Genomic DNA, 115,343 nt, shown 5'->3' with positions numbered 1-115,343 from the left:
CTGATCGACATTTTCCGTGCCCTCGCGGACCCGACGCGATTGCGAGTCGTCGCGCTTTTGCGCGAGATGGAGCTCGCGATCGGCGAATTGGCGGTCGTGCTCGACCAAAGCCAGCCGCGCGTGTCGCGCCATGTCCGGATCCTTGTCGAGGCCGGGATCGTCGAGCGGCGGCGCGAAGGAAGCTGGGTTTTCCTGCGCATCGCGAACGGCGGGCCGGTCGCCGACATTATCGGGCAAGCCGAAAAATGGCCCTTCTCCGCGCGTGAGACGCGGGTCATCGCGCATGATGCGCGGCGGCTGGCGGCGGTGCGCGACGAGCGCGCCGCGTCCGCCGAACGCTATTTCGCCGAACATGCCGCCGAATGGGATGCGATCCGCTCGCGTCACGTCGCCGAAAGCGAGGTCGAGGCTGCGATGCTGGCGATGATGCACAACCGCCGGCTCGGGCACCTGCTCGACATCGGCACCGGCACCGGCCGGATGGCCGAAATCTTCGCGCCGACCGCGCGCCGCATCACCGCGCTCGATCGCAGCCCCGAAATGCTGCGCATCGCGCGCACCAAGCTGGCGGGGCAATCGGTTCCCGTCGACCTGCTCCAGGGCGACTTCCTGAATTTGCCGGTCGCCGACGCGAGCATCGACAGCATCGTCATCCATCAGGCGCTGCATTTCGCGCACGAGCCCGACCGCGTGATCGCCGAGGCGAGCCGCGTGCTGCGCGGCGGCGGCCATTTGCTCGTCGTCGACTTTGCGCCGCACGAGGATGAAGAGTTGCGTAACTTTGCGGCGCACGCACGCCTCGGCTTTTCGGACGCGCAGATCCGCGGCTGGTTCGCGTCGGCCGGGCTGCTGCTGGAAAATACCCAGACGCTGGAAGGTGGGGAGCTGGCCGTGAAGCTATGGCTCGGCCGCCGTCGCAGCGATGAAGATCAACCTCCCGTCATTGGTGACGGACAAAATAAAAGGCTTGCGGCATGACGTCGAACTTGAACTCGCTGGCGGAGGCGCGCCGCGCCGCGGCGTCGCCGCTGTTCGCCAATCTCGAAGGCGACATCGGCGTCAGCTTCGAATTTTTCCCGCCCAAGACCGAGAAGATGGAAGCGCAGCTGTGGGATACCTTCCGCACGCTCGAGCCGCTCGGCCCGAGCTTCGTGTCGGTCACTTATGGCGCGGGTGGATCGACGCGCGAGCGCACGCATGCGACCGTCGCGCGCATCGCCGCCGAAAGCGCCGTTCCGCCTGCCGCGCACCTGACCTGCGTCGAGGCCTCGCGCGCCGAGATCGACGAGGTCGCGCAGGCCTATTGGGACGCCGGGGTGCGGCATATTGTCGCGCTGCGCGGCGATGTCCCGGGCGGCGCGCCGTACCGCGCGCATCCCGACGGCTATGCCAATGCGATCGAACTCGTCGCGGGGCTGAAGGCGATTGCGCCGTTCGACATTTCGGTCGCCGCCTACCCCGAAACGCATCCCGACGCCGATTGTCCGCAGTCCGATCTCGACAACCTCAAGCGCAAGCTCGATGCGGGCGCGACGCGCGCGATCACGCAATTCTTCTTCTCGCCCGACAGCTTCCTGCGCTTTCGCGACGCGGCGGCGGCGGCTGGCATCGACGCGCCGATCATCCCTGGCATCCTGCCCGTGTCGAACGTGTCGCAGACACGGCGCATGGCCGATATGTGCGGCACCGCGATCCCCGCGTGGATGATCTCGCTGTTCGAGGGGCTCGACGACCTGCCCGCTGCGCGCCAGCTTGTCGCGGCGACGATCGCCGCTGAAATGTGCCGCCGTCTCTATGCGGGCGGGGTGCGCGATTTTCACTTCTACACGCTCAACCGCGCCGAACTGAGCTACGCCATCTGCCACCTCTTGGGCCTGCGCCCGGCGGCGGCGCCCGCGACGGAGAAAGCCGCATGACCGCCAATTTGACGAGCAGCGCACGCGAAGCCCTGCAGGCGGCGGCGAAGGAGCGCATCCTGCTGACCGACGGCGGCTGGGGAACGCAGATCCAGCTCCGCAAGCTGGTCGAGGCCGACTATGCCGGCAACCTCGGGCTGTCGCACGATCAGAAGGGCAACAACGACATCCTCGCGCTGACGCGCCCTGACGTCGTCACCGCGATCGGCGAAGCCTATCTGGCGGCGGGGTCGGACATTGTGTCGACCAACACCTTCAGCGCCAACACCATCAGTCAGGCCGATTATGGCGCCGAGCATCTGGTCGCCGACATCAACCACGAAAGTGCGCGACTGGGGCGCGAAGCGGCCGATCGCTATCAGGAGCGGGATGGCCGCCGCCGCTTCATCGCGGGCGCGGTCGGGCCGACGAACAAGACGCTGTCGCTGTCGCCCGACGTCAACAATCCCGGCTATCGCGAGATCGACTTCGACGAGCTCAAGAATGTCTATCTCGATCAGGTCGTGGCCTTGGCCGAAGGCGGTGCCGACTTCATCCTGATCGAGACGATCTTCGACACGCTCAACGCCAAGGCGGGGATCGCCGCGACGCTCGAGGCCGAAGCGAAGGTCGGGCGCGAACTGCCGCTGATGATCTCGATGACGCTCACCGACCTCAGCGGCCGCAACCTGTCGGGGCACACGGTCGAGGCCTTCTGGTACGCGGTACGCCACGCGAAGCCGCTGACGATCGGGCTCAACTGCTCGTTCGGTGCGTCGCAGCTGCGCCCGCATGTCCGCGTGCTCTCCGACATCGCCGACGCGCTGGTGATGGTCTATCCGAACGCGGGCCTGCCCAACGAGCTGGGCGAATATGACGAGATGCCCGACACGACCGCGGGACTCGTGCGCGAATGGGCCGAGCATGGGCAGGTCAATATCCTCGGCGGCTGCTGCGGTTCGACGCCAGCGCATATTGCGGCGATGGCGAAGGCGATCGAGGGGCTCGCTCCGCGTGCGATTCCCGAAGTACCGGTGCGCACGCGGCTCGCGGGGCTCGAGCCCTTCACTATGGCGGCCTGAACCGATGACCGACAATCCGACATGGACGGTCCGCGAAGCCGGAGCGGATGACGCATCGGCGCTCGCGCTGATCGGCGCCGCGACCTTTCTTGAAACCTTCGCGGGCATCCTCGACGGCGATGCGATCGTCGGCCACTGCGCTGCACAGCATAGTGAAGCGGCCTATCTGGCCTATCTCGCAGACGGGGGTCGGGCATGGATCGCCGAGGCGCAGCCCGGCGGCGCGCCGATCGGGTTCGCGTTGGTCGGCAAGCCCGATCTCGCCGCCGCACTTGAGGGCGATATCGAGTTGAAGCGCATCTATTCGCTGTCGCGGTTCCACGGCTCGGGGCTCGGCGCGGCGTTAATGAAACAGGCGCTGGAGGCCGCGCGCGGCCATCGCCGTCTGCTTCTTGGCGTCTATGCCGGAAACCAGCGCGCGCTCGCTTTCTATCGCAAACAGGGGTTCGCTGACCTCAGCACGCGCCAGTTCAATGTCGGCGGCAAGCTTTACGACGATCTCGTCCTCGCCCGCCCGCTCGCTGCCTAATACTCAGTTTCAGGATTATCCGATGACCACCGCCGCCTCTTCCAGCTTCGTCAATATCGGCGAGCGCACCAACGTTACCGGATCGGCGGCGTTCAAGAAGCTGATCCTCGCCGACGATTATACCGCGGCGGTCGAGGTCGCGCGCCAGCAGGTCGAAAATGGCGCGCAGGTCATCGACGTCAACATGGACGAAGGCCTGCTCGACGCCGAATATGCGATGACGACCTTTTTGAAACTCATCGCCGCCGAACCCGACATCGCGCGCATACCAGTGATGATCGACAGCTCGAAATGGAGCGTCATCGAGGCGGGGCTGAAATGCGTGCCCGGAAAGCCGATCGTCAATTCGATCAGCATGAAGGAGGGCGAGGAGCAATTCCTGAGCCATGCGCGCAAATGCATGGCCTATGGCGCCGCGGTCGTCGTGATGGCGTTCGACGAGGTCGGGCAGGCCGACACGAAGGAGCGCAAGATCGAGATTTGCGAACGCGCCTATAAATTGCTGATGACGATTGGCTTTCCGCCCGAGGATATCATCTTCGACCCCAATGTGTTCGCGGTCGCGACCGGGCTGGAAGAGCATGACAATTATGCGGTCGACTTCATCGAGGCGGTGAAGGAAATCCGTGTCCGCTGCCCGCACGTCCATTTCTCGGGCGGCCTCTCGAACCTGTCCTTCGGCTTTCGCGGCAATGAGGTCGTGCGCCGCGCGATGCACAGCGTCTTCCTCTATTATGCGATCCCCGCCGGGCTCGACATGGCGATCGTCAACGCGGGCCAGCTCGACGTTTACGACACGATCGACCCCGAACTGCGCCAGGCGGTCGAGGACGTCGTGCTCAACCGCAAGGTCGAGGGCGAGGCCGAAAGCCCGACCGAACGGCTGATCGCGCTCGCCGAGCGTTACAAGGGTAGCAACCCCGCACAGGAAAAGGCCGCCGAGGAATGGCGCGGCTGGGAAGTCGCGAAGCGGCTCGAACATGCGCTGGTCAAGGGCATCGACGCCTATGTCGTCGACGATACCGAGGAAATGCGCCTGCTGATGCCGCGCCCGATCGAGGTGATCGAAGGGCCGCTGATGGACGGCATGAACGTCGTCGGCGACCTGTTCGGGTCGGGCAAGATGTTCCTGCCGCAGGTGGTGAAATCGGCGCGCGTGATGAAGAAGGCGGTCGCGCACCTGCTGCCCTTCATCGAGGCATCGAAGGAGCCGGGCGCGAAGGGCAAGGGCAAGGTCGTGATGGCGACCGTGAAGGGCGACGTCCACGACATCGGCAAGAATATCGTCGGCGTGGTGCTTCAGTGCAACGGGTTCGAGATCGTCGACCTCGGCGTGATGGTGCCCTGGTCGAAAATCCTCGAGGCGGCGAACGAGAATGACGCCGACATGATCGGCCTTTCGGGCCTGATCACCCCCTCGCTCGACGAGATGGTGACGGTGGCTGAGGAGATGCAGCGCGCGGGGATGACGATGCCGCTGTTGATCGGCGGCGCGACGACGTCGAAGGTCCATACCGCGCTGCGCATCGATCCAGCCTATCAGGGACCGGTGCTCCATGTCCTGGACGCGAGCCGCGCGGTCGGTGTTGCGACCTCGCTGGTCAGCGACACCGGGCGCGAAGCCTATGTGCAGGGCTATAAGGATGATTATGCCCATGTCCGCGACGTGCGCGCGGGCAAGGGACAGAGCGTGCTGCACACCCTCGAAGAGGCGCGCGCCAATTATTACGACGCCTATCTCAGCGACAAGCCGGCGCCGCCGCTGCAACCCGGGCTGCACCGCTTTGACGACTGGTCACTCGACGATTTGCGCGAATGCATCGACTGGACGCCCTTTTTCCGCGCGTGGGAGCTGCACGGCACATACCCGTCGATCCTTGAAGACGATGTGGTCGGCGAGACGGCGCAGGCGCTCAAGGCCGATGCCGACGCGATGCTCGACAGACTGATCGCCGAAAAATGGCTGACTGCACGCGGCGTCTGCGCCTTCTGGCCGTGCGCGCGCGACGGCGACAGCGTCACCATCCACCTCGCCGAGGAGGAGCGTCATGTGACGCTCCCCTTCCTGCGCCAGCAGATCAAGAAGAGCCGCGACCGCGCCAATATGTGCCTCGCCGATTTCATCGATCCGGCGGGCGACTGGATGGGCGGCTTCGCGGTCGGCATCCACGGCATCGAGCCGCATTCGGAGCGTTTCCGCGCCGACAAGGACGATTATTCGGATATCCTGCTGAAGGCGCTCGCCGACCGCTTCGCCGAGGCTTTCGCCGAGCGGCTGCATCAGCATGTGCGTACCGAGCTATGGGGTTATGCGCCCGGCGAGCAGCTGACCAACGAGGCGCTGATCAAGGAAGAATATCGCGGTATCCGTCCGGCGCCCGGCTATCCGGCATGCCCCGACCACAGCCTGAAGCCGATCCTGTTCGATCTGCTTCAGGCGGGCGACAATGCCGGGCTCGTGCTGACCGAAAGCTTTGCGATGCTGCCGACGGCGGCGGTCAGCGGCTTCTATTTCGGGCATCCCGAAAGCCAGTATTTCGGCGTCGCACGGATCGGGAGTGACCAGCTCGAAGACTATGCGCAGCGGCGCGGCGTCGACATCGAAACCGCGACGCGCTGGCTGCGGCCAAATTTGGACTGAGACCCGTCGCCCCCGCGAAGGCGGGGGCCGCAGTCGGCCGCAGGCGAGGTTGCCAGCGGCCCCCGCCTTCGCGGGGGCGACGATTAACTGCTGTATTCCGGCCTGTCCAAAAAGGGGACGGCTTCCCGATTAACCAGCTTCGCCAACGACTGGGCCCGCGAAAGCCGCTATGGGCGCCGCATGTTCAAGGCAATTTTCCGTCGGCCGTTGCTGCCGCTCTTCGCCCTCCCGCTGCTCCTCGCGCCGGTGCCGCTGCCCGCGCAGTCGGGCGTCGCACCCTACAGCGTCGATGGCCGCAGTTTCGGACGGCTGCAGGACGCCGTCGATGCGATCGGCGAGGGCGAGGGCACGATCCGCGTCGCCGCGGGCTATCATCGCGACTGCGCGGTGCAGACCGCGGGCCGTATCGCTTTCGTCGCGGTCGAACCCGGCCGGGCGATCTTCGACGGCGTGACGTGCGAGGGCAAGGCGGCGCTGGTGCTGCGCGGCGCCCGGGCGCGCGTCGACGGGATCGTGTTCCAGAATATGCGCGTCCCCGACGGCAATGGCGCGGGCATCCGCCTCGAACGAAGTAATCTCGACGTCGTGAACAGCCTGTTCCGGGGCAGCGAGGAAGGCATCCTCACCGCTGACGATCCGGCGGCGACGCTGACGATCGACCGTTCGACCTTCTCGCGCCTCGGCCGCTGCGACCGCGGCCTCAGCTGCGCGCACAGCGTCTACACCGGCGTCTACGGCCGCGTCGTCGTCACGCGCACGCGCTTCGAGAAGGGCAGCGGCGGCCATTATCTCAAGACCCGCTCGCCGCGCGTCGAAATCCGCGACAACAGCTTCGACGATACGCAGGGCACCGCGACCAATTACCTGATCGACCTGCCTGCGGGATCGACCGGGCGGATCGCAAACAACCTGATGATCCAGGGACGCGACAAGGAAAATTACGGGGCGCTGATCGCGATCGCGGCCGAGGCGCGCGACAATCCGTCGCGCGGGCTGGTCATCGAAGGCAATCGTGCGAGCGTTCCGCAAGGCACCGGCCGCAAGACGCTCTTCGTCGCCGACTGGAGCGGCGAGGCGCTGGCGATCGGGCCGAACGAACTCGGGCCGGGGCTGACCCGCTTCGAAAAAATATCGGGTTAGGCTTCGCCGCGCGTTTCGATCAGCGACGCGGCGAGCGCTTCGGCGGGCGATTTGCCGCCCCACAGCACGAACTGGAACACCGGGTAAAAGCGCTCGCATTCGTCGATCGCGCTTTCGATCAGCGTCTCGGTGAGGTCGAGCGGCAGCGACGCGTCGGCGCCGAGCAGCATGCCGTGGCGGAACAGAATCGTGCCGCTGTTCGACCACAGCTCGAAATGGCCGAGCCAGAGCTGTTCGTTGATCAGCGCGAGCGCCTCATGCGCGGCGGCGCGCTTGTCTTCGACGACGCGGATGTCGGGAAAGGCGAGGAGCTGGATGACGCCGTCGTCGGCGCGCCACACTGCGCGCAGCTCATAGGTCGTCCAGCTTCCCTGCGCGGTCGCGACGATCTCGTCCTCGCCCACCATCTCGTGCGGCCAGTCGTGTGCGGCGAAATAGGATGCCAGCATCTCCATCGGGGCCGCGTCCTGGCCGTCTTCGTCGTCGTAAATATCGTCACTCATGCGCGCGCCTTTAGCGGGAAACGGAAAGAGTGGCGAGTCTGTAACCCTCACCACAAATCGTCTCCCCGGCGTAGGCCGGGGTCTCGCCTTCGCGTCCGAACGCACCGTGGAGATCCCGGCCTGCGCCGGGATGACGATTATTTTTTCGGGGCGGCTTTCGGCTTTGCCGCAGGCTTGGCTGCGGGTTTCGCCGCCGGCTTCGCAGCAGCAGGCTTTGCCGCAGCCTTCGGTGCCGTCGCGGGCTTCGCCACGCCCTCGAGCTTGTCGAGCCGCGCCTTCAGCGCTTCGGCTTCGGCGCGCGCGGTGGCGGCCATTTTCTTCACCGCCTCGAATTCCTCGCGGCTGACGAAATCCATGCGGCCGACCCATTCCTTGGCACGGTCGCGCATCGCGGACTCGGCTTCGCGGCCGGCGCCGGCAACAGTTCCGGCGATGCCGTTCACCATCTTGGCGAGGTCGTCAAAAAAGCGGTTTTCGCTCTGCATGTCTCATATTCCTTCGTCGGGGCTATCCCCTTGCCGTCACCCTATCTGGGTGCTCGCGGCGGCGGGGACAAGGGTTTCGGCATCGGGATTGCGCTGATCGATCTGGAAATTGAGGATCGCGGCAAAGCTGAGCCAGATCATATAGGGGACGAGCAGCCACGCCGCGGCCTTGCGGATCGGTGCAAAGGCGAAGGCGGTGGCGACCGTCACCATCAGGATGAAGATGATCACATAGAGCGCGGTCGTCACCTGATGCTGTCCGAAAAACAGCGGCGACCAGGCGAAATTGGCGATGAGCTGGACGAAGAAGAGCAGCAGCGCAAAGCCGCGCCCCTTCGCGCCACGTGCGTGGAGGATCATCGCGAGCGAGAGGCCGAGGCAGATGTAGAGGAGCGGCCACACGGTGGCGAACACCCAGCCCGGCGGGGTGATCGGCGGCAGGTCGAGCGACGCGAACCAGCGATTGCCGTAACCGCTGTTCGACAAGAGGCCCGACAGGCTCCCCGCGAGCACGATCGCCGGAACCGTGACGAGCGCCCAGCGCAGATAAGACATGCGAAGCTGCCCCGGCGTTGCGATTTCGGTCATCTCCGCATTATCCCCCACACGCGAATCCGTTGCATGGTGTCGCGATTGTGCGGCGCAGCGTCAAGCGGCTCGCTTCACCGCAGCGATCAGAAATTCCACATTTCCTTCGGGGCCAGTGATCGGGCTTTCGACGAGGTCGACGACGTGCCAGCCTTCGCCGGTCAGCCAGCCCTGCACTTCGGCGCAAACGCGCGCGTGCACCGCGGCGTCGCGAACGACGCCCTTCTTGCCGACCTCGTGCCGTTCAGCTTCGAACTGCGGCTTGATCAGCGCGACCATCCGCGCGCCGGGCTTGGCGAAGGACATCGGCACGGGAAGCACCTTCGACAGGGCGATAAAGCTCGCGTCGCAGACGATCAAGTCGATCGGTTCGGGGATGTGCGCGGGTGTCAGGATGCGCGCGCTCGTCTGTTCATGGACGATGACGCGTTCGTCCTGCCGCAGCTTCCACGCGAGCTGGTTGGTGCCCGAATCCACCGCATAGACGCGCGCCGTGCCGCGGCTGAGCAGCACGTCGGTAAAACCGCCCGTCGATGATCCGACGTCGATCGCGACCGCGCCGGCCACGTCCCAGTCAAGATGGGTCAGCGCATGGTCGAGCTTGATCCCGCCGCGCGACACCCATGGATGGTCGCGGCCCTTGACGCTGATCTCTGCATCCTCGGCGACCTGCTGCCCCGCCTTGTCGATCTTGCGGTCGCCGACAAAGGCGAGCCCCGCAAGGATCAGCGCCTGCGCGCGCGTCCGGCTTTCGGCCAGGCCGCGGTCGACGAGCAGCTGGTCGGCGCGCTGCTTCGCCATCAGGACTTCGCCTTGTCGCTGAGTAGGCCGGGCGTCAGAATCTGCGGCAGGATTTCGGGCTTCGCTGCGCCCGGCGCGTACCAGAGGTAAAGCGGCACGCTGTTGCGGCCATGCTCGGCGAGCGTCCGCGTGATCACCGGGTCGCCGTTCGTCCAGTCGCCGACCAGCGTAACGACACCCGCCTTGGCGAACGCCTCCTGCACCGCCTCGCGATTAATCGCCCCCGCTTCGTTCGCCTTGCACGACAGGCACCAGTCGGCGGTGAAATAGACGAACACCGGCTTGCCGGTGGCGCGCGCCTTGGTGAGTGCGTCGGGGGAGAAGGTCGATCCGGCGCCGTTGGCGGTGCGTTCGGCTTCGGCGACTTCGGTCACCGTGCCCGCGAGGCTGACAAGCAAGAGCAGTCCCGAGGCGTAGAGCAACCACGACCGCCGGTCGCCGCGCTGGATCGCGCCGTAATGCGTGAGCAGGACAAGCGCCATGGCGACCGCGAGGATCGGCCAAATGAGCTGCTCGCCGCCGCCGAGTTGCCGCCAGAGCAGCCATGCCAGCGCGAGCGTGGTGAGCCCCATCGGCAGCGCCATCCATTTGCGGAAGCGATCCATCCACGGTCCCGGCTTCGGCAGCCGGTTCCTGAGCGCGGGCACAAAGCCGATCGCGAGGAAGGGAAGGGCGAGGCCCAGTCCCAGGCCGCCGAAGATCGGCAGCGCCGCCCACGCCGGCAGCACCAGCGTCGCGCCGAGCGCCGCGCCGAGCAGCGGGCCGCTGCACGGCGTCGCGACGAAAGCGGCGAGCGCGCCGGTCCAGAAGCCGCCCGCCGCACCGCCCTTGTCGACCAGCGCCTGTCCGCGGCCGAAGGATGGGAGCTCATAGGCGCCGAGCAGGTTCAATGTAATCGCCAGCGAAAGGATCAGCAGCGCGAGCACGCTCACCGGATGCTGCAGTTGGAATGCCCAACCAACCTGCTCGCCCGCTGCGCGGAGCGCGAGCAGCGCGCCGCCGAGGAACAGCGCGGTGACGATAGCACCTGCGGTGTAGGCAAGCGCCTCGACCTTCGCACTCCGCGCATCGCCGCCCGAGCGCGCGAGGCTTAGTGCCTTGAGGCTCAATATCGGAAAGACGCACGGCATCAGGTTGAGGATCAGCCCGCCGAGGATCGCGCCGCCGAGCGCGGTCCAGAACAGCCCCATATCGATGCCGCCGTCTTTCCCGGCGATGGCCTCGCCGGCGGCGGGAACCGCGCCGGGTTCGAGCGTCAACGACAGCCCGCGCCCGCCGCCGAGTTTGAGCAGCGCCGAAACAGGCCCCGCCTTTTCGCCCTTCACGCGCGTTTCGACGATGATGTGATCGCCATTGCGGCTGAAGCGTTGCGGCGCGGCATAGTCGACGACATCCTGCGTCTCGACGAACAGGTGCGGCGCGTCGATCGCGGTGCTGGCGGGGAGGGGGATGGCAAAGCGCACCATGTCGCCTTTCCGCTCCCATCTGCCGTGGCGGTCGAGCGGCTGCGGCAGCAGCGCGCGCCAGCCGTCGAAGCGGGTACGCTCGGCGGGCGCGATCTTGCCATCGCCCGCTTTCAGCGTGACCGAAATCACCGCTTTTTCGGGGACGCACACCTTGTCGGTACAGGCGAGCCAGTTCGCGACGCCCGACAATGTCAGGTCGGTGCCGGGTACTATGCTTTTGTCGACCTGCACCTCGGCGAGCAGCGCATAGGGGTGTTCGTAGACATGGTTCATCATGCCGAAGAGGATCAGCGCGTCGGGCACCGGATAGCGGAAGGGCGCGATCGTCACGCCCTCGGGGGCGTTCCATTCGACCGACAGGCCGAAACCCGCGTCGCCGCCATTCGCCCAATAGCCGTGCCAGGTCGGCTCGGGTGCCATCGTCAGCGCGAGTGTCGTGCTGCTGCCGGGGGCGGGGGCGGCCGACTCGGCGACCAGTTTCGGCTGAATATGCGTCGATTGCGCCTGCGCCGGGCTCATGGTGATGAACGACAGCGCCAGCAAAGCCAGCACGGTTTGCCATGCGCGTGTCACAAAAGCCTCACTTGTCAAATTCATGCTCTGCCTGCGCCCGTTCATCGTTCGAAGGCTTGCCATATAGGCGGCTTTCGACGAGAGGACAGCCCGCGCTTTTTGGGGCCATACCCCGCCATCATTTGGAGAAGCCGTCCGTGAAGCTGAAATATCTGTCCACTGCCCTTGCCACCATGCTTTGTGTTGCCGCTGCCGGAACCGGTCTTGCGCAGAATTCGGCGCCGCCGGTACAGAAGGTTACCGCCATGACCCCGGCGCCGAAGCTTGTCGTGATGATCGCGGTCGATCAATTTTCAGCCGACCTTTTTGCCGAATATCGCGGGCGCTTCACCGGCGGCCTCGCGCGGCTCGCGTCGGGGATCGTCTTCCCGTCGGGCTATCAGGCGCACGGCGCGACCGAAACCTGCCCCGGCCATTCGACGATCTTGACCGGCAACCACCCCGCGCACACGGGGATCGTCGCCAATAATTATTTCGACCTGTCGGTCGCCCGCGAAGACAAGCGCGTCTATTGCGCCGAGGATGAGACGGTCGCGGGCACGACGTCGAAGAGCGGCCAATATGCGCCGTCGGTGAACCATCTGCTCGTCCCGACGCTCGGCGATCTGATGAAGGCGCGCGATCCGAAGGCGCAGGTCGTCTCGGTATCGGGCAAGGATCGTTCGGCGATTATGATGGGTGGGCGGCAAGCCGACGAACTCATGTGGCTCGCCCCTACAGGGCTCACCAGCTATCGCGGCACCACTTTGTCGGCGGCCGCGCAGCAGGCCAGCACCGTGATCGCCGCCGCGATCAACCAGCCGCGCCCGGCGCTGACGCTGCCCGCCGATTGCACCGCCCACGACATCGCGATCCCGCTCGACAAGGGCGGCTCGGTCGGCACCGGCCGCATGGCGCGCGACGCTGGTGATTTCCGCCGCTTCCAGGCATCGCCCGAAGCCGACGGCGCGGTGCTCGCGACCGCCGCCGCGCTGCGCCAGGTGCGCAAGATGGGCGAGGGCAGCAGCACGGATCTGCTCATCGTCGGCCTGTCGGCGACCGACTATGTCGGCCACGGCACCGGCACCGAGGGTAGCGAAATGTGCATCCAGATGGCGGGGCTCGACCGTGAGCTCGGCGATTTCTTCGCGCGGCTCGATGCCACCGGGATCGACTATGTCGTCGCGCTGACCGCCGATCACGGCGGCCACGACCTGCCCGAACGCAACCGCCAGAACGCCTGGCCCGACGCGCAGCGCGTCGACAAGGCGCTGAACCCCGGTGCGGTCGGCAAGGAGGTCGCCGAAAAGCTCGGTCTGCCGCAGCCTCTTCTCTATGGTGACGACGGCGACTTTCATTTCGCAAAGACGCTGACGGCGGCGCAGCGCAAGGCCGCGCTTGCCGAAATCCTGCCGCGCCTGCGCGCGCATCCGCAGATCGAGGCGGTGGTGACGCGCGACGAGCTGGAGGCGCATCCGATCTCGAAGCGCGCGCCCGATACGTGGAGCCTGCTCGACAAGCTGCGCGCCTCTTACAACCCGCAGCGTTCGGGTGATTTCATCATCGCGTTGAAGCCGCGGGTCACGCCGATCCCCGAATCGGGTATCGGCTATGTCGCGACGCACGGGTCGGTGTGGGATTATGACCGCCGCGTGCCGATCCTCTTCTGGCGCAAGGGGCTCGCCGGTTTCGAACAGCCCAACGCCGTGATGACGGTCGATATCATGCCGACGCTGGCTTCGGTTATCGGTATGCCCGTCGATGCGAACAAGATTGATGGCCGCTGCCTCGACCTGCTGTCGGGCCCCGAGAGCAGCTGTCGATAAACGAAGAAAAGAATGACCTATGACCAAAGCATTGCGGAATTTCTCCGGCCGGTTCCTGCTCGTCGGATGCGGCAATATGGCGGGCGCAATGCTCGATCGCTGGCTGGCGGCGGGTCTCGACCCGGCGCTGGTCGCGATCGTCGATCCCTATGCGGCGCCGCGTGCGGGCATCGTCCAGCACGCGTCGCTGGGTGAATGGCAGGCCGCGGGGGGCAGCGCCGACTGGATCATGCTTGGCATGAAGCCGCAACAGCTGGGCGACGTCGCCGATGTGCTGGCGCCGCTCGCGACCGGCAAGGTTCACCTGCTCTCGATCCTCGCGGGTGTGTCGCTCGTCGATCTGGCGGCACGCTTCCCCGATGCCGGCGCGCAGGTCCGTATCCTGCCGAACCTCGCTGCGCGCATCGGCGCCGGGGTGTCGGCGGTCGCGACGCTGGGCGATGCCGACGATGTAGCGATCGACGCGCTGCTGGACACCTTGGGCAAGACGGTGCGGCTCGCCGACGATTCGACGATGGATCTCGTCACCGCTTTCACCGGCAGCGGCCCGGCCTTTGTCTTCCGCCTGATCGAATCCTATGCGGCCGCGGGCGAACGGCTTGGCCTGTCGGCCGAAGACGCGCTGGCGCTCGCGACCGCGACGTTCGGCGGCGCGACCGCGCTGCTCGCCGACAGCGGCGAAAAGCCGGGCGTGCTGATCGCGCAGGTCGCGAGCAAGGGCGGGACGACGCAGGCCGGGCTCGACGTGCTCGACAGCGACGGCCAGCTTGCGGCTTTGCTCACCAACGTGCTGCGCGCGGCGCGGGATCGCGGGCGCGAGCTTGCGGATATTGCGCGCGGCGAAGGGTAATCTAGCCCGTATCTTTCCCCAGCATCGCGATCCGCCGCCGCTCGCGCGGCGGCACCAGCGCCTCGCTGACCTGCCAGAAGCCCGTCACCGCCTGCTGCCCCGCATGCGTATAGGCGCGGCTCATCGTGTCGCGCAGCATGCCGAAAATCACCGTCTCGGCGGCGCGGCCGGCATCGGTCAGGCGCAGCTCCTTTTGCCGCCGGTCGCGATTGCCCGGGCGCGTCGTCAGATATTCGCGCGCCTCCAATTCCTTCACCACCCGCCCGAGCGACTGTTTGGTGATGCCGAGCAAGGCGAGCAGGTCCGAAATCGTCAGCCCCGGCTGCCGCGCGATGAAATAGAGCGCGCGGTAATGGGCGCGCCCCAGCTCCTTTTCGGCGAGCCGCGCATCGATCGCGCGCCATAGCGAGGCGTGCGCGAAAAAGAGGAATTCGATACCGCGGCGCACTTCGTCTTCGCGCAAGAAAAGAGCAGAGGCAGCGGGTACTTGTGAAAGAAAATTTTCATCCGGCATAGTCGCTACCGTTGCGCGCCGCGCCCGTCTTTGGCAAGAGGCGCGCTCCATAAACCCGCAAACACAGGTGTTTCCGCATGTCCGCTCCCGCCTTCACCCATCTGCCGCACCCCAATCTGATCGCGGACGATGTACGGGCGGCGGCGATTGCCGATCCTGCATTCGGGCGCGTCTTCACCGATCATATGGTGTCGATCCGCTATACCGAGGGGCAGGGCTGGCACGATGCGCAGGTGATGCCGCGCGGCCCGCTGTCGCTCGATCCCGCGACCGCGGTGCTCCATTATGCGCAGGAAATTTTCGAAGGGCTGAAGGCCTATCGCCTCGACGACGGCTCGATGGCGCTGTTCCGCGTCGAGGCCAATGCCGCGCGTTTCAACGCGAGCGCGCGCCGCATGGCGATGGCTGAACTGCCCGAGGAATTGTTCATCGCCGCGGTGAAGGAAGCGGTGGCCGCCGACGCGCACTGGTTCCCGCAGGTCGACGGCGGCGCGCTGTACCTCCGCCCCTTCATGTTCGCGAGCGAAGTGTTCCTCGGCGTGAAGCCCGCGGCCGAATATCAGTTCCTCGTCATCACCTCGCCGGTGGGCAATTATTTCAAGTCGGGCGCCCCCGCGATTTCGCTCTGGGTGTCGGAGGATTATACCCGCGCCGCGCCGGGCGGCACCGGCGCCGCCAAATGCGGCGGCAACTACGCCTCCAGCCTCGTCGCGCAGCGTGAGGCGATCGCCAAGGGGCACGATCAGGTCGTCTTCCTCGACGCCGCCGAACGTCGCTGGATCGAGGAACTGGGCGGCATGAACATGTTCTTCGTCTTCGACGACGGCAGCATCGTCACCCCGCCGCTGACGGGCACGATCCTGCCCGGCATCACGCGCGAGACGATCATCACGCTGGCGCGCGACGCCGGGCTGACGGTGCGCGAGGAACCCTATGCGATCGACCAGTGGCAGGCCGATGCGGAAAGCGGCAAGCTGACCGAAAGCTTCGCCTGCGGCACCGCCGCGGTGGTGACCCCGGTGGGCAAGGTGACGCGCGGTGAGAGCAGCTTCACGATCGGCGCCGGCGGCCCGGGACAAGTGACGACGAAGCTCAAGGACAAGCTCGTCGACATCCAACGCGGCCGCGCCGCCGATCCGCACGGCTGGGTTACCCGGCTCTGACTGGCTAGCTTGCCAAGCGGCCGAGAGGCGCTATAGACGCGCTCGCACCGGCCTGTTGGGGCGTCGCCAAGTGGTAAGGCAGCGGCTTTTGATGCCGCCATTCGCAGGTTCGAATCCTGCCGCCCCAGCCAGCCGAATCTTCGCGATTTGGCTGAAAACATGGAAATTCCGGTGCCAAGCGGAGTCTGTCACGGCGGCAGCCCGTCAGGTTCGGGCCAATCGGCTGGCGCCCGAACGCATGACCAGCTTCCGCTTTTCCACCATCGCGCCCTTCTTCAGCAGCGAGGACGTCGGCTCGCCGCGTCCGTTGCACGGCCGGGCAACATCGCATTTGGCACGCGGCCGTGCGGTGCGGCACGCACGGGCATATTTGTTCGACAGGAGCGCTTCATGCACAAATCCTTCGGCCCGATCGCAGCGCTTTTCCTTGCGAGCGCGATGCCGCTCGCCGGCCCCGCCGCGCAGGCGCAGGAGCCAGCGTCTGCCGCTTCGCTGGTCGTGGGTGCCAAGGTTTATGACCAGAATGGCGAAGAAGTGGGCCAGATCGCCAAAGTGTCGGGAGACAGGGTGGCCGTGTCGATTGACGGCAACGGGCTGGTGGTTCCGAAGAATGCCTTTGTGAAGAGCGCGAAGGGCCCGGCGCTGAAAGCCCCGAAGCAGAAGATCGTCGCCGTCCTGAGGCAGGCCGAGGCCGATGCGGCGGCGGTCGACGGAGCCTTGAAGCCGGGCGCCGAAGTGCGGAGCGCTGACGGCGCCGCGGTACTCGGCAAGGTTACGGCGATCGCGCCGCAGGGCGCGGTGCTGGCGACCAGCGAAGGCAATATCACCATGCCGCGCGCCGCATTCTTCCTGTCGGCGAGGGGATTGGCGATGAAGGTCGATGAAAAGCAGTTTCTCGCGGGCGTCAGGGCGGCGCGCGCGCAGAAGAAGGGCGGCTGATCCCGCCCGCGCTCGAAGGGAGAATGAGATGGCGCTCGAAAAGGAGCTTTATGACATCGAGCGAGAATTCTGGCTCGACGGCAAAGATCATTTCCTGAAGCATGTCGACCGCCGGTGCCTGCTCGCCTTTCCGCAGGCGGGAGAAATGCACGCGGTGCATTCGCGCGAAGAGGTCGCGGCGACGGCGACCAGCGCCAACCGTTGGCGTGACCTGACGATGGGGGATCGTCAACTTCTGGACAATGACGAAGATTTTGCGATCATCAGCTACCGGGCGGATGTGACGCGCGCCGATGGCGAGCCCTATGCGGCGCTTGTCAGCTCAGCCTATGTGCGGCGCCCCGGTGGTTGGAAGCTGGCGTTTCACCAGCATTCGCCGATATGATCGGCGACTAGTCGCTGGCCGTCGGTGCGCAGAGTCGGCGAAGCAAAGCATTTGGAAAGGGCGGCGCGAGAGGGACCAGTCTGCCCGCGCCGCCCAGCCGTCGCCGGGCGTGTGGGGACGCCCGACATCGATTGATCATCTGCCCAACCGATTACGATATTCCTGCGTTCTCGTGATACGAAGGCCGGGGATGCCCGCGCGATCGATCGACCGCCGCCAGCCGGCAAGTTCCTCGACGCTCAGCCGGTATCGCGCACAGGCCTCGTTCTGGCTGAGCAATCCGCCCTCGATCGCGGCCAGCACTTCAGCCTTGCGGCGGCTGACCCAGTGCGCCGTGGACGAGGACGGCAGATCGTCGAGAGTGAGCCGGCCCAGCGGCCCCATGACCGATGCCGGCCTTGTTTCATATTCGAGCACTGCGAACTCTCCATTCGCGCGGCCTGCGCCGCTTTGTGCCCCCCGCTCGAAATGTGCAGGAAGGGGGTTAACAAAAACTTGCCGGAAGGCGCGCGATGCGGTGAACCGTTCGTCGCCGCTGAGACGGTCGAGGCCCTGTCGCAGGCTCGAACTGCCTCAATGTCGCCCCTCGCCGACGGGCAGCTATCGGCCGGTTGCGGCTACAGCAGCTTAGCTATCGATGTCGGGCCGGGTTGGCATTTGAATGAGGTTGGTGAACGCCATTGCGACCGCGCCCTCCTGATTGGTAACGGTCATTCGCATGGTCAGCACGCCCCGGTCCGGCTTGCTTCTGGAAAGGGCGATGTTGACGACCTCGCGCGTGATGCGAAGCACATCGCCGGGCCGCACGGGTACGCGCCACGTCAGATCGTCGATTTTGAGGCCAAGAAGCGGCGTGCTCCCGAACGGGGCGGCTTCGACAAAATCGCGCATCACGACGGAGGCCACGTGCCAACCGCTGGCAATGATGCCGCCAAAGCGACCGTTCGCGGCCGCCGCGGTGTCGATGTGCATCGGCTGGGGATCATATTCGCTTGCGAAGCGGATGATATCCGCCTCGGTCATCTCGATCGGGCCGCCATGCCATTTCTGGCCGACCTGCAAATCATCCAGAAAAAGCGATTTCGACATGGGGGCTCCGTTGTTCGCGGCGCGGTTGGGACCCGCAGCGGGACACCGGCCGCGAGAATTTCGCGGCCGCCTATAGTCCATGCTGGTGCCCGCCTCAATCGTGCAGGCCGGCTGTGGCACGTCTGTCATTTCCGTTGTCGGACGGGCCGATTTTCGTTCGCCCCGAACGAACCCCCGACCGGCCAACAAAAAAAAGGGAGGGCCACGGGGTGCCCTCCCGTCTTTCGTTCGTCCCGCGTCACTTCATCTTGAAGCGGACGCCCACACGGAAGCTGCGGCCAAGCAGGTCCGAATAGGTGCTGTTCGCGGCGAGGCCGGTTTCGGGCAGCAGGATCGGATCGGTGTCGAACACATTGGTGACGTTGACGAAGAATTCGGCGTCGCCCTTGGCCATCGCGTCGAACTTGAACGTCGCGTTGAGGTCGACGTAGGTCGCGCCGTCAATGCTGTTGTCCTCGTAGGTCGGGAACTGGTTGGTCGAGATCGGGCAGCTGGTCCCACATTCGATGCCCGTGGCATCGTACCTGCCGTCGCTCACGCCTCGCGCCGTCGCGGTCAGCGAGAAATCGTCGGTGTCGTAGGACGCGGTGAAGCGGTAGATCCACTTCGGCGTGATCGATTGCGTGCCGGTGCCGACACCCAGCGTCCCGACGGAGTTGAGCGGCACGAAGCCGGGCACGCCTGTTGTGACGATGTTGTCGATATAGCGCGTCGCCAGGCCGCGCAGGGTGAAATTGCCCCCGGCGAGGGGCATCCGATACGCCGCTTCCAGATCGACGCCGCGCATGACGAGGCTGGAGAAATTGACCGGCTGGCGGCTGATCAGGACGCGCGAAGGATTGGCGGGGTCAGGCGTGATTGCCGCGCAGAAGTCCGCGAGCCCCTCGAAACAGCGGTTGACGATGTCGTCCGCGCTGAGGCTGTCGATCGCTTGTTTCACCTTGATGTCAAAATAGTCGGCCGACACGCTGAAGCCGGGAATGAAGCGGGGTGTGAAGACCGCGCCGACGTTCCACGAATCCGCTTTCTCCGGTCTCAGATCCAGATTGCCCGTGATCGTGCCCAGGTATGAGAGGCTGGAGCCGTAGGTGCCGGTCCCCGGCCCCACTCCCGGGAAGAACGGGTTGGTGACGGTCGAGGTGTTGGCGGTACCCGCCTGGAACAGCTCGTTCAGGTTGGGCGCGCGAATGTCGCGCGAGCGCGTGGCGCGCAGTCGAATGTCGTCGATGGGCTGCCAGGTCGCACCCAGCTTCCACGTCGTGACATAGCCCGAGGTCGAATAATCGGTACCGCGCACCGCCCCGTTGAACTCGAGTCCAAAGCCCAGCGGCACGACCGTTTCGAGATAGGCTTCCTTGACGTCGTAGCTGCCCTTGCTGGGGCGGTAGTTGCCGACCGACCAATTGCTGGTCGATGCGCCGGTGGCCGGGTTGAAGATGGGTTGGAACTCGGCGGGCACGGACCCGTCGATCTCTTCCTTGCGGTATTCGGCGCCGATCGCGATGCTGACGTCGCCCGCCCAAGTCGCGAAAGGCGTGAGCGACAGGTTGGCGCCAACCACGGTCTGTTCGAGCGTCTGATCGCGGAACGGATCGCCGAGGATATAATCGACCGCCGCCGGATCGGCGACGCCAATGCCCAGCAGGTTGAGCGGGCGGCAGGCGGGATCGTCGTCCGCCGCGCTGGCGTTGACGTTGATAAGGCACTGGATCGAACCGACCGGAAGGCCGCGCGGGTTGCCGGCCGGCGCGAACACGGCGGCGAGCGCGTTGTTTCTCTTCACCGTTTGCTGGATATTGGTCAGTTGCTCGTGCAACTCGGCGCGGCCGTACTGGGCATAGACGTCCCAGCCCGCCGGTTTTCCGAAAGCCTCGAAATCACCCTCTGCGCCGATCAAATAGCGCTGCACCTTGCGCTCGTTGTTCGAGCCGCGGCCGGGCAAGTCGACGGCGGTCGTCGCGAGTGTGGCGCTGGTCAGGCCCGCCAGCGCTGTCGGTCCGAGCGCATTATAGAGGAATGCGTTGCACGTCGTCGGGGCGGCCGCCGCGGTCGCCGCCGTGCCGCAACCCGTCGCGCTCAGCGAAAGGCCGGTCATCAGGTTCGGACCCGCGTTGAACAATGTTTTCTGCTGATTGTACGAGGCCTCCGCGAAAAGCGTGACCCCGTCGCTGACCTCGAAGCTCAGCCGGCCGAAGAGGCCATAGCGGTCTTCTTCGGGGCTGAGGCCGATGCGGCGGCCCGAATCATTGACCTGCCAGTCGCCGCCTTGCGTCAACGACGGAGTGGACGAGCAGGCGGGCGAAGGAAACGTCAAGGCGCCGTACTGGTACTGGTTGATCGACCCACCCCCGCCGAAATAGGTCCCGCATAGCCGTGAAGATGGTACGTTGGCAGGGGTTCCACCGGCAGGGTTCGGGATCATGCTGCCCGTGATAAGGCCGCCCGGCGTTGAGTTCGCCGCGCCGACCTGGGTCCGGAGCAGATATCGGGGCACGGTGCTGTTGGCCGTCCAGGCCGGGTTCTGGATCCGCACGAAGCCGGTGTGGTTCCAGTCGCGATCGACCTGGAAGATGCCGTCCGAGTGGGCGATCTCGCCCGCCACGATCAGGCGGCCACGGCCATCGGCGAACTTCAAGCCGGCGGCAATGCTCGCCGAATAGTTGAAGCCGTCGCCCTCATCGGTCACGCCGACATCGCCGGATAGCTTCAGCCCGCTGAAGTCTTTGTTCAGGATGAAGTTGGTCACCCCCGCAACCGCGTCGGAGCCATAGGCGGCCGAGGCACCGCCCGTGACCACTTCGACGCGTTCCACCAGTGACTGTGGGATCGTGTTGATGTCGACCACGCCGCTGGCGGTCGAACCCACGGACCGCCGCCCGTCGATCAGCACGAGCGTACGTACGGTGCCCAGGCTGCGCAGGTTGAGCGCATTGATGCCGGCGATGCCGTTACTAAGCTCGAGGCGCGAGTTCGACGGACGGATCGACGCCGCGAGTGCCGGCATCTGGTTGACGAAGTCCGCGATGTTGTTGGTCGGCGAGCTGTTCTGGATATCTTCCTGCGTCAGCACCATCACCGGCGTCGGCGCCTCGAAGCCGTCGCGTGTGACGCGCGAGCCGGTGACGACGATCTGTTCGACGGGCGCCGCTTCGACGCTGTCCGGGGCGGCGGTCACCTCCTGCGCCAGCGCCGGGGCACTATGGACCAGCGCGATGGCGGTCATCGCCGCTCCGATCCGGCCCGTGCGGCCCAGCGGTCGACGAATTCGTTCAAAATTACGCATGTCAGCAGTCCCCTTTTGCCCAAAGGGCCGAGCCACACGCCGCCCGAGGCGTGCCCCGGCCTTGTGCCGGGTTGGCTGCCCTGTTTTGTCCTACCTGTTCGTTCGGCGGATGCTTGGCTCCGCCTTCTTATATTTGGTGATGTTCGTTATACGGTCCGGCCATCGTCGCAGCCGAGGCGCGCAGACAGCCGATTTCGTGACAACGAGGTTACAGGGTGGTTGCGGGGGGTCAACAGCTTGGCCGCTAACCTGGCGATATGGACATATAGCCCGAAGATATGGCGTCGCTGAATAGCTTGCAGTTATAGGACGCAGCCCGCTTGCTATGGCCCTGCGGTGCGATGCTGCGATAGGGTCGCGGTTCGTGATTTTGATATCTGATCGGGGAGGGCCTGTTGATCCAGCGCCGCGCGTTTTTGCTGACTTCGGTCGCGCTTGTCGCGATGCCGGGAAGTCTTTTCGCGAAACCCCGGGTCAAGGGCACCGCGCAAACGATCGGCCTGTCCGGCGCGCGCGCGCCGGTCGAGGTGATCGAAGACGAGCTGGGGGTGCCGCACGTCCGCGCCGCCTCGCTGCACGATGCCTTCTTCGGGCAGGGCTATCTCGTCGCGCGCGACCGGCTGTTCCAGATCGACATGGAGCATCGCCGCGACATGGGGCGGATGGCCGAAGCCTTCGGGCCGCGCTTCGTCGCCGCCGACAAGGCGGCGCGGCTCTTCCTCTATCGCGGCGACGTCGAAGCCGAACTCGCGGCGCTGCCGCCCGACGTGCTCGAATGCGCGCGCGGCTATGTTGCCGGGGTGAACGCCCGGATCGCGGAACTGGCGGCCGATCCGGCGCAGCTGCCGCTCGAATATGGCATCCTGGGGATCAGCCCGCTGCGCTGGGACATCCACGATCTGGTGCGCAATCGCGGCATCGGCATGGGCGACGCCGACGACGAGGTGCGCCGCGCGCAGCTTCAGGCGCGCGGGCTGCTCGACGCCGACCAGCTGATGGTGCCGCTGCGCCCCGCATGGGCCTTCACCGTGCCCGAAGGGCTCGACTGCGCGGCGGTGAGCGACGCCGACCTCGGCGTGCTCGATCCTGCGAACCGCCCGATGGATTTCGACCCGGTGCAGGAAGCATCGCTCGACCCTGAACAGCGTTGGACCGACCGCTTCGCGCTGGGCAGCAATGCTTGGACGATTTCGCCGTCGCGCAGCGCGACGGGGCGGCCGATCCTCGCCAACGATCCGCACCTCGGCATCGGCCGCGCCAGCCCGCGGCATATGTGCCATCTGTCGGCACCGGGGCTCGACGTCATCGGCGCCGGCGCGCCGGGGCTGCCCGGCATCATGCAGGGGCACACCGACCGCTTCGCCTTTGGCCGCACCAATTTCCACATCGACCAGACCGACCTGTTCGTTCTGCGCACCAAGGAAGGCGATCCCGGCCGATACTGGCACAAGGGCAAGTGGAAGGCGTTCGAAACCTTCGAGGACGAGATACTGGTCAAGGGTGCGCCGAGCGAACGCGTGACATTGCGCTATGCCGCGGGGCGCCCGATCGTGTCGGACGACGCCGCGCGCAATCGCGCGGTCGCGTTCGCCACGGTCAGCATGTTGCCCGGCGCCAACCAGCGGTTCGCGATCATCGCGATCAATCTGTCGAAGGATTGGGCGTCGCTGCGGAAGGCGTTCAAGCTGCACGTGTCGCCGACCAACCTCCATTATGCCGACATCGACGGCAACACCGGCTGGCAGACGATCGGCTTCACCCCGCGCCGCCCGAAGCACGACGGGCTGTTTCCCGCGCCGGGCGATGGCGCTTTCGACTGGACGGGCATCTTGCCGGTCGAGGATATGCCCCATGTCTATAACCCGCGCGAAGGCTGGTTCGCCTCGGCCAACCAGATGAACCTGCCCGCGGGTTATCCGTATCGCGAGCGGATCATCAGCTTCAGCTGGAGCGACCCCTTCCGCTACGATCGCGTCGCCGAGGTGCTGCGCGCCCAGCCGAAGCACCGGATCGAGGACAGCATCGCGCTCCAGCACGACGTCCAGTCGCTTCCCGCGCGCGCGCTGCTGAAGCTGCTTCCCGCCAACCCCACGCCGGCCGCCGCGCTCGCGGCCGCGTTGCTCCGGCGATGGGATTGCGGGATCGAGGCGGATAGCGCCGCCGCGCTGCTGTACGAAATGGTGATGCCCGCGCTGTCGACGGCCTTTTACGACCGGATCGTGCCTGCGGGCGCGCGCGACCTGATCGCGTCGGTCAATTTGTCAGAAATGCTGCGCCTCCTCGCGTCGCCCGACAAGCGGCTGGGCCCCGATCCCGCCGCCGCGCGCGACGCGCTGGTCGACGGCGCGCTGGCGGCAGGATGGACGAAGGCGGTCGAACTCGGCGGCCCCGATCCGGCGCGCTGGCGTTGGGGTGATCTGCACCGCGTGACGATCGCGCATCCGCTGGCATCGAACCCGGCGATCGCGGCTGCTTTTCCAAAGATCGAGGGTGGCCGGTCGGGCGGCGACGGGACGACACCGATGGCGCGCGGCTTCAACCCCAAGCGCGGTTTCAACGTGTCGCACGGCGCAAGCTATCTGTTCGTCGCCGACGTCGGCGCGTGGGACAACAGCCGCTTCCTGCTGCTGCCCGGCCAGTCCGCCGATCCGCGCTCGCCGCGCTATCGTGACTTTTATCCATACTGGCTGGCGGGGGCGATGCAGCCCTTGTGGTACAGCAAGGCGGCGGTCGACCGGCATTCCGCCTATCGACTGACATTGACGCCCGTCTAAAGCGCCTCGGCAATCGCCACGAGCGCGCGGTCGACCGCGGCGGTGGCCTGCGCATCGGTGTCCTCGGGCATGTCGTTGGCGAGCGCCGAGAAGATCAGCGTCCGGCCGCTGCGCGTCGTCAGATAACCCGACAGCGCGCGCGACGCGTTGAGCGATCCGGTCTTGGCGAACAGCTTGCCTTCGAGGATCGTGCCCTTGAAACGGCTCTGCAGCGTGCCATCGCGTCCCGCGATCGGCAGCGTGCCGCGCCACGCCATGCTCCACGGCTGGCGCGCGATCCAGCTGAGCAGGCCGACGGCGGCGCGCGGCGTGATGCGGTTATAGCTCGACATGCCCGACCCGTCGGCGAAGTGATAGGCGGTCGCAGGCAGTCCCGCCTGCGTCATCACCCGCTGCATCACCGCCTGACCGTCGGCGATCGAGCCGCTGCCCGCCTGTCGCGACACGCGCCGCAGCATCAGTTCGGTGTGGAGATTCTGGCTCTCCTTGTTGATCCGCACCATATTTTCGGCGAGCGACGGCGCGGGCAGTTCGGCGAGCATCGCGGGTTCGGCGGGCAGGGTGGCCGGCGTACCCTTGCGGTTCTCGGGATCGTCGGCGGGCGTCAGCGGCCGGTGGCGCACCTCGATATCGCCATCGACGCGTACTCCGCGTGCGCGCAGCAGTTCGCCGAGGCGCCACGCCGCATGGTGCGCCGGATCGTCGATGCCATAGCGCAGCGTCATCGGCGCGACCTCGGCGCCGACGGTGCCCGTCAGGCGCAGGACGCGGCTGTTCGGCATGCGCTCGGCGGTGATCGCCTCTTCCTTGCCCGCGACGGTCGTGACCCGATTTTCGATGATATAATAGCCGGACGCCTGCACGCCCGGCGCGGCGCCGACCGCTCCGGGCGCCAGCTTTACCACCAGCTCATTGTCGTCGAGCGTCAACGCGGAGGTGCCGGTGCCGTAACGCGACTGGATATTGTTCCAGCTCATCCCCGGACCCCAGCGCTCGTCGGGGAACCAGCTGTCGTCGCCGAAGATATTGCGGACATGGCGCGTCTTCGCCGCGACCGCATCGGCGAGCGTCTGCAGGCAATCGACCTTGCAGTCGTCGGCGCTCGACAGCAGCGCGTCGCCGCGGCCATGCAGCACGACATCGACCTTGCCATCGGCGCCCGTTTCGAGCCGCACGCCGGTGCCCTTCGCGGTCCGCTGGAGCAATGGCAGCTCGGTATAGGCGATCGCGGTCGTGAACATCTTGGTGTTCGAGGCGGGGATGAAGCGCTCGTCGGGCGCGATCGACACCAGCACTTCGCCATCGAGCGTCGTGACGAGCAGTCCGAAGCGCGACCCCGCGGGTCCCGCGGCCAGTTTCTGTTCGACCGTCGTCAGCAGCGGCACGGGGGCCGGGCTCGTCTGTGCGTGGGCCGCGGTCAGCGAAAGCGGCAGCGCGAGAGCGGAGGCGAGCGCGAAGCGTCCAATCGATGTCGTCATATTAATTTCGTTCGTCCCAGCTTGTAATGACCCGGTCGCCCACCGTGGGGCGCAGGGTGGTTATGCCGCTGTCGGCGTGGCGGGTCGGATGGACCCGGTTGGTGAGCAATGTCCACGCAAGGCCGCGCTCGAAATCGATCCACAGCCCCGTGCCGGTGAAACCCGTATGGCCGACCGTGTTGGCCGAACAGGCGTCGCCGCCATGCCATCCGGCAAAGGCGCGTTCCCAGCCGCAGGTGCGGTGCTGCTCGTTTGCAGTGCGCACTTCGGCCAGCATCGCGGGCGAGAGTATCGACCCGTCGAGCATTGCGCGCGCAAAACCGAGCACGCCGTCGACCGTGCCGAACAGCCCCGCGTGCCCCGGAGCGCCGCCGAGCGCGAAGGCGTTTTCGTCGTGCACCTCGCCCTTCATCACGCGCCCGCGCCAGCTGCAATTTTCGGTGGCGACCGCCGGGCCGGGCGGCGGGCCGAAGCCGAGCCCCGCGCCGAGCGGCCAATCCGACAGCGCCGCGCCGGTCAGACGCTCGATCGCGAGGCCGAGCAGGATGAAATTGATGTCCGAATAGACCGGCGGCCCGTGGCGCCATTCGCGCTGCAGGACAAAGGCGCGAAGCCGTGTCGGATCGCCGCCGTAGGTATAGAGGGGCTCGACCGCGGGCAGGAAAGTCCGGTGCATCAGGCAGTCGCGAAAGGTCAGCCGGCGTTCGGCAGCGCCCGCGACATCATATTGGCGGAGATCGGGGATCGCGTCGGTCAGCGGCCGGTCGAGGTCGAGCCGTCCCTGTTCGGCGAGCGTCAGGATGATCGTTGTCGTCGCGATCACCTTGCTGAGCGACGCGAGGTCGAACCAGTGATTGCGGGTCAGCGCTTCGCGTTCGGGGACGAGCGCGGCCATTCCGGCGAAGCGCACCGCGCTCTCCCCATCGACGCTGACCATGCCGAGCGCAGCCCCGGGGATGCGGCCGCTTTCGACGGCTTCGAGCGCGGGGACAAATGCCCGTTCGCAGATAGCCTCGATCGTCATGTCGGCACCCGGCCTTTCACGCGCACGATGACGGGCAGCAGGAAGATCGCGGCAAAGCTCAGCGCGCCCGAAAGCAGGAAGAAACCGTCATAGCCAATCTGCGTCTGCATCGAGCCCGACGCCCCGGCGAGCAGGCGCGGCAGCAGGAAGGCGAAGCCCGAAAGCAGCGCATATTGCGCGCCGGGATAGGTCGGGCTGACGAGCATCGAGAGATAGACGACGAAGACGGCGCCCGCGAACCCGTTGCCGAACTGGTCGACCGCGACCGAGGTGTAGAGGACGAACGCCGAGGGATCGCTGTGCCACAGCCAGACATAGATCCAGTTGCCCGCCGCGGCGGTCACCGCGCCGATCCCGAGTGTCCAGCCGAGCGACAGCCGTGTCGAGAGAAAGCCGCCGAGCGCGACGCCCGCCATGCTCGCCGACAGCGCGACGACGCCGTCGGCGACGCCGATCTGGTGCAGGCTGTAACCCTTGTCGTTCCATAGCGGGTGCGACAGCGTCAGCGTGAGCACGTCGCCCATGCGATAGAGCGAGACGAAGGCGAGCACCGCCAGCACGGGCGTGCCGTACCGCCAGAACAGCTCGACATAGGGTGCGGCGAAGGTCGACACCGAGCCGAGCGCATCAGCGGGCAGGCGGCGGATGCGGGGCAGCGCGAGTGCCAGCGCGACGAAGGGCAACAGCGCGATCGCCAGGACAACCGGCGTGACATTGGTCTTCGCCGAAATGCCTGCGCCCTGCGCTGCCGAGAGCAGCGCCCAGCCGAGCAGTGCGGTGACGAGCGTCGCAGCGAGTATGACGAACAGGCTGGCAAGCGTTCCCGCAACGAGCGCCTGAGCGCGGCCGCCGGTGCCTTCGTGTTCGGGCCGCATCGCCGCGAGGATCGGGAAGGGCAGGAAGGCGGCGAGGGCGATTACGAGATAGGCCCATGTCCAGTCGGCCCACGCCGCGACGAGGATCGCGCCGCTGCCCGCCGCGACCATCGCGCTGCGATAGCCCCAGAGGTTCGCGGCGACGATCGGCGCCTGTTCGGCCTGCGTCGGCGCGAGCTCGATGCGCCAGCCGTCGGCGGCGACTTCCAATGTCGTCGTCCAGAAGGCGAGCAGGACCGCGAACAGCGCGGTCAGCGGCAGGCTCTTGTCGCTCGAGGTAAAGGCCATCGCGACCATCGACAGGAATATCCCGAGCTGCGACAGCATGATCCACCCGCGCCGCCGCCCCCAGAAGCGCGCGAAGCCCGGCACGTCGTAGCGCTCGATCAGCGGGGCCCAGGCGAATTTGAACGTCGGCAGCAGGGCAATCCACGCGAAAAAGCCGATGATCACGATATCGACACCGTGCCGCGCGAGGCGCAGCGTCAGCACCGCGTTGAACATGTAAAAGGGCAGCCCCGCCGAAAAGCCGAGCAGCAGATAGAGGCCGAGTAAGCGCCGCGCCGACGGCTTGGCGGGCAGGTCGCCCGCCAGCACGCCGGCAACGGCTTCGGCGGCCGCCGCGGTCACGCCTTGTCCTCCGGTTCGACGGCGTTTTCCCAGCGCGCGACGACGCTGGTAACCGTCAGGTTCGCGCTCGCGCTTGCGACGGTACGCGTCATGTCGAGGAGCCGGTCAAAGGGCAGGACGAAGCCCACGACAAGCGCGGTCTGCTCAGCTGACACCCCGACCGCCGAGAGGACGGCGGCGAGCATGAACAGCGACGCCGACGGGATCGGCGCGGTGCCGAACGCAGCGAGCGCGCCGGTGAGCAGGACGATCGCCAGCATCGCTAGGTCGGGTTCGACGCCGACCGCCTGCAGCGCGAAAATGCTGAGCAGCCCGACATACATCGCGGTGCCGTCCTTGCCGATGCTCGCGCCGATCGGCAGCACGGTCTTGGCGACGCCGGGGGCGATCCGCAGATCCTCAAGCGCGATGCGGAGCGCGACGGGCAGGGTGGCGGCCGAGGAGGCGGTCGAAAAGGCGACCGCCAGCGCATCGACGATGGTGCGATAGAAGCGGAGCACCGGCCGCCGCGCGACAAGGGCGATCAGCGGCAGGTGGACGAGCAATATCTGCAGGATCACGCCCGCCGCGACCCCGACCGCGAGCCAGCCGATGTTGGCGAACACCGCGACGCCATTGTCGGCGACCGCTTTGGCGATCAGCGCGAGTACGCCGAAGGGGGTGATTTCCATGACGATCCGCACCAGCTGGAACAGCACTTGCCCCGCCGATTGCAGCAGGTCGGCCATCGGGCGCCCCTGTTCGCCCGCGAGAATGACGCCGAAGCCGAAGAGGATCGAGAAGAAGATGATCGCGAGCATGTCGCCCTCGACCAGCGCCTGCACGATATTGACGGGCACGATGCCGATCAGCTGGTCGTGCAGCGATTTGGGCTCGCCGAGCGCGTGGGGGACGGCGTTCCCCAGTGCGGCGCCCTGTCCGGGTTCGAGCAGCAGGCCGACGATCATGCCGATCGACACCGCGCAGAAAGTGGTCGCCGCGAACAGGCCGACCGTCCGCGCGCCGACCGATCCCAGCTTGCGCGGGTCGGCGAGCGCGGTGACGCCCGACGCGATGCTGATGAAGACGATCGGGACGACGAGCATCCGGATCACACGGACGAACAATTCGCCGATGAAGGCGATCGCGCCGGTCGCCGCAGGCCACAGGAGCCCCAGCAGCACGCCGACGACCATCGCGCCCAATACGCGTTGCCACAGCGGCACTGCGAACCAGCCGCGAAGAAACCCCGTCATCCGTCCCCCTGTTTTATCGTATCAAATACCGCCCCAGAAACCGGGCCGTGGCGGCGCCATGATGCCGTTCGCCGCGCTGACCCCGCCCGCGCGATCCTCTGCAAGCCAGAGCGGTCCGTCAAGGTCGACGAAGCTGCTCGTCGCCGCGATGGCCCAGGCGGGCGCGATCGAGAGCGACGAACTGATCATGCAGCCGGTCATCACATCGAGCCCGCGCGCCCGCGCCGCTTGCGCGAGATCGAGCGCGGCGGTGAGCCCGCCGGTCTTGTCGAGCTTGATGTTCACGACGCCATAGCCGTCGGGCAGCGCCTCGAGATCGGCGGCGACATGCACCGCCTCGTCGGCGGCGATCGGGATCTCCGAGCGGAAACCGATGAGGTCGCGATCGGCATCGGCGGGCAGCGGCTGTTCGAGCAGGTCGATGCGCAGATCGGTCATCAGGCCCTGCAGGTCGCGCACCTCGGCGATGGTCCAGCTTTCGTTGGGGTCGACGATCATTTTCGGCTTGGGCGCCGCGGCGCGGACCGCCCCCAGCTGCGCGGCCGGATCGCTGCGGTCGACCTTCACCTTGACCAGCGGCGCGTCGGCGAGCGTCGCGGCGGCGAGCGCCATGCGCTCGGGCGTGTCGAGGCTGACCGTCATCGCGGTGACGATCGGGCGCAGCGGCCGTTCGAGGTCCAGCGCCGCCGCGAAATCGCTGCCCGCGAGCCGCAGTTCCAGATCCCACAGCGCGCAGTCGACCGCGTTGCGTGCGGCGCCCGCGGGCATCAGCTGCAGCAACTCCTGCCGCCCCGCGCCGCGCTCGATCGCATCGCGCGCGGTTTCGATCGCGGCGATCGTGCTTTCGACATTCTCGCCATAGCGGGGGTAGGGGACGCATTCGCCGCGGCCGGAGACTCCGTCCTGCGCGATGGCGACGGTCACGACCTCGGCGGCGGTCTTGACCCCGCGCGAGATGCGAAACGGCGTGTGCAGCGGCAGGATTTCGCCAGTGACGGTCAGAGCGCGGGGCATCGCCGGGCGATCAGGCGGTTTCGGCCGTGGCGGGCATATCGAGCAGCCGATCGAGGATCGACTCGACCCCGAAACGATAGGGGTCGCTGGTCGGCAGCCCGAACTCGGCCTCGGTCGCAGCGCACAAGGCACGCGCGTCGTCCTCGGCCATCGCCGAGGTGTTGAGCGCGATGCCCACCACTTTCACGTCGGCATTGGTCAGGCGCGCCACGCGCAGATTGGCCTCCAGCGTTTCGGCAATGCCGGGCAGCGGATAGTGCGGCAGGCCGCGCATATGCGGGCGCACCGGGTCGTGGCAGAGGACGAGCGCGTCGGGCTGCGCGCCGTGCAGCAAGCCCGTCGACACGCCCGCGAAGGAGGGGTGATAGAGCGAGCCTTGGCCTTCGATCAGGTCCCAGCCGTCGTCGTCGCGCGCGGGTGAAATCTGTTCGATCGCACCCGAGATGAAGTCGGCGACCACGGCGTCGAGCGGCACCCCGTCGCCCGCGATCAATATGCCGGTCTGTCCGGTCGCGCGGAAATCGGCGGCCACGCCGCGCTTTTCGAGCGCGCTGGCGAGGCACAGCGTCGTGTACATCTTGCCGACCGAACAATCGGTGCCGACGGTCAGCAGCCGTTTGCCCGCGCGCGGCTTGCCATTGCCGATCGGAATGTCGGGGCGCGGGTCGCGCACGTCGTGGAGCTTGCGGCCGAGCCGCGCCGCGGCTGCAATCAGGCGCGGTTCGGCGTTCAGCCGGTGGTGCAGCCCCGACGCTATGTCGAGCCCGGCCTCCATCGCGGCGAGCGCATCGACGATCAGAGCCTCGCCCAGCTTGCCGCCCGCATTGGCGATGCCGAGCACCAGCGTCCGCGCGCCGGCTGCGTGCGCGGCGGCGAAATCCATGCGCGGCAGGTTCAGCGTCAGCGGGCAATCGTCGTGGCGATATTCGCCGACACAGATGTCGGGCCGGAACACCGCGAGCCCGCGCGAGGTCTTGATGTCGGCGGGGTCGCTGGCGTGGCCGAGGTAGAGAAGATAGGGCGTTTCGATCATGGATCCGGGAAACCTGCGTGATGATGAGAGGCCGATATTATCCCTTGCTGCCGTAACGCCCCAATATCTAGCGCCCCATATCCTATAGCTTGACGCTATAGCCCCTCGATCACCGTCGCGAGCACCGCGAGGAACGCCGAGGCGGTTCGAGATGGCGGGCGGTTCTGCAGATAGACCGCGTTGATGTCGAAGGTGATCGCGGGCTGCAGCGGCCGGCTCGACAGCCCGGGGGGCAGCGCGGCATGCGCGGTGAAATTGTCGACGATCGCCATACCGACCCCCGCGCCGACCAGCGCCGCCGCGACATAATAGGTGCGCGCCGACACCACTTCGTCCAGCTCGACCTCGAGCCGGCTGAGCTCGCTCGACAGCATCCGTCCGATCGGGCCGCCTTGCACCGGGCTGATGAACTTGTGCCCGCGAAGCTCGTCGAGGTGCAGGCGCGGCGGGGCGCTGGGCATGTCGCCTTCGCGATAGATGACGACCAGCTCGCCCTCGCCGATCACCTGATGCGCGACGGGCGCCGACAACGGCACCTCGAAACTGATCGCGATGTCGGTTTCATGTTCGTAGAGCTTGCGTACCATTTCGTCGTGATGGAGCGTCTGGAGGTCGAACATGATGTCCGCATGATCACCCATGAAGCGGGCGACGGCTTCGGGGATCGCGCCGAGGCCGAGCGACGGAAGCGCCGAAATGCGGAGCAGCCCGCCGCGCCCGTGACGCAAATTCTGGCACGCCTGGCGCAGCGAGCGCACCCGGTCCTGAATGTCGGAGACTTCGGCGAACAGCGTGTGCGCGTCCTGCGTCGGGATCAGTCGCCCCTTCGACCGTTCGAACAGGGTCAGGCCGATCGACCGTTCGGCATGGCGCAGCACCTTGGTCACCGACGGCTGCGACACGTTGAGCGACCGCGCCGCGGCGCTGACCGTGCCGTGCAGGAAGACCGCGTGGAATATCTCGATCTGGCGCAGGTTCATCCCGTTACGATCCCAAGTTTGCGACACCGGGGCATACGATTCCCCTTGTTTTGGCCGGATATTGTTGTGGCTTTGATCTCTATGCCATCGGGTTATAGGGGGTGCAACAACGCTGTCTGGACGCGGGACGCCGGTTCGGGACATCTTCATTGCCGAACAAGCCGAGCTGCGGCGGGCATTCGATGCCGCTCGCCATCATCCCCATGGAAGGATCATGCCGATGTCGCCACCTGCCTCGCTTTCGGTTCGCCGGACGATCGGTTCGCTTTCGATGGCCGCGGCGCTGCTCTGCGTCGCCGGCGCGGCGGCGAAGCCGGACGCGACGGTCGATGTGATCATCCGCGGGGGGACGATTTATGACGGCGGCGAGGGCAAGCCCTTTGTCGGCGATGTCGCGATCCGCGGCGACCAGATCGTCTATGTCGGCAAGTCCGGCCGCCATAAGGCGGGCAAGGTCATCGACGCGAAGGGCATGATCGTTGCGCCGGGCTTCATCGATCCGCACACGCATGCCGACAGCTTCATCCGCTCACCCGACAAGGCGGTGCGCGTCAACGCGGCGTGGCTCAATCAGGGCGCGACCACCGTGATGATCGGGGTCGACGGGTCGGGCACACCCGATGTCGCGGAGGATAGCGGCAAGCTGGCGGCGTCGGGAATCGGCACCAATATCGTCCCGTTCGTCGGGTTCGGACCGGTCCGCCAGCGCGTGCTCGGCCAGGATGCGCGCGCGCCGAGCCCCGCCGAACTCGACCGGATGAAGGCGCTGGTGGCGAAGGGCATGTGCGAAGGCGCTGTCGGCCTATCGAGCGGCCTCTTCTATGCGCCGCAAAGCTTTTCCACCACGAGCGAAGTCGTGGCGGTGGCGCGCGAGGCGGCGATCCGCGGCGGCGTCTACGACACCCACCAGCGCGACGAATCGAGTTACAGCATCGGCCTGCTCGGGTCGGTGCAGGAAGCGATCGAGATCGGACGACAGGCGGGAATGCCCGTCCATTTCGCGCATCTGAAAGCGCTTGGCGTCGATGTCCACGGACAGGCTGGCGCGGTGATCGCCGCGATCGACGCGGCGCGCAAGTCGGGGGTCGATGTGACCGCCGACCAATATCCCTGGCTGGCGTCGGGATCGAGCCTCGACGCGTCGCTGCTGCCGCGCTGGGCGGTCGACGGCGGCGGGCCGGCACTGCTGAAGCGGCTCGACGATCCCGCGACGCTCGAACGGATTCGCGGCGAGATGCAGGAGAATCTTCGGCGGCGCGGCGGGGCCAGCGCGCTGCTGCTCATCGCGCAGGGTTTTCCCTGGACCGGACAGACGCTGAAGCAGGTTGCTGACGCGTGGAAGATGGACAGCCGCGACGCGGCGCTGCGCATCATCCGGCAGAGCATCGAGGCGGGCGAGCAAGGACAGAAAAGCGGGGGCACCGCGGTCGCGTCGTTCAACATGGCGCAGGCCGACGTCGACCTGCTGATGAAACAGCCGTGGATGGTGACATCGTCCGACGGCTCGGACGGCCATCCGCGCATGTTCGCGACCTTCCCCGAAAAATATGCGCGCTATGTCCGCGAGCGGAAGGTCATCGATCTCGCGGCTTTCATCCGCCAGTCGACGGGGCGCACCGCCGACATCTACAAACTCGACCGGCGCGGCTATCTGCGCCCCGGCTATTTCGCCGATATACTCGTCTTCGACCCCGACCAATATGCTCCGCGCGCCGATTATGTGCGCCCGCGCGAACTGAGCGTCGGCGTCAGCAAATTGTTCGTCAACGGCGCGCTGGCGGTCGACGACGGGCGGGCGACCGGCGTCGCCGCAGGCCGCGCGCTGCTGCGGCCCCGCCCGGCCGGATGCCCATAACCGCCAACCACGCTTCAACCTGATCGCTGCACAGCCTTAGCGCCCGTCATTGACAGGAGCGCGCCGCTCCGCTTTATCTAAATTCGAATTATTAAAGCGCCTATGCTTTATGTATCGAGTCTGTTTGGCGGGGGGCGCCGGGCATTCGGATCAGTTTGAAGGACAATCCAGCGATGACCCTTAATCTTCCGGGTCTTGACCGGCGGCAACCGACGAAAAACGGCCCCGAGGCGCGCGACGCGCGGCTGACGCTCAGCCTCTCGGGCACCAACCTGGAGCGGGCGGGCGACTATAACCAGCGGATCGTGCTGCAGGCCATTCGCCTCACCGACGAAACGACGCGCAGCGACCTCGCGCGCGTCACCGGGCTGACGCCGCCGACGATCGTCAACATCACCAAGCGGCTGATCGATCTGGGTCTCGTCAAGCCGGCGGGGCGGTTGCAGGGCAAGCGCGGCCAGCCGGCGATGCGGATCGTCATCGATCCCGACGGCGCCTTTTCGATCGGGCTCAATATCGACCGCGATCATATCACGCTGGTGACGCTCGACCTCGCGGGCAATATCCGCAGCCGCCACACGCGCGAGATCGCCTTCGCGCTGCCCGGCACCGTCGTCGATCATGTCCGCGATATCCTGCCCGGGCTGCTCGAAGAGGGCGGCGTCGACCGGGGACGCATCCTTGGCGTCGGGGTCGCGCTGCCCGACGATCTCGGGCGGATTTCGCTGCCGCACCGGCCGGCCGAATATGATGCGTGGGACGATATCGACCTAGGCGCATTGCTCGGCGACGTGCTGCCCTGGCCGCTCCATGCCGACAATGATGCCGCATCGGCGGCGCTGGGCGAGGTCCATCTGGGCAACGGCATCGCGCTTCCCAGCTTCTTCTACCTGCTGATCAGCGCGGGTCTCGGCGGCGGGCTGGTGATCGACCGCAGCTATGTTCGCGGCGCCGATTCGCGGTCGGGCGAGATTTGGGCGCTGCCCGATCCCGCGCGCGGCGAGGGCGCGAATGTGCAGGACACGGTGTCGCTGTCGGCGCTTTACGCGCGGCTGGAAGCGGCAGGGCATGTCGTCGACGGGCCCGAGGCGCTGATCGACGGTCCGGCAGCGCAGGAGGCGGTGATCGTCCAATGGCTCGACGATGCCGCCGAGGTGCTGGTTCAGCCGCTGATCGCGGTCAATTGCCTGATCAATCCGGCGGCGATCCTCATCGGCGGGCGGCTTCCGGGCAAATTGGTCGACGCGCTGGTCGAGCGGCTCAATGCCCGGATGGCGGGGCGCAAGCTTCCCGTGGTGGCGCCGGTGCTACGCGCCGAGGCCGCCGACGATGCGTCGGCGATCGGCGCCGCGATCATCCCGTTCCTCGATAATGTCCTGCCGTCCGAATCGATCCTGATGCAGGCGGGGCGCTGACGCCTTACTCGATCCGCTGTGCCATCTCGTCGAGGTCGACGCCCCGCGTTTCGGGGAAGATCGCCGCGACGGTGATGAACTGGACGACCATCGCGGCGGCGAAGATCGCGAACGGCGCGCCGGGCGACCACGCCACCAATATCGGGAAGATTCCGGCGATCAGCGCATTCATCAGCCAATGCGTGCTCGCGCCGAGCGCGCTGCCGCGCGCGCGGACCGGCGTCGGGAATATCTCCGAAATATAAACCCAGATGACCGCGCCCTGGCTCGTCGCGAAAAAGGCGATGAAGCCGATGAGCGCGGGCAGCATCAGACCGTTGTCGAGCGCGCCGTAAAGGACCCCCGCGGCGGCGGCGAGGCATAAGGTCATGCCCGCCGCGCCCGCGAGCAGCAGCGTCTTGCGTCCGATCCGGTCGATCAGCGCCATGCCGACGAGCGTGAACACCAGATTGGCGATGCCGATCAGCACCGCCTGACGGTCGGGCGACAGCGACCCCGCGCGCGCGAAGATGTCGTTCAGATAATAGAGTACCGCGTTGATGCCCGCGAGCTGGTTGAACATCGCGACGAGGATCACGAGCATCATCGGCCGGCGATGGCGGCGCCACGACAGCTTCTCCCCCGGCGGGTCGCGATCGAGCGCCTGCTCGACGCGGCTTAGTTCGGCTTCGGCGGCATCGGGAGGCGTGCCGATCCGCGCCAGCGCGATGCCCGCTTCGCCCCGGCGTCCCTTGGCGACGAGCCAGCGCGGGCTGTTGGGGATCGTGAACAGCAGGACGAAGAAGAGCAGGGCGGGGGCGGCGGTGACGCCCAGCTTCCACCGCCACGCGATATCTCCGCCGACCAGCCCCGCGATCGTCGCGTTGCTGAGATAGGCGACGAGAATGCCGGTCACGATCATCAGCTGGAACAGGCCGACGAGGAATCCGCGGTGCCGCGGCGGCGCGATCTCGGCGATATAGACGGGTGCGAGCACCGACGAGCCGCCGATCGCGAGCCCGCACAGGAAACGGAAGACGAGGAAGGCCGGCCAGCTCGATGCCAGCGCGCAGCCGATTCCCGCGATGAAATAAAAGGCGGCGAGGATCCGCAGGCTGTCGCGGCTGCCGAATGCATCGCCGGGCTTGCCCGCGAAGAGCGCGCCGACGAGCGTTCCCCATAACGCCGCCGACACGGTGATGCCGAGCGTTTCGGGAGTGAGCGCGAACAGATCGGTCAGGTCGCCGGTCACGCCCGCGATCACCGCCGTATCGAACCCGAAGAGGAGGCCCGCCAAGGCTGCCGTCCCGATCGCGGCGGCCAAAGTACCGCGACCTCCCGTGCCGCGCTCTCCCGAACGCTGCGGTGCGCCGGACACGGGAAATGCTTCGCTGTCGTGCTTGCCTGTCATCCACTCTCTCCGACGGATCGGGCATCGACGCCCGTCCTGATTGCCACCGACATGCCACAAAGGCGATCTCGATCAAATAAATTAATTTTCATTATTATCTTGACGAGGAGCGTCCGGCCGGGGCAGTTTTCTAAAAATCAGGCCCGCACCGGAACGGCGGTCGGGCAACAGGGAGAGGGTTCGTGCCGGCGACATTGCTTGCGACGCATCGCGTGGAAAAGCCCTGGGGGCGCCATCAGCTATGGGGTCCGTTCGCTGATTCGCCCGCAGGCGGCGAACCGGTCGGAGAAATCTGGTTTCAGGCACCCGGCGACAGCACGCCTGATCTTCTCGTCAAATATCTCTTCACCAGCGAAAAATTGTCGGTGCAGGTTCACCCCGACGATGCGCAGGCGCATGCGCGCGGATTGCCGCGCGGCAAGGACGAATGCTGGCTGATCCTCGATGCCGAGCCCGATTCGACGATTGCGATGGGAACGAAAGCGCCGGTCGACAAGGCAGTGCTGCGCGAGGCCGCGCTCGACGGCAGCATCGAGCAATTGCTCGACTGGAAGCCCGTGAAGGCGGGCGATTTCTTCTACGTCCCCTCGGGCACGGTGCACGCGATCGGCGCCGGGCTGACGCTGATCGAGGTGCAGCAGAACAGCGAGACGACGTACCGCCTCTATGATTATGGCCGCCCGCGCGAGCTGCATCTCGACGACGGCATCGCGGTGTCCGACCCGCGGCCCTATGCGCCCTATCCGTCCCCCGGCCGCATCGCCGACGATCGCGCGATCCTCGTCGACGGGCCGAAGTTCGTACTCGAACGACTGGCGAGCGGCGCGCGCACGATCGCGCTGCCCGACGGCGTTACCGCTTGGCTGATCCCGGTGGCGGGCAAGGGCGTGGTCGATGGCGTCGGGTTCGACGCGGGCGAATGCCTCGCGCTCACCGGCGCGGTACAACTCGATGCCGATGCCGGGGCCGATTTGTTGCTCGCCCACCCGGGCGAGGGGAGCTTCGCATGACCGCCGGCCGATCGGGCACCGCCTGGACCTTCGCTTACGTCACCATGCTCTTCTTCGTCTGGGGTGCGGTGACCGCGGTCAACGACATTTTGATCCCGGCGGTGAAGGCGATCTTCGCGCTCAGCGATACCGAAAGCTTCCTCACGCAGTTTGCCTTCTTCATGGCTTATGGCGTCGTTTCCTTGCCCGCCGCGGCGATCATGGGGCGGCTCGGCGCCGCCAATTCGATCATCGTAGCGCTCGCGACGATGATCGCCGGCTGCCTGATCATGCCGCTCGCGACCGTCGTACGCGAATATTCGATCGTGCTCGTCGGCCTGTTCGTGATCGCGTCGGGGATCACGCTGTTGCAGGTTGCGGCGAACCCGCTGTCGGCATCGCTCGGGCGCCCCGAACGCTCGCATTTCCGGCTGGTCTTGAGCCAGGCGTTCAATTCGTTCGGCACCGTTATCGCGCCCTATCTCGCGGCGCGGACGCTGCTGCAGGGCGGGTTGTTCGAAGACGGGCCGGTGACCGAGGCGAAGATCGCCTATTCGCTCGGCCGGATCGACGTCGCTTATGTCTTCATCGCGGCGGTGATCGCGGTGCTCGCGATGTTCCTTTACCGCGTCCGGCACGAGATCACCGCGGCCGCGTCGCCGGTCGAGACGGGCGCGCGCGTATCGAGCGCCTTCGCCTCGCCCTGGGCGCTCGCCGGCGCGCTCGCGATCTTCCTCTATGTCGGCGCCGAGGTGGCGATCGGCAGCGCGATGGTCAATTTCCTCGAGCAGCCCGATGTGTTCGCGATCAGCGCGGTGCAGGCGGGCAGCCTCGTCAGCCTTTATTGGCTCGGCGCGATGATCGGACGCTTTATCGGCTCGGGCCTCCTCTACAAGCTACCCGCGGGACCGCTCCTCGCGGTCGCCGCCGTCGCCGCGGCGCTGCTCTGCCTGACGATCAGCCAGGTCAGTGGGCCGGCGGCGGGCGTGCTCGCGATCTCGGTCGGGCTGTTCAACTCGATCATGTTCCCCGTGATCTTCTCGCTGACGATCGAGCGGTCGACCGCGCCCGCGTCGGCGACCTCGGGGCTGCTCTGCATGGCGATCGTCGGCGGCGCGCTCGTGCCGCTCGTCTTCGCGCAGGTCGCCGATGCCAGCGGCAGCCGCTTCCTCGCCTTTCTGGTGCCGATGGCCTGCTACCTCGTCATCGCGCTGTTCGGCTGGCGCGCGGCGCGCGCGCCGGCGCGGACGACCGGCTTCGCAAATTCGCTGCACTGACCACGCAAACAACAAAAATACTCAGGGAAGAGGGTCGCGATGGATATCGACAGGAATTTGAACCGCGGGTGGAAGTTCGGCGCCATGCTGGCGTCGTCGGCGGCGATCTTGCCGCTCATGCTGGCTTTATCGCCCGTGGCCGCGCAGCCGAAAGCCGGCCAGTCGCCGGTCGAGCTCGCCAACCCGCTCGTCGGCACCGCGCCGCTCGACGATCCCGCGGTGATCGGCAATGCGCCGCCGCCGGGCGAGCCCGTCTATTCGGGGCAGACCTCGCCGGGCGCGCGCCTGCCCCACGGTTCGGTCGAGGCCGCGCCGGTGAACAATAATATCGAGCTCCTCTATCCGAACGGCGTCCCCGTTCCCTATTATTACACCAACCCGACGATGATCGGCTTCACTGGCGGCGGCGGCTCGACCTATGGCGGCGGCGCCGAGCCGTTCATCATGCCGGTGGTGGGCGACTGGTCGCCGCCGCCCGCGTACAGCCAGTCTTATTATGACAAGTCGCGCGAGAAGGCGTCGCCGGGCTATTATTCGGTCTATCTCGACAGCTTCCGCACCCAGGCCGAACTCACCGCGACGCGCTGGGCGAGCGTGATGCGCTTCACCTTCCCCGAGAGCCAGCGGTCGAACATCATCGTCAACCTGCCGCGCCACGGCGGGACGGTCGAGGTGGTCGGCGACCGCATCATCCGCGGCATGTCGAACGACAAGGACAGCGCCGACGGCGGCTATTTCGTTGCCGAATTTTCGAAGCCCTTCGCCGCGCTCGGCACCTTCCGCAAGGCGCCCGGCGACAATGCGGGCTGGGGCATCGGCACCAGCGACGTCAAACCCGGCGGGCGCGAGATGACGGGCAGCTATGCCGGCGGCTATGTGACCTTCAAGACGAAGGCCGGCGAGCAGGTGCTGGTGAAGATGGCGCACGGCACCAGCTATGAGCAGGCAGCGCAGCGGCTCGCCGCCGAAGTGCCCGGCTGGGATTTCGACGGCGTTCACAAGGCGGCGCGCGATACATGGGCGCAGCTTCTGAACCGCGTTCGCGTGACGGGCGGCACCGACAAGCAGCGGAAGCTCTTCTATTCGACCCTCTTCCAGTCCTTCGCCTCGCCGCGCCTGATCGCGCAGAAGGGCGAGAAATTCGCCGACACCAATGGCAAGGTTCAGACCGCGACGCACGACCGTTACGGCCCGGTTCCCTTCTGGGACACGGGGCGCAACCAGATCGTGCTGCTCGAACTGATGGAGCCCGAGGCGGTCCAGAACATCATGGCCTCCGAACTCGCGATGGCGCGCGAGAAGGGCTATATGAACACCTCGTTCCACGGCGACAATGCGGTGTTCCTGTTCCTTGGCGCGTGGGAGCGCGGCATCGAATTCGATTATGAAGCCGCCTACGAATATCTCCGCAAGAATGCGACCGATCCGAAGGGGCCGCGCGGCTATCTCGCCGAATATATGAAGCAGGGCTGGATTTCGGACATCGTGCCCGATCATAATCCCAGCCCGCCCTATGCCGGCGGCAAGGCGGGGGCGGACAAGACGCTCGAATATGCGTGGGACGATTATGCGCTCGCGCTCTACGCGAAGAAGCTCGGCAAGGATGCCGACCACAAGATGTTCCTGAAACGCGCGGGCAACTACGCCAATGTCTTCGATAAATCGATCGGCTTCATGCGCGGGCGCACCGCCGACGGCAAATGGATCGCGCCCTTCGATCCCGCCGAGCCCTATTATAATTTCATGATGAAGGAGGCGTCGGGCTGGTCGACCTTGTGGCTCGTCCCGCACGACGTGCAGGGGCTGATCGGCCTCCTCGGCGGGCGCGATGCGTTCAATGCCAAGCTCGACGAGTTTTTCACCAAGCCGTATAATCCGACGGGCATCTGCCGCGACTGCACCGGCGTGATCGGGCAATATGTGCACGGCAACCAGCCCGACCAGCAGGCGCCCTATTATTACAACTGGAGCGGCCAGCCGTGGAAGACGCAGGCGCTCGTCCGCCAGATCCTCGACAAGACCTATGCCAGCGATGCCGCGGGTTACGGCTATCCCGGGATGGACGATCAGGGCGCGACCTCGTCCTGGTACGCGCTCTCGGCGCTCGGCTTTTACCCCGTCGATCCGTCGAGCCAGGATTATATCATCGGCAGCCCGCTATTCGACGATGCCAGCCTCGACATGGGCAATGGCAAGACGCTGCGGATCGTCGCGAAGAATAATTCGGCGACCAATGTTTACGTCCAGTCGGCGACGCTCAACGGCAAGCCGTGGAACAAGCCGTGGTTCCGCCACGACGACGTCAAGGACGGCGCGACCTTCGTCTTCACGATGGGCGCCAAGCCGAACAAGGCGTGGGGCGCGTCGCCCGATGCCGCACCCCCGTCGATGTCGCGAAAACGCTGACCCAGCCCCTCGCCCCCGCCACTCCTGCGGGGGCGCGAGCCCAGGACCCCGCCATCCCCCTCTGGTCCTGGGCTCCCCTCATTCCAACAGGACAGATCCCATGCGCAAGTTTTTGATCACCGCTTCCCTTCTCGCTCTCGCACCGGTCGCGGCGTACGCGCAGACCGCCTCGCCGCCCGCGGAGGGCGCCGTCTACACCAGTGACCTGATGACGCGCTGGGGCAAGGAGGTGACCCCCGAAAACGCCTGGCGCCTTTACCCCCGCCCGCAGATGGTGCGCGAGCGCTGGGTCAATCTCAACGGCCTGTGGGACTATGCGATCGCGCCGAAGGCGGCCGAGCGTCCAGCGGCGATGGACGGCCAGATCCTCGTGCCGTTCCCCGTCGAATCGAAACTCTCGCGCGTCGCGCGCAAGGTCACGCCCGACGACCGCGTCTGGTATCGCCGCAGCTTCACCGTCCCGGCCGACTGGCGCGGCCAGAATGTCATGCTCAATTTCGGCGCGGTCGATTATGAAGCGACCGTGCGCGTCAACGGATCGGTCGTCGGATCGCACAAGGGCGGGTTCGATGCCTTCGGTTTCGACATCAGCCCCTATCTGAAAGCGGGCGCGAACGAGCTGATCGTCGAGGTGACCGACCCGACGAGCGCGGGCACGCAGCCGCGCGGCAAGCAGATCCTCGACCCCGCGGGCATCTGGTACACCGCGGTTAGCGGCATCTGGCAGACGGTGTGGATCGAGCCGGTTCCGAAGCTCCACATCGCCGAGGTGCGCGCGACCCCCGATATCGACCGCGGCACTGTCGACGTTGAGGTGGCGCTCTCGGGCTGGGCGAACGATACCGACGCGGTGCGCTTGACCGCGAGTGCGGGCGGCAAGCCGATCGCCTCGACGATCATCCGCGCCAACCGGCGCGCGACGCTCGCGGTGCCCAACGCGCATCTCTGGTCGCCCGACGATCCGCATCTCTACGACCTCAAGGCCGAACTGGTGACGATCGCCGATCCTTATGCGGGCGAAAAGGAGCGCGACCGCAAGGCCTATGACTCGCGCTTCACCGACCATGAAAGCCGCGTCTATGCGAAGGCGCGGGTCGAGGGCGCGCCGCGCGACAGCGTCGCCGCCTATTTCGCGATGCGCAAAGTGTCGATCGGGCCCGGCCGCGTCGCGGGGCAGCCCGCGATCCTGCTCAACAACAAGCCGCTGTTCCAGCACGGCACGCTCGATCAGGGCTGGTGGCCCGACGGGCTGTACACGCCGCCGTCCGAAGAGGCGATGAAGAGCGATATCGTCTTTTTGAAGAAGGCGGGGTTCAACATGCTGCGCAAGCATATCAAGGTCGAACCCGCGCGCTATTATCACGACGCCGACCGGCTCGGCATGCTGATCTGGCAGGACATGCCCTCGGGCGGCGGCGAGGATCAATATCTCGCCGGCACCAGCCAGTATCAGGCGATCTTCCCGTCGGAAACGCTCGCCGAGCAGCAGAAGCAATTGTCCGAAATGATCGGCGAGCTGCGTGCCTTCCCCTCGATCGTGACGTGGGTCGTCAACAATGAGGGGTGGGGTCAATATGATTCGGAAACGCTCGCACGCTTCGTGAAGGGACTCGATCCCTCGCGGCTCGTTAACGCCAATTCGGGCTGGGTCGACGTCGCGCCGGGTGTATCGGAAATGCTCGACATCCACACCTATGAGGATGTGCCGAGGACGCCGCCGCTACAGGCCAACCGCGCGATCGTGCTCGGCGAATATGGCGGGGTGGGTTTCCCCGTGCCGGGGCATATCTGGAAGCCGGGCAAGGGCAATTGGAGCTATCAGGTCGCGCAGGACGAGAAGGAATATCTCGTCCGCTTCCGCCGCAAGATGGAGGGCGTGATCCGGCAGGCGAAGGAGAATGGGCTCAGCGCTTCGGTCTACACCCAGACGACCGATGTCGAGGACGAGATCAACGGTCTTTTGACCTATGACCGCGCGGTGCCGAAGGCGTCGGCGGAGGCGCTGGCCGAGATCGCCGCGCCGCTGTGGACGACCCCGACTCCGGACTGACCGGCCTCGGGCGAAAGCGTGATGGCACCTGCCGTCCCCGGAGTCGGGGATGGCGGGCGCGGCGACCTGCGGCCGCGAGTCGATACCCACGCAAAACTGCGAAAAACTGTGCCTTTGTGACGGGTCTGTAACGATTCATCGCGTCCCGCCACCGGCTCGAAAAATTTATTTTGACAAATTGTTTTTTATATTCTGATAGAGGCTCAACGGGTCCGGGGATCCGCTGCTCGGCGACTCCGAAAGCGCCGAATAACGAGTGGGGGCGAACAGCCCCTCGAACAGGGAGGTCGATGTGATGAAGGCAGGACAAATCCATTCCGCGAAGACGGCGCGGCGCGCGGCGCTGGTGCGCGAACTGATGCTGGGTGCGGGCACGCTCGCGGCACTGTGCAGCGCCGGGCAGGCCTATGCGCAGGCAGCACCGGCGCCGCAGCCGCCTGCCGCTGAAGCGGCAGAGGCGCCGGGCGATGCGATCGTCGTCACCGGCTATCGCAAGTCGATCGAGCAGAGCCTCGAGCAGAAGCGCGAAGCGAACTCGCTGATCGAAGTGATCACCGCCGAGGATATCGGCAAATTTCCCGACAAGAACGTCGCCGACGCGCTGCAGCGCGTCCCCGGTGTCATCATCACGCGCGACGGCGGCGAGGGCAGCCGCGTCAGCATTCGCGGGCTGCAGGAAGGCCTCACGCTGACGCTGCTCAACGGCAATTTCATCGCCGGCGCCGACAGCGGCGATCCGTCGCGCTCGTTCAACTATGTCCTGCTGCCGTCGAACTTCATCGCCAGCACCGAAGTCTATAAGTCGGCCGAGGCGCGGCTCGAAGAGGGCGGCGTCGGCGGCACCGTGATCCTCAACACCCGCCGTCCGTTCGACCTGCCGGCCTGGTCGGGCTTCGTTTCGGCCGAAGGCACCTATTCGGACACGACCAAGAAGTTCGATCCGCAGATCGCCGGCCAAATTTCATGGAAAGATCCCGAGGAGCGGCTCGGCTTCCTCATTGGCGCGACCTATCAGGAACGGGCGAACCGCGAACTGCGCGGCTCGACGGAAACCTGGCGCTGGTGGAGCGACCGCGCCCCGAACGGCGACATCATCACCCCTGCGACCGACGTCAACGGCAATCCGTTCGAGAATGACGACGCGATTTCCTATTGGCCGGGCACCGGTGTGACGGGGCAGGACGGCAAGCATTATTCGGGCTATTGGGCGCCGCAGTCGGTCAATGCCGAAGTCTTTTCCCAGCAGCGCAAGCGCCTTGGCATCCAGGCGACCGCGCAGATGCGCCCGATCGAAAACCTGACCGTCACCGCCAATTATTTCCGCTTCGATTACAAGAGCAACTGGCAGAGCAATGTGCTGAAGATCCCCGAATGGGGTTATGGCAATTTCTTCACCGCGCCGACCTTTGATGAGAGTGGCACGATCTTCCAGTCGGCGAATTTCCAGGTGCCCGCCGCGGGAACCGGCTGCCTTACCCGGCCGACACCTTGCACGATGGAAACGCCGCAGCTCGCCGGGTCGTATAGCCGCGAAAAGCAGGTTTCGAACACGTTCGAGACCGAGGTCGCCTGGAATCAGGACAATTTCGACGCAGTGCTGAAATTCGGCAAGACGAAGGCGACGGGCGGTCCGTCGATGCGCTTCGGCGTCGCCGTGAAGCCGCGCCTGACGATCCCCGGGCAGGAGCAGAATGGCAACTTCCTGAGCGCGTGGGATTTCACCGGCGGCAATCTCAACATGGAATTCTCGCCCGAACTGCAGGAAAATATCAAGAACGGCATCGCGCAGATCGACGTCGGCTCGACGGGTTCGGGCTTCACCAACAGCGCGCTCTCGCAGCGTTATGCGCAGCTCGATCTCGTCCGCCGCTTCGACGGTTTCCTCAGCGCGTTCCGTGTCGGCGGCAAATGGCGCGAGATGAGCATCCATCGCGAAACCGGCCGTAACGAATGGTATGCCGATCCGGCGACCAAGCGGCGGTATCAGGATACGCCCGCGGGCGCGGTGGCACGGCCGGAATATTTCTATGACAAGCCGATCGGCAACATCGCCGGCGGGTTCAATGCAAGCTCGTTCCCGGGCATCAATTTCAGCAATTATCTCGACTATATCAACGACACCTATGGCCCCTCGGTGCGCGTGCCCGAACCGAACAACACCTATGACCTGAAGGAAAAGGTGTTCGCCGGCTATGTGCAGGCCGACTTCGCGACCGGCCCGCTGCGCGGCAACATCGGTGTCCGCGTCGCGCACACCAAGCAGTCGGGCCTGACGTCGGATCGTCTGCAATTCCTCAACGATTATTGCGTCGACGGTCCGGGCGGACCCTTCGATCCGAATGTGCCGCTCGCTCCCGACGGCAACTGCCAGGTACGGCCGCTCGCCGAACGCGAGGTGATCGTCAACACGCAGGTCGATCAGTCGAAGAGCTACACCGACTGGCTCCCCAGCCTGAACGTCGTCTATGAAGTCACCCCCGATATCGTCGTCCGCGGCGCGGTCGCCAAGGTGATTGCGCGCCCGTCGTTCAACGATCTCGGATCGCAGCGCTCGCTCACCTATCGTTCGGAAGCCTATGCCTTCGATCGCGGCCAGTTCGGCGAGTTCGAAGGCTGGTCGGGCAGCGGCGGCAACGCCGACCTTCAGCCCTTCTCGGCCTGGCAGTACGACCTTGGTGTCGAATGGTATTTCAAGCGCGGCTCGGTGCTCGGTGTCGGCCTGTTCCGTAAGGATGTGTCGGACTTCGTCGTTCCGCTCGTGCTCGACGTGACGCGCGAAGTGAATGGCGAGCAGGTGCTGATCCAGCCCTATTCGACCGTCGCCAACGGTTCGAACGCAAGGTCGCAGGGTGTTGAAGTCTACGCGCAGCATACCTTCGACTTCGGTCTCGGTGCGCAGGTGAATTTCACCTATAACGACACTTCGGTCGCCGACATCACGCTCGACGGCGAAACGGTCGGCAAGTCGGCGCTGGTCGGCAGCGCGAAGACGCAGGTCAACGCGTCGGTCTTCTACGAAACCGACAAATTCCTCGTCCGCGCTTCGTACAATCGTCGCGGCGAAAGGGTCGAAGGGCTCTCATCGGGCCTCAACATCTACACTGACCCCTATGAACAGGTCGACATCAACGCCTCGTACGAGCTGATGGACGGGCTGATGCTCACCGCTTCGGTCATCAACCTGACCAAGTCGGAAGAGCGCCAGCACCTTGGTAACGACACCAAGGACCGCTTCGTTCGCAGCAACTACTTCGGCCGCCGCGCTTACGTTGGCGTTTCGTACAAGTTCTGATGGGGCCCATACCCCAGCTCTCCCCCTTGGGTGGCTCCGCAAGGAGCCACCCACCTCTTTCCGGGCGAGCGGGTGTGATTATGATAATGAACGAAGCGGGGAGCGATGCAGGGTGCGTGTCGGATTGAAATCGCTGGTTTTTGGTGCGGCGCTGCTAATGGCGGGCACGGCCGCGGCAGAGAATCCGATCGTTCCCGGCTGGTACGCCGACCCCGAAATCCGTGTTTTCGGCGACCGCTACTGGATTTATCCGACCTATTCGGATCATGGCGAGACGCCGGATCTCTCGCAGCATTTCAACGAGCAGCAGAAGAAGCTGCGCGAACAGAAGACGGTCCGGCCGTCCTATCATTACCAGACCTTCTTCAACGTCTTTTCGTCGCCCGACCTCGTCCACTGGACGAAGCACAGCCACGCCCTCGACGTCGAGAATGTCGCCTGGGCCGCCTATGCCGTGTGGGCGCCGTCGGCGATCGAGAAAGACGGCAAATATTATCTCTTCTTCGGCGCCAACGACATCCAGTCGGATGACCAGCGCGGCGGCATCGGCGTCGCGGTCAGCGACCGCCCCGAGGGGCCGTTCAAGGACGCGATCGGCAAGCCGCTGATCGACGCCTTCCACAACGGCGCGCAGCCGATCGACCAGTTCGTCTTTCGCGACGATGATGGGCAGCATTATCTCTATTATGGCGGCTGGAAGCATTGCAACGTCGTCCGCCTCGGCGACGACCTGACCTCGATCGTGCCCTTCGCCGACGGCACGACCTATAAGGAAATCACGCCCCCCGGCTATGTCGAGGGCTCGTTCATGGTGAAGCGCAAGGGCGTCTATTATCTGATGTGGTCGGAGGGCGGCTGGACCGGTCCCGACTATTCGGTCGCCTATGCGATGGGGCCGTCGCCGACCGGGCCGTTCAAGCCGATGGGCAAGATACTCAGCCAGGATTTCAAGATCGCGCGCGGCGCGGGGCATCATTCGGTGGTCAATGTGCCCGGCACCGACGACTGGTATATCGCCTATCACCGCCGCCCGCTCGACCAGACGAGCGGCGAGCGCCGCCAGCTCGCGATCGACCGCATGATCTTCAACGCCGACGGCACGATCGCGCCGGTGAAAATGACAAACGAGGGCGTCGCAGCGCGTCCGCTGCCGGCACGAACGGCAAACAGGGGAGAGACGAAGTGAAGACGATCCGCAAGACGATGCTGGGCGCCGCGGCAAGCGCGCTCGTGCTGACCAGCGTCGGTGCGCCCGTCGCCCTCGCGCAATCGGCTGCGAACCAGACCGCGCTCGTCGATTACGTCAATCCGTTGATGGGCACCGATTCCAGCTATCGCCTGTCGTACGGCAACACCTATCCCGCGGTCGCGGTGCCCTTCGGCATGAACAGCTGGACTCCGGTGACGGGCGAGCCCGGCAGCGGCTGGGGCTATACCTACGACGGCGAGAAGATCAGCGGCATCAAGCAGACGCATCAGCCGAGCCCGTGGATGAACGATTATGCCGCCTTCGCGCTGATGGCCGAAACAGGGCCGGTGAAGGTCAAGCAGCAGGAACGCGGCAGCTGGTTCAGCCACAAGGCTGAGGTCGCGCGGCCCTATTCGTACAAAGTCTATCTCGCCGACTATGACGTGACCGCCGAGGTCGCGCCGACGACGCGCGCCGCGCAGTTCCGCTTCACCTTCCCCGAAAGCGATGACGCGCATATCCTGCTCGACGGTCTCGCGGGCGGATCGATGGTCAAGGTCGACGTCAAGAACCGCCGCATCACCGGCTATGTCCGCAACAACAACGGCGGCGTGCCCGACAATTTCCACAATTATTTCGTCGCCGAATTCGACCGCGACTTCACGCTCGCGCGCACCTGGGCGGGCGACAACGCGCCGACGAACGAACTCGCGCGCGAGGGCGATCATGTCGGCGCGGTGCTGAGCTTCAAGACGAAGAAGGGCGACAAGGTTCACGTCCGCGTCGCCTCGTCGTTCATCAGCCCCGAACAGGCGCTGCTGAACCTGCGCAGCGAAATCGGCAGCGACAGCTTCGACGCGACGCAGGCGAAGGCGAAGGCGGCGTGGGAGAAGGAACTCTCACGCATCCGCGTCACCGATCCCGACCCCGAAAAGGTCCGCACCTTCTATTCGTCGCTGTACCGGATGCTGCAATTCCCGCGCGTCTTCTATGAAACGGACGCGAACGGAAAGATCGTCCACTACAGCCCGTACGACGGCAAGGTGCACGATGGTTACATGTTCACCGACAATGGTTTCTGGGACACCTGGCGCGCGGTCTTCCCCTTCTTCGCGTTGATGTACCCCGACCTCGACAGCCAGATCATGCAGGGGCTGGTCAACACCTATAAGGAAGGCGGCTGGCTGCCCGAATGGGCGAGCCCCGGCTATCGCAACGTGATGATCGGGTCGAACTCGGCGAACCTGATCGCCGACGCTTATCACAACGGCGTGCGCGGCTTCGACGTCGAGACGCTGTACGAAGCGATGATCAAGAATGCGACGACGAGCGAGGGCCGCCCGAAGGACAAGGCGGGCAAGGTCATCGCCGCCGTCGGGCGCGAGGGCGCCGAATATTACAACCAGCTCGGCTATGTCCCCTATGACGTCGGCATCAACGAGAATGCCGCGCGCACGCTCGAATATGCGACCGCCGACTTCTCGATCGCGCAGCTCGCGAAAGCGCTCGGCAAGGACGCCGATGCCAAGAAATATCGCGAGCGCGCGCTGAACTACCAGAAGCTCTACGACAATCAGAGCGGCTGGATTCGTGGTCGCAATAAGGACGGCTCGTGGGTGACCCCGTTCAACCCGTATAAGTGGGGCGACGCCTTCACCGAGGGCAACGCGCTCCATTACAGCTGGGCGGTGATGCAGGATGTTCAGGGGTTGATGAACCTGATGGGCGGGCGGCAGAAATTCGTCGAGCGGCTCGATGCGATTTTCACCACTCCGCCGATCTTCGACGAAAGCTATTATGGGCAGGTGATCCACGAGATCCGCGAGATGCAGATCGTCGACATGGGTCAATATGCCCACGGCAATCAGCCGATCCAGCATATGCCCTATCTCTATAACTGGGCGGGTGCGCCGTGGAAGACGCAGCACCATGTGCGCGACATCATGGCGAAGCTCTATTCGTCGGCGCCCGACGGTTATCCGGGCGACGAGGATAATGGCCAGACCTCGGCCTGGTATGTCTTCTCGGCGCTCGGCTTCTACCCGGTCGCCTCGGCGACGGGCGAATATGCGATCGGCAGCCCGCTGTTCCAGAAGGCGGTGCTGACGATGCCGAACGGCAAGACGCTGACGATCAACGCCGCGAACAACAGCAATGCGAACGTCTATCTTCAGTCGGTGGCGCTCGGCGGGAAACCACAAACGAGGACCTATTTCACCCACGGCGCTTTGTCGCAGGGCGGGACGGTCGACTTCGTGATGGGCGCCAAGCCGAACAAGCAATGGGGCACCGCCCCCGCCGACGCGCCCTTCTCGATCAGCGCGCCCGCCAAGTGATTTCGGAGATGAACATGACCCAGAGCCGCCGCGAGATCATGGCCGGCGCCGGAGCGCTTGCGCTGGCGGCCGCGATGCCCGCCGCCGCACGCGCCGCCGGCGCCTTCGCCAGCAAGCGCCCCGCACCCGCGCAGCGCGCTTTCGCCAGCCCCGCGATCGAGGCCGAGATTTCGCGCGTGAAGGCGAAGATCGCCGACCCCGAGCTCGCCTGGCTGTTCGAGAATTGCTACCCGAACACGCTCGACACGACGGTGCAGACCGGCACGCTCGACGGCCGCCCCGACACCTTCGTCATCACCGGCGATATCGAGGCGATGTGGCTGCGCGACAGCTCGGCGCAGGTGCAGCCCTATATCCACCTCGTCGCCAAGGACGCGAAGCTCAAGCGGCTGTTTCAGGGGCTGATCCAGCGGCAGGCGCGCTGCATCCTGATCGATCCCTATGCCAATGCGTTCGACAAGGATCCGACGGCGCCGTCGAAACTCGAATGGTCGCAGACCGACAAGACCGAGATGAAGCCCGGCGTCGCCGAGCGGAAATGGGAAATCGACTCGCTCTGCTACGCGATGCGGCTGTCCCACGAATATTGGACGCGCACGAAGGACAAGGCGCCGTTCGACGACACATGGTCGCGCGCAATGAAGCTCGCGGTGGCGACCTTCCGCGAGCAACAGCGCAAGGACGGGCCGGGGCCATACAGCTTCCAGCGACCGGCGCTCCAACCCACCGACAGCCTGATGCTGAGTGGTTATGGCGCGCCGACGAAGAAGGTCGGGCTGATCCACTCGATGTTCCGCCCGTCGGACGATGCGTGTCTCTATCCCTTCCTGATCCCGTCGAATTTGTTCGCGGTGTCGGTGCTGCGCAAGATCGCGACCGTCCACCGCGAAGCGCGCGGCGACAATGCGGCGGCGACCGAAGCCGAGACGCTCGCCGCCGAGGTCGAGGCCGCGCTGAAGGCGCATGCGCTGATCGACGACGGCAAGGGCGGTCAGGTCTGGGCCTATGAAATCGACGGCTTCGGCAATTATGTCTTCATGGACGACGCCAATGTGCCGAGCCTGTCGGGGCTGCCGCTGATCGACGTCGTCGACCGGAAGGATCCGATCTTCCTGCGCACCGCGGCGCTCGCCTGGTCCGACCGCAATCCCTATTTCTTCAAGGGCGCGGCGGCCGAGGGCATCGGCGGGCCGCACATCGGGCTCGACATGATCTGGCCGATGTCGATCATTACCCGCGCGATGAACGCCGACGACGATGCGACGATCCTCCAGTGCCTGCGCTGGCTGAAAACGACGCACGGCGGCACCGGCTTTATGCACGAAAGCTTCCACAAGGACGATCCGAAGAACTTCACGCGCAGCTGGTTCGCGTGGGCGAACGCGCTGTTCGGCCAGCTGATCGTCGAGGTCGCCGACAAGCGCCCCGCGCTGCTGGCGCGGCCGCTGTGAGGAACGACATGATGATGAATACCAGCCGCCGCCAGCTTCTCGCCACCACGGGCCTGCTCGCGCTCGGCGGCGCGATCCCCGCCGGCTGCTCGCGCGCTGCGGGCGAGGCGCTCGCCATCGGTAAGCCGAACCTCTTCATCGGCACCGGCGGGCACGGCCACACCTTCCCCGGAGCCTCGCTGCCGTTCGGGATGGCGCAGCTCAGCCCCGATACGAACACGCATGGCTGGGATGCCTGCTCGGGCTATCATCAGAAAGATGGCTCTATCATGGGGTTCAGCCATACGCACCTCTCGGGCACCGGCATCGGCGACATGCTCGACATTCTCGTGGTGCCGACGCGGCGCGAACTGAAGCTCGAACCCGGCACGATCGAGAAACCCGGCGAGGGCTATCGCCAGCGCTATTCGGACGAACATGCCGAGCCCGGCTATTACCGCGTGAAGCTCGAGACCGGCGTGCTCGCCGAGCTCACCGTCACCGAACGCTGCGGGCTGCACCGCTATCGTTTCGGCCAGGGGCCGGGGCATATATTGATCGATTTCGCGCATGCGATCGAGGATGACTGGGACAAGGGTATTGTCGTCGAGGACGCGTCGCTCGACCTCGGCGATGACGGCATGCTGACCGGCGGGCGGCAGGTCAATCGCTGGGCCAAGGGCCGGCGCATCTATTTCGCGATGCAGATGTCGCGGAGGCCCGATCGCGTCCAGTTCTTCGGCGACGACGGCAAGCCCGCCCCCGACGGCGCGAAGTCGATCAAGGGCAACAAGCTCAAGGTCGCCTTCTTCTTCGACGACGCCGGCGGCCAGCCGATCCTGATCAAGACGGGGCTTTCGGCGGTCGACGTAAAGGGAGCGCGCGATGCGCTGGCGCAGGAAGTTCCCGCCTGGGATTTCGACGGCGCGGTGAAGGCCGCGCGCGGCAGCTGGGCGAAGGCGCTCGGCGGCATCCGCGTGTCGGGCGGCACCGAGGCGCAGCGCGTCATCATGGCGAGCGCGCTCTATCACGCGCAGCTCGCGCCGACGCTCTTCACCGATCGCGACGGGCGCTATGTCGGGCTCGACCGGCAGGCGCATCAGGCGGCGAAAGGGGAGGAGGCGTTCAGCACCTACTCGCTGTGGGACACTTATCGCGCACTCCATCCGCTACTGACTTTGATCGACCCCGACCGCGCCGCGCTCCTGACCCGCGACATCTGCCGCCAGACCGCGCAGAGCCCCGCCGGTCCGCTCGTCTGGCCGCTGCAGGGGGTCGAGACCGCGTGCATGATCGGGTGGCACGGCGTGTCGGTGCTCGCCGAGGCGCACGCCAAGGGGATCAAGGCCGATTATGCCGCCGCCTGGCCGAACATCCGCCGCCGCGCCTTCGACCGCGATTTCAAGGATATCGACAGCACGCTCGGCCGCAGCTTCTACTACGATCTCGGCTACATCCCGTGCGACGAGGTGTGGGAATCGGTCAGCCGGACGCAGGAATATGCCTATGACGACTGGGCGATGGCGCATCTCGCCGATGCGGTCGGCGCCAAGGACGACGCCGCGGCGCTGCGCAAGCGCGCGTCGAACTACCGCGGCGTCATCGATCCCGAAACCCGCTTCGCGCGCCCGCGCTTCAAGGACGGCAGCTGGTGGAAGGATTATGACCCGGTCCAGATCGGTCATAATGTCAAGAAATGGCGCGACTATACTGAGGCGAACGGCTGGCAGGCGACCTTCCTCAACCAGCATGACATTTACGGCCTGATCGATCATTTCGGCGGCGACGCGGCGTTCGAAAAGCAGCTCGATGCGCTGTTCAACGCGCCCTCGACCTTGCCCGACAATGCGCCGCCCGACATCTCGGGGCTCGTCGGCCAATATGCGCACGGCAACGAGCCGAACCATCATGTCGCGTACATGTACGCCTATTGCGGCGCGCCCGCGAAGACGCAGGCGATGATCCGGCGCCTGCTCGTCGAAATGTACAAGAACGACCCCGATGGCGTGATCGGCAACGACGATTGCGGGCAGATGAGCGCGTGGTTCATCCTCTCGGCATTGGGCTTCTACCCCGTCGATCCGGTGAGCGCGATTTACGTCTTCGGATCGCCGCTGTTCGACGTCGCTGAGGTGACGGTGGGCGCGGGCAAGACGCTGACCGTCCGCGCCGAGGGTAATGCTCCCGACCGGCCCTATGTCCAGTCGGTCACCTGGAACGGCAAGCCGTGGAGCAAGAACTGGATCGCGCACGCCGACCTCATCGGCGGCGGCGAGCTTGTTTTCGAGATGGGCGCCAAGCCGTCAGAGTTCGGCACCGCCAAGGCCGACCGCCCGCCTTCCTTCGGTTCCGCCCCCGCATGAAGCAAAGTGGCGATAAGTTTTTGGTAGCGAAAAGAAAATGATAAGAACGGAATGCGTTGTGAAATCTCTCCAAATCCCGACACGTTCGGCCTTGCGCTGCGGCCCGGCACCCTTCAGAAACCTCAGCGATCGAGCGAAGGGGTGGCGCTGATGGATGGTCCCGCAAAAGACCGCGGTGAAGCGCGCCTGTTCGCCGGCGTCGAGCTCGGCGGCACCAAATGCATCGTCACGCTCGCCGCGGGGCCGGGCGACATTCGCGACCAGCGGACGATCGCGACCACCGTGCCATGGGAAACGCTGCCCGCGATCAAGGCGGTGCTCGACGAGTGGGCCGGGTCGCATGGTTTCTGCGGCCTCGGCATCGCATCCTTCGGCCCGATCCGGGTCAATCCGGCCAAGGCCGATTATGGCCAGATCGGTGCGACGAACAAACCCAATTGGGAGGGCGCCGACCTGCTCGGGCCGCTGCGATCGGCGTTCGACGTTCCGATCGGGTTCGACACCGACGTCAACGGTGCGGCGCTCGCCGAAATTCGCTGGGGCAGCGGGCGCGGTCTCGACGATTTCGCTTACGTCACTGTCGGCACCGGCGTCGGTGTCGGGTTGATCGTCCATGGCAAACCGACGCGCGGCTTCAGCCACAGCGAGATCGGCCATGTCCTGGTGCCGCGCCTGAAGGGTGACGAGGCGCCAAGCGTGTGCCGCTTCCATGACGATTGCGTCGAAGGGCTCGCCTCGGGCACTGCATTGAATGCGCGGCTGAACGGGCGGCCGATGGCGGACGTTGCGGCCGACGACCCGGTCTGGGAACCGATCGTGCACACGCTTGCATCGATGGTTCATTCGCTCGCCTGCACGACTGGCCCGATGCGCGTTGCGATGGGCGGCGGCGTGCTTGCCGGCCAGCCGCAATTGCTTCCCCGGATTAACGCGAAGCTCGAAGCGAGCCTCTCGGGCTATATTCAGATTCCGGGCGACGGTGCTTATGTCACCGCACCCGAACTCGGGACGATGGCGGGACCGCTCGGTGCGATCGCGCTGGCGATGGACGCGGTGGGCGCGCCCGCATGAGCAGCGACGGCGGCGTAGCGATATCTGGCCTTTCGCCGTTGGACAGCGCGCCCGCCCGGCGGCACAAGGGCGCGATGAAACGCCTGTCCGCCGCTGCCGCGCTGCTCGCGCTTATGCCGATCCAGTCCTTCGCCGAGCAGCCGGCACCCGATCCGCTGAGCTTCGTCGACCCGATGATTGGCACCGGCCCCGAGGGTCACACCTTCCCCGGCGCGACCGCGCCTTTCGGCATGGTCCAGCTGTCGCCCGACACCGACGCGACGTGCCAGATCCGCGACTGCTACGATCATGCTGCGGGGTACAGCTACAACGACCCGACGATTCAGGGGTTCAGCCACACGCATTTCTCGGGCGCGGGCCATTCGGACCTCGGCGACATTCTCGTCATGCCGCAGGTGGGTGCGGTCAAGCTCGATCCGGGCGATCCCAAACAGCCCGGTTCGGGCTATCGCCAGCGCTTCAGCCACGACACCGAAAAGGCGAGCCCCGGCTATTATGCCGTCACGCTCGCCGACAGCGGCATCCGCGCCGAACTCACCGCGGGCACGCGCGTCGGGGTCCATCGCTACAGCTTTCCAAAGGGCAAGGACGCGCACCTGCTGCTCGACCTCCGCTCATCGCTCTATGATTATCCGGGCAAGATCCTCTGGTCGGGGCTGCACCTGCGTCCCGACGGCACGCTCACCGGTTTCCGCGAGACGCGCGGCTGGGCGCCCGGGCGCAAGCTCTTCTTCGCGATGCGTTTCTCGGCGCCGCTCAAGTCCCATGCCTTCCTCGATCGCGACGAGAAGATTCCCTACAAGGGGTTCCAGGCGCCGGGCCGCGGCAGCGATGCGCTCGCCGAAAAGCTCGGCAAGGCGCTCGAAGCGCGGCTCGATTTCGGTGAGCTCGGTGGCCCGCTCGAAGTCCGCGTTGCGCTCTCCGGGGTCGACGAGGCGGGCGCTGTCGCCAATCTCGATGCCGAAAGTGCCGACTTCGATACCGTTCGTGCGCGTACCGAAGGCGAATGGCGCAAAGCGCTCGGCGCGCTCGAAATCGAAGCGCCCGCGCCGATGCGCACCAACCTCTACACCGCGCTCTATCACAGCCTGCTCGCGCCGAGCGTGTGGAGCGACGTCGACGGGCGCTATCGCGGCCCCGACGATCAGGTCCACGCCGCGAAGGATTTCACCTTCCGCTCGACCTTTTCGCTGTGGGACACGTTCCGCGCGCAGCATCCTTTGCTGACGCTCGTCCAGCCCGGCGAAACCAACAGCGACATCGTCAAATCGCTCGTCGCGAGCCGCAAGCACAGCCCGCACGGCATCCTGCCCGTCTGGCAGTTCCACGGCCGCGAGACATGGACGATGATCGGCTATCACGCGGTCCCGGTGATCGCCGACGCCTATATGAAGGGTGTGGGCGATTTCGACGCGAACGAGGCGCTCGACGCGATGGTCGCGAGCGCCGAATACGCCCCCTATGGCGGGCTCGGCGACTATATCAAGCTCGGCTATGTCGCGATCGACCGCGAGCCCGAGGCGGCGTCGAAGACGGTCGAATATGCCTATGACGACTGGACGATCGCGCGGATGGCGGAGAAGATGGGGCGGAAGGATATCGCCGACCGCTTCTACAAACGTGCCGGTTACTGGCGGAACAGCTTCGACGCCAAGACCGGCTGGCTGCGCGCGCGCAAGGCCGACGGCAGCTTCCGCACCCCCTTCGATCCGACCGCGATCAACTATGGTTCGGACTATACCGAGGGCAACGCCTGGCAATATAGCTGGTTTGTGCCGCAGGATCAGGCCGCGCTCTTCCGCATCCTCGGCGGCGACGCGAAGACAATCGCCAAGCTCGACGCAATGTTCGATTATGACGTGTCAAAGCTCGACTACAGCCATGCCGAGGATATTGCCGGGCTGATCGGCCAATATATCCACGGCAACGAGCCGAGCCACCATGTCGCCTATCTCTATGCCTATGCCGGCGCGCCGTGGCGGACGCAGGAGCGGCTGAAGCAGATCGTCGACAGCCAGTATAAGCCGACTCCCGACGGGCTCTCGGGTAACGACGACCTTGGCCAGATGTCGGCGTGGCTCGTCTTTACCGGGCTCGGTTTCTACCCGGTCGCGCCGGGGTCGAACCAATATGTGATCGGCCGGCCCTTCGTTGACCGTGCGGTGCTGAACCTGCCCGGCGGCAAGCGCTTCACCGTCGAGACGGCGGGGCTGTCCGATGCGAACCGCTATGTCGGCAAGGTCGAACTCAACGGCAAGCCGCTGACGCGCAGCTGGATTTCGGACGCCGAAATCCGCAGCGGCGGCACGCTGCGCTTCACGATGCAGGCCAAGCCCGACACCGCATGGGGCAAGGCGTCGGGCGCGCGGCCCTATTCGCAGTCGACCGCGCGCTAGGCCTGTTCGCCGAACTGCAAGGTCATCGCCAGTTCCTCGACGTCGAGGTCGCGTTCGAGTTCGTGAAGAACCTCATCCTCGATCAGGCCGGCGCGGTGAATGCGAAGCAACTCGGCGCGCCCGGCGGCGATCGCCTGGAGCAGCACGTCGAAATGCGATCGTAACCCGTCCATCGCGGTGCTCGCATCGGCCTCGTAACGCTCCATGAAGTTCATCCGCTTGCGATGTTCCTCGAGCATCATCGGATGGATCAGCGTCCCATTCTCGTCATAAGCGAGCCGTTCGATGACCGCGAACCGCGCGCGCGCCATCGCGGCTTCGGCGGCGGGCAGCGCCATTTTGGCGGGCGGATCGGTGTCGACGGGTTTGACCGCGCGGATGACCATACCGAGGCTCGACCCCTGCGCGACGACGGTCACGAAGATCACCGCGAAGGCGCAGATCAGCATCAGGTCGCGGCCGGGCATGTCGATGGGAAGGGTCAGCGGCACCGCCAGCGTCACGACGCCGCGCATCCCCGCCCAACTCAGCACCGTCGCCTGTCGCCAGCCGAGCGGGCGCGCGCGTTCCAGTCCGACCTTGCGGGCGATTCCCAGAAGTGCCTCCGATCCGAAAATCCAGACGAAGCGCGCGATGGTCACGGTGATCACGACCGCGGCGATCACGATGGTCCACGACAGCGGCATCGCCTCGATCCCACCGATCCGTTCGATCGCGCCGCGCAGCGAAAAGCCGATCAGGATGAAGACGAGCGCTTCGAGCACGAACACCATGATGAACCACCCCGAATTGGCGCGGAGGCGGACGTCGGCGGACAAGATCTCATGCTGATACCAGCCCATCGCAAGGCCCGCGGTGACGGTCGCGATGACGCCTGACACATGCACGGCTTCGCCGGCGATATAGGCGGCCCAGCAGAGCAGGATGGTGATCAGCATGACGAGCATGCGGTCCTGAAGGCGCTTGGCGAGGAAAATCCACCCCGCGGCGACCAGCGCGCCGACGATCACCCCGCCGATCGCGACAAAGGCAAAGCTCTGGATCGCTTCGCCGGTGTGGAACACCCCGCTGAGCGTCGCGGCGACGGCGAAGCGGAAGAGGATCAGGCCGGTCGCGTCGTTGAGCAGGCTTTCGCCTTCGAGCAAGGCTTCGAGCCGGCGCGGCAGATGGACGCCCTTCAGCACCGCGCGCGCCGACACCGCGTCGGGCGGCGAAACGATCGCGCCAAGCGCGAAGCAGGCCGCCCAGGGCAGGTCGGGAAGGATCATGTGCACGACCACGCCGACGACGAGCGTCGTGAACACCACCGCGCCGACGGCCAGTGACAGGATGCCGGGAAGGTGACGGCGAAACCGGCCGAGCGCGGTAAAATAGGCGCCGTCCATGAGCAGCGGCGGCAGGAAGAGCACGAGCGCGAGTTCGGGGTCGAGCGAGATCGCCGGCAGCCCCGGAATGAAGGCGAGCGCGCCGCCACCGACGAGGAGCGCGGTCGCGGGCGGCCAGCGCAGTTTCAGCGCCAGCCAGTGCAGTCCGATGACGAGCGCGAGCAGGGCGAGGACGAGTTCGAAGGTTTCGACGGCGTGCATTGGCTCAGGTCCGATCCATGGCGTCGCCGAACGGTGCTGACATATGGAGGCCCCTTGTTTCGTCCAATTTGACGAGGCCATTTGTGGCGGTGTTTGCCATCGCGATCAATGCTGGAGATCGGGCAAACGCAGAGCCTGGCTGCTTTGCGATCGGGGCTGCTCATCGGAGCAAGCCATGCCGGGCCGCAGAACGCAAAAGGAGGAACCTTTATCCCCCGCCCGCCGCGCTCGGCAGCCGCGACGGGGGATGAGGTTTGGTGTGCACAAGAGAACATTAGGAGAACAAAATATGTTCGTCAATAGGTTTCTTGCGGTTTTCTGGCGAGCATGTCCATCCAGTTGACGTGAACGTCAATCAGGGTCAATGCATAGCAAACGAAGGAAAGGAAGTATGATGGCGGAGCAACCGAAATTCGACCTCACGGGACGCGTGGCGCTGGTGACGGGGGCGTCTTCGGGCCTCGGCGCCGGCTTTGCCAGGGCGCTGGCGGCGGCGGGCGCGAAGGTCGTGCTCGCCGCGCGGCGCGCCGACAAGCTCGCCGAACAGGTCGCGGCGATCGAGGCGGCGGGCGGGCAGGCGATTGCCGTCAGCATGGACGTCACCGACGAGGCGTCGACGATTGCTGCCTATGACGCTGCCGAGGCGGCGTTCGGCACCGTCGACACGATCGTCGCCAACGCCGGGGTCGCGACCGAGAAGATGGCGATGAGCCTGTCGGTCGCCGAGGTCGACTTTCTGCTCGCGGCCAATGTCCGCGGCGTCTTCCTGACCGCGAACGAGGGCGCCAAGCGGCTCGACAAGGCGGGCAGCCGCGAGAAGCAGCATGGCCGGATTGTCCTGATCGGCTCGATCACCGCCGAGAAGGTTTTTCCCGCGACCTCGGTCTATGGCGCGACCAAGGCGGCGGTGCGCCACCTCGGCAAAGCGCTCGCGCGCGAATGGGCGCGGCGCGGGATCAGCGTCAATGTGATCCAGCCCGGCTATTTCGAATCCGAAATGACCGCCGAATTGTTCGAGGGCGACGTCGGCGCCGCGATGGTGAAGAGCTTCCCGCGTCAGCGCATGCGCCCGCCGAGCGACCTCCACGCGCCGCTCCTCCTCCTCTGTTCCGACGCCGCGCTGGGCATCACGGGCAGCGTGATCACCGTCGACGACGGACAGACATTATGACCGAGCTGCTGGTCGAGGCGTGCGGCGCGGTCGAGATCGCGACGCTCAACCGCCCCGATCGCCTCAATGCGCTCAACGAGGCGCTGGTCGACGAACTCAATGCCTATTTCGGCGGGCTTGCCGAGCGCCCTGACGTTCGTGTCGTCATCCTGCGCGGTGCCGGGCGCGGTTTCTGCGCCGGGCTCGACATTCAGGAGGACCGGACGAGCGACGAGACCCCGGTGCTCCGCACGCTGCGCACCCAGACGCGCATCGGCAATATCTATCGCAAGATGCGCGCCTGCCCGCAGCCGATCATCGCGCTCGGTCACGGCGCCGCGGCCGGCGGCGGGCTGTCGCTGTTGCTCGCATCCGACGTGCGTTATGCCGCGCCGTCGTTTCGCTGCAACGCCGCCTATATCCGCATCGGTCTTGGCGGGTGCGATATGGCGTCGAGCTATTTCCTCCCACGCCTCGTGGGCGCGAGCCTCGCGTCGGAGATGATCCTGACCGGCCGCTTCATCGATGCCGAACGTGCACTGCGCGCGGGCCTCGTCAGCGAGATCGTCGAGGAAGCGGCATTGCTCGACCGCGGCCTCACGCTGGCCGACGAGATGCTGGCGACGTCGCCCTATGGCCTCCGCCTCTCGAAACAGGCGCTGAACCTCAACATCGACGCGCCGAGTCTTGACGCCGCGATGGCGATCGAGGACCGTCAGCAGGTGATCCTTTCGGCGACCGAAGACCATCGCGAAGCGCTCGCCGCCTTCCTCGAAAAGCGCGCGCCCGAGTATCGCGAACGATAGGGTTACCGGCCCATTATCGCCCCCATTGACTCGGCGATATATTGACATAGTAAGTGCCATATCCCGAGGGGGTGGGAGTGATGGCAGTGCGCAGGAGGACCACTAAATGCCGGGTCGCTTAGGCGGGTCCCGGCGTGCTGCCATCATCATTATCGGCGCCCTGATCGCGATAGCGCCCGCGCAGGCGCAGCGCGCTCCATCGGCGCCAAAGCATCCCAATATCGTGATCCTGCTCGCCGACGACTGGGGCTTTTCGGACGTTGGTTCCTTCGGTTCCGAAATCGCGACGCCGAACATCGATGCACTGGCAAAAGCGGGGATGCGCTTCTCGAACTTCCATGTCGCGGGATCGTGCTCGCCGACGCGCGCGATGCTCCAGACGGGGGTGATGAATCACCGGAATGGGCTCGGCAACATGCCCGAGACGATCCCCGACGCACATCGCGGCAAGCCCGGTTACGACACGGTGATGAACCTGCGCGTCGTGACGATCGCGCAGCTTCTGAAGGCGGCGGGCTACCGCACCTATCTCACCGGCAAATGGCATCTTGGCAGCGATGCCAAGCGCCTGCCGCACGCACGCGGCTATGACCGCGCCTACAGCCTCGCCGATGCCGGCGCCGACAATTTCGAACAGCGCCCGATCGAGGGCATGTACGACAGCGCCGCGTGGACCGAGAATGGCAGGCCCGCGACCTTGCCGAAGGATTATTATTCGTCGCATTTCGTCGTGCAGCGGATGATCGATTATATCGAGGCGGGCCGCAAAAGCGGCAAACCCTTCCTCGCGTCGATCAACTTCCTCGCCAATCATATCCCCATCCAGGCGCCCGATAGCGACATCGCGCTCTATTCGGCTATGTACAGGGACGGCTGGACCGCGCTCCGCGCCGCACGGGCGAAGCGCGCGGCAGCGCTCGGCATCGTTCCTGCGGGCGTGCCGATCGTGACGATGGCGACGACGCCTGACTGGAAGAAACTCGACGCCGATGAGCGCGCCGCCGCGGTGCGCGTGATGCAGGCCTATGGCGGCATGGCGACCGCGATGGACCGCGAGGTCGGCCGCCTCGTCGCGCACCTCAAAGCCACGGGCGACTATGAGAACACGATCTTCGTCTTCCTTTCGGATAATGGCGCCGAGCCGACCAATCCGTTCGGCAGCCTGCGCAACCGCCTGTACCTCGATATGCAATACGACCTCGCGACCGCGAACATCGGCCGGCGTGGCAGCTTTGCCGCGATCGGGCCGGGCTGGGCGAGCGCCGCGGCGTCGCCCCTGTCGGGGTACAAGTTCAGCGCCACCGAAGGCGGGCTGCGCGTTCCGCTGATCATCGCATGGCCGGGCCATGCGGATATCCGCGCGGGCGGCATCAGCAATGGCCTCGCGCATGTCACCGACATCTTGCCGACGCTGACCGAGCTTGCCGGCGTGCCCGGTCATGGCGGAAGCTGGCAGGGTAAGGCGGTCGAGCCCGTGACCGGGCGGAGCCTTGTCCCGATGCTGAAAGGACAGCCGGGCAGCGTCCATGGCGAGGCGCCGCTCGGTTACGAATTGTCGGGCAATGCCGCCTTGTTTCGTGGCGATTACAAGCTGGTGCGCAATCTCGCGCCGACCGGAGACGGCAAATGGCGCCTGTTCAATCTCAAGGTGGATCCCGGCGAAACGCGCGACCTGGTCGCGGCCGAGCCCGACCGCTTCGCCGCGATGATCGCCGATTACCGCGCCTATGCGAAAGCGAACGGCGTGCTCGACATGCCCGCGGGTTACACCGCCGACGAACAGATCAACGCCTATGCCTTCGAACAGCAGGGCAAGCCGCGGCTGATCCGCCTCGGCCTGTGGGTCGGCGCGATCGCCCTCCTGCTGTCAGTCCTCGTCTGGGGTCTTCGCCGTCGGCGCCGGGCGCGCCGTGTCGATCAGGCGAAACCCGATATGGTCGGTGCCTAGGCTGCGTTCCTGAAACTGGCGCGCCGCCGGGCGGTAACGTGCGCAATAATTGGCGGCGCAGAGGAAACTGCCGCCCTTGATCACATTGCTCTCGCCGCCCGCCTTGTTCGTCGTCCATTCCCACACATTGCCGATGAGGTCGTGGACGCCATGTCGGTCGGCGGGGAAGCAGGCGGCCGGCGCGCGACCGGTAAAGCCGTCGGTGCCGACGTCGCGCGCCGGAAAGGCGCCCTGATAATAATTGGCCAGCGGCTTGCCCGCCTTGTCGACCGGGACATTGCGGTCGGCCCCGCCGGTCGCCGCGGCCAGCTCCCATTGCTCCTCGCTCGGCAGCGCCTTGCCCTTCCATTTGGCATAGGCGAGCGCATCGTCATAACCGATCTGCACCACCGGCTCGCGGCCGCGTCCGTCGATATTCGTCTTGGGACCTGCCGGATGCCGCCACTCGGCGCCGACGACCCAGCGCCACCAGTTCGGATTGCCGTCGGTCGGCGCGGTGAACACCGCCGAGCCCGGGATCAGCATATCGGGCGGCGCGCCGGGCAGCTTCGGCGGGTCCTGCTCGGCGAGCGTCTTGTACCCGGTAGCCTTCACGAATTCGGCGAATTCGGCGTTGGTGACCTCGTGCGTCGACATCCAGAAGCCCGCGACGGTCGCGTCGCGCGCCGGGCCTTCCTCGGGCAGGTGCGCGTCGGCGCCCATCGCGAAGGTTGCACCCGGAATCCACACATAATCCTCTGCGGGCATCGCCGGACATTCGGGCGCCTTCGCTTCGGCAAGTGGCGCATCCTTCGCCTCGCCGCACGCCGCGAGCGCGCCGAGCATTGCGAGCGACAACAGGACCGAAGCTTCGCGCATCAATCTTCTTCGACGATCGTGGTCATCACCGCTTCGACCATCTGCCCCATCACCGTCCCGGCCTCTTCGGCCGACAGGCTCTGGTCGTGGCGCAGCGTGCGCCAGGTCTGGAAGGACAGCGCGGCGCACAAAGCCTCGACGCCGATCCGGTCGGCGCGGACCGAAGCGGGGAGCAGGCGGACGATCAGCTCGCGCTCGAGCATCACGACGCGGCTATACTGCCCCATCAGGAAGGGCGACTGGTAACGCTTGATGTTGGCGGCGAGGCGGAAGGGTAGCGTCGCCTCGAACACGTCGACCCGCCGGCGGACGAGTTCCCCAATATTGGCGCGCCACGGCTGGTCGGGATAGGGCGCCACGACGATCGGCATCACGCGCTCGGTGATCGTCGCCGTGATCTCGGCATAAAGCGCGTCCATATCGTCGAAATGGCGGAACACGGTACGGAGGCCAATGCCGGCTTCCTCGGCGACGCGCGCCGCGCTCGGAGACAGGTCGCCCGCGACGATCAGCTCCATCATCGCCTCGACGATGCGCTTGTGGCTCGACCGCCCGCGTTCGCGGCGGCCGTCGACCCGGCCGGGCTCGATCTTTGGCGCGTCTATCTTCTTCACCCCTGTCGTCATGACCTTCCTGCTGGCCCGGCTTGGCGCCCGGGTCAAACAATCTTGCGTATCGGCCAATATAGTGACACATATAGTGTCAATAGTTTTGGAGCAAGCCGAGCGCATGGGATAGGGGTCGAAGATGAAGAAAACATGGGTTGCCCTGTGCGTATTGGCCGCCGCGGGCGCGGGCGGATATTGGGCTTATGAGGCGAATAAATATAAGCTTCCGGGCATCATTCAGGACTGGAAGGACCCGGTCCAGCCGAACCGCGCGGTCGTATGGCAGCAGGGTCCGGTGAAGGCGCCTGCCACTCCGTCGGGGCCCAAAAATCCCCCCAACATCATCCTGATCGTCGCCGATGATCTCGGTTACAACGACATCAGCCTGAACGGTGGCGGGGTCGCGGGGGGGATCGTCAAGACACCGAACATCGACGCGATCGCGCGCGAAGGGATAAACTTCACCACCGCCTATGCCGCGAACGCGACCTGCTCGCCGTCGCGCGCGGCGATGATGACGGGGCGTTATCCGACGCGCTTCGGCTTCGAATATACGGCGGTGCCGGTCGAGTTCGCCGAAAGCGTGTCGCACGGCGAAGGGGTGGGACCGCACAAGGCGATCTTCCACAGGGATCTCATCACACCCGGCATCCCCGACTATCCCGACATGGGCGTGCCCGCGGATGAAGTGACGATTGCCGAGGCGGTGAAGGCCGCGGGCTATCGCACGCTACACATCGGCAAATGGCATCTGGGCGAGGCGCCGGCGCTGCAGCCGCAGGCGCAGGGCTTCGACGAAAGCCTCGCCGTGCTCGGCGGCGCGGCGATGTTCCTGCCCGGGGATGATCCCGATACGGTCAACGCCAAGCTCCCGTGGGATCCGATCGACCGCTTCATCTGGGCGAACCTGCGGCATGCCGTCACCTTCAACGGCGGCAAGCGTTTCCACCCCAAGGGCCATATGACCGACTATTTCGCCGATGAGGCGATCAAGGCGATCGAGGCGAACAAAAACCGGCCCTTCTTCCTGTATCTCGCGTTCAACGCTCCGCACACGCCGTTTCAGGCGACGAAAGCGGACTATGCGAAGCTGCCGCAGATCAAGGATCACAAGACGCGCGTTTACGGTGCGATGATCGCGCAGCTCGACCGCCGCATCGGCGACGTGATGGGAAAGCTGAAAGAAGCGGGGATCGACGACAACACCCTCATCATCTTTACCAGCGACAATGGCGGTGCTTGGTACACCGGCATTGACCGCCTGAACGCGCCCTATCGCGGATGGAAAGCCACTTTCTTCGAAGGCGGCATCCGCACCCCTTTCTTCATGCGCTGGCCGGGGCATATCGCGCCCGGATCGACGCGCGCCGACGTAACCGGGCATATCGACCTCTTCTCGACCATCGCGGCCGCGGCGGGGGCGAAGGCGCCGGCCGACCGGATCGTCGACAGCGAGAATATTTTGGCCGGCCCGGCAAAGCGCGCGGCGCTTTATTGGCGCTCGGGCGATTATCGCGCCGTGCGCGCGGGCGACTGGAAGCTGCAGGTGACGAAGCGGCCCGAAAAGGCGCGCCTGTACAATCTCGCGGTCGATCCGACCGAACGCCATGACCTCGCCGCAAGCGAGCCGCAGCGCGTCGCCCAGCTTCGCGCGATGATCGACGCGCAGAACAAGGGCATGGCCAAGCCGATCTGGCCGGGACTGGTCGAAGCGCCCGTGCGGATCGACGTGCCCCAGAATGCGCCGTGGAAAGACGGGCAGGACTATGTCTACTGGACGAACTAAAGCCCGGTGCCCTGCAGCGCCCGCTCGATCATCTCGCGTCCGCTCGTCGCGGCAAACGGGAAGGATCGCAGGAAAGTCCCCCGCGATACTTGCGGGTCGAGTTGCCGCGCCCGCCCGATCCACTGCGCCGCGCGCTCGCGATTGCCCGACGCCTCGGCGGCGATCGCCGCGATCACCGCGATATGCTTGTGAGCGCCCGGCGACTGCGCCGCGCGCTCACCCCATTCGAGTGCGCTCTGATAGTCGCCGCGCATCAACGCGCTGACCGAGCGCACCCCCAGCATCGCATAGCGTAAAGGATCGAGCGGGCTCAGGCGCAGCGCCAGTTCAGCATGTTCGTCGCTGTGGCCGACGTCGCATTGCGTCATCTCGGCCCACGCTTTCGAATAGATCGCCTGCGCATAATTGGGGCTGAGCGCGATCGCCGCTGAAAGGCGCTCCATGCTTTCGGGCACCGCGTCGGCGAACCATAAAGAGCGGCCGAGGTTGAGATGCGCGAAGGGATCGAGCGGATCGAGCTGCACCGCGCGCTCGGCAAACGACCGCGCCTGCTCCGCCATTGCCTCGGGATCGTCCGAATATTGCAGGAAACAATCCTGAAAGCGCGTGAACGACAGCCCGGACAGCGCGCGCGAGAAATTGGGATCGCGCGCCAGCGCCTGCGCGAACAGGCTGGTCGCACGCGCGTTGTCCGACCGGTTGAACCGGAACATATGGTCGAGCCCGAGGTGATAGGACGACCAGGCGTCGAGCGCCGCCTCGGGCATGCGGCGCGCCTGCTCGACCTCATTCTGGATGATCCGCGCCTCCAAATTGGCGATCACGGCTTCGAGCACCTCGCAGCGCAACTCGTGCAATTCGTCGCGGCTCGCGGTGAAGCGGTCGGCCCACACCACCGCACTGTCGCATGTTCGTGCAAGGCTGACCGACAGGGTGACGTGGCCGGCGGCTTCCTCAAGCGTACCGGTCAGGCAATAACGGACACCCAGCGCCGCGCCGACCTGTTCGCAGCTTGCCTCCTGTCCGCGAAAGCGGAAGGTCGAGGTGCGCGCGATCACCAGCAGCCAGCGCAGCCGCGACAGGTCGCCGATCAGCTCGTCGGCCAGCGCATCGGCAACGACCGACAACGGCCCGGGGCCACCGACGAGATGGAAGGGGAGCACAGCGATCGACGGCCGCTCCTCCGCGGCGGGAGCAGTCGGCGACAGCTCGGCGGCGGGCGCGGCGAACCGACGCACGGGGCCGGGCGCCTGCTCGAACAGGACCTGCGCGCCGAAGCGAAAGCCCTTGCCGTGGATGGTGCGGATAAAGTGCTGTTCCTTGCCGTCGTCGCCCAGCGCCTGCCGCGCCGCCTTGACGCGCGAGGCCACCGCGGCTTCGGACACGATCCGTCCGCCCCAGATTTTCTCGATAATCTCGTCCTTGCTGACGAGGCGGTCGGCGTTGCTGGCAAGCAGGATGAGCAAAGACAGCACCTGCGGCTCGAGATGTTTTGCGTGCCCCCGCTCGCGCAGCTCGAACTTGCCGGGGTCGAGCTCGAAGCCCTCAAAGCGGTAGATCAGGGCGGCGCCGAACGACAAACCAGCATTTCTCCATAACTTCTCCATGCCGTCTTCAAGCATGGGACCACGGAAAGCCTATTCAGCGTCATATCGAACCGGCACCCGGTTCCGTTCAAGGAGGCTATCGTGACGCTCGCAACAACCAGGCCGGAAACGGCGCCCACCGCGCCGCAAACCGAAAATCTATCAACGACGGTAAACCCGAACAAGGCTCTTTGGGAGAAGGGGGATTTTACCCGTCTCGCGGCGTGCATGCGCGAAAGCGGCGATGCGCTGATTGAAACCCTCGGTGTCCACGCCGGGCTCGACGTGCTCGACCTCGGTTGCGGCGACGGCACGACCGCGCTGCCGTCGGCCTATCGCGGCGCCAACGTACTCGGCGTCGATATCGCATCGAACCTCGTCGCCGCCGGCAATGTCCGCGCCCGCGAAGCCGGCCTCTCGAACCTGCGCTTCGAGGAGGGCGACGCGTCGCATCTCGATGCGCTCGCCGATAACAGCTTCGATCTCGTCGTCAGCATCTTCGGCGCGATGTTCGCGCCAAGGCCGCTCGACACCGCGGCCGAGATGGTCCGCGTGACGCGCCCCGGCGGACGCATCGTGATGGGCAACTGGATCCCCGGCGATCCGACCCTCATCGCGCATGTGCTCAAGATTTCCGCCGCCTATACCCCGCCGCCGCCCGAAGGCTTCATCAGCCCGGTGACCTGGGGACAGGAGGAGGCGGTGCGCGAACGCTTTGGCGCCGCGGGCATCGCTCAGGATAAAATCACCTGCGAACGCGCGACCTACACCTTCCGCTATGCGGGCAAGCCGCACGAATTCCTCGCGATCTTCCGCGACTATTACGGCCCGACGATGAACGCCTTCGCCGCGGCCGAGGCGAGCGGCCGGCGCGCCGAGCTTCAAGCCGAACTCGAACAATTGTTCGAACGCGAAAACCGCGGCGGCGCCGACCGCACCGAAATCCCGGCGACCTATCTGAAGGTCACCGTGCGCAAATAGGCTGTCCGGGCCCGTCCCGCTCGGGTGAGCGGGACGGGGTCCTTGGTAAGCAGCAGCCATTGTGGCAGGTGGGGGGCATTCCCGACCGCCTTCATTGGAGCCCCCATGCGAAGCTTGCTGCTTTCGATCGCCCTGCTGACGCCGCTTGCCTCGGCCTTTGGCCAGACCGGCGTCGTCGACACCCATGTCCATCTGCACAACGGCGAGGCATCGGTCGCCGAATATCGGGCACAGCTCAAAGCATCGGGCCAATCGGTCGACGCGTTCGGTGCGATGTGGTTCGGCGGCCCCAATCAGGCACTCGCGGGCAACCCCGGCGACATCACAGCCCGCAATGACACGCTGATCGCGCTGGCGGCGAAGAATCCCGACATGATCGCGATCGCGACGGTCCACCCCTATGACGGCGATGCCGCGCTCGCCGAGGTGGACCGCGTCGCCGCGCGCGGGGTGAAGCTGCTCAAGATCCACCCGCACACGCAGAAATTCGACGCCGCCGACCCCCGCGTGCTGACGCTGGTCAAGCGTGCGGGCGACCGGGGCATGGTCGTCGTCATGGATAACGCCAGCATCGTCCCCAGCGACAATGAGAAGCTTTTCAACCTCGCGCTCGCGGCGCCGAAGACGAAATTCATCTTCGGCCATATGGGCGGGCTGAATTTCCGCTTCTGGAACATCCTTGCGCTCGCGCGCACCGCCGAAAATCTCTTCGCCGAGAATATCTATTTCGACATTTCGGCGAGCGTCATCCTCGCCGCGGACTCGCCGATCGAGGCCGAATATGTCTGGACGATCCGCAACGTCGGCGTCGATCATGTGCTGATCGCGTCGGACTTCCCGCAAATCTCGCTTGCGAAGACACTGGAGGCCTTTGCGAAGCTCGATCTGACCGACGAGGAGCGTGCGAAGATCCGGTCGGGTAACGCGCGCAAGCTGCTCGGGCGCTGATCGATGCCGGACTATCTTCCCACGCCCGCCCCCGTGACCGTTGCCGGGCGCGAGATCTCACCAATAGCCTGGGGCATGTGGCGCTTCGCCGAGGTTGATGTCAGGGCGGCGCGCGCGCGGATCGATGCGGCGTTCGAGGCGGGCGTGACGCTGTTCGACACCGCCGATATCTATGGCGCCGATACGCCGGGGGGTTTCGGTTCGGCCGAAGCCTTGCTCGGCGACGTCTTTGCCGAGGCGCCCGGGCTTCGCGAGCGGATGGTGCTGGCGACCAAGGGCGGGATCATTCCCGGCGTGCCCTATGACAGCAGTGCGTCCTATCTGGCGTCGGCGATCGACATGTCGCTCCGGCGCCTGCGCACCGATCATGTCGAGCTGTGGCAGATTCACCGTCCCGACCTGCTCGCCCATCCACAGGAAATCGCGGGCGTGCTCGAAGAAGCGCACCGGATGGGCAAGATCGGCGCGGTCGGCGTGTCGAATTTCACGCCGTCGCAAACCTCGGCGCTCGCGAAATTCCTCCCCGTTCCGGTAGCCAGCCACCAGAGCGAATTTTCGCCGCTGCACCTCGCGCCGCTGTTCGACGGCATTTTCGACCAGTCGATGGCGGAGGGCATGGCTTTCCTCGCCTGGTCGCCGCTCGGCGGCGGCCGGCTGGGCGATCCGGCGGACGCGCGCGGGCGGGCGGTCGCCGCGCTGCTCGACGCGAAGGCCGCCGAATATGGCGTGTCGCGCGCGGCGACGACCTATAGCTGGGTCATGGCGCATCCCGCACGCCCGATTCCGATTGTCGGCACGCAGAACACCGTGCGCATCGCCGAAATTCCGCAGGCCTTCACGCCGCGCTGGACGCGCACCGAATGGTATGCGGTGCTGCAGGCATCGACGGGCGAAAGACTGCCCTGACAATCAGATGCCGGGAGCGCGCATGTTTCGGGATTTGCGATGAATGCCCCGCCTCCACGATGAGACGTAGGAGAGAGGGAGACGGGGCGAGCGCGCTTAAGCAGGGTGCGGGTTGCGGAAGGATGAACGGAGACCGGTTTTTACCGGGCCTCTATTGCCGCCGAATGCAAATAGGTGCGCAGATTGTGCAGATGCACGCCCCAATGGATTTGGTAGTTAAAGCGGAAATGCCAGATCGCGTCGGTTACCCGGCCTCGGTCCAAGTGCCAAAGAACCTCGTGCAGGTCGCGAGCAATGTCGGTCAGGTCATCGATCGCGTCTGCCAAGGCAGGTTCGACATTCATCCCTTTATCAGGAACGATGTGCGTATAGTAGCCCAAGGTCGGATACGATGCGCCAGCTTGCCGATAGAGTGACTCATAATCGGTCGAAGGGGCATCAGCCTCTTCGTCAATGGCATCGACATCTTCAGTCTTTTGATATTCAGAAACGAGCCGATCGAGTGCGAGCGTCAGCTTCCTGAGCTCCCGTTGCTCCGTCTTCGGTTCGCCGTCGAGAAGCCCAAGGTAGTTGTCGATTGCCGCGCGGATGGAATCAGGACTTGATCCGGTCATTTCATCATCCCGCCCACACCTGCGCATAAAGCGCCGCCATCTCCTCCACATCGGGCACGCGCGGATTGTTCGCGGGCGATCCTGACGCCGCCGCCTGCGCGCACATCGTGGGGACCAGCGCGTCCCAGCGTGCCGCATCGATGCCCCACGCCGCCGGCCCTGGCACCTCGAGCTCGCGGTTCAAGGCTGCAAGTTCATCGAGCAGCCGCGCCACCGCCGACTGGTCGCCTTCGGCCTCGTCGGCGACGCCCATTGCCCTTGCGCAATCGGCATAGCGGGTGAGCGCCGCGGGCGCCGACCAGGCGGTCACCGCAGGCAGCAGCATCGCGTTCGACAGTCCGTGCGGGACATGGAAATGTGCGCCGATCGGCCGGCTCATCCCGTGGACCAGCGCGACCGAGCTGTTCGAAAAGGCGATCCCCGCCTGCGTCGCGCCGAGCATCATCGCCTCGCGCGCCGCGGCGTCCATCGGGTCGCGGCACACGCGCCGCAAATTGGGCGCGATCGCGCGCATCGCGAGCAGCGCCATGCCGTCGCTGAACGGGTTGGCGCGCTTCGACACATAGGCCTCGATCGCGTGGGTCAGCGAATCGATCCCCGTATCGGCGGTCAGCCGCACGGGCTTGGTAAAGGTCAGCTCATAGTCGACCAGCGCCGCAACGGGCAGATAGGCTAGGCCGGGGCACAACATCTTCTCGTCGGTCGTCTCGTCGGTGATGATCGTGAAGCGCGTCGCCTCCGACCCCGTGCCCGCCGTCGTCGGGATCGCGATCACCGGCAGTCCCGGCGCGTCCTGCACATGCGGCGCCTTATAGTCCGCCATCGCGCCGCCGTGCAGACCGAGCAGTGCGATCGCCTTCGCGCTGTCGAGCGGGCTGCCGCCGCCGAAGCCGACGACGCAGTCATGGTCGCCCTCGCGCAGACACACCACGCCGGCATCGACCGACGCCACCGTCGGATCGGGTACTGTATCGGCAAATATGCGCGCGACGATCCCGGCCGCCGTCAGCCCGTCGGCGAGTTCGGCGACGCGGCCGCTGCTCACCAGCCAGGCATCGGTGACGATCAGCGGCCGCGACAAACCCAGCGACGCCAGCACGTCGGGCAATTGCTTCGACGCCCCGCCGCCGATGCGCAAGATGCGGGGCAGGGCAATGCTGGCGATACTCAACGGACCATCTCCTCGCGGATCGTAGGCGCGCCATCGGAACAGCGCCGGGGCCGACCGTAGCCCCATCGCGCCCGAGAGGAAATCGCTGACAGCGCCGACGACGCGCGGGGAGGGGGCGCCTAGAACTTCACACTGAGCCCCGCCGTGATCCGGCGATCGGTGAGACCCTGGAAGCACAAGAGTGCCTTGTCGTTCACGCAATATTGGTTCTGGTCGCCGCGCAGCAGGTTGATGCCCTCGACACCGACGTTGATGTGGTCGTTGATGTCATAGTTGATGCTGGCATTGAGCTGCCCGCGCGCGCCGTTGATCAGCGGCAGCCCGAAGAAGAAGGGATCGTTGGACACATAGCTGGAGCGCCATGTGTAGCGGAGCCGCGCGTTGAGTCCGTATTTGTCATAGAACAGCGTGGTATTATAAGCATATTTCGACAGGTTTGTCAGCGAGATGAGGTCCCGCGAACCCGGATGGCCGAGCTGGGTGAAGACGGTGCGAGGGCCATCGGCGGCGCGATATTCGCGCGCCGAGCCGCCCGCCTTCTGATAGGTGAAGTTGCCGATGAAGCCGAAGCCCGAGGCAAAGCCGAGCGTGTCTTCCCATGCCGACAGATCGTGCTGGAAGGCGATCTCGACGCCGGTTTGCGTCGTCGTTCCCGGAACGTTGAACGTCGAACTGCGCGGGACGCAGATGCCGACCCCCTGAATGGGGTTGTTGATGTTGCGATTGGCGATCGGATTATAGATGCCGCCGCCCGGGCACGACGGGTCGATCGAGATGTTGAGATTGCCGTTGGCGTCGAGGTTCGGCGCCGGATCCTCCTGCCGCTGCGCGAACAAATTGGTGCGGCTCTTGTGGAAGAAGCCGATGCTGATCAGGCTCGACGGCGCGAAATAATATTCGCCCGACAGATCGAACGACCACACCGCTTCGGGAACGAGGTCGGGGTTGCCGACCGCGACGGGCGTGTTTGCGCCGGTGCCGAACGAAAAGGAGGTCGACAGCGTGTCGAAGTTCGGACGGCGAATGTCGCGCGCGATCCCGGCACGGACGAGAAGCTTGTCAGCCGGTTCGAGGACGAGGCTGAAGCGTGGGAGCAGGAAATTGTACGAGCTCTTCGCGACGGTCTGCCCCGTGACCGCGCCGTTCGCGATATTGTTGCCCGTCGACGACAGCTTGGTGTGCAGCCAGCGGAAACCGGCATTGCCGCGCACCGGCATGCCCGCGATTTCGCCTTCCATATTCGCCTGGAAATAGGCGGCGTTTGTCGTTTCCTTGATGCTGAAGAAGCCCGCGAAGGATTCGGTCGGCGTGACGAGCGACGCGACTGCGGGCCCTTGGGTCCGCGCTGCATTGCTTGCGGCAATAGCGGCGTTGAGCGACTCCAATACCTTAGCCGGGTCGCGGAAGGACAGGCCGCCATCGATCAGCAGGAAGTCGGCGAACGACAGCCGGCGCCCGTCGGCCGCGTCGAAATTGCGCGGGCCGGGGATCAGTATGTCGGAGAACAGGTCGCCCGACGGCCGGTTCCACGCGCTGGTCGTGTTGGTCAGGCTGACATTGTTCGAAAATTCGCTGTTTTCCGCCGACGTCCGGTTCCAGCGATAGCCGAAGTCGAGCGAGGTGACGAAGGGATTGAGGTTCGTCGTGTCGTAGGAGAAGTCGAGGCGCGCGGCGCGCTCCTGATTGTCGGTCGAATTCGCGCCCTGCGTGACCTGTTGCAGCTGGTAATTGGCGGGGTCGAGCAATTGCGCTGTCGTCGGTGCGAAGGGGCTGGCCTGATCGATGCCGAATTGCAGCGTGCCGCCGCGCAGGTCGAATTCGATCGGCACGCCATTGTCGATGCTCCGCCCGATGACGGGTTGGGGTCCCTTGGGGTTGATGAAATCGAGCGTCGTCGAGAAGTTCGGGAAATCGGATTTCGAGGTCGACAGCGATACCTCGGCGCGCACCTTCAAATTGTCGGTCGCCTGCCAATCGGTGCCGAAATCGAAGACGCGGCTTTTGGTCACGCGTGCGCCGGTGTCGCTCGACGTCCGAAGATTCGGGTCGACCACGCTGCCGGTGGTGCCGCCGATGCCGATGGTGCCTGCAACCGCCGCTTGCACGGTGCCGAGGTCGATCGGGCCGTTCGGTCCGTCGAGCCGCCCGAAATCGACCGTTTCGAACGCGGTGTTGTTCATCGCATCGACGACCGAGGGCGTCGCGGTGCCCGAAATCTGGACGCGGTGGCTCTGCTGTCCGCGCTCCTGATTGTTGAGCGTCGCGTCGAAATAGAATTTCAGGTCGTCGTTCGGCTTCCATTCCAGCGCGGCGGTGCCGTTGTAGGTTTCATATTCGTAATTCTCGAGCCCCTGCTGGAGGAACTGGATGCGCAGGAACGGAAAGGCTTCGGCGCTCGGGCCCGAGCCCGGCAGGACGAGCGCGTCGCGATCGACGCGCGGCTTGAAAGACGCGACGTCCTGCCGCGCATAGCTGCCGCTCACGACGATGCCGATCTCGCCGATGCCCGTGTCCCACCGGTTGCCGAGCGTTGCGGACAGCCGCGGCAGGGTCGATTTCGACAGGTCGCTATTCTCCATCTGCGCACGCGCGGCGATCAGCGGGTCCTTGAGGTCGAGCGGGCGGATCGTCCGCAGATTGATCGTGCCGCCGACCGATCCCTCGATCGTCTGCGCGGTCGGCACCTTCGTCACCTCGACCGAGGCGATCAGCGCGGCGGGCAAATCTTCGAAGCTGATGCCCGAACGACCAGCGCCCGATCCGACGGTCGATACCCCGTTGATTTCGGTGCGGTTGGCGTCTGTGCCGCGGATCTGCACGGCGTTGCCGACCCCGGCTTGCCGGGTGATCTGAACGCCGGTGACATTTTCCAGCACTTCGGCGAGGTTCTGGTCGGGCAGCTTGCCGATGTCCTCGGCCTGGATGACCTCGACGATATTGTCGGTGGCGCGCTTTTCGCCCAGCGCGGTGGCAAGGGAGCTGCGAATGCCCGTCACGACAATCGCGTCATCGCCTGTCTCATCGGCGGCGGCTGCCACGCTATCCTGTGCGGTGGTGTCCTGCGCAAAGGCCGGGCCGCCAACCATCGCCAGCGCTGTGGTACCGAGCAGCGCTGCCGCAAGGTTAATTTTGCCGGCGCCCGATACGCGAACGATGCTGCCCCGAATCATCCCACTCTCCCTGTTTGATCTTGTTTGGAGAGAAGCTCGCTTTGTCAGACCAATATGTCAACCCATGTTGTATACCGATATCGGGTTGATATTGTCCTACCTCTTGTATAGTCCAATGAGCAAGAATCATAAAAAGGGTGAGGCGCAGTGCAGATAAGGGCGTTTTTGACGGTAGTGATGCTCGCCTCGACGGCGCATCCGGCATTGGCGCGTGATCTGCTTGTGGCCGATCAGGCGCAGTATAAGGCAGCGGTGAAAAAGGCGCAGCCGGGCGACACGATCATCCTCGCCGATGGCGAATGGCGCGATTTCCAGATCGTTTTCACCGGCCATGGCAGCGCGACCAATCCGATTGCGCTGACGGCGCAGACCAAAGGCAAGGTGCTCATCACCGGCCAGTCGAACCTGCGCATCGGCGGCCAGCACCTGCTCGTTTCGGGCCTTATCTTCAAGAATGGCGCCAGCCCGACCGCCGAAGTGATCGGCTTCCGCCGCGATTCAAAGACGCTCGCGACCGACACGCGCGTCACCGAGGTCGTCATCGACGGTTTCAGCAAGGCCGACCGCCGCGCCGAGGATATCTGGGTCGCGCTCTATGGAACCGGCAACCGCGTCGACCATTCGCATTTCGAAGACAAGACCAACGCCGGCGTGACGCTCGCGGTGATCCGCCGCGCGGGCGACCCGCTCGATAACCGCCACCGCGTCGATCACAATTATTTCGGCCCGCGCCCGCCCTTGGGATCGAACGGCGGCGAGACGATCCGCATCGGCACCAGCGAGGAATCGCTGTCGGCGTCGAATACGATCATCGAACGCAATATCTTCGACCGCACGAGCGGTGAGGTCGAGATCGTCTCGATCAAGTCGGGCGGCAATATCATCCGCGAAAATCTGGTGCTCGAGGCGCAGGGCGCCATCGTGCTGCGCCACGGCAACGGTAACCTCGTTGAACGCAACATCTTCCTCGGCAAGGGTGTGGCCGACACCGGCGGCGTGCGTATCATCAACCGCGACCAGATCGTGCGCGACAATTATTTCGAGGGGCTCGCGGGCAGCTCGTTCAAGAGCGCGATCACCGTGATGAACGGCGTGCCCAATTCGGTGATCAACCGCTATCACCAAGTCGCGAACGCGCGGATCGAGGACAACAGCCTGATCGACGTCGCGCGCATCACGCTCGCCGCGGGCGCCGATGCCGAACGCTCGGCGCCGCCCGTCGATAGCCGGTTCGAGCGCAATCTGATTGTCGGGGCGAAGGGGCAGGATCCGTTCCGTGCGGAGGGCGAAGTCGGCGGTATCGCGTTCGCGGGCAATGTCGAGGCGAAGGTCGCGAAGCCGTTGCTGGGCGCGGGCGTCGAGCAGCGGGAGGTCAAGCTCGAACGCGCCGCCAACGGCCTGCTTTACCCGATTGATCCGGCGCTGGCCGCGGTCGGCGCGCCGCGCGACCTGAAGCCTGTGACGCGCGAAGAAGTCGGCGCCAGCTGGTATCGCGGCGACGCGCCCGAGGCAGCGTTCGGTACCGGCGCCACCCGGCCGCTCGCGGCGGGCGCCTCGCTCGCAGCGGCGGTCGCCGACGCGAAAGCCGGCGACACGCTGGCGCTCGCGACGGGCACCTATTACATCGCCGCGCCGCTGACGGTGCAACGCAGGCTGACCATCGCCGGCGTGAAGGATGCGAAGCCCGTGCTGCGCGTCGCGTCGAGCCTCGCGCGGATCGAGGGGGGCGGCGGACTACGGCTGGAAAATCTCGCGGTCGATGCGAGCGGTGCGCCCGGCGACGGCACGCTGATCGCGGTCGGCGGAGGCGTCGCTCCCAACTATAGCGTCACGCTCGATGGCGTGTCGGTGCGCGGACCCGGTAAAGGCCGCCTCGACGGCATCGCCATGGCCCCCGGCACCTTTGCCGACGATGTTGCCATCACGAACAGCGACTTTGCCGAGATGGGCATCGTCGTCGTGGCGACGGGCGAGCAGGAGCCGAAAGGCTGGTATCCGATGGAGCGGCTGACGATCACCAGCAGCCGCTTCGCGCGCGTCGCGATGATCGCCGACCTGCTGCGCAAGGGCACCGATGAAAGCACGTTCGGGCCATGGTTCGCGATGACTGGGTCGAGTGTCGCCGATAGCGGTGCGGGCGGCGCGTCGCTGCGCATTTCGGGCGCCCAGCACGCCGACATTGTGCAGAACAACTTTGCGAAATCGGACGGCATAATCGTCATCCACTCGGTAGGCGCGCCCGAAACGCGGATCGCGTCGAACGCCTTTGCCGCGACCCCCGCGCCGCGCATCGAGGAACTTGCGTGGAAAGGCCTGCCGCGCGGGCTGATCTCGGGCAATGTCGTGGAGGCGCGCCCGTGACCCGTACCATCGCGCTTCTGCTCGCCGCCGCGGCGCTCCCCGCCATTCCCGTCGCGGCACAGATCCCGCCCGCCGCGTCGGCGCAGACGTTCGCGCCGCTGTTCGCTGCCGAGATCGAGCGCGCCAAGGCGGGCGTCGAGGCTTCGATCAAGGCGGGCATCAACGTGCCCGTGCCCAAGGATCCCGGTGGCGGCTTCACGCATGAACAGCATAAGCGCAATTACCGCGTCATTTTCGAGGGCGGCCAGCTCTTCCGCCTGACCCGCGACGTGCGCTATCGCGATCATGTCCGGGGCCTTTTGCTCGCCTATGCCGACCTTTATCCAAAGCTCGGGCCGCATCCCGCCGCGTCGAACCAGGTTCCGGGGCGCCTCTTCTGGCAGAGCCTCAACGACAGCGTGTTTCTGGTCAACGCGGTGCAGGGCTATGCCGAGATCCGGGGCGCCTTGCCCGCCGCCGATCGCAAGCGCATCGACGATCAGGTGATCCGCCCGATGGCGCGTTTCCTGTCCGACGGCTCGCCCGAGGTGATCAACCGCATCCACAATCACGCGACTTGGGCCGCGGCGGGTGTCGGCTTGTCGGGCTATCTGCTCGGCGACCGGGACCTTGTCGACAAGGCGCTGCTCGGGCTCGACAAGAGCGGCAAGGCCGGTTTCCTGCGCCAGCTCGACCTGCTCTTTTCGCCCGACGGTTATTATGCCGAAGGGCCCTATTATCAGCGTTATGCGCTGCAGCCTTTCGTAGTCTTCGCGGCGGCGATCGCGGCGAACGATCCGGGACGCAAGATCTTCGAATATCGGGGCGGCATCGTGCTGAAGGCGATCCGCACCGCGATCGATGTGACCCACGACGGCTATTTCCTGCCGATCAACGATGCCATGCCCGACAAGAGTCTGCGCACCGAGGAACTCTATCACGCCGTCGCGATCGCCTATGGCGCAACGAAGGACCCGACTTTCCTGTCGATCGCCGACTGGCAGGGGCGCACCGTGCTGACCCCAGCGGGGCAGGCGATGGCGGCCGATCTTGCGGCGGGGAAGGCTAAACCCTGGCCCTTCGGCTCGCGGCTGCTTTCCGATGGTCCCGAGGGCAAGGATGGCGCGCTCGTCCTGCTGCGCACCAAGCCCGATCCGACCGGCCCGTTGCTCGTTGCCAAGAATACCGTGCAAGGCATGGGGCACGGCCATTTCGACCGGCTCGGCTGGCTCTATTATGACGAAACCGGCGCGGTCGTGACCGACTATGGCGCAGCGCGCTTCCTCAATGTCGAGGCGAAGCGCGGCGGGCGCTACCTCCCCGAAAACGACAGCTGGGCCAGCGCGACGATCGCGCACAACACGCTGGTTGTTGACGAGCAAAGCCATTTCGGCGGCGACTGGAAAGCCGGCGAGAAATCGGGGACGCGCCAGCTCGCCGCCTCGCTCGAAGGCCCGACGCGCTACGCGATCGGCGAAATCGACAGCGCGTATAAGGACGTCAAAATCCGCCGTGCGCTTCTGCTGGTCGAGGTCGACGGCCTCGCCAACCCCCTCACGCTCGATATCCTCCACGGGACTGGCAGCGGCAGGCATCGCTATGACCTGCCGCTGCATTTTTCGGGGCATATCATCGACAGCGACATTGCCTTCGACCGCAAGCTCGCCGAGCGCCCGGTGCTCGGCAAGGCGAACGGCTACGAGCATCTGTGGGTCGACGGCGAAGGCACGAAAGCCGGCAAGGCGCGACTGACGTGGATGCAAGGCAGCCGGTTCTACAGCTATCACATGCTGCCGTCCGCGGGTGCGCGCTTCATCGTCGCCGAAAGCGGCGCGAACGATCCCGAATTCAACCTGCGCCGCGAACCCGCGCTGATCCAGCGCGTCGACGGCGCGGTGAACGCGACCTTCGTCAGCCTGCTCGAACCGCACGGCGCCTATGACGCGTCGGCCGAGACGGTCGTCGCGAGCAGTGCGCGCGTGTCGGCGCTCGAGCACCGCAAGGAAAAGGGCGTCGACCTCGTCCTGATCACCCTCGTCGACGGGCGCCGCATCGTCATCGCTGTCGCCGATGACGTCACGGCGGCATCGAAGCACAGCGTCACGGTCGACGGCCGCACCCTCGCCTGGACCGGTCCCGTGGGCCGCCTCGACCTCGCCAAAGCCGGAGCGAAGAAATGAGCAATATCAAGGGTCGCTTCCGCTGGTGCGTCATCGCGCTGATCGCGCTCGCGACCGTCATCAATTACATCGACCGCAACGCGCTCGCGGTGATGTGGCCCGAAGTGTCGAAAGAAATCGGCGCCACCAAGGAAGATTATGCGCTGTTGGTGACGATCTTCATGATCTTCTACGCCTTCGGCCAGTCGATCTTCGGGCGCATCTTCGACGCGATCGGCACCCGGATGGGTTTCACCATCTCGATCGTCGTCTGGTCGCTGTCGATCGCCGCCCATGCACTGGTGCGCTCGATGCCGCTGCTCATGGTGCTCCGCGCGACGCTCGGCGTCAGCGAGGCAGGCAACTGGCCCGGCGCGGCAAAGGCAAACGCCTTGTGGTTCCCCTCACGCGAGCGCGCGTTGGCACAGGGCATCTTCAACGCCGGGGCATCGCTCGGCGGCATTATCTCGGCGCCGCTGATCGCGCTGCTGTTCGTCCAGTTCGGCTGGCACGGGACCTTCCTTCTGATCGGCGTGCTCGGCTTCATCTGGCTCGTGCCATGGCTCTGGTTCTACAAGGCCGATCCCGAAAAGCACCCGGGGCTCAGCGAAGAAGAGCGCGACTATATCCTGACCGGCCGCACCGAGGCCGGCCGCGACGACAGCCGCCGCGTGCCGCTCGGCGAGCTGCTGCGCTATCGCCAGAGCTGGGGCGTGATCCTGTCGCGCTTCTTTCTCGACCCGGTCTGGTGGCTCTTTGTTTCGTGGCTACCGATCTATCTCGCCGAAACCTTCGGCTTCGACGTCAAGCAGATCGGCCTTTTCGCGTGGGTGCCCTTCGTCGGCGCGATGCTCGGCAGCTTGTTCGGCGGCTGGCTTTCGGGGCGGATCATCACCGCCGGCGGCGGCGTGCACAAGGCGCGCACGCTGACGATCGCGATCGGCTGCGCAATCATGCTCCCCGCACTGCTGTTCACGATCGGTGCGAGCGAGCCGCTCAATGCGGTGCTGCTGATCGCGTGCATCCTCTTCGGATTCCAGATGGCGATCGGCAATATCCAGACGTTGCCGAGCGACTATTTCGGCGGCGGCGCGGTCGGCAGTCTTGCGGGGATCAGCGGCACCGCTGCGGTCGCCGGCACGCTGATCACCACCTGGCTCGTCCCCGTGCTCACCAAGACGAGCTACGCGCCGATCTTTGCGCTCAGCGCGGCGATCGTGCCCGTCTCCTTCCTATGTTTCTGGCTGATCGGCGGACGCGTCGAACCGGTCATCACCAAACCCACCAACACCCAAGAATAAGGAATAGCATCACATGAACCTCCAGGGGAAAACCGCGCTCGTCACCGGCGGCGGCCGCGACATCGGCCGATCGGTCTCGATCGCGCTCGCGCGCGCCGGCGTGCGCGTCGCGATCAACTACAACAGCGGCCGCGAAGCCGCCGAGGACACGCTGAAAACGATCAAGGACGCGGGCGGCGACGCCTTCCTGATCCAGGCTGACGTCACTGACAGCAATGCGGTGAAGGCGATGCTCGAAGAGGTCGGTATCGCGTTCAGCGGCCGCCTCGACATCCTCGTTAACCTCGCGGGCGGCATGATCGCGCGCAAGACCTTGAGCGAGATGGACGAGGCCTTCTTCGACCAGGTGATGACGCTCAACCTGAAATCGGTCTTCCTCGTGCTGCAGGCGGCGCAGCCCTTCCTCGGCGAAGGATCGGCGGTGGTGAACGTGTCGTCGCTCGCCGGCCGCGATGGCGGCGGCCCCGGCGCGTCGGTCTATGCGACCGCGAAGGGCGCGCTGATGACCTACACGCGTTCGATGGCGAAGGAACTCGGCCCGCAGGGCATCCGCGTCAATGCCGTCTGCCCCGGCCTGATCGGCACGAGCTTCCATGACATTTTCTCGAAGCCCGAGGGCCGCGCCGCGACCGCCGGCAACACACCGCTCCGTCGCGAAGGCCACCCCGACGAGGTCGCCGACACGATCGTCTATCTCGCGTCGCCGGCGGCGAGCTTCCTCGCGGGCGTCTGCCTCGACATCAACGGCGGGCTGGGCTTCTCCTGATGCGCCGGCTTGTAGCGACAGCCATCGTTGCCCTGCTCGCGAGCGGGGCGCAGGCCCAGACCCGCGAGCGGACCGATGCGCCGCCGCTCGAGCCGTACAAGATCATCCTCGTCGGCGATTCGACGATGGCGCCGCATAGCGGCTGGGGCGGGGCATTCTGCTCGCATCATGTCAAATCGTCGGTCGCGTGCGTCAACGCCGGGCGCGGCGGGCGCAGCACGCGCAGCTATCGGCAGGAAGGCGGCTGGGACATCGCGCTCGCCGAGGCGAAGGTGCCGGGATATCGCGGCACCTGGGTGCTGATCCAGTTCGCGCATAACGATCAGTCGTCGAAGTCGGAACGCTGGACCGACGAGACGACCGAGTTCCCCGCCAATCTCCGCCGCTTCGTCGAAGAGGTGAGGGCGGCGGGGGCGACGCCGGTGCTCGTCACGCCGCTGACGCGGCGCGAGTTCAAGGACGGCAAGCTCAGGAACACGCTCGCGAGCTGGTCCGATCAGGTGCGCGGCGTCGCCAAGGCGATGGACGTGCCGCTGGTGGACCTCAACGCGCTGAGCGCGGCGCAGGCGCAGGAAATGGGTGCCGAGATGGCAACCAAGCTCGCGCAGGAACCGCCGACGGCTGAGGAACTCGCCGCGGCGAAGGCGGGCACGACGCTGGCCGCACGTCCGGCACCGCCCGAACCGGCGCCGATTACCGGTGACGGCGCGCGCGGACAGGTGACGCGCAAGTTCGATTACACGCACCTCGGCGATATCGGCGCCGAGGTCACTGCGAAGCTGGTTACGCAGGCGCTCGCGCGCTCGGTGCCCGGGCTGCGGAGCCAGCTCGTTCGCTGACAAAAACATGTATGGCAGAATGGACTAACCAATTTGCCATACACAATGGTTGACAATTTTGCTGTCATGCCTGACAGCATTGGTCAGAACAGAATCGATATTTGGGAGAGACGACGTGAATTCTCGTAATCAGATCCGTGCGCGCGTGCTGCGCGCCGCGTTGCTGGCCGGCGCCGGTTCGACGCTGCTGATCGCCGCGACGCCTGTATTGGCGCAGGACGCACCCGCCCCGCAGGCTGAACCCGAAGAAGACGCGATCGTCGTCACCGGTATCCGCGAAACGATCCAGAATTCGATCAATACCAAACGCGAGGAAACGGCGATCGTCGACGCGCTGTCGTCGGACGACATCGGCGACATCCCGGCGATCTCGGTCGGGCAGGCGATCCAGACGATTACCGGTGCGACGACGCACCGCGAAAAGGGCGACGCGTCCGAAATCGCGCTGCGCGGCCTCGGCCCCTTCCTGTCGAACGCGACCTTCAACGGCCGCGACGCAAGCAACGGCAGCGGCGACCGCTCGGTGAACTTCAACCAGTTCCCCTCCGAACTCGTCAACAATATCAAGATTTACAAGACGCAGCAGGCGAGCCTCGTCGAAGGCGGCGTCGCGGGCACGATCGAGATCGGCACGCTGCGGCCGCTCGACTTCGGCAAGCGCCGCCTGCAGGGCGAGGTGAAGGCGCAGTTCAACCCCTATGGCGACCGCGTCACGGGCGGGTCGGGCGGCATCGGCTGGCGCGGGACGCTGAGCTATGTCGACCAGTTCGCGAACGACACGATCGGCATCGCGATCGGTGTCCAGCGCAACGACACGAACAATCCCGAAGAGACCTATGCCGCATCGACCACCTGGACCGCGTGCCAGGCATCGCCCATCGTCGCGAACGGCAATTGCAACGAATATGAGCGCGGCGAATATGGGCAGAACCTGCCCTTCTACCTCGTCCCCAACGCCTATACCTTCCGCCAGATCAGCGAGACCGACAAGCGCGACGCGGTGTTCGGCGCGATCCAGTTCCGCCCGACCGACACGCTCGACATCAATCTTGACGTTCAATATTCGGACCGCACCTTCGTCGAGAGCCGCCGCGACCTCAATCTGTCCGAAGGCCGCGTCGGGCTGACCAACGTCGTCTATGACGAAAATGGCATCGTCCAGAGCCTGAACGGCCTGTCGGCGATCGAATCGAATGGTTCCGAACTGTCGCGGTCGGAGGAATATCTGGGCGGCGGGCTGTCGGTCGACTGGGAGGCGAGCGACCGGCTGACGATCAAGCTCGACGGCAGCTATTCGCGCACGATCCGTAAGGAAATCGAACGTAACGTCCGTCTGCGCACCGCGGCGACCGACGTCAACGGCGTGCGCACCGTCTTCAACAACCGGCGCATCCCCTATAAATATGAGATTGCGCCGGGCAGCTTCGTGCCGACGATCACGATCGACCCGCGCTTCGACCTCAACAATCACGATCTCTTCTGGGAGGATTCGCGCTTCCGGCGCGACGAGGCCAAGCGCCACAACGAAATTTTCGCCGGCCGCTTCGACGCGAGCTATGAGCTCGACGGTTTCCTGAAGACGATCTCGGCGGGTGGCCGCTGGTCGCAGCTCACCTATCGCGATTACGACCTGCGCAACGGCGATTTCAACCTGACCGAGCCGATCGCGGTGGACAAGCGGATCAACAATATCTGCCGCCAGGCCTTCCCGCAGACCGATTTCCTGTCGGCGGCGAAGGGCAACAGCATCCATAGCTGGGCGACCTTCGACGTCGACTGCCTGTTCCGCGAATATATGGGCACCGAGGATCCGGGCCTGCCCGACGAGATGCGCTCGGTCGCCAGCCGCGACGTCAAGGAAACCACGCTCGCGGGGTATGTGATGGCCGATTATGAAGGCGACCTTGGCAGCATGCCGGTACGCGGCAACATCGGCGTGCGCGTCGTCAACACGCGCGTCACCTCGAAGGGGCTGCGCAGCGACCTCATCGTCGTCCCCGACCCCAGCGGCGATGGCTCCTTCACGCTCGACGAAACCGGCGACTTCGTGACCGAAACGATCAAGAGCAGCAACACGCGCATCTTGCCGAGCGTCAACGCGATCTTCGAGGTTGCGCCCGACACGCTCGTCCGCCTCGCCGGCTATCGCGCCATGTCGCGCCCCAACCCCAGCGCACTCGGCGCCGGACGCACTATCACGCTCGAAGGCGCCGGGGATTTCACGTCTATCGAGGATGCGATCGACAATATCCGCGCCAACGGCAGTCCGCGTCTGAAACCGCTGATGTCGTGGAACGGCGACCTGTCGGTCGAATGGTATCCGAACAAGGACAGTCTCCTGTCGGCGACCGTTTACTACAAGCAGTTCAACGGCGGCTTCCAGCCGGTGGTGTTCGACGAGGATTTCACGATCGACGGCGAGACGGTGTCGATCCCGGTGACGCAGACGCGCAACAGCCCCGACAAGTCGCGCATCTATGGCCTCGAACTGACCGCGGCGACGCGCTTCAGCTTCCTGCCCAAGCCGCTCGACGGCCTCGGCGCGAAGGTCAGCTATAATTATGCCGATTCCAATTTCGAAACGCAGGACATTCGCCTCGGCGACCAATATGATCCGGTCACCGAAGAGGTCAGCGAAGGGATCATCCCGCCGGCGGGCCTGTCGGGCTATTCAAAGCATGTGCTGTCGGCGCAGGCCTATTACGACATCGGCCCCGTCTCGCTGCAGGCGATCTACAATTATCGTTCGAGCTATTTCCAGGACTTCGTGGGTGGCAACAGCCAGCTGCGCTATGTCGGTCCGAGCGAGACGGTCGACTTCCGCGCGTCGATGAGCCTGATGCCCGGCGTGTCGCTCCGCTTCGAGGCGCTCAACATCTTCAACGAGCCGAAGGCGACCTACATGCCGGTCTATGGCAGCAGCCGCCAGTATCACTATTATGGCGCGAAATATTTCATCGGCATCCGGGCGCGGATTTGAAACTAAGTTCGGTGATGGGCTTCAAACTTGTCCTACCGGATTGTATGGACTTCCTGACGCTTGTGCGGGGAGAAGATTGACCATGGCCGAACGCCGCCTTTTTGAAGATGTCGCCGACACGATTCGGCGCCTGATTCTCGACGGAACCTTTCCGCCGGGGACGCGGCTGCCCGGCGAGCGCGAGCTTTCCGAGCGCTTCGAGGTGAGCCGGGTGACGATCCGCGAGGCTGAGATCGCGTTGCAGGCGACGGGGTGGATTCACATCCGCACCGGCGCGGGCGCCTATGTCGAGGCGATCCTGCCCGGCGACAATGCGATCCTGCCCAAGGTCAGCGCCTTCGAACTGACCGAGGCGCGGTCGCTGTTCGAGGCGGAGGCCGCGGCGCTCGCCGCGCCGACGATCTCGACCGAAACGCTCGCCAAACTCGACCAATTGCTCGAGGCGATGGCCGACGACAGCAAGAGCGAGGAAGAGATCAGCGCGATCGACCGCGAGTTTCACATGACGATCGCCGCGGCGTCGAGCAACAAGGCGATCATCCATGTGATCGAGAGCCTGTGGCGGATGCGGATGGAATTGCCCGAGGTGCGGAGCAGCCACTCTTTGGTGTGCCGCAAGGACGGCAGCGCGCGCCAGGCTGAGCATGCCGATGTCGTCGCGGCGCTGCGCAATCGCGATGCGACCGGCGCCCGGCTCGCGATGCGGCGCCACTTCAACCGCCTGATCGAATCGATGCTCGACGAGACCGAGGAACGCGCGATCGTCGAACTGCGCCGCCAGTCGGCCGAAAGCCGCGAACGCTATCTGTTGAGCGCAAAACTGGCCTGATGCCGGATCCTTTGCCTTCACCGGCCGCGCCGGATCCGGTCGCGGCGCTACTTGAAGCGCGCCTGTCGGGACGTGCGCTGGCCGCCTTTCCCGCGCCGGTGCCCGCCACGCTCGCCGAGGCTTATGCGGTGCAGCAGCGCCTGATTGCCGCGCTGGGCGCGCCGGTGCTCGGCTGGAAGGTCGGGCGTATCCCGCCGGCCTTGATCGAGGTCCTCGGTGCCGAGCGTGTCGCGGGACCGGTGTTGCGGATCGCCGAACTCGACGGGGACGTTCCGGGCGACGCGGCGATTTTCGCCGGCGGCGCTGGCGCGATCGAGGCCGAGGTGATGCTGCGCCTTCGCGCGGTGCCTGACCGGCTGACGGGCGGCGACGACGGCGCCACCTGGGTCGACGAGATTCGCGCCGGGTTCGAAGTCGCAAGCTCGCCCGCACCCGACGTCCATGACCATGCTCCCTATGGCATCATCGCCGATATCGGCATCAACAACGGGCTTCTGCTGGGGCCGAGGCTGGGCATCGAGGATTTCGCGACGCTCGCCGTCGAAACGGAAATCGACGGCGTCACCGTCGGAACCGGGCGCGCGATCGACGTGCTCGACGGTCCGTGGGGATCGCTGAATTTCCTCGTCGACCTTCATCGGCGCGGCGTCATCGAACTGAAGCCCGGGCAGTGGATTTCGGCCGGTGCGATCACCGGCGTCCATCCGATCGGCATCGGCGGGACGGCGACAGCCCATTTCGGGTCTGACGTCCATATCGCCTGCACCGCCATCGCCGAAACCGGATTCAAGCCATGATCGCGCCCCAAGGAATCGTCGCCTGCTTCGGCGAAATCGTTATGCGCGTCGCGGTTCCGCACGGCGAACTGCCGCTGCAATCGGCCCGCTTCGACGCGCATGTCGGCGGCGCCGAGGCGAATGTCGCCGTTGCGCTTGCCGCGCTTGGCCATGACACGGCGATGATCAGCGCCGTCCCCGAAGGTTCGATCGGCGACGGCGTACTTGGAGAACTGCGCCGCCACGGCGTCGATGTTGCGCCCGTGCGCCGCCCCGCGGGCCGCATGGGCCTTTATTATTACCTGCCCGGCGGTCCGATGCGCCCGGCCGAGGTCGTCTATGACCGTGCCGGCTCGGCTTTTGCCGAAACCAGAGCGGGTGACTGGAACTGGGATCATTCGTTTGACGGCGTCGGCTGGCTGCACGTGTCGGGGGTTACGCCCGCGCTCGGGCCACGCAGCGCCGAAGCCGTTCTCGAAGCCGTCACGCGCGCGCGCGCGGTCGGGATCGGCGTGTCGTTCGACGGCAATTGGCGCGGACGTCTTTGGGATCGCTGGCAGCCCGATCCCGCGGCGATATTGAAGCCGATCGTCGCGCAGGCAACTGTGCTGTTCGGCAATCATCGCGATGCGGCGCTGCTCCTCGGCCGCGAATTTTCGGGTGAAGCCGAAGACCGGCGGCGCGAGGCCGCCCTCGCGCTGCTCGATCACTTTCCGTCGCTCGAATATGTTGCATCGACTGCGCGCGAGATCGTTGGCCCGGACGTGCACCGGATCACGGCGCGTATCGATACCCGCGACGCGGCAGGGGTGACCGAACCCACTGTCGTGGCGCCGGTGATCGACCGGGTCGGGACCGGCGATGCATTCGCAGCCGGCGTTCTCGACGGATTGTGGCGGGGGAGGGGCTTGGCCGACGCAGCGAAGCGCGGCCTCGGGATGTCCGTGCTCAAACATGGCATCTACGGCGATTTTGCGCCATTTTCCCGCGCAATGCTCGACAGCGTTTCCGATGTAGCGCAGGACATTTCACGCTAGACTCCGCTCCTGCTTGAATATGGGAAGTTTGATCAGGAAAAGAGGTCTGCTTTGCGCTTCAACCTAGCCATTCGAACGCCGGATCGGTGACCTCAAAAGCAGTCCTTCGTTCTTGTTTGCGACGCCATAGGCACAGGCCGGAGCGTCCACTGCCTAGGGCATCGACCCGTTACGACCGTCCGTCGGTTTAGCGTGCTATTCCCGTTTTTGGAGGGCAGCGCAAAGACCGGGACATTCCACCTTTAAATGATCTTGTGTTTGGACGTGTTGAGGTCGATCCTCGCAATTCCAGTGGGCCATTTTCCGGTGAGGAAAATAGGCAGGCAGGAGGAGAGCGACATGGATGGAACTATCCACGGCACCAGAGCCATCGCGATCGTCGGACCCGCCGGCACAGGCAAGACGAGCCTCGCCGAGGCCATGCTGTTCGCGGCGGGGGCCAGCGCCCGGTTGGGCGCGGTCGATGGCGGCAGCAGCGTGGGCGACGCCAGCCCGGAAGCGCGCGCGCGATGTGGCTCGACCGAACTTAACCTGATGCGCTTCGAATGGATGAAGGAAGGCTATGCGCTGATCGACGCGCCCGGCTCGGTGGGCTTCGCGGCGGACGCGGAGATGGCGCTGGCCGTGGCCGATCTGGCGCTGGTGGTGATCGATCCCGATCCGGCGCGGGCGCCGCTGGTCGAACCGACATTGCGGCGCCTGGAAGCGCTCCGCCTCCCGCACGCGCTGTTCGTCAACAAGATCGATCAGGCGCGCGGCAGCATCGAGGATCTGCTTGCAGCGCTCCAGCCGCTGAGCGCGACGGCCGTTGTGGCGCGGCAAATCCCGATCCGGGCCGGCGAGCGCATAGCTGGCTTTGTCGATCTCGCGCTGGAGCGCGCATATCATTATCAACCGGGCCGCCGCTCCGAACGGGTGCCGTTGGCCGCCCATCTAAAGAGCGAGGAGACCGATGCGCGCTTCCACATGCTCGAACAGCTGGCAGATCATGACGATACACTGCTCGAGCAATTGCTGAACGACGAGAAGCCAAGCTCCGACACAATCTTTGGCGATCTCGCCCGTGAGACCGCAGCGGGGCAGATCGTACCGATCCTGTTTGGCTCGGCGCTCAACGGGTTCGGCGTCCGCCGCCTCCTCAAGATGCTGCGGCATGATACGCCCCTCGCCGCGTCGACGGCGGATCGGCTTGATATCGACGGTGCCGCGGCGCAGGTGTTCAAGGTCACGCATGGCAGCGCAGTGGGCCGGCTGGCGCTCGCGCGTGTCTTTGGTGCGCCGCTTGCCGAGGGGGCCGAACTGTTAGGCGCCGATGGGAACCCGATGCGTATCGGGTCACTGTTCGCATTGCAGGGAGCGGCGACCACGAAGATCGCTCGCGCCGAACCGGGCGATATCGTCGGCATCGCCAAGGTGGATGTCGTCCAGGCGGGCGACCGGCTCGGCGCAGCCGGTCGCCCGCATGCCGTCGTGGACGCGGTGCAGCGGCCGGCACGCAATTATGCGCTGGCCATCGCGGTGACCGACCACAAGGACGAGGTGCGGTTGTCGACGGCGCTCAATCGACTGGTCGAGGAGGATCCCGGTCTGCTCTGGAACCTCGACGAGGCGACGCAGGAGACGCTGCTCCACGGGCTCAATGAGGAGCATCTGGCCGTCGTCCAGGCACGGCTGAAACGGCGGTACGGCGTTGCCATATCGGTGCGTCCGCCCGCGATCGCCTACAAGGAAACGATCCGCAAGACGGTGACAAAGCATGGTCGCCACAAGAAGCAATCCGGCGGGCACGGCCAGTTCGGCGACGTCATCATCGAACTCCGCCCGCGCGGGCGTGGCGACGGCTTTCAGTTCGAGGACCGGATAACCGGGGGCGCGATCCCCCGGCAATGGATTCCGGCGGTCGAGCAGGGCGTGCGCGATGCGATGCTGCGCGGACCATCCGGCTTTCCGGTGGTCGATGTCGCGGTTGCGCTGGTCGATGGTTCCTATCACAGCGTCGACAGCTCCGAACTCGCCTTTCGCACCGCCGGTCGGATCGCCATGGCAGAAGCCCTGGCGGCGGCGACGCCCTATCTGCTCGAGCCGCTCGCGCATATGACCATCCGGGCGCCGGGCAGCGCCGTTTCGCGGATCACCTCCGCGGCGACCAGCCGGCGCGGCCAGGTGCTGGGAATAACGCCGCTCGAAGGCTGGTCTCGCTGGGACGTGATCGAGTTGCTGATGCCCGAGGCTGAACTTCCCGGACTGGAGCCCGAACTGCGATCACTGAGCCAGGGCATGGCGCATTACGAGGCGCGCTTTGACCATCTCGCGGAACTCAGCGAGAAGCTCGCCAGCGCGCTGATCCGCCGCACGCCCGAGCCCGCTTAAGCCGAAATGACTGGGCCCGCGCGGCAAGCGCATCACCAAGAGGTGGTCCGGGATATTCCCGGAATTGTATGAATATTTGAAAACAAACGATAAATCAAAAATGATGGTGCGGTCGAGAAGACTCGAACTTCCACGGCCTTTCGGCCACAACGACCTCAACGTTGCGCGTCTACCAGTTCCGCCACGACCGCACATCATGATGGTCCGGACGGGGCCGGCACCAGGTAGGAGCGGGCGCCTAGCAAAGCTTTTCGGGTGATGCAAGCGAGCTTCGCCGCATTTATTTTTGCAGGCGCGAACAAGCGGCTCCTAGCGCCGCCGTTCTTGTCACCGAACCGACTCAAAAGAGTCATCCAAGTGTCACGGCTCTGGCGTCAGACCGTCATCGAATCACCCTAGTGGCGGCGTCACCGGGGGCGAGCCAGCACATCTCTTCTCGTTCGCCGGTGATTTTTCATCAGGGGCGCCGCTCGACGATCGGGAGGCGTGCACCGGGAACGGAGATTTTCATGGCGGCTTTCGCACGCATTCGTTTGGTCATGCTCAGCGGCGTGGCCTGTTCCATCCTTGCGGCGTGCGGTGCCGACGGCGTCGCGTCGCCGGGTGACGGCGTGATCGTCATTCCGACCCCGACGCCGACGCCGACCCCCACGCCGACTCCGACCCCCACGCCCGGCACCGTCACCCCCGCCGCGAACTGCCCGACCATCGCCGGTCCCGACCAGCTTGCGAACCTCGGGACGATTTCGGGCCCCGGCGGCGAATGGCGCAACTGCGGCTTCCCGACGCGCTTTACCGCGACGACCGCGATTCCGAAGGTTGCGGGCGTTCTCTATTCGCTGCCCGGCCGCGTCGATGTCGGCACCGATCAGGGTGCGACGAGCACCAATAATGTCGTCACGCTGACGGTCGATCCGGGCGTCACCATCTTTGGCGCGACGGGCGTGTCCTTCCTCGCGGTCAACCGCGGCAACCGCATCGACGCGGTTGGCACGCCGACGCAGCCGATCATCTTCACCGGCCGCGGCAACGTCGTCGGCTCGGCGGGCGACCAGACGTCGCAGCTGTGGGGCGGCGTCGTCCTGCTCGGCCGTGCGCCGATCACCGACTGCCTTGCTCCGGGCGCGGCGCCGGGCACCGCGGCCTGCGAACGCGACACCGAAGGCACTTCGAACGCGCTCTATGGCGGCGCGCAGCCCGCCGATAACTCGGGCCGCCTGTCCTATGTCCAGATCCGCTATTCGGGCTTCATCCTGTCGGCGGCAAGCGAACTTCAGGGGCTGACACCGTCGGGCACCGGTTCGGGCACCCAGATCGACCATGTCCAGATTCACAACAGCTCGGACGACGGCATCGAAGTGTTCGGCGGCCGCGTGAACATGAAGCATCTGGTGATCACCGGCGCCGAAGACGACGGTCTCGACACCGACGTCGGCTACAAGGGCAACATCCAGTACGTCATCGGCGTGCAGCGCGAAGGCGGCGCGGTCGGCGACTCGATGATGGAAATCGACTCGAACGGCAACGAAGACGCGGTTCCGCGCCAGAATGTCGCGATCTCGAACTTCACCTATATCCACCGCAACAATGCGGCGGGCAACGGCGTGTCGATCCTGGTGCGTGGCGGCGCGGACTATACCTTCGCCAACGGCCTGATCGTTGCGCCGGGCTTCCGCTGCCTCGGACTGAACAGCGCGACGACGATCAACCCGGCGAACCCCGCTCTCGACGAAGCGGGTCCGCCGAAGTTCTTCTCGGTCTCGCTGCAATGCAACGCCACGCCGTTCCGCGGCACGAGCGGCGTGACCGACGCGCAGGTGCAGACGATCTTCGAAGCCGGCACGAACAACCGTTCGAACTATGTGCCGTCGCTGACCAGCCTGTTCATCAACGGCGCCACCGAAACCGGCTTCACGCCCTTCAACGCGAAGACGCTGAACGCCTTCTTCGACACCACCGCCTATGTGGGCGCCGTCCGTGACGCCAACGACACTTGGTATCAGGGCTGGACCTGCAACTCGTCGACAGCGAACTTCGGTACGACGAGCCGCGCCTGCAGCGCCATTCCGACGACCTGATCGCTCGCGATCCAATTGGAGAGCGGGCACGCCTGACGGGCTGGCCCGCTCTCTTCCTGCATATCCTTGGGGACTTTCCACTATGACCAAGCGGCCGATCTTTGCCAGCCTGCTTCTCCTCAGCTCCGCTCTCGTCGCGCCTGCCGCTCTGGCGCAGGACACAGGCGCGCCCGCGCCTGACGCGCCGCCGGTCACGGCCGAAGCGCCCGCGACCGACGATGCTGCGGCCGAGGACGAACAGGGCGATGTATCGATCCCCGGCGGCGCCGATCAGGAAATCGTCGTCACCGGCCGCTTTACCCCCAACGTCGTCCGCGCGACCCCCGAAGTCGTCTCGGTCCTCTCGTCGGCGGACATCGCGCGTACTGGCGAAGGCGATATCTCGGGTTCGCTCCAGCGCGTCACCGGCCTTTCGGTCGTCGGCAGCGGTTTCGTCTATGTCCGCGGCCTCGGCGACCGTTACTCGCTCGCGCTGCTCAACGGTTCGCCGCTCCCGAGCCCCGAGCCGCTGAAGCGCGTCGTGCCGCTCGACATCTTCCCGTCGAACGTCATCGATTCGACGCTCGTCCAGAAAAGCTATTCGGCGAACTTCCCGGGCGAATTCGGCGGCGGCGTGATCAACCTCACGACCAAGGCGATCCCGCGCGAACCTTTCATTACCTTTAGCGGCGGCATCGGCTGGGACAGCGAGACGACGAACCAGCTTGGCTATACCTATTATGGCAGCGACACCGACGTCACCGGCTTCGACGACGGCAGCCGCGATGTCCCGTCGGTCCTGAAGGCCGCCTTCGCGAGCGGCAAGCCGATCCTCGAAGGCGCCGATTTCTCCCAGGAAGATCTGGAATTCATCCAGATGGAGCTGGTCAACAGCGACACGGCGTTGCTGCAGCAGAATGATCACATCCCGATCAACTGGTCCGCGGGCATCACCGGCGGCACGACGATCCCCTTCGCCGACGGCGAACTCGGTATCATCGCCACCGCGGGGATCAGCAACAAATGGCGCACGCGCGACACGCTGCAGCAGACGTCGCTGAACAAGGATCTGTCGGGCGATCCGCAGACCAGCTATAACCGTGTGATCACCGACAACCGTATCGTCGTGAACGCGCTGCTCGGCTTCGGCCTCGAAATCGGCGAGCACAAGCTGCGCTGGACCAACCTTTTCATCCGCGACACGTTGAAACAGGCGCGCCTCGGCCTGGGCACCGACGCGAACCAGGTCGGCCGCGACATTATGAAGCAGGACACCGCGTGGTACGAGCGCCAGTTGATCAACACGCAATTCGTCGGCGAATTCCATTTCGATGCGCTGAAGGTCGACCTGCGCGGCGCCTATGCCAATTCGCAGCGCGAGGCGCCCTATGAACGCGGCTTCACCTATGTGCGCACCAACCTGCCGACCGCGCAGGACCCGACGGGTAACAAGTTCGTCAACGACCTCGGCGGCAATCGCGGCGATGCGACGATAGCTTTTTCGGATCTGAACGAAGACCTGTGGTCGGGCGGCGTCGACCTGTCGTACGAGCTCGCCCCGCAGATCACCGCGACGGTGGGTTACGCCTATTCGGACACGAGCCGTACCGCCGTGCGCCGCGCCTTCCAGTTCCGTGCCTCGGGCCTGCCGGTGCCGGTGACCCAGTTGCGTCCCGACTATCTGCTCTCCGACGCGTCGATCCAGCTCTATGACATCACGCTGGTCGAAACCTCGGCGCAGGACGGCACCGCGGCGTTCGACGCCGGGCTGACCACCCACGCCGGATATGCCCAGCTTCAGGCCGAGATCGTGTCTGGCATGAACGTCAACGTCGGTGTGCGCTATGAAGATGGCAAGCAGACCGTCGTGCCGATCGACCTGTTCGGCACCGGCGGCAGCGCGATTGCCCAGACCAATCTCAAAAACGATTATTGGCTGCCCGCGGTCACGCTGACCTGGGAAGTGGCGCCCGACATGCAGTTGCGCCTCAACGCCGCGAACACGATCGCCCGCCCGCAGTTCCGCGAACTCATCGCGCAAATCTATCAGGATCCCGAATCGAACCGCCAGTTCCGTGGCAACCCCTCGCTGGCCGACAGCGAGCTGTGGAACAGCGAACTGCGTTATGAGTGGTATTTCGCCAAGGACCAACGTTTCACCGCGGCAGGTTTCTTCAAGAAGATCGAGAACCCGATCGAGGCATACACCTCGCTCAGCACCGATTCGATCGCCAACACCAGCTTCGCCAACGCGCCCAAGGCATTGCTTTACGGCGGCGAGGTCGAGGTGCAGAAATATTTCGCGCTCGACACATTGTCGGACTCGGCCTTCTGGGCAAGCCGCCGCCTGGTGCTGATTGGCAACTACACCTACACCAAGTCGGAAATTCAGGTTGGCGCGGGCGACACCACGGTGATCAACGGCGTGGTGCAGGATGCGAGCAACTTCTTCTTCGACGGTGCGCCGCTCACCGGCCAGTCGGACCATTTGGTCAACATCCAGATCGGGCTCGAAGATCAGGACAATCTGTCGCAGCAGACGCTGCTCCTGACTTATGCCAGCCCACGCGTCACCAGCCGCGGCCCGTCAGGTCAGCCCGATATCCGCGAAAAGCCGGGCATCTCACTCGACTTCGTCGCCCGTCAGGGCATCTCGTTGTTGGACAAGGAAATCGAACTGAAGTTCGAGGCGCGCAACCTGACCGGGCGCAATTATGAGGAAGTGCAACAAGCGGGCGACAACCGCATCTTCCTCAACCGCTACAAGCTGGGCCGTACCTTCTCGCTCAGCGCGTCGCTCAAATTCTAAGGTCACAATCCTCCCTGTCGCATAACGACGGGGAGGGGGACCGCCCGCGAAGCGGGTGGTAGAGGGGCCGGCAGCGTCAACCGCCCCTCCTTCAGCCCTCGCGCGGTTGCTACCTCCCATGCCTTCGGCGCAGGGAGGGCCGCTTCGAGCCGTCTCAGCGGACTCGCCCGGATGTCAAAAAACTGTAATCTCACGGTCAACTGATTGTCACCGTTCGCCCCTAGGCGATTCGCGAGACAGGTTTTTCAGTCTGGGGGGACAGAGACATTTCATGGCAACGCTGATGTCCGGATCGGCCGTTCGGCTGCCGCGTGCGCTGCCAGCCTGGCTCCGCGCCGGGAAGCGCTCGCCGCGCGAGATCTGGCCGATGCTGCTGGCCGGTCTGCTCGGCGCGCTCTTGGTATGGCAATGCATCCGCCTGCTCTGGACATTGCTCACGCCGCTGTCGCCGCTCGGCGCGTGGCAACCGCAGGCGGCGGTGATCGCTTCGCCCGCGGAGCGGCGCGCGCTCTTTTCCAGTCTCGATCCCTTTTTCCGCGGCAATGCTCAGGGTCAGGCTTCGGCGACGGTGACTTCGGCGGGGCTCACCCTGTTCGGCATCAACCTCAACGAAGCGACGGGCGGCGGCTCGGCGATCATCGCGGGTGAGGATGGTATCCAGACCAGCTATGCCGTCGGTGACGAGATCGCGCCGGGGCTGAAGCTTGCGGGCATCGCCTTCGATCATGTCCTTCTCGACCGCGGCGGCGCGCGCGAAAGCCTGTTCCTCGACCAGAGCGGCGAAGCGCCCGTCGCCAATCCCGCGACGCCGCTGCCCGCGCCGACGCCCGAGATCGGGGCCGCGTCGGGCGGCGCGTCGGCGAGCGGTGAAATGACCCCCGCGGCGATCAAGGCCGGCGTCGGTTTTGCCCCGCGCACCGAAGACGGCCGCGTCACCGGCATCGTCGTCCAGCCGCAGGGCGACGGCGCGGCGTTCCGCGCCGCGGGCCTGCGCCCCGGCGACGTCATCCGTTCGGTCGGCGGTCGTCCGATCGGCTCGGCGAGCGACGCTGCCGCGCTCGCCAACCAACTTACGCCGGGTGCGCGCATCGCGCTCGAAGTCGAGCGCGGCGCCAGCGTCGTTCCCGTCGCCATTTTCCTTTCGAAGCAATAGGTTTTATGCGCCTCAAACTGTCCCTGATGCTCGCCGCCGCGCTGGTTTCCGCCACGCCGGGACCGGCGTTCGCCCAGTACACGCTTAACGTTCGCGATGCCGACATTCGCGCCTTTATCCAGGATGCGGCGCGCGTCACCGGCCGGACCTTCGTGATCGATGGCCGCGTCAACGGCAAGGTTTCGGTCGTCACCGACCGGCCGCTGTCGCGCAGCGAATATTTCGAGATTTTCCTCGCGACCTTGCGCTCGAACGGCCTCGTCGCGGTCCCGGGGCCGAACGGCAGCTACCGCGTCCAGCCGATCGACGGCGCCGCGGCGCAGCCCGGCCGGATCGGAAGCCGCGGCGCGGCGCAGAATCAGTTCGTCACCGAAATCATCCGCCTGCGTTACATCGACGCGGTCTCGGCGGTCGAAACATTGCGCCCGCTCGTAAGCGCGCAGGGTTCGCTGACCGCGAACCGCAACGCGAACAGCCTCGTCGTCGCCGATTTTGCCGACAATATCCGCCGCATCCGCGCGCTCGCGTCGAGCATCGACCGCGACAGCTCGACCAGCCAGATCGTCCCGCTGAAAAACGCCGGTGCGCGCGAAATCGCCGCTGCGCTGCAGGCACTGGTTCCTGCGGCGGGCGAGGGCGCGCAAAAGCCCGTCGCGATCGTGCCGATCGACAGCAGCAATGCGATTGCATTGCGCGGCGATCAGGCGCTCGTCGCACGCTTCGTCTCGATGGCGCACGACCTCGACGCGAAGGCGGCGGGCGGCACTGAACTGCGCGTCTATTGGCTCGAACATGCGAATGCCGAAACCTTGCTGCCGACCTTGCAGCAACTGATCGGCGGCGGCAGCGACCCCGCGCAAAAGGCGGGCCTGCCGCCCGCTTCCTCTTCGTCAATGTCTTCGTCGAACGGCAACGGTGCCCCCGCGGCCGCCGCCCAGGCTGCCCCCACCTCGGTCGGCGGCGGCGGAAGCGGCAGCATCTCGACCCGCGGCCCCGCGATCATCACGCGTTACGAAGGCGCGAACGCGATCATCGTCGCCGCGAACAGCGAAGTGCAGCGCATGCTCGGCGAACTCATCCGCCAGCTCGACAGCCGCCGGCAACAGGTGCTGGTCGAGGCGATCGTCGTCGAGATCGGCGACGATGCCGCAAAGCGCCTCGGCGTCCAGTTCCTGCTCGGCGGCAAGAATATCCCGTTCGTCGCGACGAGCTACAGCAATGCGCAGCCCAATATCCTGACGCTCGGCGGCGCCTATGCGGCGACCAAGCTGACGCAGGACAAGACGACGGTCGACGGCGAAACGGTGGTCACCCAGACGACCAGTTCGCTCGGCAACAGCTTGCAGGAAGCCGCGGCGGCGTCGCTGCTCGCCGCGAGCGGCGGGTTCGCCGGTTTCGCAGGCGACATCGGCAAGAACACGATCTTCGGCGCGATCATCAACGCGGTGAAGTCGGATACGACCTCAAACCTGCTCGCGACCCCGCATATCGTGACGCTCGACAATCAGGCGGCCAAATTCCTCGTCGGACAGGATGTCCCGATCACGACCGGCGAACAGCTGGGCAAGGATTTCGACAATGCGTTCCGCACCGTCCAGCGCGAAGAGGTCGGGATCAAGCTGGAAGTGACCCCGCAGGTCAATGGCGCGGGTGAAGTGAAGATGTTTCTGCGCCAGGAAGTGTCGAGCGTCGCCGGCCCCGTCTCGTCGCGCAACGGCGACCTCATCCTCAACAAGCGCGCGTTCGAAACGGTGCTGACCGTCGATGACGGCGAAATCCTCGCGATCGGCGGCTTGCTCAACGACGACGAGCGCAAGACGATCGAGCGGATCCCGTTGCTCAGCGACATCCCCTTGCTCGGCGAATTGTTCAAATCGCGCAGCCGCACGCGCTCGAAAACCAATCTGATGGTCTTCATCCGCCCGACGATCCTGCGCAATCGCGAAGACAATGCCGCGCTCACCGCGCGCCGTTACGGCTATATCCGCGACTTCCAGCTCCAGCGGAACCCCGACGTGGAACCCGCGATCGATACGCTGGTGCGCGACTATCTGGGCGCGGTGCCGCCGGTGCCGAGCGCCGCCACGTCCGCTGACATCACCGTCGGCCCGGTGAACCTGCCCGAATTGCGCGGACCCGACGGCAGCGTCACAGCGACCGACGTCCCGCCCTCGATTTCACAGGCGCCCGCGCCGCCCGCCGGAGACTATCCGTGACCGACATCGAACCGGCGGCGCCTCCCCCGGCGCCGGTTGATATTCCTTACGGCTTTGCCCGCACGCACGGTGTCGTCATCGCGCAGGGTGAGGGCGGCGCGTGGCTCGCGACCTTGCGCGAGGGCGCCGACCCCGCGGTGCTGATCGAGGTGAAACGCTATCTCGCGCAGCCGCTGCGCGTGGCGACCGCGAGCGTCGCCGATTTCGACCGGCTGCTCTCCGACCATTATGCCGTCGACAGCTCGGCCGCCGCGATGGCGGGCTCGCTCGACGGCAGCGACATCGATTTCAGCCTGCCGAGCGCCGAGGACCTGCTCGACAGCGCCGACGACGCCCCCGCGATCCGCCTGATCAACGCGATCATCGCCGAAGCGGTGCGCCAAGGGGTCAGCGATATCCATATCGAACCCTATGAAAGCGGGCTCGTCGTGCGCATGCGCACCGACGGCGTGCTGCGCGAACATCTGCGCATGCCGCCGCATGTCGCCCCCGTCGTCGTCAGCCGCATCAAGGTGATGGCGCGCCTCGACATCGCCGAACGCCGCGTGCCGCAGGACGGCCGCATCGGACTGACGCTGGCGGGCAAGGCGGTCGACGTCCGCGTCTCGACCTTGCCGAGCCGCGCGGGCGAACGCGTCGTGATGCGCATCCTCGACAAGGATGCAGCGGGGATCGACTTCGACGTCCTCGGCCTGTCGGGCGCCGCCGACCAGATCTTGCGCGAGGCGCTCGCCGAACCCAATGGCATCATCCTCGTCACCGGCCCGACGGGGTCGGGCAAGACGACGACGCTGTACGCCGCGCTCAAGCAATTGAACGACGGCCAGCGCAATATCCTCACCGTCGAGGATCCCGTCGAATATGCCGTCGACGGCATCGGGCAGACGCAGGTGAACAGCAAGGTCGGGCTCGATTTCGCCGCGGGCCTCCGCGCGATCCTGCGCCAGGATCCCGACGTCGTGATGGTCGGCGAAATCCGCGACCGCGAGACCGCCGATATCGCGGTGCAGGCGTCGCTGACGGGGCATCTCGTGCTCTCGACCGTTCACACCAACGACGCCGTCGGCGCGATCACGCGCCTCAAGGATTTGAAGGTCGAGCCTTTCCTGCTCGCCTCGACCTTGCGCGCCGTCCTCGCGCAGCGGCTGGTACGCAAATTGTGCGACCATTGCCGCAAACCGGTACAGGCCGACAACAGCGTCGCCGCGATCCTCGGACTCGACATCGGCACCGTGATCTGGCGCCCGAAGGGCTGCGACCAGTGCGGCCATAGCGGCTACAAGGGCCGGATCGGCGTGTTCGAGGCGATCAAGGTCGACGAGACCGTCCGCCGCTATATCTATAATGGCGGCGACGAGGCGATGATCACGCGTCATGCCTTCCTGAAATCGCCGACGCTGGCGTCGGCGGCGCGGGCGATGGTCGCGAAGGGGCTGACCACCGCCGAGGAGGCGATCCGTATCGCGCGGCGCGAGGAAATCGATGCCTGATTATCGCTATGTGGCGATCGATCCGCAGGGCCGCGAGCGCAAGGGACGGCTGACCGCCGCGAACGACGATGCCGCGCGCGCCGATCTGATGCGCCGCAAATTCCATATCGTCGCGGTCGAGGCGGCGGGCGCGAAGCCCGCGGGCCGCTCGCTGCTCGCTTTCCGCAAGAATAAACTCTCAGCCAAGGAACTCGCGCTCTTCACGCGCCAACTCGCAACGCTCGCCGAGGTCGCGCCGCTCGAAGAGGCGCTGCGTACGCTGACGCGCCAGAGCGAGGCCGAAAGCGCGCGCACCGTCATCGGCGACGTCCACGCGGGGCTGCTCGAGGGCCGCCGCCTTGCCGACGCCATGGGGCGTCAGCCGCGAAGCTTTCCGCCGCTTTACCGCGCGATGGTCGCGGCGGGCGAAACGACGGGCAGCCTCACCACCATCCTCGCGCGGCTCGCCGATCTGCTCGAACGGCAGGCCGAGGTGCGCGGCAAGCTGATCGCCGCGCTCGCTTACCCGATCGTGCTCGCGGTCGTCGCGATCGGCGTCGTCGCGGCGCTGATGATCTTCGTCGTCCCGCGCGTCGTCGAGCAATTCACCGACGTCGGCCAGCAGCTTCCCTTCCTGACACGCGCGGTGATCGCGATCTCCAGCTTCGCCGCGAACTGGTGGTGGTTGATCGCGCTGCTGATCGCCGGGGCGAGTTTCGCTTGGGTGAGTGCGATGCGGCGCCCCGCGTTCAAGGCGCGCGTCGATGCGCGGCTGCTCCGTCTGCCGCTCTTCGGCCGCCTGCTCCGCGATCTCTACGCCGCGCGCTTTGCGCGTACGCTGTCGACGATGGTGTCGAGCCGCCTGCCGCTCGTCGAAGGGCTGAAACTGACCGTCCCGACGATCCGCAACGCGGCGCTCGCGGGTGCGACCGTCAACATCGTCGATCAGGTGCGCGCCGGGGGCAGCCTGTCCACCGCGCTCCGCGACGCCGGGGTCTTTCCGCCCTTGCTTGTCTACATGACCGCCAGCGGCGAAAGCGCCGGCCGGCTCGAACAGATGCTCGAGCGCGCCGCCGATTATCTCGAACGCGAATTCGACCGCTTCACGGCCGCGTCGATGGCGCTTCTCGAACCTGTCATAATTGTCGTTATGGGGTCGTGCGTGGCCCTTATCATCCTCGCCATTCTGCTTCCGATCCTTCAGTTGCAGAACCTAGCCGGACTATGAAAATGTCGCTGATGAAGCTAATCTTTCGCCTGATGCTCGATACCTCCTATTCTGATCGGGGCCGGCCGACGGTCGGGCGCCGCAAGAAAGACGAGCGCGGCTTCACGCTGACCGAACTGATGGTCGTGATCTTCATCATCGGGCTGCTCGCCACCGTGGTGATGATCAACGTCCTGCCCAGTCAGGACCGCGCGATGGTGACCAAGGCCAAAGCCGATATCGCGACGCTCGAAAATGCGCTCGAGCAGTACCGGCTCGACAATCTGAGCTATCCGGCATCGACCGACGGGCTGAACGCGCTGACCGTCGCGCCGCCCGCGCTCGCGCAGCCCGAACGCTATCGCCGCGGCGGCTATATCAAGAAGCTGCCCGCCGATCCGTGGGGCCGCCCCTATAATTATCAGGCGCCGGGGCCGAACGGAAAGGCGTTCGACGTCTGGTCGCTCGGGGCCGACGGCGCCCCCGGCGGGACCGACGACAATGCGGATATTCGCAGCGACGGCTGATAGCGGAGCCGAAGCACCGCGGTCAGCCGTGTGCTGTTCCCCGGCGAAAGCCGGGGCCCATGCGATGGTAGAGCAAGGTTCTGTTCGGGCTCAAGAGGCCCCGGCTTTAGCCGGGGCGCGCTGTCCTGACGGCCAGCGCGGCTTCACGCTCGTCGAACTGATGGTCGTGCTCGCGATCATGGCGCTCGCCGCGACCGCGGTCGTGCTCACCATTCCCGGCGAAGAACGCACCGTGCGCAGCGAGGCCGATCGGCTCGCGGCGCGCCTCGCCGCCGCGCGCGATATCGCGGTGATCGAGGGGCGCAGCGTCGCGGTCAATTTCGCGCCGTCGGGCTATGGTTTCGAACGGCGGATTTCGGGCGAATGGCAACCGCTTCCGGGCCGGGCGTTCGAGCAACGGAACTGGCCCGGCGACGTGCGCTTCGCGGCGGGCGACGGGCAGGGGGCGGCACGCATCCTGTTCGACCGCGTCGGCATCAGTCCGACGCCGCAGGCGGTTGTGCTCACGGGCGGTGATGCGCGCGAGATCGTGCGCGTCTCGGCGACCGGGGAGGTCAGCCGTGGGCCATAATCGCGCCAAAGGCCGCGAAAGCGGATTCACGCTGCTAGAGATGCTGGTGGCCTTGAGCGTCATCAGCATCGCCGCGCTCGCGCTCATTCGCCTTGACGCCTATGCGGTGCGCACCGCGGGCGACCTCGACGAAAGCACGATGGCGGGCATTGTCGCGCAGAACCGCGCGGTCGAACTGTGGACCGACCCGGCCCCGCCGACGATCGGCAACAGCGCCGTCGGCGTCGCCAACGCCGGACGCAACTGGCGCATCGAGCAGCGCGTCGCAAAGACCGCCGACGATGCTCTGCTGCGCATCGATTTGCTTGTCCGCCCCGAAAGCGGGCGCGGGCAGGCGGCGCTGACGATCATCCGGCCGTCGCGATGAGACGGCCGCTTCTCCAATTGTGTTCCCCGGCGAAAGCCGGGGTCCAGAGAAGTCCGGTTTGGCCTCTCGAGGCCCCGGCTTTCGCCGGGGCGCACTGCCCTGAAGGGCAGCGCGGCTTCACCCTGGTCGAGATGCTCGTCGCACTCTCCATCTTCGCGGCGATCGCGGCGATGGGCGTCGGCCTGCTGCGCAGCAGCATCGATACGCAGGATGCGGTGCAGGAACGGCTGAAGGCGATGGGCGGGATCAACCGTCTTCGCGCTGTGATGGCGAACGATCTGGCGCAAGCGGTCCAGCGCTCGACGCGCGGTCCGGCGGGGGAAACGGTTCCCGCCTTCATCGGATCGTCGACCGGCTTTGCGTTCGTCCATGGCGGCGCGGGTTCGGCGGATGGCAGCCCCCGTCCCAGCGTCGAGCGCGTTGCCTATGCACGCGTCGGCAACGAGTGGCGGCGCGCGACGCAGCCGATGCTCGACGGCACCGCGCTCGGCGAAGGCGACCGGCTGATCGCTGATGTCGCCAGCGTCGCGCTGCGATACCGCGACGAACGGGGCAATTGGGGCGAGGTCTGGAGTTCGGAGTCGGGCGACCGCCTGCCGCGCGCCGTCGAGGTGCGGGTGGCCCGCACGGGACGCGAGGCGCTGACGATGCTGTTCCTGACCGCGCCGACCCTGCCGCTGCCACCCGCCCAAGGGGTACCCACATCATGAGGCCCGGCGCGAAAGACGAGCGCGGTGCGGCGCTGCTCACCGTATTGCTGCTCGTCGCGGTGATGGCGGTGATCGCCGCGACCGCGCTCGATCGGCTGACGCTCGCGACGCGCATCGCGGGCAGCGCAGCGGCAGTCGATCAGGGACGCGCTTACGCTTTTGCCGCCGAACAGATTGCGCTGCGCCGCGTCGCCGATCTTGTTGGCCGCGATCCCGCGAAACTGACGCTCGCCGGCAATTGGCTGGGCCGCGATTTTACCCTGCCTCTTCCCGGCGGCGAGGGACGCGCGAAGCTCACCGACGCGAACAATTGCTTCAACCTCAACAGCCTCGTCGCTGAGACGGTGCCGGGGCGGTTCAGCCAGCGATCGGGTTCGATGCGCCAGTTCGGCGAATTGATGACCTTGCTGGGGATCGATCCGGGGCAGGCACAGGCGATCGCGGGTGCGGCCGCCGACTGGATCGACAGCGACAGCAACGAAGGCCCGCTCGGCGCCGAGGACAATGCCTATCGCGGGATGCAGGGCGCCTATTTGCCCGCGAACCGCAAGATGGCCGATGTCAGCGAACTGCGCGCGGTGCGCGGGGTGACGCCGAAAATCTATGCGCGCCTCAAACCCTGGATTTGTGTGCTGCCGGTGACCGATCCGGTGAAGCTCAACGTCAACACGCTCGCGCCCGAACAGGCGCCGCTGGTCGCGATGCTGGTGCCCGGCGAGATCGGCGTTGCGAAAGCGCGGGCGGTGCTGGCGGCGCGCCCCGCTGGCGGCTATGGCAGCAGCGTACGATTCTGGGAGGCGGGTCCGTTCGAAGGACGCAAGCCGCCGAACGAAGTTGCCGAACAGGCGGGCGTGAACAGCCGTTGGCTCGCGCTGACGACGAATGTGACGATGGGGGACGGTTTCTTGACCGCAGTTTCGCTGATCGATGCCAATGGCGGGGCGCCGTCCGCGGGTATGACGCCGCCGGTGATCGTGCGCCGTGATTGGGGCGAGAGCGACTGATATGACGCGCACGCTGGTTCTCTGGCTGCCCCCCGTGGCGGCGCTTGGCGAAGGCGATGCGCCGCAGCCCGCCTGGCTGCGCGTCGACGACGGCGTGATCGTCGATAGCGGGCAGGACGACGGCTGGGTCGGTGCGTGGGAAAAGCCCCGCGATGATAGCGCGGACGACCGGCTGGTCGCGTTGGCGCCGGCCGCCGATGTGCCGCTACGCTGGCTGCATTACCCCGACGCCGCGCCGGCACAGGCGGCTGCGGCGGCGCGGATCGACGCGCTGAAGAACAGCCTGGGCGACGCCGCGGCGCTCCACGTCGTCGCGGGCCAGCCCGCGGAAACGGGGCAGGCGGTCGCGGTTGCGGTGACCACTCACGCCGCGATGACCGCCTGGACCGACTGGTTGAAAGCGCGCGACCTGACGCCGGCGGCGATTATCCCGGCGGCGGTGGCGGTGCCGCCGCCCGAGCCCGACACGCTGTGGACCGCCGAGGTCGGCGGCGAGCGGATCGTCCGCACCGCCGACCGCGCCTGGGTTTCCGATCCCGAGCTCGATCCGCTGATCGCGGGCGGCCACACAGCTTTGTCGCTCGACACCGACCGGATGCGCGAGGCGCTGCTGCTGACGCTCGCCGCGCCGCCGCTCGACCTGCTCAGCGGCGGATGGAAGCTCAAGCGCAGCTGGTCGGTCGATCCGGCGATGCTGCGGCTGGCAAAGCGCCTTGCCATCGCGCTTGTTGCGGTGAGTCTGCTGATCCCGATCATCTACGCGGTACGCCTGTCGTCCGACACTGGCCGCGCCGACGATGCGGTGGTCGCGATGGCGAAGAAGGCCGGGGTGACCGCGCCCGATGCGACCGCGGCCGAAGCCGAACTCGACCGCCGCCTCGCCGCTGCCGGCGGCGGGCCGCTCGCCTTCTCGGTCCCGGCATCGGCGCTTTATGACACGATGGGCGACACGCCCGGCGTGACGCTCAGGACGCTGTCGCACCGCACGGACGGGACGCTGACGACCACTCTCGCGGCGCCGCGCGTCGAGGACATCAACAAGGTGCTGCTCGCGCTGCAGGCGCGCGGCTATCGCATCACCGCGCAGCCGATGGCGGGCAGCGACGGACAGCAAATGGCCAATATCACGATCCGGGCGGTGCCATGACCGAGCGACTGCAAAACTGGTGGATAGCCCTGTCGCTGCGCGAGCGCTGGCTCGTCGGCGTCGCGGGAGTGCTCGCGCTCGGCGTCATCCTGTGGGGGCTCGGCCGCCCGGCGGTTGCGCTATTCGTTGATCTCGAAAACCAGCACCGCGCCGCGATCGAGCGCGAAGGGCGCGTGGCGGCAAAGGTGCAATTGCTCGCGCGGCGTCCCGCGAAATCGGTTGCCGCGACGGTCGATGCGGTCGCGATCGATCAATATCTAGCGCAATCCGCGGGCGAGATCGGGCTGACGCTCGACCGCAACGAAGCGCGTGGGGAGGGGCAGGCGACAATCGCGATCGCCACCGCGCGCGCGACGGTGCTCACCGACTGGCTCGCCTCACTCGAGGGGCAGGGCTTCGTCGTCGACCAGCTGACAATTACCCCCGCCGCCGACGGCACCGTCGGCCTGACCGCCGAGCTTCGGAAGGGCGGACAATGAGCGTGCGCAGGCGTTGGGTGATTGCGGCGCTGCTACTCGCGCTGATTCTGATTGTCGCGACCTTCCCGATGCGGCTCGCGCTCGGCTGGTCGGGTGCAACCGATGCGGGCATCACCGCGCGCGAGGTTCGCGGGTCGGTATGGTCGGGCGAACTCGTCGATGCGCGGCTTGGCGTCCTGCCGCTCGGCACGGTGCGCGCCAGCCTGTCGCCGCTCGCGTTGCTCGGCGCCCGCACCGAACTTGCCTTCTCGCGCGCCGACGACCGGCTCGGCGCGCTCGCGGGCCGCCTGCATGGCAGCGCCCCACGCGGCGCCTCCGACGTCAGCGGCACCACATCGATGTCGGGCGGGCTCGGCATGATCCCCGTCGATACGATCCGGTTCGAAGGCGCCACGATACGCTTCGACGATGCGGGCAAATGCGCCGCGGCAAGCGGGCGCATCCAGCTTACGGTCTCCGCCCCCATCGCGGGGCTCGACCTCTCGCGCGGCCTGTCGGGTCCGCTGGGGTGCGCGAACGGGCGCGCGCAGGCGGCGCTCGCCAGCCAGTCGGGCATGGAGCGGCTGACCTTGTCGTTCGATGGCAGCGGCGCGTATCGCGCGCAGTTCGCGATCAATGTCGACCGCGATCCCGCGATGGCGGGCGCGCTTGCCGCACTGGGGTTCAAGGCCGGACCCGCCGGTTTCGTCCTGGTGACCTCGGGCCGCTTCTGACGTGACGATCCTCGATGCCTTGCCCTTCGGCATGGGCGTCGCCTTTGCCGCGCTGATCGGACTCGCCCTCGGCAGCTTCATCGCAACGCTGGTGCTGCGCTGGCCGGCGGGGCGCTCGGTGCTGGGGCGCTCGCAATGCGACGGCTGCGGGCGGCCGCTTGGCGCGCTCGATCTCGTGCCCTTGCTATCGGCGTTGGCATGGCGCGGGCGTTGCCGGACGTGCAACGTGCCGATCGATCCCTTTCACTGGCGTGTCGAGCTGGGTTCGGCGCTGATTGGTGCCCTCGCCCTCGCGCTTTTGCCCGGAACGGCGGGCTGGCTCTGGGCGCTGTTCGGCTGGCTGCTCCTGCCGCTCGCGCTGCTCGACGCGCGCCTTTTCTGGCTTCCCGACCGACTGAGTGCCTTGCTCGCCGTCGTCGGCCTGCTGCTCGCCGGGCCGATGCTCGGAACGCCTTTGCTTGATCGCTGGATCGGCGCGTTGGCCGGGGGGCTGATACTGGCGCTGATCGCGTGGGCCTATCGGCGCGCGCGCGCCGCCGAAGGCATGGGCGGCGGCGATCCCAAGCTGGTCGCGGCGATCGGTGCCTGGCTCGGCTGGCAGGCGCTGCCGCTGATGCTGCTGCTCGCGAGCCTCGGCGGAATCGTCTGGGCGCTCATTGCCCAACGAAAAGGGGACCAGCCGCTCGCCGAGCGACGGGTCCCCTTCGGTGTTTTTGCCTGCACCGCCGCCTTCGCGACAGTGCCTTTATGGCCGCTTCTTAGCGCCCGATAACGACGGTCACCGCGCGGCGGTTCTTAGCATAGGCTTCCTCGGTCGAACCGATTTCGGCGGGGCGTTCCTTGCCATAGCTGATGACCTGGATGCGCGACGGATCGACGCCGAGCGACGCGAGATAGTTTTTCGCGGCGTTCGCGCGGCGCTCGCCGAGTGCGATGTTGTAATCGCGAGTGCCGCGTTCGTCGGCATGGCCTTCGAGCGTAACGCGGACCGCGGGATTACGCTGCAACCACTGTGACTGGGTCTGCAATGTCGCCTGATCCTGTGCGTCGACATTATACTGGTCATAGTCGAAGAAAACGCGGTCGCCCATGGCGCCAACGCTGGCGAGGAAATCTTCCTGCGACCCGGGGACGACGCCCGTACCCGTGCCGGCGCCCGTATCGGTGCCGGTGCCTTCGGGGGCGGGGGGGAGCGTGTCAGGGGCCTTTTTCGCGCAGGCGCCAACAGCAAGCATGGTGATCGCCGCAATCATTGCGGTGCTTTTGCGTATCGTCATGTTTCTGTCCTCTTGTTGTTGAAAATATTCGTGCGGCCGAATTGGCCCGTTCAGGACGCGATAGTTGAACCCGATCGCGCCATTTTGGTTCCGGTTTTCCTCAGGGAAGTACCGGGCCCCAGCTGGGGTCCGACCCGTCTTGCGGGGTCGGCAGGCGGCGCATGTTCACGCCGGTCAGGTCGACTTGCCACAGGCTCGATTTGCCCTCGCGGCCCGGGGTGGTGCGGAAGAACTGGATGACGCGGCCGTTCGGCGACCAGGTCGGCGCTTCGTCCTGCCAGCTGTTGGTCAGCATCCGCACGCCGCCGCCCGACGGGGTCATTACCCCGACGCGGAACTCGCCGCCGCCCATGCGGGTGAAAGCGATCAGGTCGCCGCGCGGCGACCATTCGGGGGTGGCGGCGCGCCCGCCGCCAAAGCTGATCCGTTGCTGGTTCGATCCGTCGATGTTCATCGTATAGATTTGCTGGCCACCCGACCGGTCGCTTTCGAACACGATCTTCTTGCCGTCGGGCGAGAAGCTGCCTCCGACATCGATGCCGGGGGTGCTCGTCAGCCGTACCGGGGTGCCGCCGTTCGCCGAGATGCGATAGATGTCGGTGTTGCCGTTGACGGCCATCGAATAAAGGATCTGGGTGCCGTCGGGCGACCAGCGCGGCGCGAAGGTCGCGTTCGAGCTTTCGGTCACCAGCTTCTGCGAACCCGCCGCGACGTCATAGATGAAGACGCGGACGCGGTTGTTCAAATAGCTGACGTAGACGATCTTCTTGTAATCGGGCGAGAAACGCGGGCTGATCGCGAGCGCCTGCCCGTTGGTGATGAAGCGGTGGTTACCGCCATCGCTGTCCATGATCGCGAGCCGCTTGATCCGGTTCCCCTTGGGGCCGCTCTCGGCGATGTAGGCGACGCGGCTGTCGAAGAAGGGCGCCTCGCCCGACAGGCGCGAATAGATGGCGTCGGCGCATTTGTGCGCGGCGCGGCGCCAGTCGCCGGGCTGGATTTCGAAGCCCTTGCGGACCAGCTCGCTGCCGAGCGCGGTGTCATAAAGATAGCAGCCGACGACGAGGCCGCCGGTCCCGCTCGCGTCGACGAAACCGTGGACGACATTTTCGGCGTTGCGCGCCTGCCATTCGGCAAAGCGCGGCGCCTGCACCTCGGCGCGGCTGATTGCGGGAATGCCGCTGGGCCCCATCGGGTCGTAAAGACCGCTGCGTTCAAGGTCGGCGGCGATAACTTCGGCGATCTGGCGGCCGAGGCTGTCGGTGCGCAGCCCGGCGACGTTTTGCACCGACGAGGTGGCGAGCGCGGGGATGGCGATGACGGTGCGGTCCTGCGAGAGCGTGCCCTCGATCGTCTCGCGCGGCTCGGTCGGCGTGACCGCGGGCGGTGTCGGGGCGGTCGGGGTTTGCGCGAGGACCGGTGCCGCGGTAAGCAGCAGGGCGAGCGAAAGGCTGATCGGACGGAGGAGCATTTCTCTTACCTCTTGATGAAATCGAGCGTGTAATTCTGCCAGAAGCTGTAGTTTTCTTCGGGCAGGTCGAAGGGTGCGGCGAGTTCCACCGCGCGTTTGGCGCATTCTTGGTGGCGCTGGATCTGGAATTTGTTGCTGTCGTTTTCGCCGCTCGTCGTGACGCTGGTGAAGCCGGCGAGCGCGCCCGACTGGGTCAGGCGGAATTTGACTACGGTCTTGAGTTGATCGACATCGACCCCCGAAATGCGGCAGCCGTTCCAACGCGGCGCGACCGCCGACTTGATGCTGACGTCGATCGATCGCCGGACTTCGGCGGCGGTCGCCGCGGCGGGCGCACCTTTGCTCGCGGGCGATTTGGGCTGCGACTTCGAAAGCCCCTCGGCGATGCCGTCGAGGCGGCCGGTCGGGCGCGCCGGGCGATTCTTTGCCGGCGGTGCTTTCGGGGCGGCCTTGGGCTGCGCTTTTTGCGCCGCGGGAGGCTGCTTCGGCGGTGCCGCCTTGGGCTTCGCGACCTGCTTGGGGGTCGGTGCGGGCGTCGGCCGCACCACCGGTTCGGGCAGCGGCGGCGCGGGCATTGGCTCGGGCGCCGCGATGTCGACATTGTCCTCTTCGCCGAGCCGTGCGGCAGGGGGCGTCTCGCTGATCACCGGCGCGGTCGATTGCACCGCGCTTTCGGCGATCAGGTCGACCTCCATCGGGGGATTGTCGAACCGGCGTTCGCCCGCGGTCCACTGGACCGAGAGCAGGCCGATAATGACGACATGCGCCGCCACCGCGATGGCGATGCCGCGTCCTTCATTCCCCCTTACTGCCCGTTGTTCGGCCATCGTCTTAACCTAGGGCTGTGTTTCTGAACCGTCGGTGACCGCGGCGGGGGCGCTGTCGGCGGTGCCCTCCGATCCCGTCGTCACCAGCGAAATGCGCGTCAGGCCGGCGCGATTGAGTTCGCCCATCACGCGCATCACGCGGCCATAGTCGAGCCCCTTGTCGGCGCGCAGCATGATCTGGCGCGGCTTGTCCTTGCCTTCATTCTCGCGCGTGATCGCGTCGAGCCGTGCCGGAAGCTCGGCTTCGGGCACGACCTCTTCGCCGATGTAGAGCGTGTCGTCGGCATTGATCGACAGCTGCACCGGCTCCTGATCCTCGGTCTCGACCGGCTTGGCGCGGCTTTCGGGCAGGTCGATCGGGACGGCAGAGGCGAGCAAGGGCGCGGTGATCATAAAGATGATCAGCAGCACGAGCATCACGTCGACGAGCGGGGTGACGTTGATTTCGGCCATCGGCGGACGGCGCGTGCCACGTCCGCGCCGTCCGCCGATGCCGCCCGAGGGACCGCTCATCGCCATCAGGCTTCAACCTCGAGTTCGCGGCTGAACGTCGCGTGCAGTCCGTCGGCAAAACGGCCGAGGCGCGATTCGAGCCGGTTAAGGCGCTGGGAAAAGGCATTGTACGCGATCACCGCGGGAATCGCGGCGAACAGGCCGATCGCGGTCGCGAACAGCGCCTCGGCGATGCCGGGTGCGACGACGGCGAGGCTGCTATTATTTTCCGCCGCGATCGCGGTGAAGCTGCGCATGATGCCCCACACGGTTCCGAACAGGCCGACGAAAGGAGCCACCGAGCCGATGGTAGCCAGCGTGCCGATCTTTTCGGCGAGCCGGTCGACTTCGCCCGCAACCGCACTGTTCATCGCGATGCCGAGGCGTTCGCGCGTGCCGTCGCGGTCGACAGTCTTGGTCTTGGTCGACCGGCGCCATTCGCTGATCCCGGCGCCGAGCACCTTGGCGCTCGGCAATTCCTCGCTGCCATTCTTGTCGAAGAATTTGTCGATATTGTCGGCGCGCCAGAAATCGCGCTCGAAGCGCTCGGATGCGCTCATCAGTTTGCTGACGCTGCGGCCATGCGTGAAAATCACCGCCCAGACATAGATGGACGCGAGCAGAAGGCCGATCATCACCGCCTTTACGATGATATCGGCCTGCAGGAACAGCGCGACGGGGGACAAGGTCGCCGCGTCGGCGGCCAGCGAGATATTGTCTAGCAAGGGAAAGTCTCTCCATTCATCATGGCGGTAAATCGATCGGCCCAACCCGCAGGCTGGCGGCGCGGCCGGCCTTCGGGCGACAGGAAGGCGGCGGTGACTTGCCCGTCCGTCAATGTCTCGCCGCTTAACGTGTCAGTTCCGCGAAGGATGCGCTGCGAAATAATCACGCTTGCGCCGCGTACCGCCTCGACTGTGCTGACGACCAGAAGATCGTCGTCGAGCTTCGCCGGGCGGCGGTATTTGATCGCGAGGTCGGTGACCGCCCAGCTGCCTTCACCCGCTTCCATCGCCGCGCGCTGATCGATGCCCGCGATGCGCAGCATGTCGGAGCGCGCGCGCTCCATATAGCGCAGATAATTGGCGTGATAGACGATGCCCGACAGGTCGGTATCCTCGAAGTAGACGCGCGCCCGGAAATGATGCTCAGCCCCGACGAAGGCGCCGGGGACGAAGGGGGGCGGGGCGTTTACCATTGTCCCAACCGATAGCGGCCCTTCGACTCGTCGCAAACCCCTAACCAACGGTTCGTCGCAGATCGGGGCCGGTTGATGGAATGAAATTCGCGGAAATCCGCCTATTTCGCCTGATCGAAAAGTCCGTCCTGCGACCCCGCGGGCGGGTTGAGCCCGAGATGCTTCCACGCGCTCGCATTGAGCATGCGTCCGCGCGCGGTGCGCGCGATCAGTCCGACCTGCAGCAGATAGGGCTCGATTACATCCTCGATCGTGTCGCGCGGTTCGGACAGTCCGGCCGCGAGCGTCTCCACCCCGACGGGGCCGCCGCGGTAGATGTCGGCAATCATCGTCAAATACCGCCGGTCCATCGCGTCGAGCCCGAGCGCATCGACCTCGAGCCGGTTGAGCGCGGCATCGGCGGCCTTCGCATCGACGATATCATGCCCCGCAACGGTCGCGAAATCGCGCACCCGGCGCAGCAGCCGCCCGGCGATGCGCGGCGTTCCGCGCGACCGCTTCGCGATCTCAAGCGCGCCGTCGGACGCGATCGGCAGCGCGAGCAGGCGCGCGGCGCGCGTGATGACCTGTTCGAGCTCGCCATGCGTGTAGAAATTGAGCCGCACCGGAATCCCGAAACGGTCGCGCAGCGGCGTGGTCAGCAGCCCCTGCCGCGTCGTCGCGCCGACCAGCGTGAACTTGGGCAAATCGATCCGCACCGAGCGCGCCGATGGCCCCTCGCCGATCATGATGTCGAGCGCGCGGTCCTCCATCGCGGGGTAGAGGATTTCCTCGACCGCGGGCGACAGGCGGTGGATCTCGTCGATGAACAGCACGTCGCCGTCCTCGAGATTGGTGAGCAGCGCGGCAAGGTCGCCCGCCTTCGCGATCACCGGCCCACTGGTCGAACGGAAGCCGACGCCGAGTTCGCGCGCGACGATCTGCGCGAGCGTCGTCTTGCCGAGCCCCGGCGGACCATAGAAAAGCACATGGTCGAGCGCATCCGACCGCGCCTTCGCCGCCTCGATAAAGATCCGCAGATTCTCGCGCGCCGCCGCCTGCCCGACGAATTCGGCGAGCGTCTTCGGCCGCAGCGCGGCGTCGGCGTCCTCGGGCGTGCGGATCGGGGTGGTGAGGGCCGGCTCAGTCATAATGCTCTATTGCATCGCCGATGACCGAAACCCAAGGCTCCTTCCGCTCTTCATACACCGAATAGTCGGGCACGAAGCCGTGACCGGGCTCGAAATTGCCGAGCGGCACCGCATAAGCATCATGATAGGGCCGCGCCCGATACCAGACACCCGAACCGCAGGTGTCGCAGAAGAAGAAGTCGGCCATGTTGCCGCTGTCGCCGGTATATTGCCACACCTTCGCGTTCGCCTCGCCCTCGATGCGGACCTGCTCCTCCGGAAAGCGAACCTGCGCGGCAAAGGCGCTCCCACTCCGCGCCTTGCACTCGCGGCAATGGCAGACCGACACGCGGATCGGCTCACCAGTGCAGGTAATGCGGACCTGGCCGCAGCGACAGGAGGCGTGGCGTATCAAATCAGTCATGCTGAGGGAGGAAAGACGTACGGATTGGCTATGCCAAGCCTGACCTCAGAATATCTCCGTTGGAGATATCGAACGATTTTTTGTCCTTTCTCGCTGTTGAAAGCAGCGGGATCAATTGAGCGTTTGTCGGTTTCACTTACGGAACCGTACAAAGTTATGTGGTTCATCTCGTCAAGATAGGTTCGTGCCCAAAGGCCGTGACCAACTCCGCTGAAATGATACACCAAATAATTATAGTACTGTTCGAGTTCGCCGGCGTCATCGACAATGATATCGCAGCCGTGCTCGATCCGATCGGGCAGATCTTTGTCATCCGAGAGGAATGTTTCGGAGAAGATCATTTTGCCGCCTTCTTGAGCGCAACGCGA

92 protein-coding genes and 2 tRNA genes (2 of these 94 cut by a window edge) are annotated in these 115,343 nt (G+C 65.8%); 58 read left to right on the top strand and 36 right to left on the bottom strand.

The window, feature by feature from the left end; genetic code table 11:
* From V8J55_RS01710 to V8J55_RS01685, 6 genes are all read left to right on the top strand, one after another.
* Positions 1-978: the 3' portion of an ArsR/SmtB family transcription factor gene (locus V8J55_RS01710; protein ID WP_037514455.1), read on the top strand. The gene continues 9 nt to the left of window position 1, outside the view; the window shows 978 of its 987 coding nt (coding positions 10-987); its start codon lies off the left edge, out of view; its stop codon occupies positions 976-978.
* Positions 975-1,916 (top strand): methylenetetrahydrofolate reductase, encoded by a 942-nt coding sequence (metF, locus tag V8J55_RS01705; protein WP_037514454.1) that lies wholly within the window; start codon positions 975-977, stop codon positions 1,914-1,916. Before V8J55_RS01710 ends, metF begins: the two co-directional genes overlap by 4 nt.
* Positions 1,913-2,977 carry a homocysteine S-methyltransferase family protein gene (locus tag V8J55_RS01700; protein WP_037514453.1) on the top strand — a complete coding sequence of 355 codons (1,065 nt, stop codon included), beginning with the start codon at positions 1,913-1,915 and terminating at the stop codon, positions 2,975-2,977. Before metF ends, V8J55_RS01700 begins: the two co-directional genes overlap by 4 nt.
* Before the next feature lie 4 nt (positions 2,978-2,981).
* Positions 2,982-3,506 (top strand): GNAT family N-acetyltransferase, encoded by a 525-nt coding sequence (locus V8J55_RS01695; RefSeq protein ID WP_336444102.1) that lies wholly within the window; start codon positions 2,982-2,984, stop codon positions 3,504-3,506.
* 22 nt (positions 3,507-3,528) lie between these two features.
* Complete coding sequence (metH, locus tag V8J55_RS01690) at positions 3,529-6,147, top strand: methionine synthase (RefSeq protein WP_336444101.1); 2,619 nt, start codon at positions 3,529-3,531, stop codon at positions 6,145-6,147.
* A gap of 180 nt (positions 6,148-6,327) precedes the next feature.
* The gene (locus V8J55_RS01685) at positions 6,328-7,287 is read left to right on the top strand and encodes a right-handed parallel beta-helix repeat-containing protein (RefSeq protein WP_336444100.1); all 960 of its coding nucleotides are present in this window, start codon (positions 6,328-6,330) and stop codon (positions 7,285-7,287) included.
* On the opposite strand, the gene V8J55_RS01680 is transcribed toward V8J55_RS01685, so the two are convergent.
* The 5 genes from V8J55_RS01680 to V8J55_RS01660 all read right to left on the bottom strand — a co-directional run bounded on the left by V8J55_RS01680 (position 7,284) and on the right by V8J55_RS01660 (position 11,727).
* Positions 7,284-7,790, bottom strand: coding sequence for a YbjN domain-containing protein (locus V8J55_RS01680; RefSeq protein ID WP_336444099.1), 507 nt, complete (start codon positions 7,788-7,790; stop codon positions 7,284-7,286). The two genes, V8J55_RS01685 and V8J55_RS01680, sit on opposite strands and share 4 nt — an antisense overlap.
* A 137-nt stretch (positions 7,791-7,927) precedes the next feature.
* Positions 7,928-8,275 (bottom strand): accessory factor UbiK family protein, encoded by a 348-nt coding sequence (locus V8J55_RS01675; protein WP_336444098.1) that lies wholly within the window; start codon positions 8,273-8,275, stop codon positions 7,928-7,930.
* Between the two features lie 36 nt (positions 8,276-8,311).
* The gene (locus tag V8J55_RS01670; protein ID WP_336444097.1) at positions 8,312-8,863 is read right to left on the bottom strand and encodes a TspO/MBR family protein; all 552 of its coding nucleotides are present in this window, start codon (positions 8,861-8,863) and stop codon (positions 8,312-8,314) included.
* Positions 8,864-8,923: 60 nt separating this feature from the next.
* A complete protein-coding gene (locus tag V8J55_RS01665; RefSeq protein ID WP_336444096.1) occupies positions 8,924-9,664 on the bottom strand; it encodes a TlyA family RNA methyltransferase in 741 nt (246 codons plus the stop codon).
* Positions 9,664-11,727, bottom strand: a complete 2,064-nt coding sequence (locus V8J55_RS01660; RefSeq protein WP_443030781.1) for a protein-disulfide reductase DsbD family protein — start codon at positions 11,725-11,727, stop codon at positions 9,664-9,666. The genes V8J55_RS01665 and V8J55_RS01660 overlap by 1 nt, the downstream gene beginning before the upstream one ends.
* A gap of 149 nt (positions 11,728-11,876) precedes the next feature.
* Here V8J55_RS01660 and V8J55_RS01655 point away from each other — a divergent pair, with 149 nt between their 5' ends.
* Both V8J55_RS01655 and V8J55_RS01650 read left to right on the top strand, forming a co-directional pair.
* Positions 11,877-13,508, top strand: a complete 1,632-nt coding sequence (locus V8J55_RS01655; RefSeq protein WP_336445691.1) for an alkaline phosphatase family protein — start codon at positions 11,877-11,879, stop codon at positions 13,506-13,508.
* A gap of 19 nt (positions 13,509-13,527) precedes the next feature.
* The gene (locus tag V8J55_RS01650; protein ID WP_336444094.1) at positions 13,528-14,358 is read left to right on the top strand and encodes a pyrroline-5-carboxylate reductase family protein; all 831 of its coding nucleotides are present in this window, start codon (positions 13,528-13,530) and stop codon (positions 14,356-14,358) included.
* A gap of 1 nt (position 14,359) precedes the next feature.
* Here V8J55_RS01650 and V8J55_RS01645 read toward each other — a convergent pair whose 3' ends face one another.
* Positions 14,360-14,872 (bottom strand): MarR family winged helix-turn-helix transcriptional regulator, encoded by a 513-nt coding sequence (locus V8J55_RS01645; protein ID WP_336444093.1) that lies wholly within the window; start codon positions 14,870-14,872, stop codon positions 14,360-14,362.
* 77 nt (positions 14,873-14,949) lie between these two features.
* On the opposite strand from V8J55_RS01645, the gene V8J55_RS01640 reads away from it, so the two are divergent.
* Positions 14,950-16,035: a branched-chain amino acid aminotransferase gene (locus V8J55_RS01640; protein ID WP_137890406.1), complete on the top strand. Its 1,086-nt coding sequence runs from the start codon at positions 14,950-14,952 to the stop codon at positions 16,033-16,035.
* A 56-nt stretch (positions 16,036-16,091) separates the two neighbouring features.
* A tRNA-Gln gene (locus V8J55_RS01635) sits at positions 16,092-16,166 on the top strand.
* Between the two features lie 73 nt (positions 16,167-16,239).
* Here V8J55_RS01635 and V8J55_RS01630 read toward each other — a convergent pair.
* On the bottom strand, positions 16,240-16,431 hold the full coding sequence (locus V8J55_RS01630; protein ID WP_336444092.1) for a hypothetical protein: 192 nt from the start codon (positions 16,429-16,431) through the stop codon (positions 16,240-16,242).
* Here V8J55_RS01630 and V8J55_RS01625 point away from each other — a divergent pair.
* Positions 16,426-16,974: a hypothetical protein gene (locus V8J55_RS01625; RefSeq protein WP_336444091.1), complete on the top strand. Its 549-nt coding sequence runs from the start codon at positions 16,426-16,428 to the stop codon at positions 16,972-16,974. The genes V8J55_RS01630 and V8J55_RS01625 overlap by 6 nt on opposite strands.
* 28 nt (positions 16,975-17,002) lie before the next feature.
* Positions 17,003-17,359 carry a hypothetical protein gene (locus V8J55_RS01620; RefSeq protein WP_336444090.1) on the top strand — a complete coding sequence of 119 codons (357 nt, stop codon included), beginning with the start codon at positions 17,003-17,005 and terminating at the stop codon, positions 17,357-17,359.
* Between the two features lie 135 nt (positions 17,360-17,494).
* Here V8J55_RS01620 and sciP read toward each other — a convergent pair whose 3' ends face one another.
* From sciP to V8J55_RS01605, 3 genes are all read right to left on the bottom strand, one after another.
* The gene (gene sciP / locus V8J55_RS01615; RefSeq protein ID WP_336444089.1) at positions 17,495-17,776 is read right to left on the bottom strand and encodes a CtrA inhibitor SciP; all 282 of its coding nucleotides are present in this window, start codon (positions 17,774-17,776) and stop codon (positions 17,495-17,497) included.
* A gap of 210 nt (positions 17,777-17,986) precedes the next feature.
* Positions 17,987-18,448, bottom strand: a complete 462-nt coding sequence (locus V8J55_RS01610; protein WP_336444088.1) for a MaoC family dehydratase — start codon at positions 18,446-18,448, stop codon at positions 17,987-17,989.
* Between the two features lie 238 nt (positions 18,449-18,686).
* Positions 18,687-21,671 carry a TonB-dependent receptor plug domain-containing protein gene (locus V8J55_RS01605; RefSeq protein WP_336444087.1) on the bottom strand — a complete coding sequence of 995 codons (2,985 nt, stop codon included), beginning with the start codon at positions 21,669-21,671 and terminating at the stop codon, positions 18,687-18,689.
* 455 nt (positions 21,672-22,126) lie between these two features.
* On the opposite strand from V8J55_RS01605, the gene V8J55_RS01600 reads away from it, so the two are divergent.
* A complete protein-coding gene (locus V8J55_RS01600; RefSeq protein WP_336444086.1) occupies positions 22,127-24,505 on the top strand; it encodes a penicillin acylase family protein in 2,379 nt (792 codons plus the stop codon).
* Here the strand turns inward: V8J55_RS01600 and dacB are convergent.
* The 7 genes from dacB to V8J55_RS01565 form a co-directional block, all read right to left on the bottom strand.
* Positions 24,502-25,983 (bottom strand): D-alanyl-D-alanine carboxypeptidase/D-alanyl-D-alanine endopeptidase, encoded by a 1,482-nt coding sequence (dacB, locus tag V8J55_RS01595; protein ID WP_336444085.1) that lies wholly within the window; start codon positions 25,981-25,983, stop codon positions 24,502-24,504. The two genes, V8J55_RS01600 and dacB, sit on opposite strands and share 4 nt — an antisense overlap.
* A 1-nt stretch (position 25,984) precedes the next feature.
* Positions 25,985-27,007, bottom strand: coding sequence for a serine hydrolase domain-containing protein (locus V8J55_RS01590; RefSeq protein ID WP_336444084.1), 1,023 nt, complete (start codon positions 27,005-27,007; stop codon positions 25,985-25,987).
* Positions 27,004-28,512, bottom strand: coding sequence for a permease (locus V8J55_RS01585; RefSeq protein WP_336444083.1), 1,509 nt, complete (start codon positions 28,510-28,512; stop codon positions 27,004-27,006). The genes V8J55_RS01590 and V8J55_RS01585 overlap by 4 nt, the downstream gene beginning before the upstream one ends.
* Positions 28,509-29,747 carry a dicarboxylate/amino acid:cation symporter gene (locus V8J55_RS01580; protein WP_336444082.1) on the bottom strand — a complete coding sequence of 413 codons (1,239 nt, stop codon included), beginning with the start codon at positions 29,745-29,747 and terminating at the stop codon, positions 28,509-28,511. The genes V8J55_RS01585 and V8J55_RS01580 overlap by 4 nt, the downstream gene beginning before the upstream one ends.
* A gap of 21 nt (positions 29,748-29,768) precedes the next feature.
* Positions 29,769-30,761, bottom strand: coding sequence for an N-acetyl-D-Glu racemase DgcA (gene dgcA, locus V8J55_RS01575; RefSeq protein WP_336444081.1), 993 nt, complete (start codon positions 30,759-30,761; stop codon positions 29,769-29,771).
* A gap of 10 nt (positions 30,762-30,771) precedes the next feature.
* Positions 30,772-31,794: an N-acetyltransferase DgcN gene (gene dgcN / locus V8J55_RS01570; RefSeq protein ID WP_336444080.1), complete on the bottom strand. Its 1,023-nt coding sequence runs from the start codon at positions 31,792-31,794 to the stop codon at positions 30,772-30,774.
* Positions 31,795-31,889: 95 nt separating this feature from the next.
* Entirely contained in the window at positions 31,890-32,774 is an 885-nt protein-coding gene (locus V8J55_RS01565) for a LysR family transcriptional regulator (protein WP_336444079.1), read from the bottom strand.
* A 214-nt stretch (positions 32,775-32,988) separates the two neighbouring features.
* Between V8J55_RS01565 and V8J55_RS01560 the strand changes: the two genes are divergently transcribed.
* Entirely contained in the window at positions 32,989-34,629 is a 1,641-nt protein-coding gene (locus V8J55_RS01560) for an N-acyl-D-amino-acid deacylase family protein (protein ID WP_336444078.1), read from the top strand.
* Positions 34,630-34,802: 173 nt separating this feature from the next.
* The gene (locus V8J55_RS01555; protein WP_336444077.1) at positions 34,803-36,044 is read left to right on the top strand and encodes an ROK family transcriptional regulator; all 1,242 of its coding nucleotides are present in this window, start codon (positions 34,803-34,805) and stop codon (positions 36,042-36,044) included.
* Between the two features lie 4 nt (positions 36,045-36,048).
* Here the strand turns inward: V8J55_RS01555 and V8J55_RS01550 are convergent, their stop codons facing one another.
* The gene (locus V8J55_RS01550) at positions 36,049-37,434 is read right to left on the bottom strand and encodes a sugar porter family MFS transporter (protein ID WP_336444076.1); all 1,386 of its coding nucleotides are present in this window, start codon (positions 37,432-37,434) and stop codon (positions 36,049-36,051) included.
* Between the two features lie 182 nt (positions 37,435-37,616).
* Between V8J55_RS01550 and V8J55_RS01545 the strand changes: the two genes are divergently transcribed.
* The 11 genes from V8J55_RS01545 (at position 37,617) to V8J55_RS01495 (ending at position 58,233) form a co-directional block, all read left to right on the top strand.
* Positions 37,617-38,444, top strand: coding sequence for a class I mannose-6-phosphate isomerase (locus V8J55_RS01545; RefSeq protein WP_336444075.1), 828 nt, complete (start codon positions 37,617-37,619; stop codon positions 38,442-38,444).
* Positions 38,441-39,700: a sugar MFS transporter gene (locus V8J55_RS01540; RefSeq protein ID WP_336444074.1), complete on the top strand. Its 1,260-nt coding sequence runs from the start codon at positions 38,441-38,443 to the stop codon at positions 39,698-39,700. The genes V8J55_RS01545 and V8J55_RS01540 overlap by 4 nt, the downstream gene beginning before the upstream one ends.
* Positions 39,701-39,739: 39 nt before the next feature.
* Positions 39,740-42,106: a GH92 family glycosyl hydrolase gene (locus V8J55_RS01535; RefSeq protein ID WP_336444073.1), complete on the top strand. Its 2,367-nt coding sequence runs from the start codon at positions 39,740-39,742 to the stop codon at positions 42,104-42,106.
* Positions 42,107-42,206: 100 nt separating this feature from the next.
* Complete coding sequence (locus V8J55_RS01530) at positions 42,207-44,156, top strand: glycoside hydrolase family 2 protein (RefSeq protein ID WP_336444072.1); 1,950 nt, start codon at positions 42,207-42,209, stop codon at positions 44,154-44,156.
* 295 nt (positions 44,157-44,451) lie between these two features.
* Positions 44,452-47,448 (top strand): TonB-dependent receptor, encoded by a 2,997-nt coding sequence (locus tag V8J55_RS01525; protein ID WP_336445690.1) that lies wholly within the window; start codon positions 44,452-44,454, stop codon positions 47,446-47,448.
* A gap of 112 nt (positions 47,449-47,560) precedes the next feature.
* Positions 47,561-48,634, top strand: coding sequence for a glycoside hydrolase family 43 protein (locus V8J55_RS01520; RefSeq protein ID WP_336444071.1), 1,074 nt, complete (start codon positions 47,561-47,563; stop codon positions 48,632-48,634).
* 17 nt (positions 48,635-48,651) lie between these two features.
* Positions 48,652-50,973, top strand: a complete 2,322-nt coding sequence (locus tag V8J55_RS01515; protein ID WP_336445689.1) for a GH92 family glycosyl hydrolase — start codon at positions 48,652-48,654, stop codon at positions 50,971-50,973.
* A gap of 14 nt (positions 50,974-50,987) precedes the next feature.
* Positions 50,988-52,424, top strand: coding sequence for a glycoside hydrolase family 125 protein (locus V8J55_RS01510; RefSeq protein WP_336444070.1), 1,437 nt, complete (start codon positions 50,988-50,990; stop codon positions 52,422-52,424).
* Positions 52,425-52,435: 11 nt separating this feature from the next.
* Positions 52,436-54,766 (top strand): GH92 family glycosyl hydrolase, encoded by a 2,331-nt coding sequence (locus tag V8J55_RS01505; protein ID WP_336444069.1) that lies wholly within the window; start codon positions 52,436-52,438, stop codon positions 54,764-54,766.
* Between the two features lie 150 nt (positions 54,767-54,916).
* Positions 54,917-55,837, top strand: a complete 921-nt coding sequence (locus V8J55_RS01500) for an ROK family protein (protein WP_336444068.1) — start codon at positions 54,917-54,919, stop codon at positions 55,835-55,837.
* Positions 55,838-55,950: 113 nt separating this feature from the next.
* Positions 55,951-58,233, top strand: a complete 2,283-nt coding sequence (locus V8J55_RS01495) for a GH92 family glycosyl hydrolase (protein WP_336445688.1) — start codon at positions 55,951-55,953, stop codon at positions 58,231-58,233.
* On the opposite strand, the gene V8J55_RS01490 is transcribed toward V8J55_RS01495, so the two are convergent.
* Positions 58,230-59,819 carry a Na+/H+ antiporter gene (locus tag V8J55_RS01490; protein ID WP_336444067.1) on the bottom strand — a complete coding sequence of 530 codons (1,590 nt, stop codon included), beginning with the start codon at positions 59,817-59,819 and terminating at the stop codon, positions 58,230-58,232. The two genes, V8J55_RS01495 and V8J55_RS01490, sit on opposite strands and share 4 nt — an antisense overlap.
* A gap of 394 nt (positions 59,820-60,213) precedes the next feature.
* Here V8J55_RS01490 and V8J55_RS01485 point away from each other — a divergent pair, with 394 nt between their 5' ends.
* From V8J55_RS01485 to V8J55_RS01475, 3 genes are all read left to right on the top strand, one after another.
* Positions 60,214-60,990: an SDR family NAD(P)-dependent oxidoreductase gene (locus V8J55_RS01485; protein WP_336444066.1), complete on the top strand. Its 777-nt coding sequence runs from the start codon at positions 60,214-60,216 to the stop codon at positions 60,988-60,990.
* Positions 60,987-61,775: an enoyl-CoA hydratase/isomerase family protein gene (locus V8J55_RS01480; protein WP_336444065.1), complete on the top strand. Its 789-nt coding sequence runs from the start codon at positions 60,987-60,989 to the stop codon at positions 61,773-61,775. The genes V8J55_RS01485 and V8J55_RS01480 overlap by 4 nt, the downstream gene beginning before the upstream one ends.
* Before the next feature lie 106 nt (positions 61,776-61,881).
* Positions 61,882-63,723, top strand: a complete 1,842-nt coding sequence (locus V8J55_RS01475) for an arylsulfatase (RefSeq protein WP_336444064.1) — start codon at positions 61,882-61,884, stop codon at positions 63,721-63,723.
* On the opposite strand, the gene V8J55_RS01470 is transcribed toward V8J55_RS01475, so the two are convergent.
* On the bottom strand, positions 63,643-64,581 hold the full coding sequence (locus tag V8J55_RS01470) for a formylglycine-generating enzyme family protein (RefSeq protein ID WP_336444063.1): 939 nt from the start codon (positions 64,579-64,581) through the stop codon (positions 63,643-63,645). The genes V8J55_RS01475 and V8J55_RS01470 overlap by 81 nt on opposite strands.
* Positions 64,581-65,207 carry a TetR/AcrR family transcriptional regulator gene (locus tag V8J55_RS01465; RefSeq protein ID WP_336444062.1) on the bottom strand — a complete coding sequence of 209 codons (627 nt, stop codon included), beginning with the start codon at positions 65,205-65,207 and terminating at the stop codon, positions 64,581-64,583. Before V8J55_RS01465 ends, V8J55_RS01470 begins: the two co-directional genes overlap by 1 nt.
* Before the next feature lie 121 nt (positions 65,208-65,328).
* Here V8J55_RS01465 and V8J55_RS01460 point away from each other — a divergent pair, with 121 nt between their 5' ends.
* Entirely contained in the window at positions 65,329-66,975 is a 1,647-nt protein-coding gene (locus V8J55_RS01460) for a sulfatase-like hydrolase/transferase (RefSeq protein WP_336444061.1), read from the top strand.
* Here the strand turns inward: V8J55_RS01460 and V8J55_RS01455 are convergent.
* Complete coding sequence (locus V8J55_RS01455; protein WP_336444060.1) at positions 66,972-68,555, bottom strand: winged helix-turn-helix domain-containing tetratricopeptide repeat protein; 1,584 nt, start codon at positions 68,553-68,555, stop codon at positions 66,972-66,974. The two genes, V8J55_RS01460 and V8J55_RS01455, sit on opposite strands and share 4 nt — an antisense overlap.
* Positions 68,556-68,663: 108 nt before the next feature.
* On the opposite strand from V8J55_RS01455, the gene V8J55_RS01450 reads away from it, so the two are divergent.
* The 3 genes from V8J55_RS01450 (at position 68,664) to V8J55_RS01440 (ending at position 71,396) form a co-directional block, all read left to right on the top strand.
* On the top strand, positions 68,664-69,542 hold the full coding sequence (locus V8J55_RS01450) for a class I SAM-dependent methyltransferase (RefSeq protein ID WP_336444059.1): 879 nt from the start codon (positions 68,664-68,666) through the stop codon (positions 69,540-69,542).
* A gap of 105 nt (positions 69,543-69,647) precedes the next feature.
* The gene (locus tag V8J55_RS01445) at positions 69,648-70,490 is read left to right on the top strand and encodes an amidohydrolase family protein (RefSeq protein ID WP_336444058.1); all 843 of its coding nucleotides are present in this window, start codon (positions 69,648-69,650) and stop codon (positions 70,488-70,490) included.
* Positions 70,491-70,493: 3 nt separating this feature from the next.
* Positions 70,494-71,396, top strand: coding sequence for an aldo/keto reductase (locus V8J55_RS01440; protein WP_336444057.1), 903 nt, complete (start codon positions 70,494-70,496; stop codon positions 71,394-71,396).
* Positions 71,397-71,536: 140 nt separating this feature from the next.
* On the opposite strand, the gene V8J55_RS01435 is transcribed toward V8J55_RS01440, so the two are convergent.
* From V8J55_RS01435 to V8J55_RS01425, 3 genes are all read right to left on the bottom strand, one after another.
* Complete coding sequence (locus V8J55_RS01435; protein ID WP_336444056.1) at positions 71,537-72,010, bottom strand: DUF5063 domain-containing protein; 474 nt, start codon at positions 72,008-72,010, stop codon at positions 71,537-71,539.
* A gap of 4 nt (positions 72,011-72,014) precedes the next feature.
* Entirely contained in the window at positions 72,015-73,181 is a 1,167-nt protein-coding gene (locus V8J55_RS01430; protein WP_336444055.1) for an iron-containing alcohol dehydrogenase, read from the bottom strand.
* 119 nt (positions 73,182-73,300) lie between these two features.
* A complete protein-coding gene (locus tag V8J55_RS01425) occupies positions 73,301-76,351 on the bottom strand; it encodes a TonB-dependent receptor (RefSeq protein ID WP_336444054.1) in 3,051 nt (1,016 codons plus the stop codon).
* A gap of 174 nt (positions 76,352-76,525) precedes the next feature.
* Between V8J55_RS01425 and V8J55_RS01420 the strand changes: the two genes are divergently transcribed.
* The 10 genes from V8J55_RS01420 to V8J55_RS01375 all read left to right on the top strand — a co-directional run bounded on the left by V8J55_RS01420 (position 76,526) and on the right by V8J55_RS01375 (position 91,748).
* A complete protein-coding gene (locus V8J55_RS01420) occupies positions 76,526-78,712 on the top strand; it encodes a polysaccharide lyase 6 family protein (protein WP_336445687.1) in 2,187 nt (728 codons plus the stop codon).
* Positions 78,709-80,871, top strand: coding sequence for a heparinase II/III domain-containing protein (locus tag V8J55_RS01415; RefSeq protein WP_336444053.1), 2,163 nt, complete (start codon positions 78,709-78,711; stop codon positions 80,869-80,871). Before V8J55_RS01420 ends, V8J55_RS01415 begins: the two co-directional genes overlap by 4 nt.
* Positions 80,868-82,151, top strand: coding sequence for an MFS transporter (locus V8J55_RS01410; RefSeq protein ID WP_336444052.1), 1,284 nt, complete (start codon positions 80,868-80,870; stop codon positions 82,149-82,151). Before V8J55_RS01415 ends, V8J55_RS01410 begins: the two co-directional genes overlap by 4 nt.
* 13 nt (positions 82,152-82,164) lie before the next feature.
* Positions 82,165-82,917 carry an SDR family NAD(P)-dependent oxidoreductase gene (locus V8J55_RS01405; protein ID WP_336444051.1) on the top strand — a complete coding sequence of 251 codons (753 nt, stop codon included), beginning with the start codon at positions 82,165-82,167 and terminating at the stop codon, positions 82,915-82,917.
* Positions 82,917-83,756 carry a rhamnogalacturonan acetylesterase gene (locus V8J55_RS01400; protein ID WP_336444050.1) on the top strand — a complete coding sequence of 280 codons (840 nt, stop codon included), beginning with the start codon at positions 82,917-82,919 and terminating at the stop codon, positions 83,754-83,756. Before V8J55_RS01405 ends, V8J55_RS01400 begins: the two co-directional genes overlap by 1 nt.
* A gap of 115 nt (positions 83,757-83,871) precedes the next feature.
* Entirely contained in the window at positions 83,872-86,736 is a 2,865-nt protein-coding gene (locus tag V8J55_RS01395; RefSeq protein ID WP_336444049.1) for a TonB-dependent receptor, read from the top strand.
* A gap of 82 nt (positions 86,737-86,818) precedes the next feature.
* Complete coding sequence (locus tag V8J55_RS01390; protein WP_336444048.1) at positions 86,819-87,565, top strand: FadR/GntR family transcriptional regulator; 747 nt, start codon at positions 86,819-86,821, stop codon at positions 87,563-87,565.
* Positions 87,565-88,362, top strand: coding sequence for a 2-keto-4-pentenoate hydratase (locus tag V8J55_RS01385; protein WP_336444047.1), 798 nt, complete (start codon positions 87,565-87,567; stop codon positions 88,360-88,362). The genes V8J55_RS01390 and V8J55_RS01385 overlap by 1 nt, the downstream gene beginning before the upstream one ends.
* On the top strand, positions 88,359-89,378 hold the full coding sequence (locus V8J55_RS01380; protein WP_336444046.1) for a sugar kinase: 1,020 nt from the start codon (positions 88,359-88,361) through the stop codon (positions 89,376-89,378). Before V8J55_RS01385 ends, V8J55_RS01380 begins: the two co-directional genes overlap by 4 nt.
* A 339-nt stretch (positions 89,379-89,717) precedes the next feature.
* Positions 89,718-91,748, top strand: a complete 2,031-nt coding sequence (locus tag V8J55_RS01375) for an elongation factor G (RefSeq protein WP_336444045.1) — start codon at positions 89,718-89,720, stop codon at positions 91,746-91,748.
* A gap of 104 nt (positions 91,749-91,852) precedes the next feature.
* On the opposite strand, the gene V8J55_RS01370 is transcribed toward V8J55_RS01375, so the two are convergent.
* Positions 91,853-91,939: transfer RNA gene (locus V8J55_RS01370), tRNA-Leu, on the bottom strand.
* A 318-nt stretch (positions 91,940-92,257) separates the two neighbouring features.
* On the opposite strand from V8J55_RS01370, the gene V8J55_RS01365 reads away from it, so the two are divergent.
* The 15 genes from V8J55_RS01365 to V8J55_RS01295 all read left to right on the top strand — a co-directional run bounded on the left by V8J55_RS01365 (position 92,258) and on the right by V8J55_RS01295 (position 108,949).
* Positions 92,258-93,826: a hypothetical protein gene (locus V8J55_RS01365; protein WP_336444044.1), complete on the top strand. Its 1,569-nt coding sequence runs from the start codon at positions 92,258-92,260 to the stop codon at positions 93,824-93,826.
* Between the two features lie 82 nt (positions 93,827-93,908).
* The gene (locus tag V8J55_RS01360; protein ID WP_336444043.1) at positions 93,909-96,614 is read left to right on the top strand and encodes a TonB-dependent receptor domain-containing protein; all 2,706 of its coding nucleotides are present in this window, start codon (positions 93,909-93,911) and stop codon (positions 96,612-96,614) included.
* Between the two features lie 271 nt (positions 96,615-96,885).
* A complete protein-coding gene (locus tag V8J55_RS01355; protein WP_336444042.1) occupies positions 96,886-97,767 on the top strand; it encodes a type II secretion system protein N in 882 nt (293 codons plus the stop codon).
* Between the two features lie 5 nt (positions 97,768-97,772).
* The gene (gene gspD / locus V8J55_RS01350; RefSeq protein WP_336444041.1) at positions 97,773-99,983 is read left to right on the top strand and encodes a type II secretion system secretin GspD; all 2,211 of its coding nucleotides are present in this window, start codon (positions 97,773-97,775) and stop codon (positions 99,981-99,983) included.
* Entirely contained in the window at positions 99,980-101,473 is a 1,494-nt protein-coding gene (gene gspE / locus V8J55_RS01345; RefSeq protein WP_336444040.1) for a type II secretion system ATPase GspE, read from the top strand. The genes gspD and gspE overlap by 4 nt, the downstream gene beginning before the upstream one ends.
* The gene (gene gspF, locus V8J55_RS01340) at positions 101,466-102,680 is read left to right on the top strand and encodes a type II secretion system inner membrane protein GspF (protein ID WP_336444039.1); all 1,215 of its coding nucleotides are present in this window, start codon (positions 101,466-101,468) and stop codon (positions 102,678-102,680) included. Before gspE ends, gspF begins: the two co-directional genes overlap by 8 nt.
* A 32-nt stretch (positions 102,681-102,712) precedes the next feature.
* The gene (gene gspG, locus V8J55_RS01335; RefSeq protein WP_443030807.1) at positions 102,713-103,186 is read left to right on the top strand and encodes a type II secretion system major pseudopilin GspG; all 474 of its coding nucleotides are present in this window, start codon (positions 102,713-102,715) and stop codon (positions 103,184-103,186) included.
* Between the two features lie 64 nt (positions 103,187-103,250).
* Positions 103,251-103,757 carry a GspH/FimT family pseudopilin gene (locus V8J55_RS01330; protein WP_336444037.1) on the top strand — a complete coding sequence of 169 codons (507 nt, stop codon included), beginning with the start codon at positions 103,251-103,253 and terminating at the stop codon, positions 103,755-103,757.
* The gene (gene gspI, locus V8J55_RS01325; protein WP_336444036.1) at positions 103,747-104,124 is read left to right on the top strand and encodes a type II secretion system minor pseudopilin GspI; all 378 of its coding nucleotides are present in this window, start codon (positions 103,747-103,749) and stop codon (positions 104,122-104,124) included. Before V8J55_RS01330 ends, gspI begins: the two co-directional genes overlap by 11 nt.
* On the top strand, positions 104,121-104,834 hold the full coding sequence (gspJ, locus tag V8J55_RS01320) for a type II secretion system minor pseudopilin GspJ (protein ID WP_336444035.1): 714 nt from the start codon (positions 104,121-104,123) through the stop codon (positions 104,832-104,834). Before gspI ends, gspJ begins: the two co-directional genes overlap by 4 nt.
* On the top strand, positions 104,831-105,838 hold the full coding sequence (gene gspK, locus V8J55_RS01315; protein WP_336444034.1) for a type II secretion system minor pseudopilin GspK: 1,008 nt from the start codon (positions 104,831-104,833) through the stop codon (positions 105,836-105,838). The genes gspJ and gspK overlap by 4 nt, the downstream gene beginning before the upstream one ends.
* Before the next feature lies 1 nt (position 105,839).
* Complete coding sequence (gene gspL / locus V8J55_RS01310) at positions 105,840-106,985, top strand: type II secretion system protein GspL (RefSeq protein ID WP_336444033.1); 1,146 nt, start codon at positions 105,840-105,842, stop codon at positions 106,983-106,985.
* Positions 106,982-107,464, top strand: a complete 483-nt coding sequence (gspM, locus tag V8J55_RS01305) for a type II secretion system protein GspM (RefSeq protein ID WP_336444032.1) — start codon at positions 106,982-106,984, stop codon at positions 107,462-107,464. Before gspL ends, gspM begins: the two co-directional genes overlap by 4 nt.
* Complete coding sequence (gene gspN, locus V8J55_RS01300) at positions 107,461-108,177, top strand: type II secretion system protein N (RefSeq protein WP_336444031.1); 717 nt, start codon at positions 107,461-107,463, stop codon at positions 108,175-108,177. The genes gspM and gspN overlap by 4 nt, the downstream gene beginning before the upstream one ends.
* Positions 108,178-108,208: 31 nt before the next feature.
* The gene (locus tag V8J55_RS01295) at positions 108,209-108,949 is read left to right on the top strand and encodes a prepilin peptidase (RefSeq protein WP_443030806.1); all 741 of its coding nucleotides are present in this window, start codon (positions 108,209-108,211) and stop codon (positions 108,947-108,949) included.
* Here V8J55_RS01295 and pal read toward each other — a convergent pair.
* The 10 genes from pal to ruvA all read right to left on the bottom strand — a co-directional run.
* The gene (gene pal / locus V8J55_RS01290; protein WP_171013523.1) at positions 108,936-109,454 is read right to left on the bottom strand and encodes a peptidoglycan-associated lipoprotein Pal; all 519 of its coding nucleotides are present in this window, start codon (positions 109,452-109,454) and stop codon (positions 108,936-108,938) included. The genes V8J55_RS01295 and pal overlap by 14 nt on opposite strands.
* 100 nt (positions 109,455-109,554) lie before the next feature.
* Positions 109,555-110,925, bottom strand: coding sequence for a Tol-Pal system beta propeller repeat protein TolB (tolB, locus tag V8J55_RS01285; RefSeq protein WP_336444029.1), 1,371 nt, complete (start codon positions 110,923-110,925; stop codon positions 109,555-109,557).
* 5 nt (positions 110,926-110,930) lie between these two features.
* Positions 110,931-111,752: a hypothetical protein gene (locus V8J55_RS01280; RefSeq protein ID WP_336444028.1), complete on the bottom strand. Its 822-nt coding sequence runs from the start codon at positions 111,750-111,752 to the stop codon at positions 110,931-110,933.
* Between the two features lie 9 nt (positions 111,753-111,761).
* Positions 111,762-112,271, bottom strand: a complete 510-nt coding sequence (gene tolR, locus V8J55_RS01275; RefSeq protein ID WP_336444027.1) for a protein TolR — start codon at positions 112,269-112,271, stop codon at positions 111,762-111,764.
* Positions 112,271-112,969, bottom strand: a complete 699-nt coding sequence (gene tolQ, locus V8J55_RS01270; RefSeq protein ID WP_336444026.1) for a protein TolQ — start codon at positions 112,967-112,969, stop codon at positions 112,271-112,273. Before tolQ ends, tolR begins: the two co-directional genes overlap by 1 nt.
* Positions 112,963-113,442 carry a YbgC/FadM family acyl-CoA thioesterase gene (locus V8J55_RS01265; RefSeq protein ID WP_336444025.1) on the bottom strand — a complete coding sequence of 160 codons (480 nt, stop codon included), beginning with the start codon at positions 113,440-113,442 and terminating at the stop codon, positions 112,963-112,965. The genes tolQ and V8J55_RS01265 overlap by 7 nt, the downstream gene beginning before the upstream one ends.
* Before the next feature lie 101 nt (positions 113,443-113,543).
* Complete coding sequence (ruvB, locus tag V8J55_RS01260) at positions 113,544-114,572, bottom strand: Holliday junction branch migration DNA helicase RuvB (RefSeq protein WP_336444024.1); 1,029 nt, start codon at positions 114,570-114,572, stop codon at positions 113,544-113,546.
* Positions 114,565-114,975, bottom strand: a complete 411-nt coding sequence (locus tag V8J55_RS01255; RefSeq protein WP_336444023.1) for a GFA family protein — start codon at positions 114,973-114,975, stop codon at positions 114,565-114,567. The genes ruvB and V8J55_RS01255 overlap by 8 nt, the downstream gene beginning before the upstream one ends.
* Positions 114,972-115,316, bottom strand: coding sequence for a hypothetical protein (locus V8J55_RS01250; RefSeq protein ID WP_336444022.1), 345 nt, complete (start codon positions 115,314-115,316; stop codon positions 114,972-114,974). Before V8J55_RS01250 ends, V8J55_RS01255 begins: the two co-directional genes overlap by 4 nt.
* A protein-coding gene (gene ruvA / locus V8J55_RS01245; RefSeq protein ID WP_336444021.1) for a Holliday junction branch migration protein RuvA crosses the window boundary here: on the bottom strand, positions 115,313-115,343 show its final stretch. Its footprint extends 569 nt past the window's final position; 31 of the gene's 600 nt are visible here — the last part of the coding sequence; its start codon lies off the right edge, out of view; its stop codon occupies positions 115,313-115,315. Before ruvA ends, V8J55_RS01250 begins: the two co-directional genes overlap by 4 nt.

Origin of the sequence: Sphingopyxis sp. CCNWLW2 (assembly GCF_037095755.1) — a bacterium.
Taxonomy (GTDB): Bacteria; Pseudomonadota; Alphaproteobacteria; order Sphingomonadales; family Sphingomonadaceae; genus Sphingopyxis.
Note: the sequence above shows the minus strand (reverse complement) of the source record. Positions and strands in the feature narration are given on the sequence as shown.

Excerpts from the sequence above, each read along its gene's own strand:
- V8J55_RS01365 (WP_336444044.1), top strand. The coding sequence starts at position 92,258 with ATGGCGGCTTTCGCACGCATTCGTTTGGTCATGCTCAGCGGCGTGGCC.
- V8J55_RS01445 (WP_336444058.1), top strand. The coding sequence starts at position 69,648 with ATGCGAAGCTTGCTGCTTTCGATCGCCCTGCTGACGCCGCTTGCCTCG.
- V8J55_RS01625 (WP_336444091.1), top strand. The coding sequence starts at position 16,426 with ATGCACAAATCCTTCGGCCCGATCGCAGCGCTTTTCCTTGCGAGCGCG.
- V8J55_RS01695 (WP_336444102.1), top strand. The coding sequence starts at position 2,982 with ATGACCGACAATCCGACATGGACGGTCCGCGAAGCCGGAGCGGATGAC.
- metH (WP_336444101.1), top strand. The coding sequence starts at position 3,529 with ATGACCACCGCCGCCTCTTCCAGCTTCGTCAATATCGGCGAGCGCACC.
- V8J55_RS01580 (WP_336444082.1), bottom strand. The coding sequence starts at position 29,747 with ATGACGGGGTTTCTTCGCGGCTGGTTCGCAGTGCCGCTGTGGCAACGC.
- V8J55_RS01565 (WP_336444079.1), bottom strand. The coding sequence starts at position 32,774 with ATGAACCTGCGCCAGATCGAGATATTCCACGCGGTCTTCCTGCACGGC.
- V8J55_RS01660 (WP_443030781.1), bottom strand. The coding sequence starts at position 11,727 with ATGAATTTGACAAGTGAGGCTTTTGTGACACGCGCATGGCAAACCGTG.
- gspF (WP_336444039.1), top strand. The coding sequence starts at position 101,466 with ATGCCTGATTATCGCTATGTGGCGATCGATCCGCAGGGCCGCGAGCGC.
- V8J55_RS01465 (WP_336444062.1), bottom strand. The coding sequence starts at position 65,207 with ATGACGACAGGGGTGAAGAAGATAGACGCGCCAAAGATCGAGCCCGGC.
- V8J55_RS01385 (WP_336444047.1), top strand. The coding sequence starts at position 87,565 with ATGCCGGATCCTTTGCCTTCACCGGCCGCGCCGGATCCGGTCGCGGCG.
- V8J55_RS01295 (WP_443030806.1), top strand. The coding sequence starts at position 108,209 with ATGGGCGTCGCCTTTGCCGCGCTGATCGGACTCGCCCTCGGCAGCTTC.
- tolR (WP_336444027.1), bottom strand. The coding sequence starts at position 112,271 with ATGGCGATGAGCGGTCCCTCGGGCGGCATCGGCGGACGGCGCGGACGT.
- dgcN (WP_336444080.1), bottom strand. The coding sequence starts at position 31,794 with ATGATCGAAACGCCCTATCTTCTCTACCTCGGCCACGCCAGCGACCCC.
- V8J55_RS01405 (WP_336444051.1), top strand. The coding sequence starts at position 82,165 with ATGAACCTCCAGGGGAAAACCGCGCTCGTCACCGGCGGCGGCCGCGAC.
- V8J55_RS01475 (WP_336444064.1), top strand. The coding sequence starts at position 61,882 with ATGCCGGGTCGCTTAGGCGGGTCCCGGCGTGCTGCCATCATCATTATC.
- V8J55_RS01515 (WP_336445689.1), top strand. The coding sequence starts at position 48,652 with ATGCTGGGCGCCGCGGCAAGCGCGCTCGTGCTGACCAGCGTCGGTGCG.
- V8J55_RS01265 (WP_336444025.1), bottom strand. The coding sequence starts at position 113,442 with ATGGTAAACGCCCCGCCCCCCTTCGTCCCCGGCGCCTTCGTCGGGGCT.
- V8J55_RS01380 (WP_336444046.1), top strand. The coding sequence starts at position 88,359 with ATGATCGCGCCCCAAGGAATCGTCGCCTGCTTCGGCGAAATCGTTATG.
- V8J55_RS01550 (WP_336444076.1), bottom strand. The coding sequence starts at position 37,434 with ATGACAGGCAAGCACGACAGCGAAGCATTTCCCGTGTCCGGCGCACCG.
- V8J55_RS01360 (WP_336444043.1), top strand. The coding sequence starts at position 93,909 with ATGACCAAGCGGCCGATCTTTGCCAGCCTGCTTCTCCTCAGCTCCGCT.
- V8J55_RS01530 (WP_336444072.1), top strand. The coding sequence starts at position 42,207 with ATGCGCAAGTTTTTGATCACCGCTTCCCTTCTCGCTCTCGCACCGGTC.
- V8J55_RS01470 (WP_336444063.1), bottom strand. The coding sequence starts at position 64,581 with ATGCGCGAAGCTTCGGTCCTGTTGTCGCTCGCAATGCTCGGCGCGCTC.
- V8J55_RS01390 (WP_336444048.1), top strand. The coding sequence starts at position 86,819 with ATGGCCGAACGCCGCCTTTTTGAAGATGTCGCCGACACGATTCGGCGC.
- gspK (WP_336444034.1), top strand. The coding sequence starts at position 104,831 with ATGAGGCCCGGCGCGAAAGACGAGCGCGGTGCGGCGCTGCTCACCGTA.
- V8J55_RS01330 (WP_336444037.1), top strand. The coding sequence starts at position 103,251 with ATGGTAGAGCAAGGTTCTGTTCGGGCTCAAGAGGCCCCGGCTTTAGCC.
- V8J55_RS01400 (WP_336444050.1), top strand. The coding sequence starts at position 82,917 with ATGCGCCGGCTTGTAGCGACAGCCATCGTTGCCCTGCTCGCGAGCGGG.
- V8J55_RS01645 (WP_336444093.1), bottom strand. The coding sequence starts at position 14,872 with ATGCCGGATGAAAATTTTCTTTCACAAGTACCCGCTGCCTCTGCTCTT.
- V8J55_RS01675 (WP_336444098.1), bottom strand. The coding sequence starts at position 8,275 with ATGCAGAGCGAAAACCGCTTTTTTGACGACCTCGCCAAGATGGTGAAC.
- V8J55_RS01510 (WP_336444070.1), top strand. The coding sequence starts at position 50,988 with ATGACCCAGAGCCGCCGCGAGATCATGGCCGGCGCCGGAGCGCTTGCG.
- V8J55_RS01480 (WP_336444065.1), top strand. The coding sequence starts at position 60,987 with ATGACCGAGCTGCTGGTCGAGGCGTGCGGCGCGGTCGAGATCGCGACG.
- V8J55_RS01440 (WP_336444057.1), top strand. The coding sequence starts at position 70,494 with ATGCCGGACTATCTTCCCACGCCCGCCCCCGTGACCGTTGCCGGGCGC.
- dacB (WP_336444085.1), bottom strand. The coding sequence starts at position 25,983 with ATGACGACATCGATTGGACGCTTCGCGCTCGCCTCCGCTCTCGCGCTG.
- V8J55_RS01650 (WP_336444094.1), top strand. The coding sequence starts at position 13,528 with ATGACCAAAGCATTGCGGAATTTCTCCGGCCGGTTCCTGCTCGTCGGA.
- gspG (WP_443030807.1), top strand. The coding sequence starts at position 102,713 with ATGCTCGATACCTCCTATTCTGATCGGGGCCGGCCGACGGTCGGGCGC.
- V8J55_RS01490 (WP_336444067.1), bottom strand. The coding sequence starts at position 59,819 with ATGCACGCCGTCGAAACCTTCGAACTCGTCCTCGCCCTGCTCGCGCTC.
- gspN (WP_336444031.1), top strand. The coding sequence starts at position 107,461 with ATGAGCGTGCGCAGGCGTTGGGTGATTGCGGCGCTGCTACTCGCGCTG.
- V8J55_RS01410 (WP_336444052.1), top strand. The coding sequence starts at position 80,868 with ATGAGCAATATCAAGGGTCGCTTCCGCTGGTGCGTCATCGCGCTGATC.
- V8J55_RS01590 (WP_336444084.1), bottom strand. The coding sequence starts at position 27,007 with ATGACGATCGAGGCTATCTGCGAACGGGCATTTGTCCCCGCGCTCGAA.
- pal (WP_171013523.1), bottom strand. The coding sequence starts at position 109,454 with ATGACGATACGCAAAAGCACCGCAATGATTGCGGCGATCACCATGCTT.
- gspD (WP_336444041.1), top strand. The coding sequence starts at position 97,773 with ATGCGCCTCAAACTGTCCCTGATGCTCGCCGCCGCGCTGGTTTCCGCC.
- V8J55_RS01535 (WP_336444073.1), top strand. The coding sequence starts at position 39,740 with ATGGATATCGACAGGAATTTGAACCGCGGGTGGAAGTTCGGCGCCATG.
- V8J55_RS01485 (WP_336444066.1), top strand. The coding sequence starts at position 60,214 with ATGGCGGAGCAACCGAAATTCGACCTCACGGGACGCGTGGCGCTGGTG.
- tolB (WP_336444029.1), bottom strand. The coding sequence starts at position 110,925 with ATGCTCCTCCGTCCGATCAGCCTTTCGCTCGCCCTGCTGCTTACCGCG.
- V8J55_RS01680 (WP_336444099.1), bottom strand. The coding sequence starts at position 7,790 with ATGAGTGACGATATTTACGACGACGAAGACGGCCAGGACGCGGCCCCG.
- V8J55_RS01505 (WP_336444069.1), top strand. The coding sequence starts at position 52,436 with ATGATGAATACCAGCCGCCGCCAGCTTCTCGCCACCACGGGCCTGCTC.
- V8J55_RS01555 (WP_336444077.1), top strand. The coding sequence starts at position 34,803 with ATGACCCTTAATCTTCCGGGTCTTGACCGGCGGCAACCGACGAAAAAC.
- V8J55_RS01670 (WP_336444097.1), bottom strand. The coding sequence starts at position 8,863 with ATGACCGAAATCGCAACGCCGGGGCAGCTTCGCATGTCTTATCTGCGC.
- V8J55_RS01640 (WP_137890406.1), top strand. The coding sequence starts at position 14,950 with ATGTCCGCTCCCGCCTTCACCCATCTGCCGCACCCCAATCTGATCGCG.
- V8J55_RS01255 (WP_336444023.1), bottom strand. The coding sequence starts at position 114,975 with ATGACTGATTTGATACGCCACGCCTCCTGTCGCTGCGGCCAGGTCCGC.
- ruvB (WP_336444024.1), bottom strand. The coding sequence starts at position 114,572 with ATGACTGAGCCGGCCCTCACCACCCCGATCCGCACGCCCGAGGACGCC.
- V8J55_RS01700 (WP_037514453.1), top strand. The coding sequence starts at position 1,913 with ATGACCGCCAATTTGACGAGCAGCGCACGCGAAGCCCTGCAGGCGGCG.
- V8J55_RS01460 (WP_336444061.1), top strand. The coding sequence starts at position 65,329 with ATGAAGAAAACATGGGTTGCCCTGTGCGTATTGGCCGCCGCGGGCGCG.
- V8J55_RS01495 (WP_336445688.1), top strand. The coding sequence starts at position 55,951 with ATGCCGATCCAGTCCTTCGCCGAGCAGCCGGCACCCGATCCGCTGAGC.
- V8J55_RS01685 (WP_336444100.1), top strand. The coding sequence starts at position 6,328 with ATGTTCAAGGCAATTTTCCGTCGGCCGTTGCTGCCGCTCTTCGCCCTC.
- gspL (WP_336444033.1), top strand. The coding sequence starts at position 105,840 with ATGACGCGCACGCTGGTTCTCTGGCTGCCCCCCGTGGCGGCGCTTGGC.
- V8J55_RS01560 (WP_336444078.1), top strand. The coding sequence starts at position 32,989 with ATGCCGATGTCGCCACCTGCCTCGCTTTCGGTTCGCCGGACGATCGGT.
- V8J55_RS01250 (WP_336444022.1), bottom strand. The coding sequence starts at position 115,316 with ATGATCTTCTCCGAAACATTCCTCTCGGATGACAAAGATCTGCCCGAT.
- V8J55_RS01605 (WP_336444087.1), bottom strand. The coding sequence starts at position 21,671 with ATGACCGCCATCGCGCTGGTCCATAGTGCCCCGGCGCTGGCGCAGGAG.
- V8J55_RS01525 (WP_336445690.1), top strand. The coding sequence starts at position 44,452 with ATGAAGGCAGGACAAATCCATTCCGCGAAGACGGCGCGGCGCGCGGCG.
- V8J55_RS01620 (WP_336444090.1), top strand. The coding sequence starts at position 17,003 with ATGGCGCTCGAAAAGGAGCTTTATGACATCGAGCGAGAATTCTGGCTC.
- metF (WP_037514454.1), top strand. The coding sequence starts at position 975 with ATGACGTCGAACTTGAACTCGCTGGCGGAGGCGCGCCGCGCCGCGGCG.
- V8J55_RS01425 (WP_336444054.1), bottom strand. The coding sequence starts at position 76,351 with ATGATTCGGGGCAGCATCGTTCGCGTATCGGGCGCCGGCAAAATTAAC.
- V8J55_RS01665 (WP_336444096.1), bottom strand. The coding sequence starts at position 9,664 with ATGGCGAAGCAGCGCGCCGACCAGCTGCTCGTCGACCGCGGCCTGGCC.
- V8J55_RS01435 (WP_336444056.1), bottom strand. The coding sequence starts at position 72,010 with ATGACCGGATCAAGTCCTGATTCCATCCGCGCGGCAATCGACAACTAC.
- V8J55_RS01655 (WP_336445691.1), top strand. The coding sequence starts at position 11,877 with ATGCTTTGTGTTGCCGCTGCCGGAACCGGTCTTGCGCAGAATTCGGCG.
- dgcA (WP_336444081.1), bottom strand. The coding sequence starts at position 30,761 with ATGCCCCGCGCTCTGACCGTCACTGGCGAAATCCTGCCGCTGCACACG.
- V8J55_RS01610 (WP_336444088.1), bottom strand. The coding sequence starts at position 18,448 with ATGTCGAAATCGCTTTTTCTGGATGATTTGCAGGTCGGCCAGAAATGG.
- gspJ (WP_336444035.1), top strand. The coding sequence starts at position 104,121 with ATGAGACGGCCGCTTCTCCAATTGTGTTCCCCGGCGAAAGCCGGGGTC.
- V8J55_RS01540 (WP_336444074.1), top strand. The coding sequence starts at position 38,441 with ATGACCGCCGGCCGATCGGGCACCGCCTGGACCTTCGCTTACGTCACC.
- V8J55_RS01375 (WP_336444045.1), top strand. The coding sequence starts at position 89,718 with ATGGATGGAACTATCCACGGCACCAGAGCCATCGCGATCGTCGGACCC.
- V8J55_RS01355 (WP_336444042.1), top strand. The coding sequence starts at position 96,886 with ATGGCAACGCTGATGTCCGGATCGGCCGTTCGGCTGCCGCGTGCGCTG.
- V8J55_RS01500 (WP_336444068.1), top strand. The coding sequence starts at position 54,917 with ATGGATGGTCCCGCAAAAGACCGCGGTGAAGCGCGCCTGTTCGCCGGC.
- V8J55_RS01280 (WP_336444028.1), bottom strand. The coding sequence starts at position 111,752 with ATGGCCGAACAACGGGCAGTAAGGGGGAATGAAGGACGCGGCATCGCC.
- gspM (WP_336444032.1), top strand. The coding sequence starts at position 106,982 with ATGACCGAGCGACTGCAAAACTGGTGGATAGCCCTGTCGCTGCGCGAG.